The 114,093-nt window shown below is 67.8% G+C and carries 102 protein-coding genes and 2 pseudogenes; 38 read left to right on the top strand and 66 right to left on the bottom strand.

The window, feature by feature from the left end; genetic code table 11:
• Positions 1-307: 307 nt before the first annotated feature.
• The gene (locus ACFVJ5_RS26845; protein ID WP_379224155.1) at positions 308-1,123 is read right to left on the bottom strand and encodes an NAD(P)H-binding protein; all 816 of its coding nucleotides are present in this window, start codon (positions 1,121-1,123) and stop codon (positions 308-310) included.
• Between the two features lie 407 nt (positions 1,124-1,530).
• Here ACFVJ5_RS26845 and ACFVJ5_RS26840 point away from each other — a divergent pair, with 407 nt between their 5' ends.
• The 4 genes and pseudogenes from ACFVJ5_RS26840 to ACFVJ5_RS26825 all read left to right on the top strand — a co-directional run bounded on the left by ACFVJ5_RS26840 (position 1,531) and on the right by ACFVJ5_RS26825 (position 5,084).
• On the top strand, positions 1,531-2,064 hold the full coding sequence (locus ACFVJ5_RS26840) for a hypothetical protein (protein WP_379224153.1): 534 nt from the start codon (positions 1,531-1,533) through the stop codon (positions 2,062-2,064).
• Between the two features lie 126 nt (positions 2,065-2,190).
• Positions 2,191-2,832 (top strand): class I SAM-dependent methyltransferase, encoded by a 642-nt coding sequence (locus tag ACFVJ5_RS26835; protein WP_379224151.1) that lies wholly within the window; start codon positions 2,191-2,193, stop codon positions 2,830-2,832.
• A pseudogene (locus ACFVJ5_RS26830) lies at positions 2,792-3,328 on the top strand (DNA alkylation repair protein); the annotation flags it as partial. The gene ACFVJ5_RS26835 and the pseudogene ACFVJ5_RS26830, both read left to right, overlap by 41 nt.
• 85 nt (positions 3,329-3,413) lie before the next feature.
• A complete protein-coding gene (locus ACFVJ5_RS26825) occupies positions 3,414-5,084 on the top strand; it encodes a DUF885 domain-containing protein (protein ID WP_379224149.1) in 1,671 nt (556 codons plus the stop codon).
• 8 nt (positions 5,085-5,092) lie between these two features.
• Here the strand turns inward: ACFVJ5_RS26825 and ACFVJ5_RS26820 are convergent, their stop codons facing one another.
• On the bottom strand, positions 5,093-6,004 hold the full coding sequence (locus tag ACFVJ5_RS26820) for a hypothetical protein (protein ID WP_379224148.1): 912 nt from the start codon (positions 6,002-6,004) through the stop codon (positions 5,093-5,095).
• Between the two features lie 152 nt (positions 6,005-6,156).
• On the opposite strand from ACFVJ5_RS26820, the gene ACFVJ5_RS26815 reads away from it, so the two are divergent.
• The 3 genes from ACFVJ5_RS26815 to ACFVJ5_RS26805 all read left to right on the top strand — a co-directional run bounded on the left by ACFVJ5_RS26815 (position 6,157) and on the right by ACFVJ5_RS26805 (position 9,194).
• A complete protein-coding gene (locus ACFVJ5_RS26815; protein WP_379224146.1) occupies positions 6,157-6,435 on the top strand; it encodes a hypothetical protein in 279 nt (92 codons plus the stop codon).
• Between the two features lie 92 nt (positions 6,436-6,527).
• Complete coding sequence (locus tag ACFVJ5_RS26810) at positions 6,528-7,778, top strand: YhgE/Pip domain-containing protein (protein WP_379224144.1); 1,251 nt, start codon at positions 6,528-6,530, stop codon at positions 7,776-7,778.
• Between the two features lie 165 nt (positions 7,779-7,943).
• Complete coding sequence (locus ACFVJ5_RS26805; RefSeq protein WP_379224142.1) at positions 7,944-9,194, top strand: PucR family transcriptional regulator; 1,251 nt, start codon at positions 7,944-7,946, stop codon at positions 9,192-9,194.
• 25 nt (positions 9,195-9,219) lie between these two features.
• On the opposite strand, the gene ACFVJ5_RS26800 is transcribed toward ACFVJ5_RS26805, so the two are convergent.
• From ACFVJ5_RS26800 to ACFVJ5_RS26785, 4 genes are read right to left on the bottom strand one after another with little or no spacing between them, the layout of a single operon-like run.
• Positions 9,220-10,518: an FAD-dependent oxidoreductase gene (locus ACFVJ5_RS26800; protein WP_379224140.1), complete on the bottom strand. Its 1,299-nt coding sequence runs from the start codon at positions 10,516-10,518 to the stop codon at positions 9,220-9,222.
• The gene (locus ACFVJ5_RS26795; RefSeq protein ID WP_379224138.1) at positions 10,515-11,504 is read right to left on the bottom strand and encodes an AfsA-related hotdog domain-containing protein; all 990 of its coding nucleotides are present in this window, start codon (positions 11,502-11,504) and stop codon (positions 10,515-10,517) included. Before ACFVJ5_RS26795 ends, ACFVJ5_RS26800 begins: the two co-directional genes overlap by 4 nt.
• Complete coding sequence (locus tag ACFVJ5_RS26790) at positions 11,501-14,698, bottom strand: type I polyketide synthase (protein ID WP_379224136.1); 3,198 nt, start codon at positions 14,696-14,698, stop codon at positions 11,501-11,503. Before ACFVJ5_RS26790 ends, ACFVJ5_RS26795 begins: the two co-directional genes overlap by 4 nt.
• 24 nt (positions 14,699-14,722) lie before the next feature.
• The gene (locus ACFVJ5_RS26785; RefSeq protein ID WP_379224134.1) at positions 14,723-21,199 is read right to left on the bottom strand and encodes a type I polyketide synthase; all 6,477 of its coding nucleotides are present in this window, start codon (positions 21,197-21,199) and stop codon (positions 14,723-14,725) included.
• Positions 21,200-21,435: 236 nt separating this feature from the next.
• Here ACFVJ5_RS26785 and ACFVJ5_RS26780 point away from each other — a divergent pair, with 236 nt between their 5' ends.
• The 3 genes from ACFVJ5_RS26780 to ACFVJ5_RS26770 are packed head-to-tail and all read left to right on the top strand — an operon-like array spanning position 21,436 to position 24,744.
• Positions 21,436-22,326: an oxidoreductase gene (locus ACFVJ5_RS26780; RefSeq protein ID WP_379224133.1), complete on the top strand. Its 891-nt coding sequence runs from the start codon at positions 21,436-21,438 to the stop codon at positions 22,324-22,326.
• Positions 22,323-23,531: a lipase family protein gene (locus ACFVJ5_RS26775; protein ID WP_379224131.1), complete on the top strand. Its 1,209-nt coding sequence runs from the start codon at positions 22,323-22,325 to the stop codon at positions 23,529-23,531. Before ACFVJ5_RS26780 ends, ACFVJ5_RS26775 begins: the two co-directional genes overlap by 4 nt.
• Positions 23,532-23,556: 25 nt before the next feature.
• Positions 23,557-24,744: a lipase family protein gene (locus tag ACFVJ5_RS26770; protein ID WP_379224129.1), complete on the top strand. Its 1,188-nt coding sequence runs from the start codon at positions 23,557-23,559 to the stop codon at positions 24,742-24,744.
• Here the strand turns inward: ACFVJ5_RS26770 and ACFVJ5_RS26765 are convergent, their stop codons facing one another.
• The 4 genes from ACFVJ5_RS26765 to ACFVJ5_RS26750 all read right to left on the bottom strand — a co-directional run bounded on the left by ACFVJ5_RS26765 (position 24,745) and on the right by ACFVJ5_RS26750 (position 29,739).
• Positions 24,745-26,820, bottom strand: coding sequence for a xanthine dehydrogenase family protein molybdopterin-binding subunit (locus tag ACFVJ5_RS26765; protein WP_379224127.1), 2,076 nt, complete (start codon positions 26,818-26,820; stop codon positions 24,745-24,747). It abuts the gene before it with no gap.
• Positions 26,817-27,803 (bottom strand): FAD binding domain-containing protein, encoded by a 987-nt coding sequence (locus tag ACFVJ5_RS26760; RefSeq protein ID WP_379224125.1) that lies wholly within the window; start codon positions 27,801-27,803, stop codon positions 26,817-26,819. Before ACFVJ5_RS26760 ends, ACFVJ5_RS26765 begins: the two co-directional genes overlap by 4 nt.
• Positions 27,800-28,303: a 2Fe-2S iron-sulfur cluster-binding protein gene (locus tag ACFVJ5_RS26755; protein WP_379224123.1), complete on the bottom strand. Its 504-nt coding sequence runs from the start codon at positions 28,301-28,303 to the stop codon at positions 27,800-27,802. Before ACFVJ5_RS26755 ends, ACFVJ5_RS26760 begins: the two co-directional genes overlap by 4 nt.
• Before the next feature lie 197 nt (positions 28,304-28,500).
• A complete protein-coding gene (locus tag ACFVJ5_RS26750) occupies positions 28,501-29,739 on the bottom strand; it encodes an alpha/beta hydrolase family protein (RefSeq protein ID WP_379224121.1) in 1,239 nt (412 codons plus the stop codon).
• 182 nt (positions 29,740-29,921) lie between these two features.
• On the opposite strand from ACFVJ5_RS26750, the gene ACFVJ5_RS26745 reads away from it, so the two are divergent.
• A complete protein-coding gene (locus ACFVJ5_RS26745; RefSeq protein ID WP_379224119.1) occupies positions 29,922-30,707 on the top strand; it encodes an alpha/beta fold hydrolase in 786 nt (261 codons plus the stop codon).
• 27 nt (positions 30,708-30,734) lie between these two features.
• Here the strand turns inward: ACFVJ5_RS26745 and ACFVJ5_RS26740 are convergent, their stop codons facing one another.
• The 3 genes from ACFVJ5_RS26740 to ACFVJ5_RS26730 all read right to left on the bottom strand — a co-directional run bounded on the left by ACFVJ5_RS26740 (position 30,735) and on the right by ACFVJ5_RS26730 (position 32,680).
• Positions 30,735-31,178 carry an anti-sigma factor antagonist gene (locus ACFVJ5_RS26740; RefSeq protein WP_379224117.1) on the bottom strand — a complete coding sequence of 148 codons (444 nt, stop codon included), beginning with the start codon at positions 31,176-31,178 and terminating at the stop codon, positions 30,735-30,737.
• Positions 31,179-31,322: 144 nt separating this feature from the next.
• Positions 31,323-32,423: a glutamate--cysteine ligase gene (locus ACFVJ5_RS26735; RefSeq protein ID WP_379224115.1), complete on the bottom strand. Its 1,101-nt coding sequence runs from the start codon at positions 32,421-32,423 to the stop codon at positions 31,323-31,325.
• Positions 32,424-32,506: 83 nt separating this feature from the next.
• Positions 32,507-32,680 (bottom strand): CsbD family protein, encoded by a 174-nt coding sequence (locus ACFVJ5_RS26730; RefSeq protein WP_378995042.1) that lies wholly within the window; start codon positions 32,678-32,680, stop codon positions 32,507-32,509.
• A gap of 124 nt (positions 32,681-32,804) precedes the next feature.
• Between ACFVJ5_RS26730 and ACFVJ5_RS26725 the strand changes: the two genes are divergently transcribed.
• On the top strand, positions 32,805-33,491 hold the full coding sequence (locus tag ACFVJ5_RS26725) for a PAS and ANTAR domain-containing protein (protein ID WP_379224113.1): 687 nt from the start codon (positions 32,805-32,807) through the stop codon (positions 33,489-33,491).
• Between the two features lie 69 nt (positions 33,492-33,560).
• Here the strand turns inward: ACFVJ5_RS26725 and ACFVJ5_RS26720 are convergent, their stop codons facing one another.
• Positions 33,561-33,935, bottom strand: coding sequence for a hypothetical protein (locus ACFVJ5_RS26720; protein WP_379224111.1), 375 nt, complete (start codon positions 33,933-33,935; stop codon positions 33,561-33,563).
• A 266-nt stretch (positions 33,936-34,201) separates the two neighbouring features.
• Entirely contained in the window at positions 34,202-36,349 is a 2,148-nt protein-coding gene (locus tag ACFVJ5_RS26715) for a catalase (protein ID WP_379224109.1), read from the bottom strand.
• A gap of 312 nt (positions 36,350-36,661) precedes the next feature.
• Here ACFVJ5_RS26715 and ACFVJ5_RS26710 point away from each other — a divergent pair, with 312 nt between their 5' ends.
• The 4 genes from ACFVJ5_RS26710 (at position 36,662) to ACFVJ5_RS26695 (ending at position 39,099) form a co-directional block, all read left to right on the top strand.
• A complete protein-coding gene (locus ACFVJ5_RS26710) occupies positions 36,662-37,099 on the top strand; it encodes an anti-sigma factor (RefSeq protein WP_379224107.1) in 438 nt (145 codons plus the stop codon).
• A gap of 97 nt (positions 37,100-37,196) precedes the next feature.
• Complete coding sequence (locus ACFVJ5_RS26705; RefSeq protein ID WP_379224106.1) at positions 37,197-38,036, top strand: RNA polymerase sigma factor SigF; 840 nt, start codon at positions 37,197-37,199, stop codon at positions 38,034-38,036.
• A 138-nt stretch (positions 38,037-38,174) separates the two neighbouring features.
• Complete coding sequence (locus ACFVJ5_RS26700) at positions 38,175-38,594, top strand: STAS domain-containing protein (RefSeq protein WP_379224104.1); 420 nt, start codon at positions 38,175-38,177, stop codon at positions 38,592-38,594.
• A 76-nt stretch (positions 38,595-38,670) separates the two neighbouring features.
• Positions 38,671-39,099: an ATP-binding protein gene (locus ACFVJ5_RS26695; RefSeq protein WP_379224102.1), complete on the top strand. Its 429-nt coding sequence runs from the start codon at positions 38,671-38,673 to the stop codon at positions 39,097-39,099.
• On the opposite strand, the gene ACFVJ5_RS26690 is transcribed toward ACFVJ5_RS26695, so the two are convergent.
• The 7 genes from ACFVJ5_RS26690 to ACFVJ5_RS26660 form a co-directional block, all read right to left on the bottom strand.
• Positions 39,074-40,072 carry an iron-containing redox enzyme family protein gene (locus ACFVJ5_RS26690; protein WP_379224100.1) on the bottom strand — a complete coding sequence of 333 codons (999 nt, stop codon included), beginning with the start codon at positions 40,070-40,072 and terminating at the stop codon, positions 39,074-39,076. The two genes, ACFVJ5_RS26695 and ACFVJ5_RS26690, sit on opposite strands and share 26 nt — an antisense overlap.
• Positions 40,069-40,248 carry a CDGSH iron-sulfur domain-containing protein gene (locus tag ACFVJ5_RS26685; RefSeq protein ID WP_379224098.1) on the bottom strand — a complete coding sequence of 60 codons (180 nt, stop codon included), beginning with the start codon at positions 40,246-40,248 and terminating at the stop codon, positions 40,069-40,071. The genes ACFVJ5_RS26690 and ACFVJ5_RS26685 overlap by 4 nt, the downstream gene beginning before the upstream one ends.
• A gap of 13 nt (positions 40,249-40,261) precedes the next feature.
• Positions 40,262-40,933 (bottom strand): HemK2/MTQ2 family protein methyltransferase, encoded by a 672-nt coding sequence (locus tag ACFVJ5_RS26680; protein ID WP_379224096.1) that lies wholly within the window; start codon positions 40,931-40,933, stop codon positions 40,262-40,264.
• Position 40,934: 1 nt separating this feature from the next.
• A complete protein-coding gene (locus ACFVJ5_RS26675; RefSeq protein WP_379224095.1) occupies positions 40,935-41,225 on the bottom strand; it encodes a hypothetical protein in 291 nt (96 codons plus the stop codon).
• Between the two features lie 118 nt (positions 41,226-41,343).
• Positions 41,344-42,303 carry an Acg family FMN-binding oxidoreductase gene (locus ACFVJ5_RS26670; protein ID WP_379224093.1) on the bottom strand — a complete coding sequence of 320 codons (960 nt, stop codon included), beginning with the start codon at positions 42,301-42,303 and terminating at the stop codon, positions 41,344-41,346.
• A gap of 75 nt (positions 42,304-42,378) precedes the next feature.
• Complete coding sequence (locus ACFVJ5_RS26665) at positions 42,379-42,567, bottom strand: hypothetical protein (protein ID WP_379224091.1); 189 nt, start codon at positions 42,565-42,567, stop codon at positions 42,379-42,381.
• 68 nt (positions 42,568-42,635) lie between these two features.
• Positions 42,636-43,013 carry a nuclear transport factor 2 family protein gene (locus tag ACFVJ5_RS26660; protein WP_379224089.1) on the bottom strand — a complete coding sequence of 126 codons (378 nt, stop codon included), beginning with the start codon at positions 43,011-43,013 and terminating at the stop codon, positions 42,636-42,638.
• Positions 43,014-43,087: 74 nt separating this feature from the next.
• On the opposite strand from ACFVJ5_RS26660, the gene ACFVJ5_RS26655 reads away from it, so the two are divergent.
• On the top strand, positions 43,088-43,624 hold the full coding sequence (locus ACFVJ5_RS26655; protein WP_379224088.1) for a TetR family transcriptional regulator: 537 nt from the start codon (positions 43,088-43,090) through the stop codon (positions 43,622-43,624).
• 39 nt (positions 43,625-43,663) lie between these two features.
• Here ACFVJ5_RS26655 and ACFVJ5_RS26650 read toward each other — a convergent pair whose 3' ends face one another.
• Positions 43,664-49,126, bottom strand: a complete 5,463-nt coding sequence (locus ACFVJ5_RS26650; RefSeq protein WP_379224086.1) for a carboxyl transferase domain-containing protein — start codon at positions 49,124-49,126, stop codon at positions 43,664-43,666.
• 478 nt (positions 49,127-49,604) lie between these two features.
• Between ACFVJ5_RS26650 and ACFVJ5_RS26645 the strand changes: the two genes are divergently transcribed.
• Together ACFVJ5_RS26645 and ACFVJ5_RS26640 are read left to right on the top strand one after the other, a co-directional pair.
• Positions 49,605-51,350 carry an FAD-dependent oxidoreductase gene (locus ACFVJ5_RS26645; protein WP_379224084.1) on the top strand — a complete coding sequence of 582 codons (1,746 nt, stop codon included), beginning with the start codon at positions 49,605-49,607 and terminating at the stop codon, positions 51,348-51,350.
• 139 nt (positions 51,351-51,489) lie between these two features.
• Positions 51,490-53,043: an acyl-CoA carboxylase subunit beta gene (locus ACFVJ5_RS26640; protein WP_379224082.1), complete on the top strand. Its 1,554-nt coding sequence runs from the start codon at positions 51,490-51,492 to the stop codon at positions 53,041-53,043.
• On the opposite strand, the gene ACFVJ5_RS26635 is transcribed toward ACFVJ5_RS26640, so the two are convergent.
• From ACFVJ5_RS26635 to ACFVJ5_RS26600, 8 genes and pseudogenes are all read right to left on the bottom strand, one after another.
• Complete coding sequence (locus ACFVJ5_RS26635) at positions 53,044-54,315, bottom strand: PucR family transcriptional regulator (protein ID WP_379224080.1); 1,272 nt, start codon at positions 54,313-54,315, stop codon at positions 53,044-53,046.
• A gap of 243 nt (positions 54,316-54,558) precedes the next feature.
• The gene (locus ACFVJ5_RS26630) at positions 54,559-54,726 is read right to left on the bottom strand and encodes a hypothetical protein (protein ID WP_378657025.1); all 168 of its coding nucleotides are present in this window, start codon (positions 54,724-54,726) and stop codon (positions 54,559-54,561) included.
• 183 nt (positions 54,727-54,909) lie between these two features.
• Entirely contained in the window at positions 54,910-55,575 is a 666-nt protein-coding gene (locus tag ACFVJ5_RS26625; protein ID WP_379224078.1) for a GNAT family N-acetyltransferase, read from the bottom strand.
• Positions 55,576-55,626: 51 nt separating this feature from the next.
• Positions 55,627-56,289 (bottom strand): hypothetical protein, encoded by a 663-nt coding sequence (locus ACFVJ5_RS26620; protein WP_379224076.1) that lies wholly within the window; start codon positions 56,287-56,289, stop codon positions 55,627-55,629.
• Positions 56,290-56,400: 111 nt separating this feature from the next.
• A complete protein-coding gene (locus tag ACFVJ5_RS26615) occupies positions 56,401-57,237 on the bottom strand; it encodes an alpha/beta fold hydrolase (RefSeq protein WP_379224074.1) in 837 nt (278 codons plus the stop codon).
• A gap of 46 nt (positions 57,238-57,283) precedes the next feature.
• Entirely contained in the window at positions 57,284-57,796 is a 513-nt protein-coding gene (locus ACFVJ5_RS26610) for an anthrone oxygenase family protein (protein ID WP_379224072.1), read from the bottom strand.
• A 48-nt stretch (positions 57,797-57,844) separates the two neighbouring features.
• Positions 57,845-58,306, bottom strand: coding sequence for a VOC family protein (locus ACFVJ5_RS26605; RefSeq protein WP_379224070.1), 462 nt, complete (start codon positions 58,304-58,306; stop codon positions 57,845-57,847).
• A gap of 280 nt (positions 58,307-58,586) precedes the next feature.
• Positions 58,587-59,144: pseudogene (locus ACFVJ5_RS26600) on the bottom strand (MMPL family transporter); the annotation flags it as partial.
• A gap of 90 nt (positions 59,145-59,234) precedes the next feature.
• Between ACFVJ5_RS26600 and ACFVJ5_RS26595 the strand changes: the two are divergent.
• A complete protein-coding gene (locus ACFVJ5_RS26595; protein ID WP_379224068.1) occupies positions 59,235-60,044 on the top strand; it encodes a metalloregulator ArsR/SmtB family transcription factor in 810 nt (269 codons plus the stop codon).
• Positions 60,041-60,631 carry a dihydrofolate reductase family protein gene (locus ACFVJ5_RS26590; RefSeq protein WP_379224066.1) on the top strand — a complete coding sequence of 197 codons (591 nt, stop codon included), beginning with the start codon at positions 60,041-60,043 and terminating at the stop codon, positions 60,629-60,631. Before ACFVJ5_RS26595 ends, ACFVJ5_RS26590 begins: the two co-directional genes overlap by 4 nt.
• On the opposite strand, the gene ACFVJ5_RS26585 is transcribed toward ACFVJ5_RS26590, so the two are convergent.
• Positions 60,613-61,554, bottom strand: a complete 942-nt coding sequence (locus tag ACFVJ5_RS26585; protein ID WP_379224557.1) for an alpha/beta fold hydrolase — start codon at positions 61,552-61,554, stop codon at positions 60,613-60,615. The genes ACFVJ5_RS26590 and ACFVJ5_RS26585 overlap by 19 nt on opposite strands.
• A 90-nt stretch (positions 61,555-61,644) precedes the next feature.
• Between ACFVJ5_RS26585 and ACFVJ5_RS26580 the strand changes: the two genes are divergently transcribed.
• From ACFVJ5_RS26580 to ACFVJ5_RS26570, 3 genes are all read left to right on the top strand, one after another.
• Positions 61,645-62,493, top strand: a complete 849-nt coding sequence (locus ACFVJ5_RS26580) for an SDR family NAD(P)-dependent oxidoreductase (RefSeq protein ID WP_379224064.1) — start codon at positions 61,645-61,647, stop codon at positions 62,491-62,493.
• Positions 62,494-62,582: 89 nt separating this feature from the next.
• Entirely contained in the window at positions 62,583-63,557 is a 975-nt protein-coding gene (locus tag ACFVJ5_RS26575; RefSeq protein WP_379224062.1) for a diiron oxygenase, read from the top strand.
• Between the two features lie 88 nt (positions 63,558-63,645).
• Positions 63,646-63,996: an Lsr2 family protein gene (locus ACFVJ5_RS26570; protein ID WP_378630144.1), complete on the top strand. Its 351-nt coding sequence runs from the start codon at positions 63,646-63,648 to the stop codon at positions 63,994-63,996.
• A gap of 59 nt (positions 63,997-64,055) precedes the next feature.
• On the opposite strand, the gene ACFVJ5_RS26565 is transcribed toward ACFVJ5_RS26570, so the two are convergent.
• The gene (locus ACFVJ5_RS26565; protein ID WP_379224060.1) at positions 64,056-65,402 is read right to left on the bottom strand and encodes a lipase family protein; all 1,347 of its coding nucleotides are present in this window, start codon (positions 65,400-65,402) and stop codon (positions 64,056-64,058) included.
• A 325-nt stretch (positions 65,403-65,727) separates the two neighbouring features.
• Here ACFVJ5_RS26565 and ACFVJ5_RS26560 point away from each other — a divergent pair, with 325 nt between their 5' ends.
• Positions 65,728-66,387 carry a hypothetical protein gene (locus ACFVJ5_RS26560; RefSeq protein ID WP_379224058.1) on the top strand — a complete coding sequence of 220 codons (660 nt, stop codon included), beginning with the start codon at positions 65,728-65,730 and terminating at the stop codon, positions 66,385-66,387.
• A 14-nt stretch (positions 66,388-66,401) separates the two neighbouring features.
• Here ACFVJ5_RS26560 and ACFVJ5_RS26555 read toward each other — a convergent pair whose 3' ends face one another.
• Positions 66,402-66,740 carry a cupin domain-containing protein gene (locus ACFVJ5_RS26555; RefSeq protein ID WP_379224057.1) on the bottom strand — a complete coding sequence of 113 codons (339 nt, stop codon included), beginning with the start codon at positions 66,738-66,740 and terminating at the stop codon, positions 66,402-66,404.
• 64 nt (positions 66,741-66,804) lie between these two features.
• On the opposite strand from ACFVJ5_RS26555, the gene ACFVJ5_RS26550 reads away from it, so the two are divergent.
• Genes ACFVJ5_RS26550 through ACFVJ5_RS26540 form a run of 3 tightly spaced genes read left to right on the top strand, consistent with a single transcriptional unit; the run spans position 66,805 to position 69,918 of the window.
• A complete protein-coding gene (locus ACFVJ5_RS26550) occupies positions 66,805-68,229 on the top strand; it encodes a PLP-dependent aminotransferase family protein (protein ID WP_379224055.1) in 1,425 nt (474 codons plus the stop codon).
• A 50-nt stretch (positions 68,230-68,279) separates the two neighbouring features.
• The gene (locus tag ACFVJ5_RS26545) at positions 68,280-69,185 is read left to right on the top strand and encodes an alpha/beta fold hydrolase (RefSeq protein WP_379224053.1); all 906 of its coding nucleotides are present in this window, start codon (positions 68,280-68,282) and stop codon (positions 69,183-69,185) included.
• Complete coding sequence (locus ACFVJ5_RS26540; protein ID WP_379224051.1) at positions 69,157-69,918, top strand: MerR family transcriptional regulator; 762 nt, start codon at positions 69,157-69,159, stop codon at positions 69,916-69,918. Before ACFVJ5_RS26545 ends, ACFVJ5_RS26540 begins: the two co-directional genes overlap by 29 nt.
• A 5-nt stretch (positions 69,919-69,923) precedes the next feature.
• Here the strand turns inward: ACFVJ5_RS26540 and ACFVJ5_RS26535 are convergent, their stop codons facing one another.
• Positions 69,924-70,814 (bottom strand): LysR family transcriptional regulator, encoded by an 891-nt coding sequence (locus ACFVJ5_RS26535; RefSeq protein ID WP_379224049.1) that lies wholly within the window; start codon positions 70,812-70,814, stop codon positions 69,924-69,926.
• 121 nt (positions 70,815-70,935) lie between these two features.
• On the opposite strand from ACFVJ5_RS26535, the gene ACFVJ5_RS26530 reads away from it, so the two are divergent.
• Both ACFVJ5_RS26530 and ACFVJ5_RS26525 read left to right on the top strand, forming a co-directional pair.
• Positions 70,936-72,405, top strand: a complete 1,470-nt coding sequence (locus ACFVJ5_RS26530; protein WP_379224047.1) for an alpha/beta fold hydrolase — start codon at positions 70,936-70,938, stop codon at positions 72,403-72,405.
• A gap of 252 nt (positions 72,406-72,657) precedes the next feature.
• On the top strand, positions 72,658-74,649 hold the full coding sequence (locus ACFVJ5_RS26525) for a BTAD domain-containing putative transcriptional regulator (RefSeq protein WP_379224045.1): 1,992 nt from the start codon (positions 72,658-72,660) through the stop codon (positions 74,647-74,649).
• Here the strand turns inward: ACFVJ5_RS26525 and ACFVJ5_RS26520 are convergent.
• From ACFVJ5_RS26520 to ACFVJ5_RS26505, 4 genes are read right to left on the bottom strand one after another with little or no spacing between them, the layout of a single operon-like run.
• Positions 74,642-76,126 carry a flavin-containing monooxygenase gene (locus ACFVJ5_RS26520; protein ID WP_379224043.1) on the bottom strand — a complete coding sequence of 495 codons (1,485 nt, stop codon included), beginning with the start codon at positions 76,124-76,126 and terminating at the stop codon, positions 74,642-74,644. The two genes, ACFVJ5_RS26525 and ACFVJ5_RS26520, sit on opposite strands and share 8 nt — an antisense overlap.
• Complete coding sequence (locus tag ACFVJ5_RS26515) at positions 76,123-76,671, bottom strand: NAD(P)/FAD-dependent oxidoreductase (RefSeq protein WP_379224041.1); 549 nt, start codon at positions 76,669-76,671, stop codon at positions 76,123-76,125. The genes ACFVJ5_RS26520 and ACFVJ5_RS26515 overlap by 4 nt, the downstream gene beginning before the upstream one ends.
• Positions 76,668-77,594 carry a ferritin-like domain-containing protein gene (locus ACFVJ5_RS26510; protein ID WP_379224039.1) on the bottom strand — a complete coding sequence of 309 codons (927 nt, stop codon included), beginning with the start codon at positions 77,592-77,594 and terminating at the stop codon, positions 76,668-76,670. The genes ACFVJ5_RS26515 and ACFVJ5_RS26510 overlap by 4 nt, the downstream gene beginning before the upstream one ends.
• Before the next feature lie 23 nt (positions 77,595-77,617).
• Positions 77,618-78,454: an SDR family NAD(P)-dependent oxidoreductase gene (locus ACFVJ5_RS26505; protein ID WP_379224037.1), complete on the bottom strand. Its 837-nt coding sequence runs from the start codon at positions 78,452-78,454 to the stop codon at positions 77,618-77,620.
• Positions 78,455-78,556: 102 nt separating this feature from the next.
• On the opposite strand from ACFVJ5_RS26505, the gene ACFVJ5_RS26500 reads away from it, so the two are divergent.
• Positions 78,557-79,204, top strand: a complete 648-nt coding sequence (locus ACFVJ5_RS26500; RefSeq protein WP_379224035.1) for a TetR/AcrR family transcriptional regulator — start codon at positions 78,557-78,559, stop codon at positions 79,202-79,204.
• A 46-nt stretch (positions 79,205-79,250) separates the two neighbouring features.
• On the opposite strand, the gene ACFVJ5_RS26495 is transcribed toward ACFVJ5_RS26500, so the two are convergent.
• Positions 79,251-80,255 carry a phosphotransferase family protein gene (locus ACFVJ5_RS26495; RefSeq protein ID WP_379224033.1) on the bottom strand — a complete coding sequence of 335 codons (1,005 nt, stop codon included), beginning with the start codon at positions 80,253-80,255 and terminating at the stop codon, positions 79,251-79,253.
• An 11-nt stretch (positions 80,256-80,266) separates the two neighbouring features.
• On the bottom strand, positions 80,267-81,475 hold the full coding sequence (locus tag ACFVJ5_RS26490; protein ID WP_379224031.1) for an acyl-CoA dehydrogenase family protein: 1,209 nt from the start codon (positions 81,473-81,475) through the stop codon (positions 80,267-80,269).
• Between the two features lie 129 nt (positions 81,476-81,604).
• Here ACFVJ5_RS26490 and ACFVJ5_RS26485 point away from each other — a divergent pair, with 129 nt between their 5' ends.
• Positions 81,605-82,558, top strand: a complete 954-nt coding sequence (locus ACFVJ5_RS26485) for a TetR family transcriptional regulator (RefSeq protein WP_379224030.1) — start codon at positions 81,605-81,607, stop codon at positions 82,556-82,558.
• A 7-nt stretch (positions 82,559-82,565) separates the two neighbouring features.
• Here ACFVJ5_RS26485 and ACFVJ5_RS26480 read toward each other — a convergent pair whose 3' ends face one another.
• The 3 genes from ACFVJ5_RS26480 to ACFVJ5_RS26470 all read right to left on the bottom strand — a co-directional run bounded on the left by ACFVJ5_RS26480 (position 82,566) and on the right by ACFVJ5_RS26470 (position 85,925).
• Positions 82,566-83,708: a N(5)-(carboxyethyl)ornithine synthase gene (locus ACFVJ5_RS26480; RefSeq protein WP_379224028.1), complete on the bottom strand. Its 1,143-nt coding sequence runs from the start codon at positions 83,706-83,708 to the stop codon at positions 82,566-82,568.
• A gap of 34 nt (positions 83,709-83,742) precedes the next feature.
• The gene (locus ACFVJ5_RS26475; protein WP_379224026.1) at positions 83,743-85,317 is read right to left on the bottom strand and encodes a sugar porter family MFS transporter; all 1,575 of its coding nucleotides are present in this window, start codon (positions 85,315-85,317) and stop codon (positions 83,743-83,745) included.
• Between the two features lie 317 nt (positions 85,318-85,634).
• Positions 85,635-85,925 (bottom strand): hypothetical protein, encoded by a 291-nt coding sequence (locus ACFVJ5_RS26470; protein WP_379224024.1) that lies wholly within the window; start codon positions 85,923-85,925, stop codon positions 85,635-85,637.
• A 727-nt stretch (positions 85,926-86,652) separates the two neighbouring features.
• Here ACFVJ5_RS26470 and ACFVJ5_RS26465 point away from each other — a divergent pair.
• Positions 86,653-87,375, top strand: a complete 723-nt coding sequence (locus ACFVJ5_RS26465) for a GNAT family N-acetyltransferase (protein WP_379224022.1) — start codon at positions 86,653-86,655, stop codon at positions 87,373-87,375.
• A gap of 4 nt (positions 87,376-87,379) precedes the next feature.
• Here ACFVJ5_RS26465 and ACFVJ5_RS26460 read toward each other — a convergent pair whose 3' ends face one another.
• Together ACFVJ5_RS26460 and ACFVJ5_RS26455 are read right to left on the bottom strand one after the other, a co-directional pair.
• Positions 87,380-88,225, bottom strand: coding sequence for an alpha/beta fold hydrolase (locus ACFVJ5_RS26460; protein ID WP_379224020.1), 846 nt, complete (start codon positions 88,223-88,225; stop codon positions 87,380-87,382).
• 69 nt (positions 88,226-88,294) lie between these two features.
• Complete coding sequence (locus tag ACFVJ5_RS26455; protein ID WP_379224018.1) at positions 88,295-89,551, bottom strand: aspartate kinase; 1,257 nt, start codon at positions 89,549-89,551, stop codon at positions 88,295-88,297.
• A gap of 225 nt (positions 89,552-89,776) precedes the next feature.
• Here ACFVJ5_RS26455 and ACFVJ5_RS26450 point away from each other — a divergent pair, with 225 nt between their 5' ends.
• Together ACFVJ5_RS26450 and ACFVJ5_RS26445 are read left to right on the top strand one after the other, a co-directional pair.
• A complete protein-coding gene (locus ACFVJ5_RS26450; protein ID WP_379224016.1) occupies positions 89,777-90,016 on the top strand; it encodes a hypothetical protein in 240 nt (79 codons plus the stop codon).
• Complete coding sequence (locus ACFVJ5_RS26445; protein ID WP_379224014.1) at positions 90,013-90,369, top strand: DoxX family protein; 357 nt, start codon at positions 90,013-90,015, stop codon at positions 90,367-90,369. Before ACFVJ5_RS26450 ends, ACFVJ5_RS26445 begins: the two co-directional genes overlap by 4 nt.
• Positions 90,370-90,566: 197 nt before the next feature.
• Here ACFVJ5_RS26445 and ACFVJ5_RS26440 read toward each other — a convergent pair whose 3' ends face one another.
• The gene (locus tag ACFVJ5_RS26440) at positions 90,567-91,319 is read right to left on the bottom strand and encodes an SDR family oxidoreductase (protein ID WP_379224012.1); all 753 of its coding nucleotides are present in this window, start codon (positions 91,317-91,319) and stop codon (positions 90,567-90,569) included.
• A 102-nt stretch (positions 91,320-91,421) separates the two neighbouring features.
• Here ACFVJ5_RS26440 and ACFVJ5_RS26435 point away from each other — a divergent pair, with 102 nt between their 5' ends.
• Complete coding sequence (locus ACFVJ5_RS26435) at positions 91,422-92,273, top strand: helix-turn-helix transcriptional regulator (RefSeq protein WP_379224010.1); 852 nt, start codon at positions 91,422-91,424, stop codon at positions 92,271-92,273.
• Positions 92,274-92,294: 21 nt separating this feature from the next.
• Here ACFVJ5_RS26435 and ACFVJ5_RS26430 read toward each other — a convergent pair whose 3' ends face one another.
• Positions 92,295-92,570, bottom strand: a complete 276-nt coding sequence (locus tag ACFVJ5_RS26430) for a YggT family protein (protein WP_379224008.1) — start codon at positions 92,568-92,570, stop codon at positions 92,295-92,297.
• 183 nt (positions 92,571-92,753) lie between these two features.
• Complete coding sequence (locus ACFVJ5_RS26425; RefSeq protein WP_379224006.1) at positions 92,754-93,641, bottom strand: alpha/beta fold hydrolase; 888 nt, start codon at positions 93,639-93,641, stop codon at positions 92,754-92,756.
• Between the two features lie 90 nt (positions 93,642-93,731).
• Between ACFVJ5_RS26425 and ACFVJ5_RS26420 the strand changes: the two genes are divergently transcribed.
• Positions 93,732-94,328, top strand: a complete 597-nt coding sequence (locus ACFVJ5_RS26420; protein WP_379224004.1) for a TetR/AcrR family transcriptional regulator — start codon at positions 93,732-93,734, stop codon at positions 94,326-94,328.
• 53 nt (positions 94,329-94,381) lie between these two features.
• Here the strand turns inward: ACFVJ5_RS26420 and der are convergent, their stop codons facing one another.
• From der to steA, 11 genes are all read right to left on the bottom strand, one after another.
• Entirely contained in the window at positions 94,382-95,797 is a 1,416-nt protein-coding gene (gene der, locus ACFVJ5_RS26415) for a ribosome biogenesis GTPase Der (protein WP_379224002.1), read from the bottom strand.
• A complete protein-coding gene (gene cmk, locus ACFVJ5_RS26410; RefSeq protein ID WP_379224555.1) occupies positions 95,794-96,498 on the bottom strand; it encodes a (d)CMP kinase in 705 nt (234 codons plus the stop codon). The genes der and cmk overlap by 4 nt, the downstream gene beginning before the upstream one ends.
• A gap of 38 nt (positions 96,499-96,536) precedes the next feature.
• Positions 96,537-97,961, bottom strand: coding sequence for a pseudouridine synthase (locus tag ACFVJ5_RS26405; RefSeq protein ID WP_379224000.1), 1,425 nt, complete (start codon positions 97,959-97,961; stop codon positions 96,537-96,539).
• 8 nt (positions 97,962-97,969) lie between these two features.
• Positions 97,970-98,626, bottom strand: a complete 657-nt coding sequence (scpB, locus tag ACFVJ5_RS26400) for an SMC-Scp complex subunit ScpB (RefSeq protein ID WP_101463266.1) — start codon at positions 98,624-98,626, stop codon at positions 97,970-97,972.
• Positions 98,623-99,486 (bottom strand): segregation and condensation protein A, encoded by an 864-nt coding sequence (locus tag ACFVJ5_RS26395; protein WP_379223998.1) that lies wholly within the window; start codon positions 99,484-99,486, stop codon positions 98,623-98,625. Before ACFVJ5_RS26395 ends, scpB begins: the two co-directional genes overlap by 4 nt.
• A 17-nt stretch (positions 99,487-99,503) precedes the next feature.
• The gene (locus tag ACFVJ5_RS26390; protein WP_101463778.1) at positions 99,504-100,337 is read right to left on the bottom strand and encodes a ParA family protein; all 834 of its coding nucleotides are present in this window, start codon (positions 100,335-100,337) and stop codon (positions 99,504-99,506) included.
• A gap of 250 nt (positions 100,338-100,587) precedes the next feature.
• Complete coding sequence (gene xerD / locus ACFVJ5_RS26385) at positions 100,588-101,520, bottom strand: site-specific tyrosine recombinase XerD (RefSeq protein WP_379223996.1); 933 nt, start codon at positions 101,518-101,520, stop codon at positions 100,588-100,590.
• A 38-nt stretch (positions 101,521-101,558) separates the two neighbouring features.
• Positions 101,559-102,218: an NUDIX domain-containing protein gene (locus tag ACFVJ5_RS26380; RefSeq protein WP_379223994.1), complete on the bottom strand. Its 660-nt coding sequence runs from the start codon at positions 102,216-102,218 to the stop codon at positions 101,559-101,561.
• A 21-nt stretch (positions 102,219-102,239) separates the two neighbouring features.
• Positions 102,240-103,964, bottom strand: coding sequence for a CTP synthase (locus ACFVJ5_RS26375; protein ID WP_379223992.1), 1,725 nt, complete (start codon positions 103,962-103,964; stop codon positions 102,240-102,242).
• 114 nt (positions 103,965-104,078) lie between these two features.
• Positions 104,079-105,020: a copper transporter gene (locus ACFVJ5_RS26370; RefSeq protein WP_379224554.1), complete on the bottom strand. Its 942-nt coding sequence runs from the start codon at positions 105,018-105,020 to the stop codon at positions 104,079-104,081.
• Positions 105,017-106,216 carry a putative cytokinetic ring protein SteA gene (steA, locus tag ACFVJ5_RS26365; protein WP_379223990.1) on the bottom strand — a complete coding sequence of 400 codons (1,200 nt, stop codon included), beginning with the start codon at positions 106,214-106,216 and terminating at the stop codon, positions 105,017-105,019. Before steA ends, ACFVJ5_RS26370 begins: the two co-directional genes overlap by 4 nt.
• 115 nt (positions 106,217-106,331) lie before the next feature.
• Between steA and ACFVJ5_RS26360 the strand changes: the two genes are divergently transcribed.
• Positions 106,332-106,751, top strand: coding sequence for an SRPBCC family protein (locus ACFVJ5_RS26360; protein ID WP_379223988.1), 420 nt, complete (start codon positions 106,332-106,334; stop codon positions 106,749-106,751).
• 47 nt (positions 106,752-106,798) lie between these two features.
• Here ACFVJ5_RS26360 and recN read toward each other — a convergent pair whose 3' ends face one another.
• The 6 genes from recN to ACFVJ5_RS26330 form a co-directional block, all read right to left on the bottom strand.
• Positions 106,799-108,568: a DNA repair protein RecN gene (recN, locus tag ACFVJ5_RS26355; RefSeq protein ID WP_379223986.1), complete on the bottom strand. Its 1,770-nt coding sequence runs from the start codon at positions 108,566-108,568 to the stop codon at positions 106,799-106,801.
• Entirely contained in the window at positions 108,568-109,497 is a 930-nt protein-coding gene (locus ACFVJ5_RS26350) for an NAD kinase (RefSeq protein ID WP_378630063.1), read from the bottom strand. The genes recN and ACFVJ5_RS26350 overlap by 1 nt, the downstream gene beginning before the upstream one ends.
• Positions 109,494-110,315 (bottom strand): TlyA family RNA methyltransferase, encoded by an 822-nt coding sequence (locus ACFVJ5_RS26345; RefSeq protein WP_379223984.1) that lies wholly within the window; start codon positions 110,313-110,315, stop codon positions 109,494-109,496. Before ACFVJ5_RS26345 ends, ACFVJ5_RS26350 begins: the two co-directional genes overlap by 4 nt.
• Before the next feature lies 1 nt (position 110,316).
• Entirely contained in the window at positions 110,317-110,601 is a 285-nt protein-coding gene (locus tag ACFVJ5_RS26340) for a hypothetical protein (protein WP_379223982.1), read from the bottom strand.
• A 13-nt stretch (positions 110,602-110,614) separates the two neighbouring features.
• Entirely contained in the window at positions 110,615-111,508 is an 894-nt protein-coding gene (locus ACFVJ5_RS26335; protein WP_379223980.1) for an HAD-IIA family hydrolase, read from the bottom strand.
• 338 nt (positions 111,509-111,846) lie between these two features.
• Positions 111,847-112,863, bottom strand: coding sequence for a hypothetical protein (locus ACFVJ5_RS26330; protein ID WP_379224553.1), 1,017 nt, complete (start codon positions 112,861-112,863; stop codon positions 111,847-111,849).
• Positions 112,864-114,093 lie beyond the last annotated feature (1,230 nt).

Here is a 114,093-nt window from a genome sequence, read left to right as displayed (position 1 = left end):
CGCGTCACCCGCACGATCACGATGACGACGATGATCACGAGCACCGGAACCAGCAGGAGCGCGAGCCACGACAGGTAGCGCACGAGTTGCAAATATCTCGCCGACTCCGGCGGCAGCTCGGGCGACGGAGCCTGTGCGAGCACCGGACCCACAGTGTCATGTACGGCGAGAAGGACAGTGCTCACCGGACCCCCTCCCGGAAAACCAAGCGCCGCAAACGGATACCCGACCAGTGTGCACGCCGCCCGGCACCTCAGCATCGTTTCCGTGACCGGTTTCCCCGACAAACGCCGCGGCCTGGGGTGTGTCAGTCGGCGAGAAACCGGGCGGCGTTCGCGTGCGCCCAGCGATCGAACGTGGTGGCGGGGTGACCGGTGATGTCTTCGACACTGGTGATGGGCAGGGATTCCGGCGGCGGGGCGAAGTCGAGCAGGACGTTGTCGACATACCACGCGGTGTTGTCGCCCATGGTGGGTTGCAGCGCGGCGATGGTCTCCTCGCGAGTGGAGGTGCGGAAGGCGATCTCGCGGTCGAGAGCGTCGGCGAGGTGCGCGACCAGGTTCGCGCGAGTGAGGATCTGCGGGCCCACGAGGGAGTGCGCGCGGCCGAGGTGACCGTCCTCCAGCAGGGCGGTCGCGGCTACGGCGGCGATGTCGTTCATGGCGATGGGCGCACTGGCGGTGCCGGGGTGCGGCTCATGGACAGCACCGGTGTCACGGATCTGCTGAGACCACGTCAGGGTGTTCTCCATGAAGTCGGCGGGCCACAGATGAGTCCAGTCCAAGCCGCTGCCCTCGACGGCGTTACACACACTGCCCCACCAGCTTTCGGGCTCACCTGACAGATCCACGACGTGGCGCACCCCGGCCGCGCGGGCCAGCTCGAGGACCTCGGCGACATTGTCCGGCGACGGCGCGAGATACATCCGGTCGACGCCCTCGAATGCCGCGGGCAAGCCGGCCGGTCGTCCCAGATGCCCCCGCGCCACCTCGACACCGTCGGGCAGCGCCGCCTTGGCGGGGTTGATGGTCAGCGCGCGAATGTCGGTCGCACCGCGCGCGATCAGCTGGTCCACGACCATTCGCCCGATATTGGCCGTCGCCCCGGTAACCAGGATTGTCATCGGTTTCCCTCCGTCTCGGTTCGTCGAACCACTCGATCCTGCCAACGAAATCCGAGCGGCGCACATGGCAAATTCCGAGTCGATGCGACGCAGCTGTCGGGCGAATCCGGTTGTCGTCCAGGAGCCCGAGGACGAGTCGGAACGGCCGAGGGTCCCGTAGCACCGGAATATTTCCGGTAACCGTAACGATATCTACGGTGTGGCAATGTAATTCATCATTTATGTCGAAGTGATGATGTTTTTCCGGTATCACCGCTGGTGGGTTCCACGGAATCGCCGTCGATGCGAAAATGTCCTCGGACCGAGATCCGGTCCGGCAGAGGATGTTCCGCCGGATCTGGCGGGCAGACTGGAGGGGCAGGATGCATTTCTCGTCTCGAACAACTTCGGGCGCACAACGATTCGGCGTGATCGCCGTCCTCGCGGCAGGAGCTGTCGGCCTCGCGGCCACCACCACCGCGCAGGCCGCACCATCAGCCGCGGCGCCGATCGTGCAGGGCGTCGACAGCGGCGTGGCGTTCACCGCGAGTCCACTGGCCGACGGCTCCGGACTCACCGTGTCCGCCCCGGACGGCACGTTCCGGGTCGTGGGCGGTGCGGTCACGCTCACGAACCGGGAGGGCAACGTGGTCGCGGCCGTGCCGACCCGCATCATCACCGGAGCAGGCGATTTCGACCTGGTCGCGGGCATCTCGGCCGACGGCAGGTCAGCAACGCTGACTCCCACCGCCGCACCGGCCGTCGTCACCGCCAACATGGCCGAATTCGTCGACGCAGCCGGTGACACCGAGGCCCGTAAGCAGCACAACGCGGGCATCGGCGCGCTCATCGGCGCCGGCATCGGCGCAGTGCTGGGCTTCTTCCTCGGCGGAGTCGGCGCACTGGTGACCATCCCGATCGGTGCGGGCATCGGCGCCCTCATCGGCTACTCGACGCCGTAACGGCACAGGGTGGTGGCCGACCCGCGGGCGGCCCACCACGCGCGGCGTCAGCTCGGGCCTGCGCGCCCTGTTCGAGCCGAGCCTCTAGGGTCGTCAGCGCGGACGAACCGAGGAGAGGCAGCGATCATGAACGCGTCGAACGAGCGCACACCCAGTGGCTGGGAGAACATCACCGCCGCGGATCCGTCGCATTCGAGTCGGTATGTGGAGCGGTTCCGGGAGCTCGCCGCGCAGGGGACCGACATCGTGGGTGAGGCGCGGTTGATCGACGCGATGCTCGGGCGTGGCAGTCGAGTGCTCGACGCGGGGTGCGGGCCGGGGCGGACCGGCGGATATCTGCACGATGTGGGGCACACGGTGGTGGGGGTCGATGTCGACCCGGTGCTGATCGACGCGGCGCGCGCGGACCATCCCGGTCCGACGTGGCTGGTCGGCGACCTCGCCGAGCTGGACCTGCCCTTCGCCGACTTCGACGCCATCGTGTGCGCGGGCAATGTGATGACGTTCCTGGCTCCGTCCACCCGGTCGGCGGTGCTGGCGGGGTTCGCCGGGCATCTCGCGCCGGGCGGGCGGGTGATCATCGGGTTCGGTGCGGGCCGCGGCTACGAGTTCGCCGAGTTCCTGACCGACGCCGGATCCGCCGGTCTCACCGTCGACCTGCTGCTGTCGACGTGGGATCTTCGGCCCTTCACCGACGACTCCGACTTCCTGGTCGCGGTGTTCTCCCACGCACCCGGCTCTGGCACCCGAACTCGGACCGACGCATGATGGTCTCCGAGGAGTAGCAGACCAGGAGGCGCAGGTGTCCGAAACGACGGTGGACGAGGTGATGGCCGAGCTGGCCGCCATGATCCGCCAGGCGCGCACACCCAAGGTCCACGACTGGCTCGTCAACTATGTCGTGAAGAAGAACCCGCACGCCGAGCAACTGCGCGTCGCCTGGTTCGACGACCCGGACCCCGTGGTCGCGAGCGCCGGCTGGGCACTGACCACCGAACGAGTCGCGAAGAAGCCCGCTGGCCTCGACCTCACCGGTCTGCTCGACCTCATCGAAGCGCGGATGAAGACCGCACCCGCTCGCCTGCAGTGGGCGATGAACCACTGCCTCGCCCAGATCGGCATCGACCACCCCGACCACCGCGCCCGCGCCCTCGACATCGGCGAACGCCTCCAGGTCTTGAAGGACTACCCCACTCCCCCGGGCTGCACCTCGCCGTTCGCGCCCACCTGGATCACCGAGATCGTGCGTCGGCAGAGCGCCTAGCGGTTCCGGTGCGGGCACGCTCGCAGTGGCCGTGCTCGCGATCGTAGGTTGCCCGCGAGCGGCCGATGGCCGTTAGCGTGTCCGCATGGGTGTGGATGAGATCTGTGATCGATTCGTCGAGGACTACGCGGCCGCTGATCCGGTCACGGCGACCATGTTCGGCATCGCGGGACACGACGATCGCCTGACCGACTATTCGCCTGCCGGGCATGAGATTCGGGCGCGGATAGCGCGAAACGCGGTGCACGCCATGCTCGCCGCACAACCTACCGATGACGGCGAGCGGGTGGCGAAAGCGGTGTTCACCGAGCGCGTCGGGCTCGACGTGGAGATCCATGACGCCGGGCTCCCCCTCGCCGCGCTCAATGTGATCGAAAGTCCGGTCCAGCACATTCGGATGGTGTTCGACATCATGGCCGCCGAGACTGCCGAGGATTGGGCGGTGATCGCCGAGCGTCTCGCGGGGGTACCCGAGGCGCTGGCGGGCCTGCGGGCTTCGCTGCTGGTCGCGGCGGAGCGCGGACAGGTCAGTGCGCTGCGCCAGATCATCAAGGTCGCCGAGCAAGCGGACACCTGGGCGGGTTCCGGCGCGAACACGGGGTTCTTCACCACTTTCGTCGCCGCCTCGGAATCGGTGGACGGTGCGCCGCTGGCGCGCCTGCGGCAGGGCGCGCACGCCGCCGAACAGGCCTATGCCGCGCTCGCCGAGTTCCTGCGCGCCGACCTCATGCCGAGCGCGCCCGCCAAGGACGCCGTCGGCGAGCAGACCTACCAGCTCTGGTCACGCTATTTCACCGGCGCCGACCTCGACCTGCGCGAAGCCTACGACTGGGGCTGGGCGGAATTCGCCCGGCTCGAGGCCGAGATGATCGCCGTCGCCGCCCGAATCGCACCGGGCGCCTCCCTCACCGAGACGGCGGCAGTGCTCGACGCCGACCCGAAATACCGGGTGCGCGGGCAGGCCGAACTCCGGGCCTGGCTGCAGAAGGTGTCCGATGAAGCCCTGGAATCGTTGCGCGAGCAGCACTTCGAGATCCCCGATCAGCTCATGCGACTGGAATGCGCCATCGCTCCGCCGGGCGGGGTCGTCGGCGCGTATTACGTCGGCCCGACCGCCGATTTCAGCCGCCCCGGACGCATGACCTGGTCGGTGGAGCCGAACAAGGCGGATTTCACGACCTGGCGCGAGGTCAGCACGATCTATCACGAGGGTGTGCCCGGCCATCATCTCCAGATCGCGACCGCGGTGCACGAGGCGGATTCGCTGAACACCTACCAGCGGTTGATGTCGTTCACGTCCGGGCACGGCGAGGGGTGGGCGCTCTACGCCGAACGCCTCATGCAGGAACTCGGCTACCTCGACGACGACGGCCACCTGTTCGGCATGCTCTCCCAGCAGCTGTTCCGCGCCGCCCGAGTGGTCGTGGACATCGGAATGCACCTCGAATGGGAGATTCCGGTCGGCGCCGACTTCCACGAGGGCGAGCGATGGACTCCCGATCTCGGCCTGGAGTTCCTGCTGACGCGGACTCTCGAGGACGAAGCCACCGCTCGCGACGAGATCGACCGCTACCTGGGCTGGCCCGGACAGGCACCCGCCTACAAGATCGGCGAACGCCTGTGGCTGACGGCCCGCGAAGAGGCCAGGGCGCGCGCTGGAGCGTCCTTCGACCTGCGGCGATTCCACACGCGCGCTTTGCGATTGGGCGGCATGGGCCTGGACACGATGCGGGCACAACTCGCCGCCATGGAGTGAGCGGACATTCAGAACAGGCTGGTCTGCGCTGGTTCCGGCGTCGCCGTGATCGTGGAGTCGAGTTCGATGCGGCGACCGACGAGGCGGGTGTCGTTGACCAACACGAGTTCGCTCGCGCCCGCGGTATCCCGGCACGCGATGGTGTGGCCGTGCGCGGTCACCGCGTCGATGACGTATTCGCCCGGCTCCCCGGCGATTTCGGTGGCGACCGGGAATCGGCCGTGGGCCTGGATCGTGGCGTAGAAGTCCCGTCCGCCCGACCAGGCGATATCGGTGCGCGTGATGTCGCCGGGCAGCGTGCCCGCGGCGTGCTCGGCCGCGTCGGCGACCGCGGATTCCAGCACCGCCCAGGGACGCAGCGGTTTCGTGAGGATGCGGGTCTTGGTGATACCGGCGACCGCCTGCCCGATCCCGGCTCGCTCGGTCACCGTCCGTTCCAGATCTCGAACGTGTAGTCCGTCCGGGGAATCGGTGATGAACCGAGCGACCAGCGCACCCTGCTCGAAGAGGCGGCGATTGCGCCGCGACGCCGAGGCCGTACCGACCTTGGTCATGCCGTCCCCGAAATACGCGATGTAGAGGTGGTGTGGCTGCGACATGTAGTCGCGGACCTGTTCGGGCAATGCCGTGAGCGGACCCCGGTGGCTGTGCACCACCGACCACCCCTCGGTGACCCGGCACTGCTCGCACTGGCGCCCGGCGTCGACCCGTGCGCGACGGGGACAGGCGAGTCGTCCGCGACGTCCTCCGCCGAACCCGTTGTAGCCCAAGCAGAATCGCCCCGAATCGGTGATCCGGAACGCCAGCCGCGTGCCGATACCGGGCAGCAGCTCGGTGGTCCCGTCGTCGCCGAGCAGCTCGTAGAACCATCGCCCCTGCTCGTCCCAGCGAGTGCCGCAGTACAGGGCCGTGGAGGTCATCGGTCGAACCTACACCGGCCGGTCGGTGCGGATCACAAGTCGGCAGCCGAAAGATATCTGAACCACCAGTAACTCCCGCACGATTTCCCACACCATGAATCGGTCACCTACGTTGAGCGCACTCAGGGGGGCGAAACCGGTAAGGGGAAACAATGGACGATCTCGAGCTGCTACTCGACACGGCATTCACTGTGACACCGACCGTCCACATGGATTGCCTGACACAACAGCTGATGGTCGCCGTCGAATCCTGCTCGCGCAACGGAATCCCCTTTCCCCGGATTTGGGAGGAGGTCGAAGACGCACTCGACATGGTCCCGGCGGGTATCCCCGCCGAGTGGCGTTCAGAATTAAGGCTCTACCTCAGCGATCACGTGATTTCGGCATTCATGAATGTACCGGCCGACGCGAAACCGCTGCCCGGCGTGTGAGCTGTTTCGGACCGATGCCAATGCTCGATCACCGGCATTGGACAGATTCCAACGCACCGCCGCGCGAGCTCGGCCGCTGTTAGCGTGCGGCGGTGCGTATCTGGCTGTTCCCGACGATCGTCCTGACCTTGCTCAGTGCGCTGATGGCCACGATGTATCTCGGCTACATCGTCGACCCCGAGAAGAATCTGCACGACTTCCCGATCGCGCTGGTCGACCAGGATGTGGGCGATACGCTGGGTTCGCCACCGCAGTGGCGCGATATCGGCAACGAGATCACCGCGGCATTGCGCGAGGGTGTACCCGCGGACAAGATCGACCTGCGCGTGCTGGGAATTGCCCAGGCCGAAAGACAGCTACGCAGTGGCGAACTCTACGGCGCGATCATCATCGCGGGCGACTTCACCAAACGACTCGGCAATCTCGGCATGGGGAGCGTGATTCCCGGCGAGATCGAACGCCCCACGATCACGGTGCGGACCAATCCACGCACCGGCGCGTTCGCCTCGGCGATCGTGCAGCGATTCAGCGACCGGGCATTGGCCGAGGTGAACACACGAATCGGTGAGCAACTGCTCGATACCGTGACCGGGACACTCGGTCCCGACTACGCGCTGCCGGGGGCCACCGCGGTGACACTGCGCAACCCGGTCGAGGTGATCCACACCGAGTTCCATCCACTGCCCGACGGCAGCGGCGCCGGGCTCGGCGCGTTCTTCTACGCTCTGGTGCTCCTGCTCGCGGGCACGCTCGGCGCGATGATCGTCCACACGATGGTCGACGGTGCCCTCGGATTCGTGCCGACCGAGTACGGCCCCTGGTCACCGCACGTGCGACCCGCGCGGATCTCGCGGTGGCGCACCCTGCTGCTCAAATCGGGTGTGCTCGTCGTCGCGGCGCATCTGGTGGCAGCGGTGCTGCTCGTCGTCGCGCGCATCCTGGAAATGCCCATCGCACAGCCCCTTCCGCTGTTCCTCTACAGCACCTTCGCGATGATCGCCGTCGGTGTCACCGGCCTGTCGGTGCTCGCCGCGCTCGGCTCGGCGGGGCTGCTGGTGAACCTGATCGTGTTCGTCATTCTCGGGCTGCCGTCCTCGGCCGGTTCGGTGCCGATCGAGGCCACGCCTCGCTACTTCGGCGTGCTGGCCTCGTTCGAACCGCTGCATCAGGTGTACACGGCGGTCCGCGCGATTCTGTACTTCGACGCCGATCTGGGATCCGGGCTCGCGAGGGGCTTCTGGATGACTGCGCTGGGCCTGACGGTCGGGCTCGTCCTCGGCGCGGTGAGCACATCGGTCTATGACCGCGTCGGACTGCAGCGCAACCGTTCAGCGAACGGGTGACTCCCCGCGCTTGTGAGTCCGCACAACCCCGGCTGTGAGGTCATCGTGATCCCACCAGGCCATTCCATGGGACCGGCGACTACGACCTCCGATGTGGCTATGTTGCGATTCACACAAGTCCCACGACCAGCCCCATTCGCTGTCTGCCATACCGGAGTGCACTCGATGAATTCTCAAGCCATGGACCGGATCCACAATCCGCTCACCATCGCGAACGGGCGGGCCGCATCGAGTTTTCTGGGAAACGCCGACGAGCTGGTTTCCCAGCTGGTCTCCTATTTCGCCGAGAACGTGATGCCGTGCCAGGCACTGCCGAGCGAGGCGATGCGGGGCGATGTCACCGAATTCACCCGCCGCTGTCTGGCGCTGGCGATGGAGATGCTGGACAAGCGCACGACGCCGTCCGAGCAGCAACTGGTGGCGCTGCGCGCGGCCTCCGCCCAGCACGCGCGGGAGGGCGTGCCCGTCGGCACCTTGTTGCGCGCCTACGCCGAGGGGTTCCGGATCGGCTTCGAGCTCGTCATCGGTCAGGTGACCGCAGCCGATCTCGCCGAGGTCGTCGCGGGCACCCGCTTGCTGCTGCGCACGCTCGAGGTCATCAACGCGACGGTGACGAGCGCCTATCTCGACGAGCAGCGCCAGGTCGCCAAGGAACACCAGACCGGTGCGCAGACGATGGTGTCGGCGCTGCTGAGCGGCCACGGTGTCGGCGCGCTCACCCGGCAGACCGGAATCAGAGTCGCCGACTCGTATCAGGTGGTGGCGCTGATGATTCCGGAGCTGGCCGAGGAGCACGACCCGCGCGTGGACGCGCAGGTGGTGGCGCGCCGCAAACTGCGGCGGGTGCAGGCGGCGCTGGCCGATGCTTTCGCCTCACGGTCACTCGCCCTGCTGAGCACCAACGGTGGCACCCTGCTGATCCCGAGCGACGAACCCGAACTACCGCGCATGACCGGCGATGTCCTCGCCACGATCGGCGCGACCTCGGGAGTCGAGCTCACCGCGACCCTGGTGCCCGCCCCGACCGAGCAGATCCCGCAGGCCACCGAGGAGGCACACGAGCTGCTCGAGCTGGTGCGCGGTATCGCCAAACCCGCTGGGCTGTACGAGCTCTCGGATGTCGCGATCGAATATCAGCTCACCCGACCCGGTCCGGCGCGCGAGCACCTGGCCGGTGTCATCGCCCCGCTCGCCACGCATCCCGAGCTGCTGGAAACACTGCGGACCTACATGGCCACGGGCCTCAATCGCAAAGCCACCGGCCGGCGACTGCACGTGCACCCCAACACCATCGATTACCGCCTGCGTCGAGTGAGCGGACTGACCGACCTCGACCTGACGACCGCGGAGGGCATTCTGCGGGCCCGTATCGCGCTGCTCGCCGACGATATGGTGCACACCCGGGGCGCCGCGTGAACTCGCGTGGCGCCCCGGGCCGGGCTCACGCGATCAATGCCCGGGCCGCGGCGACCCCGGATCGATAGCAGGCCTCCAATTGCGCGCCCAGCAGGTAGTCGCCCGCAAGCTGTAGTCCCGCCACGGATTCGGTCTGTTCACGCACCACAGTGCGGAATCCGGCATGATCGGGCAGGTAGGCGCAGTGCGCCGCGGCCCAGCTGCGGGTTTCGGTGCGCACCCGCTCGATCGCCGGGCCGCCGAGGTGACCGCGCACCTTCGCCTCGGCGGCGTCGATCCACTCGGCCAAGAGCTGCGCATCCGGACTCGGCCGGGCATCGCGCCCGCTGAAGGTGTAGCGGACGATATCGAGATCGTTCACGCCGTAGACCCCGGCGGCGCTGCACGGCCCCGAGTCGAACGCGATCGATCGAACGGTGCTGCCGAAGAAGGGCTGCTCGTATTGCACCACCGCGACCGTGGACGGGTAGTAGGCCACCTCGCTCAACGCCTTGCTCAGCGCGGGAACCACGGGTTCCAGCAGGTCGGCGGCGGCGTGTGCCGGGGTCGCCAGGACGACACCGTCATAGGCGGAAAACGTGGTGGCACCGCCATTTTCCGCGATATCGAGCCCGACTACCCGGCCGTCGCGCACCACGATGCGATCCACACGGGTGCCGAGCCGGACCGGCACCTGACCGGCGAACCAGTCCAGGACCGGCTGCAGGCCGTCGACGAGCTGGTCGTATCGATCCTGCACCATGCCCAGGCTCACTCCGAACGCGCCGAGGAACACCTCGTCCGGTTCGGCGGCGTTGAGTCGAACTGTCAACGGCCGCAGCACAGTACGGCCGAACTCAGCGCCGAATCGCGCGCCGAGTGCGACGCTGTCGTTGTCGGTGCCCGCTTTCCCGAAGTAGTCCGACCCCAGGTAGCGATTGCGCTCGTCGAAGCGCACGCGCGCACCGTAGTAGAGCATGCGCGCGGCATCGATCGGCGACCCCATGCGCAGCAGATGACGAAGGAATCCGGCGATCCCGGGGTTGTCGAGTGTCACCAGTTCGCCGTTGATGATCTGCGAACTGTTGATACCGAAGGGCTCGTACGCCCGTTCCCCGGACGCGGCGACGAACCCGCGCAGCTCGTGGTAGTGGCGACCGATGTTCTTGCCGCCCATCATGATCGGCCGACCACCGAGGGTGTCGAAGCCGCAGCGGCCGCCGAGCACCGCGTCCCGCTCGAGCAGTTCGACGGTGTGGCCTGCCCGGTGCAGCGCGAAGGCGGCGCCGATGCCGGACAAGCCGCCGCCGACGACCGCGTACCGTTTCGCCGATGCTGTGGTCATGATCCGATCTCCTGTCGTTGCGTGGACACGGGATAGTGCGCCAGCTCGACGTGGGCGAGGGCGATGCGGTTGCCGTACTGGTGCAGCGCCACCTCGACCGTGATCTCGTCCAGGTCGAGATCGCCGACGGCGGCGGTGGTGCAGGTGATGGGGGCGTCCAGTTCGGCGAAGTCGGTGAACTGGGCTTCGAGGTCGATCACCGCGGCGACCGGTGAGGTGAGCAGTCCCGCCGAGGTCGCCGACAGCACCGCTGCCTGCCGGAACGCCTCGAGCAGCAACGGGCCGGGGACATGGTCGTACTGATGGTCGAAGAAGCTCGGATGGCCGCGGTCCACCACCACGACGAGGTCTTGGGCCGCGGTACGGGCGAGCACGACATTGCGCGGGTCGCGCCTGCCGACGAGTTCGGGTGGCAATCGCCGCACCGAGTCGGGACCGACTGCGGCGAGGGCGGAGCGCTTGCCCTGCTGGAGTTCGCGGAACTCGTCGTAAGCGTCACGGGGGAAGGTGATTCCGCTGCCGCGCAGCGTCATCGCCAGCGCCCCGTGGACGGTCAGCGTGGCGTCGAAGGACACATCGTGGTAGTAGCCGCGCCCGGTCCCCGCCGCGCCGGGGCGCAGGCGCACCACTCCCTCGAGCGGGTCTCGCTCGCTGTCGCGGAACAAGCTCAGGTCTTCCACCGCGAACGCCATCCGCTGCAGGCTGGCCGGCGCGTCGGCGGGTACACCGAGGTGTCGCTGACCGACGACGAGCAGCGCCTGCCGGACGGCCTCGACGGCGGAGAACGGATCATGGTAGGCGACGAGGCGATCGAACCACAGCGAATGCGCCCGCGGCACCTGCACGGCGGCAAGGTATTCCGAGCTGCCGACGATCGCGGTGTCGGCGACGTAGACCTCGGCGAGCCCGCGCCGGTGAGCCAGCGCGGCGGGCACCAACTGCTCGAATCCCAGGGTGCCGCGTACCGGCGACAGTCCCCCGCTCATGCGAGCACCGCCTCGTGGGTCGCCGCGTCGCACCAGATCCGGGTGGCGAGTACGGCGCCCAGCGCCCGTGGCGTCGGGTGGGTGAACAGATCCTCCAGCGAGAGCTGGGTGCCCGCGGCGGCATTGATTCTGCCGCGCAGTTCGAGGGCGGACAACGAGGTGAGCCCGATCGCGAGAACCGTGGCGTCGAGGTCGATCTCGTCCTCGGCGAGGTCGATGAGGATCTCGCGGATCTGATCCACCACCAGCCGCACCGCGACTTCGGCGCGCCGGTCCTCGGGAACGCTCAGCAGGTCCGAACGCGCCGACGGTGCCTCCCCCGCGGGTGCGTCGCGCCGAACGGCAATCCTGTCACCGGCGAGTTCGGCGCCCGCGACGCCGATCATGCTTTCGAGCACGGCGCTGTCGGTGTGGACCCAGTAGCGGCGATGCTGGAACGCATAGGTCGGCAGATCGACGGCCCTGGTGGTGTCGTCGGAACACAGTGCCGACCAACCGACTTCGGCACCGGCCACCCAGGCTCCCGCGACGGCTTTGATCGCCGAACCGGCTTCGTCGGCGCCCGGTCGCAGCACCGGATGGGCCGTGCTGCCGGTATCGGCGAGTACCTCGTAGACCAGCCCGGACAGGGTGTCTCCCGCCCCGAGTTCGAGATAGGTGACGACGCCGGATTCGTGCAGTCGCAGCACACTCTCGTGGAAACGCACCGGCTCGCGGGCCTGACGTACCCAGTAGTCGATCGAAGTCAGCTGTCCCGGTGCGGATTCCGTGCCTGTCATGGTGGAGAGGAAAGGGATGCGCGGTTCGTCGAGGCGAACGGTCGCGACGATCGAGCGGAATTCGTCGACGATCGCGTCCACGTGCGGCGAGTGGAAGCCACGGTCTACGCCGAGCCTGGCTACTCGTCGGCCGCGTTCGCGCCAGTGCCGGGCGAGCTCACCCACCGCGGCGACATCTCCTGCGATCACGGTGGCGTTCGGCCCGTTGGCCGCGGCGACCGACACCTCGGTCTCGCGACCGGCGATGGAGGCCGCGACCTCGGCCATGGATGCCCGCACGGAGACCATCGCGCCCACGTCCATCCGCTGCATCAGCCGACCGCGCGCGGCGACCACGGCCACCGCGTCGTCCAGGGACAGCACACCCGCGACGTGCGCGGCGCTGAGTTCGCCGATCGAGTGACCGACAACGAAATCGGGAACCACTCCCCAGGATTCGAGCAGCCGGAACAGCGCCACCTGTAGGGCGAACACAGCGGGCTGGGTGTAGTCGGTGCGCGCGAGCATCTCACCCGTCCCGAACATCACGGTCCGCAACGGATGCTCGAGATGGCCGTCGAAACGCGCGCAGATCGTGTCGAGCGCCTCGGCGAACACCGGGTACGTGTCAGAGAGACCTCGGCCGGCGCCCGCGAGTTGTCCGCCCTGACCGGGGAACATCATCGCCAGCTTGCCGCCGGTGCCACGGCGCGACAGGACTGCCGAGGGGGCGGTGTGTTCGTCGGCGACGGCCGTGAGTCCGTCGAGGAACTCGCCGCGGGTGTTCGCCACGACGACGGCGCGATGGTCGAATCTCGTTCGCGTGGTTGCCAGGGAGTGAGCGATGTCGGCGAGATCGTCCGAGGAATTCGCGACTGCCGTGCGCAGCCGTGCCGCCTGGTCACACAGTGCGGCGGCGGTGCGTGCCGACAGCAGCCACGGAGTCGGCGGGAGTGTCGGCCTCGGATGCGCCGGGGCGAAGGTCTGCGTGGCGGCCGCCGAAGCCGATACGGCGGGACCGGAGCCGGCCGAAATCACCGCGGGTACTTCGGGTTCCGGTGCTTGCTCGACGATCAAGTGGGCGTTGGTGCCGCTGATGCCGAAGGACGACACCGCGGCCCGGCGTCGGTGTTCGGTCGTCGGCCATGGCTGCGGCCGCAGCGCCAGCCGGATTCGATCCCCGGTCCAGTCGGCGTGCGCGGTCGGCGCGTCGACGTGCAGCGTGGGCGGGACCGTCCCGTGGCGGATCGCCTGCACCGCTTTGATCAGTCCGGCCACGCCCGCGGCCGACTGCGTGTGTCCCATATTCGATTTCACCGATCCCAGCAGCAGCGGCGGCGCACCGTCGCGCTGTCCGTAGGTGGCCAGCAGGGCCTGTGCCTCCACCGGGTCACCGAGCACGGTGCCGGTGCCGTGGCCCTCCACCATGTCGATGTCGGCAGCGCGCAGACCGGCGTTGGCCAGCGCGGACGCGATCACCCGCTGCTGTGCCGGTCCACGCGGTGCGGTGAGCCCGTTGGACGCGCCGTCACTGTTCACCGCCGAACCGCGCAACACCGCGAGCACACGGTGCCCGTGCCGCTGCGCCTCCGAAAGGCGCTCCAGGAGAACGACACCGATGCCCTCACCCCAGGCGGTGCCGTCCGCGCCCGCGGCGTAGGACTTGCATCGCCCGTTGGGCGCCAGCGCACGCTGACGCGAGAACAGCGCGAACGGCATCGGGGTGGACATCACCGTCACGCCGCCGGCGAGCGCCATGCCGCATTCGCGCAGGCGTAACGACTGCATCGCCTGATGAATCGCGACCAGCGATGAGGAGCAGGCGGTGTCGACGGTCACCGCCGGACCTTCCAGACCCAGCAGGTACGCGATCCGGCCCGCCGCCATCGAGGCGTGGTTGCCGGTGAAGTAGTAGGTCTCCGCGCCATCCCAGGCCTGCGTGGCGCCGAATCCGTAACCCTGATCGCTGAATCCCACGAACACCCCGGTGTCGGTGCCGCGCAAGGTCGTCGGGTCCACGCGGGCCCGCTCGACCGATTCCCAGGCGAGTTCGAGCAGCAAGCGCTGCTGCGGGTCCATCGCCTCGGCCTCGCGCGGGCTGATCCCGAAGAACCCGGCGTCGAACTCGCCCGCTTTCTCGAGGAAACCACCTTCGCGCACATAGGATTTGGCGAATTTGTCCGGGTCGGGATCGTAGAACCCGTCCACGTCCCAGCCGCGATCGGCCGGGAACTCCGAGATCAGGTCGCGCCCCTCGACCAGCGCCTCCCACAGGTGCTCGGGCGATTCGATTCCGCCGGGGAACCGGCACGACATTCCCACAATCGCGATCGGTTCCCGCGCGCGTGCCTGCTCGTCCTCGAGCTGCTGTCTGGTCTCCTGTAACTGTCGGGTGGCGCGTTTGAGATAGGTGCGAAGTTCCGCTTCGGTGGCCATCAGCCTCTCGCTTTCTGTCTCGGCTCAGACCGAACGGACCTGGTCGATGAGATCGAACAGGGCGTCGTCATCGGCGCCGTCGATGTTGTCGACCAGATCGCTCGCCGAATCGCCACGCAGGGTGCGCACGAGGTCGTTGATCCGCAGCAGCAGTTCGTCGACCCGCTCCGCCGCCAGCTCCACCCCGACACATCCCGCCGCCAAGGCGTCGAGCTGTCCGACGATGCGGGCTCCCGGGTCGTCCACGGGCGCGATCTCGGTGCGCAGGTAGCTCGCCAGCGCGGCGGCATTGGGGTAGTCGAAGACGATCGTCGTGCGCAGCTTCGCGCCGGTGGCCGCCTCGAGCCGGTTACGGAATTCCACGGCGCCCAAGGAATCGAAACCCAGGTCGGTGAACGCGGTATCGGCGGGCACCGCCTCCGCCGACGCGTGACCGAGGACGGCCGCCGCGTGCGACCGGATGACGCCGAGGATGATCCGCTCCTGTTCGGCGGGCTCCTGACCGGTGAGGCCCGCCAGCAGCTTCGCCGACTCATCGGAGCCACCGCCTGCCGCCCGGCGCGGGCCACGCAGCAGCGACCGCAGCATCGCGGGCATCTCGTCGACGTCGCCGAGCGAGCCAAGCGCCGTGAGATCGAGCCGTGCGGGTACGGCCAGTGCTCGGCCGGTCGACAGGGCGTTGTCGAACAGGGCCATCCCCTCGTCGTCGGTGAGCGGGATCAGCCCTTCGCGGCGCATTCGCCGCAGGTCACGCTCGGTCAGGTGCCCCGTGATGCCGGTCCCGCGCTCCCACAGCCCCCACGCCATCGCGGTGGCGCTCAGGCCACGGTGTCTGCGGTGCTGGGCCAGCGCGTCGAGGAACCCGTTGGCCGCGGCGTAGTTCGCCTGGCCCGGGTTGCCGAGCAGGCCCGCGATCGAGGAGTACATGACGAACATCGCCAGCGGGTGCCCGTCGGTCACCTCGTGCAGGAGCCAGGCGGCATCGGCCTTGGGGCGCAGCACTGCGGTGATGTGCTCAGGGGTGTGCTCGCTGAACAACGCGTCCTCGACGACGCCCGCGGTGTGGACGACACCGGTCAGCGGGTGCGCGGCGGGGATCGCCGCCACCAGTGCGGTGAGGGCGTCGCGGTCGCCGACATCGCAGGCGGCGATGTCGACCTGGGCGCCGAGCGCGGACAGTTCGGCGGCGAGTTCGCTCGCGCCGTCCGCGTCGGGTCCGCGACGGCTGGTGAGCAGCAGGTGCCGAACTCCGTGTGTGGCCACCAGGTGCCGGGCGGCCAGCGCGCCGAGGCCGCCGGTGCCGCCGGTCACCAGAACGGTGCCGTCGCGGTCGAGGGGGGTCGGCACGGTCAGCACGTATTTGCCGACGTGGCGTGCCTGGCTCAGCTGACGGAATGCCTCGGGTGCGCGCCGCACGTCCCATCGGGTCACCGGAAGTGGTTGGAGGTCACCGAATTCGAACAGCTTGCGCAGCTCGGTCAGAATCTCGTGCAGCCGGTCCGGGCCCGCCTCCATCAGGATGAAGTTCTGGTATCGGACGCCTGGGTGGGTTACCGCGATCTCGTCGGCGTCCCGCAGGTCGGTCAAACCCATCTCGATGAACCGACCGCCGCGCGGCAGCAGGTCCAGCGACGCGTCCACCTTGTCGCCCGCGAGGGAGTCGAGCACGACATCGACACCGCGCCCGCCGGTGGCCTCGAGGAACTTCGTCTTGAACTCGGTGGTCCGCGTATTGCCGATCCGCTCGTCATCGAAGCCGTTCGCACGCAGGACATCCCACTTGCCGGGGCTGGCCGTAACGTAGAGATCCAACCCGAGATGGCGGGCCAACTGCACCGCGGCCATGCCGACGCCGCCGGTGGCGGCATGGATCAGCAGCGACTCCCCCGACCGCACCCGCGCCAGGTCGACCAGCGAGTAGTAGGCCGTGGCGAACACGATCGGTGCGGCCGCCGCTTCGTCGAACGACCAGCCTTCCGGAATCTTGATGACCGTGCGCCGGTCGGCCACCACCGTGGCACTGACGCCGGTGAAGATACCCATCACCCGATCGCCCACCGCGAAATCCACCACATCGGGAGCGACCGCGACGATCACCCCCGCACCCTCGCCACCGATGGCGGTGTTCGGGATCGGGTACATCCCGAGCACGATCAGCACATCGCGGAAGTTGACACCCGCCGCCCGTACCGCGATCCGCACCTGGCCGGGTCCGAGCGGCTCGATCCCTGCCGGAGCCAGAATCATGTTGTCGCCGTTGAGGGTTCCGCGCCCGTGGTCGACCAATCGCCAGTCGTCCTCGCCGAGCAGCTCAGCCGACCCGACCGTGTCCGCACCCGAGCGCACCAGGCGCGGCGCGTGCGTCTCCCCGTACCGGATCGCCAGTTGCGGCTCGGTGGTGAGTGCGGCGCAGCTGCGCACCGCCTCGCGATAGTCGCTGCGATCATCGAGATCGAGCAGCGCGATGCGGCCGGGGTTCTCGTTCTGCGCGGACCGCAACAGACCCCACACTGCCGCGCCGACCAGGTCACCGACATCGTCGGCGCCGTGGATCGCCACGGCGCCGCGGGTCACGAAAACCACCAGGGCCTTGGCGAATTCGTCGTCGTCGAGCAAGCGCTGCACCACTGTCTGCACGGCGATCACCTGCTCGCGCACGGCGGCGGGAACGGGCGCGGTGACATCGCTGTGCACGCGCACGACAACGAGATCGCGATCAGCGCGTTCGCAGCGCTCGACAGTCACTCCGCCGTCCTCGAAGTCCAGATCGGACCATTCGCCTTGTCCCGCAACGGTTTCGGGCGAGGGTATGGTCACCCAGTTCATCTCGTACAGTCCGCCATCCGAGGACGCCGGGCGCTGACCCAGCGCTTCGAGGGAGATCTCGCGCAGCGCCAGTGATCGCGCACCGGCCACCGGCCTCCCTGCCGAATCGGTGAGTTCGAGACCGATACGGTCGGTGCCGACCGGTGTGAGGCGAACCCGCAGCGACGACGCGCCCACCGCGTGCAGCGCGACGCCTTCCCAAGCGAACGGGAGCCGGATCTTGCCGGATTCGGTCGGGCCGACCGTGCCGGTCGCGATCATCGCGTGCAGTGCGGCGTCGAGCAGCGCGGGGTGCAGACCGAACTCGGCCGCCTCCCCGGTGGCCGATTCGGGCAGTGCCACCTCGGCCAGTACCTCGTCGCCGTGGCGCCAGATCTGGCCGAGGCCACGGAAAGCGGAGCCGTAGTCGTAACCGACCGCGGCCATCGCCTCGTACGGGTCGCCGACTGCCACCGCCACCGCACCCACAGGAGGCCAGGCACCGCCGGCCGCCACCGCGATCTCCTGCGACGGTTCCAAGGTGCCGGTGGCGTGTCCGGTCCACGGCGACTCCTCCACAGAAGTCGTCTGTAGACGCGAAAACACCCCGATCGTCCGATGCCCGGATTCCTGGGCCGGTCCCACCAGTACCTGTAGGTCCACCGCGCCGGTCTCGGGGATCACGAGCGGTGCTTCGAGCACGAGTTCACCGACGACCGGGCACTGTACGAATTGACCCGCATGCCACGCGAGTTCGATGAACGCGGTGCCGGGCAGCAGGACTGCGCCACCGATCCGGTGTCCGGCCAACCACGGGTGCGAATGCAGCGACAGTCGCCCGGTCAGCAGCAATCCGCCGTCCTGGGCGAGGCCGATCTTCGCACCGAGCAGCGGATGGTCGTCGGCGTCGAGACCGGCACCGCGCACATTGCTGCCTTCGCTGACCTCGAGCCAGTACCGATCACGTTGGAAGGCATAGGTCGGCAGGTCTACCGGGCGGGCGTCGGTGCCTTCGAAGAGCGGGCCCAGATCCAGTGACGCCCCGTGGGAATACAGCGTGGACAGTCCTGCGACGAACGCGAGGTCTCCCGCGATGCCCGGCCGCTGCAACGCGGCGGCGGCCATCGCCGCACCGTCGTCGACGATCTCGTGCACCATCGCCGTGAGCGCGGCCCCGGGGCCCATCTCGGCAAAGCAGTTGACCCCGCCCTGCTCACGGGCCCACCGCACCGCGTCCAGGTAGCGAACCGGTTCGCGCAGGTGGCTCACCCAGTATTCCGGCGAGCACAACTGCGCGGCCTCGGCCACCTTGCCGGTGAGCGCCGAGATCACCGGCACGGTCGGCGGGCGATAGGTCAGACCCCGACAGACTTCTCCGAATTCCGCCAGCACCGCGTCCATCTGGGGCGAGTGGAACGCATGACTGACCCGCAATCGGTGGGTACGCACGCCGTCGGCCGCCAACTGCTCGGCGATGGCGTCCACGGACGCCTGCGCACCCGAAACAACCACGGACGCGGGCCCGTTCACCGCGGCGATGCCGACGTCCTCGTACCGACGCGCGAGTTCGGCGACGGTCTCCGCGTCCGCGGCGACCGCGACCATCGCCCCGCCCTCCGGCGCGGACTGCATGAGCCGACCACGGGCGGCGACCAGGGTGCAGGCATCCGACAGCGACCAGACTCCGGCCACATAGGCCGCCACGATCTCACCGATCGAGTGACCGAGCACGAATGCCGGTCGCAATCCCCATGATTCGGCCAGCCGGTACATCGCCACCTCGGTCGCGAAGAGCGCGATCTGGGCGATCTCGGTCCGGTCGAGCGATGCCGCGTCCGCCCGATCGTCGAAGATCAGCTCGCGCATCGGCGTTTCGCGGTACTGATCGAACTCCGCGCAGATCTCGTCGAAGGCGGCGCGATACACCGGATAGCCCTCGTACAACTCGTGCCCCATCCCGGCGCGTTGCGCGCCCTGACCGGGGAACATCACCGCCGTGATCGCCGCGGTGACGCTGCCACGCACCACATTCGGGGCCGGCTGTCCGTGCGCGAGTGCCCGCAGCCCGGCGGTCAGCTCCTCGGCGTCGTGGCCGACGATCACGGCGCGATGCTCGAACCGGGCACGGGTATCGAGCAGCGCGACACCGATATCGACCGGGTCGGCGCCGTGTTCGGCCTCGACCCGACCGAGCAGCGCGCCGGCCTGCGCGGCCACCGCGGCGGCGGACCGCGCGGTGACGACCCACGGAATCACCGGCGGTGCCACGGTTGCGCCCGATCGCTCGATCTCCGGCGAGGATTCGCCCCGCTCGATGACGACGTGCGCATTGGTGCCGCTGATCCCGAACGACGACACCGCGGCGCGCGGCGTCCGCCCTGTTGCGGGCCACGCCCGCGCCTCGGTGACCAACCGGACCGAGCCCGACGACCAGTCCACATGCGGCGTCGGCTCGTCGACGTTCAGCGTCGGCGGCACCACCCCGTGCCGCATCGCCATCACCATCTTGATCAGCCCACCGACGCCGGCGGCGGCCTGCGTGTGCCCCATATTCGACTTGAGCGACCCGAGCAGCAGCGCCTCCCCGCCCGCGCGCTCGGCGCCGTAGGTCGCGAGCAAGGCCTCCGCTTCGATGGGATCACCCAGACGGGTTCCGGTGCCGTGCGCCTCGACGACATCCACCTCGGTCGTGCTCAACCCGGCATCGGCCAGCGCGGATCGGATCACTCGCTGCTGGGACCGCCCGTTCGGGGCGGTCAGACCGTTGGACGCGCCGTCGGAATTCACCGCGGTGCCACGCACCAGACCCAGGATCTCGTGCCCGAGGCGCCTGGCCTCGGAGACGCGCTCGAGCAACAGCATGCCGACGCCCTCGCCCCACGCGGTGCCGTCGGCGCCCGCGGCGAACGACTTGCATCGGCCGTCGGCCGCCAGCGCACGCTGGGTGGAGAACGCGACGAACGCGGCAGGCGTCGCCATCACGGTGACACCGCCGGCCAGCGCCATCGTGGACTCACCGGAGCGCAACGATCGCACCGCCTGGTGAATCGCGACCAGCGAGGACGAGCACGCCGTGTCCACGGTGACCGACGGACCTTCCAGGCCCAGCACATACGACACCCGGCCCGAGGCGATACTCGACGCCTGACCGGTCATCAGGAACTGTTCGATCGTCGCGCGCACCCGCTCGTCGATATCGCGCGACGACGGGCCCTCGTTATCGGGCATCAAGCCGACGAAGACCCCCGTGGCGCTGCCCCGAACGGTCGTCGGATCGATGCCCGCCCGCTCGAAGGCCTCCCAGGCCGTCTCGAGCACGAGTCGCTGCTGCGAATCCATCGCCTGCGCCTCACGGGGGCTGATCCCGAAGAAGTTCGCGTCGAATCCGGTAGCGCCGTCGAGGAATCCGCCCGTCCGCACATACGACTTGCCCGGCACACCCGGCTCGGGGTCGAACAGACCCTCGACATCCCAGCCGCGATCGGCCGGCCACTGCGAGACCAGACTGCGCCCCTCGACCGCCGCCTGCCACAGCTCCTCCGGCGAAGTCACCCCACCCGGGTAACGGCACGCCATGCCGACGATGGCGATCGGCTCGGTCGCCCGCGCTTCCACATCATCGAGGCGCGCACGGGTGGTCTGCAGTTCCCGGATCGCCTTCTTCATGTAAGTGCGTAGTTCGTCTTCGCGAGCCATAGGGCAAACATCTCCTGCATCAGAGGTATCGACAGGGAATCGAGCAGTGCGGCGGGATCGGGTATCGGCCCGGCAATCCACTCGACAACACTGACCGGCGCCACGCTACGACAGCGGGCAACCGAATTCCGCGCGCGCCGGGCCTCTTTGGGAAACGACCAACGGTCCTCGCGTCGTCCCTGACATTTTCCAAACGCATTGCCACCCGGCGACCGCGATTCGTAAGGTCTTGCGCCATGGCAAGGACTCCCGATCCGATACCGGATCAGCACGGCCGACGATTCGTGATCACCGGAGCCAACGGCGGCCTCGGTGAGGTGGTGACCCGCACGTTGGCAGCCCGTGGCGCCACGGTGATCATGGCGTGCCGTGATACCGAACGGGGCCGCGCCATCGCTGATCAGCTGGTCGGCGATGTCTCCGTGGCGGCCCTGGATCTTGCCGATCTGTCCGACGTCCGGCGCTTCGCGCGGGAATGCGGCGAATTCGATGTGCTGATCAACAATGCCGGATTGATGAATGTGCCGTTCGCCCGTACCGCCGATGGATTCGAAACACAATTCGGCGTCAACCATCTCGGTCACTTCGCTTTGACCGGCCTGCTGCTGGATCGGATCCAGGACCGGGTCATCTCTTTGTCGAGCATTTCCCACGGGTGGACCAAGGCGCTGCCGCTCGACGATCTGCGCTTCGAACACCGCCGATACAGTCGACACGCGGCCTATCCGGAATCGAAGCTGGCCACCCTGATGTTCGGCCGCGAACTACAGCGCAGGCTGCGCGAATCCGGGTCGACGCTACGTTCCTACGCCGTGCACCCCGGTGTCGCACCGACCGGGCTCGTCGCCAAGACGCAGACGCCGCTCGACTACGTTGCCGAACCGTTCATCCGCCTGGTAGGCCAATCACGCACCGCGGCAGCGCAATCGATGCTCTACGCCGCCACCGCGCCGGATGCGGATCCCGATATCTATTGGGGCCCGACCAAGCTGTTCAACACCCGAGGACCGGTCAGCGCCTGCCCGTCGAGCGCGCTGTCTCAGGATCGGGCCCTCTGGCAGCAGTTGTGGACGGCATCCGAACGCGCCACCGGTGTCCGCTTTCCCGCGTCGGCGGTGACCCCATGAGAATTGGCCTGCGCACCCTGGCCTGTGCCGTCATGGTCGGTGTTCTCGCTGCCTCGGGCCCACCGTCGGCCACCGGGGCACCACCGGTGTATCCGGCTCCCGACCCCGACCCCTTCTACGCCGCGCCCGCCGACATCGCGAGCATGGAACCCGGGGCCGTGCTGGCGGTCCGGGTCCAAGAGCCGCTGCCCTACTTCCCCACCGCCACAGTCACTTTGGTGAAGTTTCGGTCCAACGATTCCCAGGGCAGGCCGATCGCCGCGACGACCACGATCCTCACCCCGAAAGACCATCGCCCGGGCGCGCCGCTGCTGTCCTACCAGCACATCATCAACGGTCTCGGCACCCAGTGCGCGGTCTCGCGTGCCCTCTACGCCTACGATCCGAATCTGCTCTATCGCGCTGTGCCGCTGCTGAACACGATGCTGCTGCGCGGCTGGAGCATCGCCCTGCCGGACCATCTCGGCCCCAACGCCGCCTACGGCGCGGCCAGACTGGGCGGCCAGATCACCCTCGACGGCATCCGCGCCGCGACCAGGGTCGCAGAACTCGGCCTCGCCGACAGCCCGGCCGCCATGCTCGGGTACTCCGGCGGCGGCATGGCGACCGGCTGGGCGGCCGCGCTCGCACCGCAGTACGCGCCCGAATTGCGCCTGGTCGGCGCCGCGCAGGGCGGGGTGCCGATGAACATCACCACGATGGCACGCGCACTCGGCTTCGCCCCGCATCCCATGTTCGGTCTCGCGATGGCCGCCGCGCTCGGCCTCGAACGCGAGTACCCCGACCGCCTGCCGATCAGCGGGCAGCTCAACGACACCGGCTTGGCGGTGCGCGATGCCATGGCCAACGGGTGCACGGTCGAACTCATCGCCGCCGGAGCCATGCACAGCGCCTCCGATCTCGCCTCGACCGTCTCACTGATCGACGACCCGCGGGCGTGGGAAGTGGGCGACGCCAACAGCCTGGAACTGTTCGAGCCCGTGCCGACGATCCCGATCTTCGAGTGGCACACCCCCATCGACCCGCTCATCCCCGTCGACGCGGTCGATCGCACGAACCAGCGCTACTGCTTGGCCGGGACACCGGTGCAGTCGGAGCTCTATCCGAGCCCCGATCACCTGGCCACCGCGGTGATGGGTTTCCCATCTGCCGTCGCGTGGCTCGATGCCCGCTTCCACGGCGAACCCGCGCCGAGCAACTGCTGACTTCCCCCAGAGACAAGGATTCGCCATGCGCCGGATTTTGACGGCCGCACTCACGGTGCTGTTCTACGGCCTCACCGTCGGCATCTTCGCTCCCGCGGCGACGCCGGAACCGCACTATCCCACCCCCAATCCCGATCCCTTCTTCACCGCACCGGCCGATATCGGCGACTTCGCGCCCGGTGACGTGGTGCGGCAACGGAAGTTCAACCTGGGCCCCTACCAGGGCACCGACATCTGGCACGTGGCCTTCCGCTCGACCAACTCCGCGGGCGACCCCATCATGGGCGTCACCACGGTGTTGATCCCCGCCGGTGTCGCGAACCCGCCGCTGGTGTCCTACCAGGCGCTGATCAACTCCCTCGGCACCAAATGCAACCCTTCCACCTCGCTGATCAACGACGAAACCCCCGACGCGTTCGGCGCGGTTCTGCCGCTGGGCCGCGGGTGGGCGGTCGCCTTGCCGGACTACCTCGGGCCGAATGTCGCCTACGGCGCCGCCAGGCTCAGCGGCATGGTCACCCTCGACAGTGTGCGAGCGCTCCAGCGCGCGCCCGAACTCGGCCTCGGCCAGTCCCCGATCGCACTCGCCGGGTACTCCGGCGGCGGGCTGGCCACCGCGTGGGCGGCCGCGCTGCAACCGACCTACGCACCGGAATTGACACTCGCGGGCGTCGCCGCCGGCGGCATCCCCGCCGACCTCGAACAGATGGCCCTCGGGATCGGCTTCGGGCACCATCCCGGTTTCGGCCTCGCCTGGGCGGCGGCGATGGGCCTGGAGCGCGAATACCCCCAGCGTCTGCCCATTTCCGAGCAGCTCAACGGCGAGGGCCTGTGGTTCCGTGATTTCACCGCTGACGAATGCCGGCGCTTCCTGCTGTTCCACGGGGTGGCCCGCAGCGCCGAACAGCTGGCGGCGACCAAGTCCCTGATGGACAGCCCCGAGGCGCGAGCGGTGTTGCGGGAGAACAGTTTGCGCTACGACCCCGAGGTGCCCGAGACACCGATGTTGATCTGGCAGGGCGTCTTCGACGAACTGACACCCTTCGATGCCGTCGAGGACGTCGCCACCCGCTACTGCGCGGCAGGCGCGCCGGTCACGTTCTCCCGCTATCAGATAGCCGAGCACTTGACGACCGCGGTGGCAGGTCTGCCCGAGGCCTGGAACTTCATCGAAGCCAGGTTCCGCGGCGAACCCGCGCCGACCCGCTGCTGATCAGAGCGCGCCGAGCAAGTCTTCGAGGTGGATGGGGACGCGGCGGACGCGGACGCCGGTGGCGTGATAGATCGCGTTGCCCACCGCGGCCGCCGAGCCGACGATGCCGATCTCGCCGATTCCCTTGCTGCCCATCGGGTTCAGATGCGGGTCGTGTTCGTCGATCCAGCTGACGTCGATGTCGCCGATATCGGCGTTGACCGGGATGTGGTACCCGGCGAGGTCGTGGTTGACCACGGCGCCCAGACGCGGATCGAACTCGCTCTGTTCCAACAGTGCCATCGACAGACCCATGGTGACGGCGCCGATGAATTGGGAGCGGGCCATCCGTGGATTGATGATCCGGCCCGCGCCGAAAACGCTGACCACGCGCGGAACCCGGATCTCGGCGGTGTCGGTGTCCACGCGGACCTCGACGAAGTGCGCACCGAACGCATGGGTCGAGAAGTTCTCTCGCCCTGGGTATTCGGGCGCCTCGACCGTGATCTCGGCGCCGCCGGCAGGTTCCGGCCCGAACCGGTCGCGGAAGGCCCGCGCGGCCGCCACCACGGCCGAACCCCAGGACGCCATGCCGGTCGAACCGCCCGCGACCGTCCCTTTGGGGAGATCGGAATCGCCGATACGCAGATCGATGCGGTCCACGTCGACCCCGAGGGCGTCGGCGGCGATCTGGCCGAGGGAGGTCCAGGTGCCGGTTCCGATATCGACGGCGTCGATGGCGACGTCGTAGCGGTCACCGGTGTAGCGCACGCGGGCGCTGTTGCCCGAGGAGGTGTCGGCCGGGTAGGTCGCCGCCGCGACCCCGGAGCCGATCAGCCATCGGCCCTCGCGCCGCGATTTCGGCGCCGGGTCGCGCTCCGCCCAGCCGAAGCGCTCCGCCCCGGTACGCAGGCATTCGACCAGCCCACGGGTGGAGAACGGGCGCCCCGATTCCGGATCGACCTCGGGTTCGTTGTGGATGCGCAAGGCGATCGGGTCCATGCCGAGGGCGATCGCGAGTTCGTCCATCGCCGTCTCCGCGGCGAACATGCCCGGACAGTGCCCGGGCGCGCGCATCCACGACGAGACGGGAACATTCAGTGCCGCGAAACGGTGCGAGGTCGATCGGTTGGCCGCCGAGTACATCACGCGGGTGACCACGGCGGTCGGTTCGGCGAATTCCTTCACCGTGGAGGCCTGCGCGATCGCGTCGTGGGCGATCGCGGTCAGGGTGCCGTCGGGGTGCGCGCCGAGCCGGACCCGCTGGCTGGTCGGCGTCCGATAGCCGGCGAGGGAGAACAGCTGTTGCCTGGTCAGCGGCAGCTTCACGGGTCGCCCGCCGCAGAGTTTCGCGGCCATCGCGGCGAGCACGATATTGGCGTGCGGCTCACCCTTGGACCCGAAGCCACCACCGACGAAAGGTGCGATCACCCGCACCCGCTCGGGCGCCAAGCCGAACAGGGGCGCGATCTCGGCGCGCACCACATGGGGGCCCTGCGTGGAGTCGAACAGCGTCAAGGTGTCGCCGGTCCAGTGCGCGACGGTGGCATGCGGTTCCATCGGGTTGTTGTGGACCATCGCGGTCGTATAGGTGTGGTCGATGGTGACCGGGGCGATGGCCATGGCCGCGTCGACGTCACCGATCGTGGTGTCGGCGGGAAAGCCGCCGCTCACTTCCTCGGGGTTGTGGAGGTCGTCCCGGTCGGCACTGAACGTCACGTCGGGGGTCTGCTCGTCGTAGGTCACCCGCACGTGCGCGGCCGCTTCACAGGCCACCTCCAGGCTCGTCGCCATGACGGCGCCGATCGCTTGCCCGCGGAACGCGATCTCGGTGTTCTGCAGGATGAACAGTTCGTTGTCGTCGTCGACGGCCAGCCGGGGAGCGTTGTGGTGGGTGAGCACCGTGACGACGCCGTCCATCCGCTCGGCCACGGAGGTGTCGATCTCGCGGATGCGGCCGCAGCTGATGGTCGACTGAATCACGAACCCGTACAACGGATCCGGTTGCGGATGCTCCATCGCGTAGGGCGCGACACCTCGGAGTTTGGCCGGTCCGTCGATACGGGTGGGTGAGCTGCCGATCGCCGGTGAGTTCATCGCGCCTCGCTCAGCTCGCGCAGGGTCGCGACGAGGACATTGCGCGCCAAGGCGATCTTGAAACCGTTCTGCCGCTGTGGGCGCGCATCGGCGAGTTCGGCATCCGCCGCGGCGGCGAAGTTCTCCTCGGTGGCAGCCCGGCCGCGCAGTCGCGCTTCGGCGGCGAATGCTCGCCACGGTTTGGCCGCGACACCGCCGAACGCAATCCGCGTATCCCGCACGACGCCGTCGGCGATGTCGACGGCGGCCGCCACCGACACCAGGGCGAACGCGAACGACGCACGATCGCGGACCTTGCGGTAGGTGGAGGTGCTCGCCCACTCGAGTGCGGGCAGGTCGACGGCGGTGATCAGGTCACCGTGCTCGAGGACCGTGTCCCGGTCGGGTTCGTCGCCGGGCAGCCGATATAAGTCGACCAGCGGGATCACACGCTCGCCGACGGCGCCGAGCACCCGCACCACCGCACCCAATCCGACCATCGCCACCGCCATGTCGGAGGGATGGGTGGCGATGCACTGGTCGGACGCGCCGAGGATGGCCTGGTCGCGATCGAACCCGCCGATCGCCGAGCATCCGCTGCCCGGTTCACGCTTGTTGCACGCCACCGTCGAATCCTGGAAGTAGGGACATCTTGTGCGCTGCAACAGATTTCCGCCGGTGGTGGCGAGATTGCGCAGTTGTGCCGATGCGCCGGCCAACAGCGCCGCCGACAGCATCGGATACCGCGCCCGGATAGCCGGATGCGCGGCGAGATCGGCATTGCGCACCGCCGACCCGATGCGTACACCACCGTCGGACAGCTGGGTCACCTGATCGAACGGCAGTCCGCTGACATCGACGAGCCTGCCCGGCGCGATGATCCCGAGTTTGAGGTGATCGACGAGATTGGTTCCCGCACCGAGGAATACGGCGTCGGGCTCGGCGAGCACCGCCGCGACCGCCTGCCCCGCGTCGGTGGGGCGTTCGTAGGCGAACTCCCTCATCGAGCGATCTCCTGAATCGCCGCGACGATGTTCGGATACGCCCCGCAGCGACAGAGATTGCCGCTCATTCGTTCCCGGATCTCGTCGGCGCTCAGCACGATCTCGCCCGTGGGATCCGCTGTCACGTGACTCGGGGCGCCCGCCTGCACCTCGTCGAGCATGCCGACCGCCGAACAGATCTGGCCCGGCGTGCAGTAGCCGCACTGGAAGCCGTCGTGTTCGAGGAAGGCCCGCTGGACCGGATGAAGGTCGTCACCGTCGGCCAGTCCGTCGGCGGTGACGACTGTCGCCCCGTCGTGCGCGACGGCCAGCGCCAGGCACGACGTCGCCCTTCTGCAGTCCAGCAGGACGGTGCACGACCCGCATTGCCCGCGATCGCATCCCTTCTTCGGGCTGGTGACGCCCAGTTGTTCACGCAGGGCATCCAGCAGGGTGGTGCGGGTGTCGACGTCCACCACCCGCGTCCGCCCATCGACGGTCACACTGATCCGCGCTCGCATCGAACGGCCTCTCGTCGTGGGACACCGACTCCGCACAGACCCTTCCGGGCCCGCTACCAGCACGTACGCAAACGCTGCGCGCACGTCGGCCACGCTACCAATCCGGCCGTCTACCGCCGTGCACCTCGACCACATCCGCCGTGGTTTCGCCGGACCTCACGACCGGCGTGGTGGTCGCCGGGACGTGTGCGCGTGCTTCAGCGGGCGAAGCGGGCGTTCACCCAGGCCAGGGCGTCGTCGTTGCTCGCGCCGAGGATGGCGCGGTGATCGACGCCGGGATAGGTGCGGTATTCCACGGGTTGGCCGCTCAGCTGCTGCTGCGCGACCATGGCGTCGGTGCCGACGGGCAGCACGACGGTGTCGGCCTTGCCCTGCAAGACCAGCATCGGGGTGGTGAGGGTCAGCCCGCTGGGGTCGTTGTCGTCGAGAACCCTCACCAGCGCACCGGGATCGGCGTCGGCGGAGAACGTGTCACCCGCGCCGAGTCCGCCCCAGGAATCCTGCTCACGCAGCTGCCCGATGCAGCGGTCATCGGCCTGGCCCACCATCGACACAGCTTCGGCGGTGAGAAATGTCGACGGGTCGATGTCGGCGACGGTCTGGGCGCCACGGATGAACAGCGGGATGAACGACACCGAGCCCGCCGGTGCGTCCACCGTCTCGGCGATGCCGGTGCGCTGGGCGAGGGTGAAGGCCTGCACGACCGACCCCAGATGCGAGGCCGGCGCCATCGCCACCGCACCGAGCAATCGCAATTGCGGCGCCCACTGCTGCGAGCGCGCGTTGGCGTAGACGGCGGCCTGACCGCCCTGGGAATGTCCCATCGCCACCCAGCGAGTCCCGATCTCGGGCGCGATCACCCGCGCCGCCAGGGCCATGTCCGCGACCGCGCGCTGCTCGGCCTCCCCGATCAGGTACCCGTGCGGGCCCGGCGTACCCAACCCCTGATAGTCGGTCTGCGCCACCGCGTATCCGGCAGCGATCCACCGGGCCAGGGTCTCGCGCGTCAACGAGGTGTAGTCGTGCGCGGGGAACCCGGCGCCGGTGTCGCGCGAAGGCGCGCACACGTCGGCGGTGCCGGTGGTGCCGTGCGCCCAGGAGATCAGCGGCCAACCGCCGGCCGGCGGCGTTCCCTCGGGGACAGCCACCGTGCCGGAGACGGCGACCGGCTGACCGTGCACATCCACCGACCGGTAGAGCACGCGGACATTGCGCGCCCCCGGCAGTCCCGGCTCCCCGGCGATCGGCTGTGACGAGATCACCGATCCATGCTCGCCTGCCACCGAATCCGGTGCCGGAGAATAGAATTCGAGACCGGTGGACGCGGGCTCGGCGGTGGCGACAGGGACCGCCGACGCGCAGACGGCCAGCACCGCCGCGGCTGCCCGCGCGCATCGACGCAGGACGATCGACGCCGACTTCGTGCCTGAATCCATCACCACTGAATCCTCCTGATCGTCGTGTCGAACACGTCCTGGTCCGGCCGCGGCGCAATATACCGCTGCGCCGGACAGGGCTCGTATGCCGCACCGATGAGTTTGCGGGGGCGACATCGTCGTAGTGGTAGACAGTGGATCGATCGGGATCCGCGCGCGCCGGACACCGAAGGGAACGAGCTATGAGGATCGCTACGTCCAAGGACGGCACCGAACTCGCCTATGACAGGTCCGGTGACGGGCCGGCGCTGGTGTACATCACCGGTGCGACGTGTTTCCGGCGGTTTCGGCCGATTGTCGGCGACGTGCGGGTGTTCGCCACGCGCTTCACCGTCTACAACTACGACCGGCGCGGGCGTGGGGACAGCGGCGACGCGCAGCCGTATGCGATCGAGCGGGAAGTCGACGACATCGAGGCGATGGTCGATGCCGCCGGTGGGCGCGCGATTCTCTACGGACATTCCTCGGGTGCCGCACTGGCCCTCGAAGCGGCGGCACGGATACCGGACAAGCTCGACAGAGTCGTGATCTACGACGCCCCCTATGTGCACGACGAGGCCGAACGGGCGTCCTACGCCGAGCTGGCCGCGACGGTACGCGCACTGCTCGACCAGGCGGAGAACGCGCGAGCGCTGAAGGCGTTTCTACGCGGGATCGGGATGCCGGGCGCGTTCGTCTCGCTGCTACCGCTGTTTCCCGGGTGGAAAACGATGAAGGCACTCGCCCCCACCTTGATGTACGACATCGCGATCACCGAGACACTTCCCCCGATGGAACGGTTCGACAAGATCCGGGTTCCCGTGAAAGTCGTTGTCGGGGAGAAAAACCCGCCCGGGATGCAGCAGGTGGCCCGGGAGCTCGCCGCGGCGATCCCCCAGGCGACCCATCAGGTGCTCGCCGGACAGGACCACATGGTCAGCGCCAAGGCGTTGCTGCCGATTCTCACGGACTCCGCTGCGCACGATTGAACCCGGACCTGGATTCGCGGCCCCGGTCTACGTCGTCGTCCACGACGTCGGCGGAACAGTTCGGGTGGGCCGCGGGAGCGTGCACGCAGCCAGAGCCTCGGTTCGGCTCGCGTAGACGGGTAGCCACTCGGTGAGACCGGCCGCGACGATGATCCGGTTGGTGACCGACGGCACCGGATTGACCACGCTCATGCGCAGTTCGCTCTGCTGGGCGCGGGTCGCCATGTCGAGGATCGCCCGGCAGGACATGAACGTCACGTCTCTGATGTCGATCACCAGGTGGCCCGACTCCCCCTCCGCCGTGATGGCCTCGTCGAGGATGGTGCGCCATCGGGGCAGGTTGCAGGCGTCGATCTCGCCGTGCACGTGCAGGACAGTGGCCGCGTGATGGAGGGTGACCTCCGCACGGAGTATCGAGTCGAATTCATCGATCCGCGACGGTCGATCGCCATGGCCGGAATGGGTGTTCACGAGTGCCCGATCCCTCGACACCGGCAGGTGTACACACTGCCCCGGCCGATCCTGGTGGCTCAAGAACGGCTGGTGATCCCATTTGAGCACGCCGAACCGATCGTGTCACCGTTTGTGATGGATCCGATGCGCACGCAGTCGCGGTCAGCAGCCCTCGAGGGTGGCGTCGGCGAGTTCGCTGATCACATCGGCGATCTCGCGTCGTCGGTGCATCGCCGCCACCTGTCGCCGCGCGCCGTTTCCGCGCTCGCCGAGCGCCTCGACCGCATCGGTGACGAAGGCGTAGTCACCACAACGACGCAACGCCGCCGCGATGTCGTCGACGAGCCCGGCCAGCAGGTCCTGATGGGGAACGACGCGGCCCGCGACGAGGTCGAGGCCGTTGCCGTCGAACCCGAATCGCGCGGCGTTCCAATAGGCGGCGCGCAGCATTTCGCCGGACACCGCGGGAGCGGGGATGTCCTGGGCGATCGCGTCGAGCGCGGTAGTGACGATTCCGCGGATGAGCGCGGCCAGCAGGGCGGATTCCTCGGCGGTCGCCGGCACATCGCTCACCCGGATTTCGACGGTCGGAAAGGTCTCCGATGGCCGGACGTCCCAATAGACCATCTTGTTGTCCAGGATGCTGCCGCTGGATCGCATCATCGCGACGATCGATTCGTAGTCACGCAGCGAGGCGAAGTACGGCGGCGGACCCGCGCTGGGCCACCGGCGCCACAGAATACTGCGCCAACTCGCGTAACCGGTTTCGCTGTCACGGTAGATCGCCGAATTCGCGGTCAAGGCGAGCAGTACCGGCAATCGTGGCCGGACATGATTGCTCACCAGCACCGCGGTTTCACGGTCGGGCACCGCCACGTGCACATGGCACCCGCACAGCCCCTGCTCGTGGGCGATCATGCCGAAAGCGTGTGCGATGCGCTGGTAGCGCGGTGTATCGGTGACCGGATATCCCTCGGGGACGGCCGGCGGAACCGCCACCGCCAGCAAGCGGGTGCCGTGCTCGGCCGCGCATTCGGCCACCCTGCGCCGTGCGGTTCGCAATTCCGCCAGCAAGGCGCCGATCTCGGAGTGCACCGCGCTACTCGTCTCGACCTGACAGCTCGTCAGCTCCAACTGCAGATCGATCCCGGCCTTCTCCGCCGTCTCGGCGACCAGCGTGTTCTTCGGCGCGGGCGCGCCGGACTCGGGATCGGTCAGCAGGAACTCTTCCTCGACGCCGACCGTCGGAACATGCGCGGACACTTTCTCACCTCCGTCCAGCACCTGCGGAGCGGGCGCGGGCCACCGGTCCGGTGAAGGACCGATGGCCCGCGCGGCGTGACCGGTCAGTCGCGGAAAGCGTCCTTGACCTTCTCGCCCGCGTCCTTCAGGTTCGACTTGGCCTGCTCGCCGCGACCCTCGTTCTCGAGATCGCGGTCGTCGGTGGCGCGGCCGGTGGCTTCCTTGGCCTTGCCCGCCAGCTCTTCGGCCTTGTTCTTCGCCTTGTCAGCGATACCCATGGTATTCCTTTCAGGCTGTTTCTCGGCCACTCTGTGGCCGTGGGCCGTCCTGGGGACCCATCGACGGCCTACCCGGGTCTGTCAGGTGCAAACAGGCTCGGCGTCCAGGGTGAATAATCAACACATGACCGAACTGGACAACGCATCCACCGCAGAGCGCGCACTTGTCGAACGCGTGATCGGGGTCGGCGACTCGTTGACCGTCGGTCGCTTCCGGTTTCGATTCGCCACCCGGCAATGGGAATGGTCCGATGAGGTCGCACGGATGCACGGCTACCAGCCCGGCACCGTGCCGACGACCGAGATGCTGGTCTCGCACAAGCACCCCGACGATCGGGATCGGGTCGCGGCCATGATCACCTCGGTCGAGGACAGCGGCGCGTTCTCCAGCCACCACCGCATCATCGATACGCACGGCCGGATCCGCGATGTGCTGGTCGTGTCGGAGCCGCTCGTCGACGTGGACGGAACGGTGATCGGCACCGAGGGCTACTACATCGACCTGTCCGACACCGCGGCCGAATACCGGCGCGAGGCACTCGACAGCACCCTGCCGGGGCTGCTGGAGGCGCGCGTGGTGATCGAACAGGCCAAAGGCGCGCTGATGCTCGCCTACAGCGTCAACGCCGACCAGGCGTTCCGGGTACTCCGGTGGCGCTCGCAGGAGACCAACGTGAAGCTGCGCGCCATCGCCGAACGCGTGGTGGCCGAACTGCCGACCGTGGCCGGCGACGAGGTGCGGTTGCGCACCCGGCTCGACCACGTCCTGCTGACCGCGCACGAAGGCGCCCAGGTCGATCCTGTCGGCTAGCCCTCGACGAGTTGTGCCCAGGACTTCGCCGCGAACGACCTTTCCGGTTTCTGATGCCGCACAGCGAGATCAGCCTGCGGTGACGGCCAGTCGGGGATCCTGGCCGGGATTCGGCGGAGCGGCCACCGCGTCGCCGAGACCTCGAAGCATCGGCGGCGGCGGCACAACGTCGGGACCGGGCTGGTCCGGCGGAACGGGCACCGGATCACCGGGACCGGGCGGAGTCGGCGGGGCAGGCACCGGGTCAGGACCGGGCGGAGTCGGCGGCGGCGGCACCGGATCGGGACCGGGCGGGCTCGGCGGGCGAGGTATCGGATCCGGACCGGGCGGGGCGGGTACCGGATCGCCCGGGTTGGGCAGGAACGGGTCCGGTGGGGGGCCTGGTGGTGTGGGTTCCGGCGGTGTCGGCACCGAGGTCGTCTCGGTGCGCTCGATCGCGAACATCATCGCCTCCTGTCATCGGTGTTGCGGCGGGCGCACGACGTCGGGCACCCACGAAAGGCCGCGACGCAGGCCGAGCGAGCACCGCGATGACGTCGTTGGCATCGTGATGGTGCGCTCGACCCGCGCCGAGGTAACTCCGGTGTCGACACCGTCCTACGAAAGCGTGGCTGAGCCGATTCTTCGGCGCCCGTTCCACATTCGGCCGATCGCCACAGTGGTGGGATGCCCGCGCACTCGCACTCGAAACGGCGCCGCGTCGGCGCAGGTCAGGTGTCGCCTTCGAGGCGCGCCCACGCGCGGTGCTCGCCCAGGTCGGTGAGCAGCCCACTGGCGGCCGCCCCGGGATCGGCGACGGTGATGCCGGGCGCGTCGGGGTCGACGTCGTTGCGCTGCAGCACCGAGGCCGCACCGTCGACCGCGGCGATCGCTTTGCCGTGCCGCCACATCTCCTGGACCAGCAGGTTCACCCTGGGATCCGTCGGCGCGGCCAGCAACAACGCGCCGTCGAATTCGACCGACCGCATCGTGGCGAAAGTCCGTGCCACCGGCACACCGTCGATGACACCGCCGCGCGCCGCGACGACCATCGGCCGCACGCCGGCCCCTTCCAGAGCGGTCGAGACCTCCCCCACCGTGTCGCCCGACGTGGTGTCGTCGACCAGCAGGGCCACCGTCCGCCCGTCCACGGGGAAACTGCCCTGTCGCTGCGACAACGCGGGACTCGGCGCGAGGTCCACGTGGTCGCTGTTCGGGGCCGGCTTGTCGAGCCCGAGCTGCCCGGCGACGTAGTCGGCCAGCCCGTCGTCGACATTGACCAGCATCTGCAGACCGCGCCGCTGGATCGCCTCGGACTCGCACTTGCCCAGTTCGAAGGAGAACGCGTCGGCCAGATGTTGCTGTTCACCGGCGGTCAGGCTGCGATAGAACATGCGCGGCTGCGAGTAATGGTCGGCGAACGAGACCGATCCCGGGCTGTTGGCCGAGGTCCGCAGTTTCGCGGTCGGCGGCGGAATGGGTGTCGGTGACTCGACATAGGCATCCCCGGCGAAACTCGCCGCGTAGGGGCACCCGCCACCGAGCGAATTGGGTTTGTAGGCAGCGACTCCGGGGTGCACCGCACCCTGGTGCATCCCGTCACGGAAGAGGTCGTTGACGTCGGCGTGCGGCGTATTGATCGGCAACTGGGTGAAATTCGGACCGCCGAGCCGACTGATCTGGGTGTCGAGATAGGAGAACAACCTGCCCTGCAGCAGCGGATCGTCGGTGACCTCGATGCCAGGAACCAGGTGCGTGGGGCAGAAAGCGACCTGTTCGGTTTCGGCGAAGAAATTCTCCGGATTGGCGGTGAGCCGCAAGGTACCGATCGACTGCACCGGAGCGAGTTCCTCGGGAACGAGCTTGGTCGGGTCCAGCAGATCGATGCCTTCGAAGAGGTGGTCGGGAGTATCGGGGAAAACCTGCACACCGAAATCCCATTCCGGTGCCATACCCGCCGCGATCGTGTCGGCCAGATCCCGGCGATGGAAATCGGGGTCGAACCCGGCCGTCAACTGGCATTCCTCCCACAGCATCGAGTGCACGCCCAGCCGCGGCTTCCAGTGGAACTTGACCAGACTCGTCGTACCGTCTTCGGCGACCAGCCGATAGGTGTGGATACCGAATCCCTCCATCATCCGCAACGAACGCGGCAGCGCCCGGTCCGACATGTTCCAGAAGGTGTGCGCGGTCGCCTCGGTGTGCAGCGTGACGAAATCCCAGAAGGTATCGTGCGCGGATTGCGCCTGCGGGATCTCCCGATCCGGCTCGGGCTTGCCGGCGTGGATCACATCGGGGAATTTGATCGCTTCCTGGATGAAGAACACGGGAATGTTGTTGCCGACCAGGTCGTAGACCCCTTCGCCGGTATAGAACTTCACCGCGAAACCACGGGTGTCCCGCACCGTATCGGCCGACCCGCGTGAGCCCAGCACCGTCGAGAACCGCACGAAGACCGGGGTGCGCGCGTCGGCGGCCAGGAACTTCGCGCGCGTCAGCGACGCCGCGGCGCCGTTGGCGACGAACACACCGTGGGCGGCGGTGCCGCGAGCATGCACGACCCGCTCGGGGATGCGTTCGTGGTCGAAGTGGGTGATCTTCTCGCGCAGGTGGAAGTCCTGCAGCAGCGTCGGGCCGCGCGGTCCCGCCTTGAGCGCGTGATCGGTGTCGGCCACTCCCGCGCCCTGCGGCGTGGTCAGCCGAGGACCCTGCTGGGCGCGCAGGCTCGCGTCACCGGGAATCGGTGCACCCGTGGGGCCGCGCAGCGCGGGCCCTTCCTGGTCGGCTGCCGGACCCGCCTGCTCACACGGCGTTCCGGCGTCCTCGTCGGGTGGAGTCGGCGGATGGGTGAATTCGGACGGAATATCGCGGTCGGTCATAGTATTTCGTCGTCCCTTCGTCGCACTCGGGGAATTCGGAGAATCAGCCTGCCACCTCGTCGATGGACTACCGCGTTATCGGCGCGGCAAACAGCGGTTCGGTCTCGGATCGTGGGGTAAGCGGCGCGTATGGAGATAATTGCGATCGTGGCTTTGGTTGCCCTCGTCGCGGTGGTTCTGACGATGCGCAAGCGCCGTGGCAAGCGGCCGGGTGAACCGGAGTCGACGGGCAACGACCCGAAATGAGCTCGAGGCGTGACCCGACGGTTACTGGGTAACCTTCGACAAACGGTGATGGATGAGGGAGGTGGCGTGCGGGCTCGAGATCGCGACACCGCTCCCCGCTCGAGAACTGTCGGGTTCCAGGTGCCCGCCGAACTGGACCAGCTGAGCATGGTGCACGCCCTCGCCGAGACCGTGCTGCTCGTCGGTGGCTTCGCGCTCGACGAGGTCACCGATCTCCTGCTGGCCCTCGACGAGGTCGCCACCGCGTTGATGCTGGTCGCGACGCCGGACACCCTGCTCGACTGCTCGTTCACCGGTGGGGACGGAGCGCTGGGCGCCCGGGTGAGCGCCGTGGCCCGAGAGCCCGCCGCCCTCGATGAGCAGTCCTTCGGCTGGCACGTCGTCGCGACGCTGACCGACGCGCTGCGCACCGACTACGCCGGTTTCGACGCGGCCCGCGACGGCTACCCCACCACGGTGGAATTCGGCTGGATCAGGCGATTGCACGGACCTGCCAAGTCGTGACCATCGCGCGCTAGCCTCGTGAGTAGGGCATAGCCCCGGGTCCCGGTGGGTACCCCATGAACACATCTGCAACCGCCTGGAAGTGAGGCAAGTAGCGATGACATGGGAATCAACGACAGCTTCGGCCGACCGCTCGACCGCCCGGCGATCGCATTCGCACGGCGACAGCTACGACAACATCGAACCGTGGTTCGAGAAGCTGCGGGCGCTTCCGCCCGGCGACGCGCACCGCGACCCCTTGCGCGCGCAGGTCATCGAACTGTGCTTGCCGCTCGCCGACCACATCGCGCGCAAGTTCAACGGCCGCGGCGAGCAGTTCGACGACCTCGAGCAGACCGCCAGGGTGGGGCTGGTCCTCGCCGTCGATCGCTATGACGTCACCCGTGGCTCCTCCTTTCTGTCCTTCGCGATCCCGACGATCATGGGTGAGGTACGCAGGCACTTCCGTGATCGCACGTGGGCGGTCCGGGTGCCGCGACGGCTCAAGGAGATCCAGCTCAGGATCGGGCCCGCCACCGAGGAACTCTCGCAGCGGCTCGGACGGTTCCCCACCGCGCACGAACTCGCCGAAGAACTCGACGTCGACCTGGTCGAGGTCACCCGCACGCTGGTCGCGGGCAACGGCTACCAGACCAACTCCATCGACGGCGTCACCCACGACGGCCGCGACAACTCCACCCAGCCCATCACCGACACGCTCGGCAGCGACGAGCCCTGCTACCAACTCACCGAGGACGCGATGGCGGTCCGTCCGCTGATCGCCGCGCTGCCCGCCGAGGAGCGGCAGGTGCTGATCATGCGTTTCTACGAGTCCCAGACGCAGGGCCAGATCGCCGAGCACCTGGGTGTCTCGCAGATGCAGGTCTCGCGGATCCTCGCACGGACCTTGTCCTGTCTGCGTGAGCAAGCGCTCGCCGAGCCGACGTCGACGCAGTGACAGCGGCGGTGACACGTGCCAGAATTATCCCAGGTTGAGACCTCCAGCCGACCCCGGTCCTCGTCTGCCGCTCCCCCAGGGTCGGCCGATGCCCCCTCGGCACCGATGACCGGAAATTCCTGTCGCACAGGAGGTTCTATGTCTGTCGTCACGGATCGTCGGCATTCGAGTCGGCTGCGCTGGTACCGCGGGTGCTCCGCGGATGCCGCGGCCGAGTTGGCTTTGCGCGACCCGGGACGACCTGGCTGCTGGATACTCCACGGCGGCATCGAACTCGACGCGGCGCGAATGCCGCGATTCCGTTCGCTGCTCGATCGCTCCGTGCGTTCTGGCGCACGCGTCGTCGTCATCGATCTGCGCGACACCGAATTCCTGAGTATCCGCGTCGCGGCGATGCTGCGCGACGCGAAAGTCGAGGCGTGGACGCACCGGATCGAGATCCGCCTGCTCACCGGCACGCGTGAGGTGGAGCGAGCTCTGGATCTGGTCGGTGTGCGGCCGCTGTTCCGGTACTACCTCTCGATCGACGATGCCGCCCGATCGGAACCAGGTCACTGACATGTCGTTTCGCGCACCCTGATCCTGGGTATGCGCTCGATGAACCACTCCGGCGCACGCACGGGAGGAGGACATCGTGGATTCGAGCGACAGGATCATCACCGACTCGTCACGTGCGACATCGACCCGCGTCGAGATCGACGCCGACCTGAGCCAGGTCGTCATGCTCCGCGCGGTCGCCGAAACGGTCGCTCTGATCGCCGGTTTCGCCGTCGACGAGGTGGCCGATATCCGCGTCGCGCTCGACGAGGCTGCCACCTGCCTGATCCTCGACGCGGTGCCCGAATCCCAGATCCACTGCGAGGTGGTCGCCGACGGGTTCCGGATCCGGATCGCGGTCACCGCGGTCTGCGGCAGCGACCACGCGATCGACACCACCGGATTCGGCTGGCACGTGATGCATTCGATCACCGACCATCTCGCCGCCGACCACGAGGCCTACGACCGGGAACGGGGCGGCTATCCCGTCGGAATCGCCTTCACCCAGGTGCGGCGGGTGCACTGAGCGCCTCGCGTAGCGAGCTGCGATCCTCGTTCCAGCATGTCAGTACGTGATCGGCGAAGCGGTCCTCGAGCAGGTTCGTCGCCTGGATGCCGAACACGACCGAGGCGGCTTCGCCGGGTTCGGCGGCCAGCAATCCGGCGATGACGTCGCGCCGCATCACCTGTTCGTGCACGGCGTCGGCTTCGACGTGTTCGGTGTAGAAATGCGCGCACGCGGGATGCGGGAGCAGTGTGCGGGCGAGCTCCGCAAGGCGACGCGACGCGGGCGACGAGGTGATCTCGGCGGTCGCGAAATGCCCGATCAGCGCGCCGCGCAGGCCACGATGCAGGCCGAACAGCGTCATCATGTCCACCAGCGCCAGCATCGGCGCGGGCACGGTGTCGAGGTAGTGCAGGTAGCTCGGCTCGAGGTCGGCGCCGGACAGTAGATCGGCGAACAGTCGCGCGTGCACGCGTTCGCCGCGGCCGGCGCCGAACTCGTCGAACTCGACCGCCACCAGCGACGCCTTCACCTGTCCGCGCAGGCGCGGGATCACCCAGGCGTACGGGTCGGCTTCGATGTGGTGGTAGATCGAGCGGTGGACGAAGTATTCGCGCAACCGGTCGGCCGTCCCCCGCTCGGCGAGGAATCCCGCGATGCCGTCGGTGTCGCGGGTCGGTTCGAGGAGACGGTCGAGTTCGGCCTCGACATCGTCGCCGCCGGGGACATCGGCATGCAGAGCCGTGAGCAGCTGGTTCTCCAGGTCGCGGCGCAAGCGCAGCAGGTCGGGGTCCCACTCCCAGTTCTCGTCGACACCGGCGAATCCCTGATAGTGCAGTTCGTAGCAGGTGTGCAGGGTCAGCAGAAGATCCTCGCCGTAGGGGTCGAGTCCGCCGGCCTCAGGAACCACCGAACCCGGTGTCCGCGTCAGCGATTCGGTGACCGCGGCAGACAACTCGCCACGTGGGCGGGGCAGTGATCGCAGAGCCGTCATTCGGCACTCCTCGGATGACGTCGGCGCCGGTGACTCGTATCGCACAGCGGGTAGGTGCTCGACCGGCGACACAGGCACAGCGCCACCACGAAACGGTCGCAGTGCAGGACCGTGCCGTCGGCGGTGACCACGTCGACGGGACCGTCGATGAGTGCGGGCCCGCCGTCGGTGAGCACGACCCGCCGCGACTCAGGCGGGGTCTGCGACGGAAGACGTTGTTCGGTCGACACGGATCACCACCAGTTCCTCCTCGCGCTGACCGGGCCGGATGAAGCCGTTGGCGGCCAACCATCCGGCGCGAGACCGCATGACCGGCCCGAACGGCACCGTTCCGGTCGCCGCGACATGGGCGTTCTCGCCCAGCCCACGCAGTTGGCACAGGCTGCGCCCGGGATCGCTGATCGCCGAATGCACGATCAACCCGACGCCGCGCTCGGTCAGCAGGTCGGGCAGCATCGCGCACAACCGGTCGAGCACACTTCGGCCGTCGGGGCCCGCGTCCCAGGCCAGCGCCGCACCGCGACCGGCCGCCCGGCCCGCGGGAACATAGGGCGGGTTCGCGACCACCACGTCGAAGCGCGGCAGCCGCAACGCGGATTCGAAATCGCCGTGCAGCAACTCCACCGCGATGCCGCGCAACCGGCAGTTCATCCACGTCGACATCAGCGCCGACCAGGACAGGTCGACGGCGGTCAGACTGCCCGCACCCGCCGCGGCGGCGGCCATGGTGAGCGCGCCGGTCCCCGCGAAGACGTCGAGCACCCGCCCGCCGGACAGCGACGGCACTTCACGCATCGCACGAGTGAGCAGCCAGGTATCGGCCTGCGGTCGGTAGACACGCGGCGCCCGCAGGACGACCATCTCAGTGTCCCCGCGGCTCGCCCAAGGCGAGACCCTCCTGCGCCTTCACCCGCCGGTGCTCGGCGACCACGAGCCCGATCCCCACCACCAGACACACCGCGCACGCCACACCCGCGATCACGGCCCAGCCGGCGAAGCCGTACCCGGCCGCGGTGAGGGTGAGGCCGAGCAGCACCAACCCGATAGCGGCGAGAATCAATCCGGGCCAATTCCTGGTGTCCCTGATCGACTCGCCCGCATGGGTTCGAGTGGTCCGAGCGTCATCGGGAAACTGCTTCTCTGACTGATTCATCGCGCATGTTCTCCTTTTCGAGGACGAGACCGCCCTGGTGTGGACATGCCCGTAAACCGTCGAAGCAATCAGCCACCCCTCGCGCCGACCCGGTCGAAACACCGATCGACCAGGTGATTCAGTTCGTTTCGATGACCTCGGTCACCGGGCGGCGCGGGGTGGATTCCAAGGGCGCCGCGGCGTGCGGCATCACGCCGACTCGAATCATGACGTGCGGATAGGCGCATTCCTGCAGGACCGTGGTGCGGATCTGGTCGCGCAGATCCAGCATGCCGAGGGGTTCGGATTGCAGGCTGGTCGCCAGGCCGAGGTGGGTGGCCTGCAGCAGGATCGCGCTCGTCGCCTGGCCCGCGCGCAGTTGGGAGAGGCGGTTGTCGTGCGGGGTGCACACGACCAGCCAGTGGGCGGAGTCGGGCTCGTCGGTGTACTCCGACAGTTCCGCTTCGGCGAAGACCCGCACCGGTAGTTCGTCCGACGACCGGCCGGCAGGCGCGTTGCGGGCAGGGACGCCGTTGGGCTCGCCGTGGCAGCCGCTCCACTGCTCCAGTTCGGCCAGATAGTTCTTGTCCGTCGCATGCCGGGCGGCGGCGCGACGCATGGGGGCGGCCAGCTGCGAGAGCATGCTGTCCGGAACGTGCCGGGCCGCGGCCCCGAATTCGGCCGCGCACCGCGACACCGCACGCAGGTCGCGCGCGGGCACCGGCATGCCGGGATAGCGGCGCCGATCGGATTGGCGCAGGTGGATGGCGGCGGCCAGCCCGATATCGCGATCAGATGGCGGGCGCGGTGTGAACCGCACCTTCGCGAGGTGATCGGGTCGATCCGGATCGGGCAGCCGATCGATCTCGGCCTGCCAGCCCAGCACGGCGAAGGCCACTTCGAGATGATGCAGCGCGGCGCCGCAGCTCACCACGAGAGCGCGTGCGAGGGGGTCGGTCGCGGTGACCTGACGTCCGAAGTCGGCGAACAGATCGACGCGGCCGCGCTGGATCCGCCAGCGCCAGGGCTGGGTGTTGTGCACCGAGGGCGCACGCACCGCCAATTCGAGTGCGTCTCGGCATGTTGTGATGCTCGGCATGTCTCGCCAGTCTTCCTTCCTGTGCAGGTCGGCGTGCTGCGTCCGGCCCCGACCCTAGGTGGCGAATCTGAGAAATTACACAGCCGGATAGACCTCGTTCGGGACGCTGGTGGCCGCTGCCCAGTGCAGCAGGCAGTCGCGGGTATCGAAGTGCCGCACTTCGCCCGCACCGAGGTCGACGGTGATCCATCGGTTGTTGACGTCGTGATCGATGCGCTGCCAGCTATCGCAACCATCGCGGTCGCAGTGTCGAGCCAAGGCCATCGGAACGCTCCTACTCGTGATGCGAAGAGACCAGGATATAGGGGCATTCACTGTGGTCAGGACCACTCCTACGACTTCGGGGTCATAGCGAGTTGATGAATCCGTCGCACGCGCCCGTCGTCGGCGACGCTGCCGATCATGATCCATTCGATCCGCACGTGTCCGAGCTTGCGATGTTCGGCGTCGAGTCGGCACCGCGCGGCGAATCGGTGGCCGTCGACGAGCAGATCGTCGATCGCGATATCGACGGCGGTGACGTTCTTGCGGGCGGGGGACGCGTGCGCGATCAGCCGGTCGCGATCGAGCTCGGTGCCGTCGGTCTGCCAGATCACGTCCTCGGTCAGGGTGCGATCCACGATTGCGGCGGGGTCCTCGTCGGACATGGCCATGTCACGGGTGTAGTCGAGCACGAGTCGACGGGCCGCGCGTTCAGTTATCTCTGACATACCTGACAATTTTAAGTGGCCTGTTATCGTTGTCAATCGTGTCAGAGATAAGGCGGCGCCGTCAGCGTGTAGAGGTGGGACGCAACCGGTCGGCGCTGGTCGCCGCCGCGATCCGGGTGCTGGGCGAGCATCCGGAGGCGAGCATGGCCGATATCGCCGCCGCGGCCGGGGTCACGCGCCAGACCGCGTACGCGCACTTCGGTACCAGGGAGATGCTGCTCGCGTCGGTGCGCGACGAACAGAACCGACGGGCGCTCGACGTACTGGAAACAGCCGACCTCTACACCGGCACCGCCACCGCGGCTCTCGATCGGTTCCTCGCCGCCGTTGCCACGATGCTGGCCGAACAGACGAGATTCGACTTCTCCGACAGGGACTCCGCGGCCGACGCCGCACGCCACATACCGATCGAAGAGCACCTCGACGCGCTGATCCGGCGCGGCCGCGAAACCGGAGAATTCACCACGGATCTGTCCACCGAATGGCTCGTCGCCGCGACGATCGCGCTCGGCCACGCGGCCGGGCAGCACGTGCGTGGCGGCCGGATCGACGCGGCGACAGCGGCCACTCAGTTCCGATCGTCGGTTCTACGCCTGTACGGCGCCGACTGACCGGGCTCGGTCGAATCCCGAGCCCGGTCCGCCGAGGTACTACGCGGGCAGTCGCGCCTCGATCGCGCCGATGATTCGCGGACGCAGATCCGCGACGCTGACGATGGCGTCCACCGAACCGACCTCGACCGCGCGCTGAATGTTGTGCACGCGGTCGAATTCCGCGGCCACATCGCCCAGCTTCTCCGCGCGCACCGAGGACCGTGTCTCGTCGAGTTCGGCACTCAACGTCGCGCGGTCGGTGCCGACGGCATTGGCGACCCGGCTTTCCAGCTCCCGCACGCGCGGATCGGCCGCGGTCCTGGACTTCACCTCACCGGCGAACACCACCGCGGCGGCCGGCGCGCCGCCGAGCACCGAGGCGAACGACCCTTCGAGCGCGAGCACCGTCATGTTCGGGTTCAGCGCCTTCGAGAACACCACGAACGCACCGCCGTGGTAGCGCGAGATCACGCAGAACACGATGGGGCCGTCGAAATTCACGATGGCGCGACCGATTTCGGCGCCGTACTCGAGCTGCAGCTTGCGCATCGATTCGGGCGAGCCGTCGAAGCCGGACAGGTTCGCCAGCACCACCAGCGGCCGGTTGCCGCTGGCGGCGTTGATAGCCCGGGCGGCCTTCTTCGACGAACGCGGGAACAGGGTGCCCGCGGTGTAGGTGTCGGGGCCGTCGGTGGACGGGAAACCGCGCCGCGCCACATTGCGTGACTCGATTCCCAACAGGCACACCGGGATTCCACCGAGGTGCGCGTCGTGCACCACCGCGGTCTCGGCGTCGGCCATCCCGGCCCAGCGCTCCAGGACCGGGTGGTCCTGGTCGGCCAGTGCCCGCATCACGGTGCGAATGTCGAAGGGCTTCTTGCGATCCGGGTTGGCGGTGGCGGAGAAGATCTCGCCGACGCTGGCGAAGGTGCTGTCCGCCAACACATGCGGGAAGCTCGAGATGTCGCGGTCGACGGGATCGCCGGTCGCGGCCCGACGCGGCGCCTGCTCCCCCGGGGCGACGTAGGTGTGGTCGTAATGCGCCATCAGCACATCGCGGGCGGCGGACAGGTTCGGCGCCCAGTACTGCGCCTGCCCGTTCGGGCCCATCACCCGGTCGTAGCCGCCGATGCCGAAGTTGTCCTCGGCCGAGACGCCGCCGGAGAAGTCGAGCGACTGCTTTCCGGTGAGCACCATGGCCGAGTCGGGCGTCATGACCAGCACACCCTTGGTGTGCATGAGCATGGTGGCCTCGGCATTCCAGTACGGCTGCGCGCCGACGTTGATGCCGGCGACCACGATGTTGATCTCGCGACCGTCCTGGGTGAATTCGACGATCCGCTTGAGCGCGGCCGCGACCCAGTCCATGTTCTCGGTACCCGAGGACATCGAGATCCGCGCGCCCGAGGACAGCGCGTACCACTCGAGCGGCACCTGCAGGCTCTCGGCCAGATCCAGCGCGGCGATCACCCGGCGGCATTCCGGTTCCGAGAGCGCGCCGAGGGACTTGGTGGGGTCACCGAGCAGCAGCACGCGGGTGACGCCCTGCGGATGCTGCGCGGTCGCTGTGGTCACCACACCGGCGACGATCGCCGCGGTGTTGTGGCCCTTGGGCCGATCGACCGGCACCAGCGCGTGGTTCGCGTCGAGATCGTATTCGGCGAAATCGCCCAGCAGCGAAGTCAATTCGTACGGGTACACGGTGTTGCGGGCCGCGGCGCGCAGCACCTTCTGCCGGTATTCGTCCAACGGCTCGACGGGTTCGTCGGTCCGTTCGCCGACCGTCACCTCCGACCCGCCGTCGGGACGGAACGAGATGCGCACGCCGACCTTGGTCAGCTCGCCGGTCTCGGGATCACGCTGGCGGGCGATGAGCAGGATCTCCTCGAGCCCGGCGCCGGCGGCCGTCGGCAGCACATGGCCGCCGATGGTCTCGAGCTCCGCGCGGGTGACATCCATGTGCGGCCAGATGTACATCACGATGCGGTTGGTGTTGAGCCGCTTGGCCGAGGGGAACCGCGACTGGGCCCGCCGGATCGAGTCGACGCAGGTGGCGATAGCGCTCTCGGCGGTGGGCAGGGCGACCAACCGGCCGTCGTGATCGCGCAGCGCCGCGAGGTCACGGACCTGGGCGAAGGCGATCAGGCGCTCGTCGGAGGGGTTCTCCTTGGCCACGCCGCGGAACAGGTAGACCTCTTCGTCCGAGGACGGCAACCGGGTGAGGTCGAACTTGCGCAGCCGCTCGAGCTGCATCCGCTGCGCGATGTAGGGGTGCAGTCCGCGGATCAGTCGTTCCTCGGCCATCCCGGTCACCGACGGACGGAAGGTGAAGTGGTGGTGCATCACCGAGCCGCCGCTGCCCGCGACGGTGGCGGTGATCCGGTGCACCTGATTCGGCACCGGGTGCGCGCCGAGCACCTCCTGAAGGGCCGCGGCCATCGCGTCGAAGTCCTCGGGCTGCGATTCCCAGCTGAGGTAGATGTCGGCGTCGATGGAGACGGCGCCGCTCGCCAGTTCGGCGAGCCCGTCCAGTGCGGCGTCGAGCTCGTCGAAACTCACGGCGGTCGAGACCAGCATCGAACCGTAGCGTTCGGCCACCACGAACGTGGTGTCGCCGACCTGTTCGGTACGGACGCCGGTGAGGCCCTTGTTGCCGTAGTAACGCCGGGTCAGCACCTCGAGCATCGAGGTGTGGTCGGGCTTGTCGCGCTCGAGCCGCTGGCCGAGCAACCGCACCAGAGGTTCGGTGCTGCGCACCATTTCGGCGATCCTGGCGCCGCGGTCGTCGGCGGTCGGGTTCGCGTCCAGGTAGCTCAGGTGCTTACGGACGTTGGTGTACACGCGAGCACGGTTGCGACGCAGCAGCGGCTGGCCGTACCAGGCGTAGACCAGACCGCGGGCGAGATCGGCGATCACCGGGAAACGCACCTGCGTCGCCGCGACGAGACGCTCGAGCGCCAGGCCCACGGGTTCGCGCAGCACCTGGTCGGGCATCGGCTCGGTCAGCCATTCGCGCAGCAGCGCGGTGACGACGGTGACGGTGTCGGTGGGACGCTGCTGAGCGAGGAAGATCCGGAAGACCGCCGCTTCGAGGTCGGGCGTGCGGTCCAGCTCGGTGATCCCGTAGTGGCGCAGCGCCGTACCGAGTTTGGCCTGGTACGACTCGGGGAGCCCGGCCCGTTCGACGTCGAGGCTCTGCAGGTAGGTGTGGAAGTACTCGCGGGCGCTGTGGACGTGTCCCTGGCCGTGATCGTCGTCGGCCGAGCGATTGTGGCTCAGTTCGGCGAGGTCGGCGAACATCTGCACCAGTTCGAGCTCTTCGGCGAGCGGGCGCAGGCTGTCGGCGACGGCTTCGCGACGGGCCGTGAGGTAGTCGTCGAGGACGCGACGGTCGTCGTGCGGGTCCACGTCGAAGCCGAGCAGCAGGCTGCTCAGGTCTTGCAGGCCGCGGGCCACACGCTCGTGGGCGCGCAACGGTGTTGCCGCGCTGGGCAGATCGAGCTCGACGGTGCCGGTGGTCTCGGCTTCGGCGGCTTCGTCGTCGTCGGCGAGCGGCTCGAGCCGCAGCAGCGGCGCGCCCGCTTCGACCTGGGTGCCGACCGAGACCGCGCATTCCTTCAACCGGGCCCGGAACGGTGCGCGCAGCACCGTTTCCATCTTCATGCTCTCCAGCACCAGCACGGGCGCTCCGGCCTCGACCTCGGCGCCGACCTCGAGCGGCGTGCCGACGACCAGCGCGGGGGCGGGCGAGCGGACGACACCGCCTTCGTCGCGGCTGATCCGGTGGGTCACGCCGTCGACGTCCACCACGTGGGTGGGGCCGTGCGTGCCGGTGATCAGCCGGTAGCGGGTGCCGTTGACGATGATCTGGCCGGTGTGGTGGTCGAAACGCTCCAGATCGACATCGGCGGTGCGCAATTCGCCACCGGCCTCGATGCCGACGCGGAAACGGTGCGCGCCGATCCGGGCCACGCGCACGCGATATCCCGCGCCACGCAGCTTCAGATCCAGCGGCCGACCGCTCTCGTGCTGCACCTGCGGACGCCCGCCGGACGCGGTCGAGAGCAGTCGGTGCCGCTCGACCCGCTCGTCTTCCTCGTAGGCGTCGATCGCGGCCACCGCCAGCGCGACGGTGGAGTGCCGATGGGTCACCAGGCGGCCTTCGCCGCGCACCCGGTCGATCCAGCCGGTATCGGCGCTGGCGTCGATGACCTCGGGCTGGTCGAGCAGGTCGAGGACGAAACTCTTGTTCGTCGCGCCGCCTTCGATGACGACGCGGGTCTGGGCCATGGCCCGGCGCAGTCGGCCGAGGGCCTCGTCGCGATCGCGGCCGTAGGCGATGATCTTGGCGATCATCGAGTCGAAGTCGGCGGGGATCGTGTCGCCCTGGCTGACGCCGGTGTCGACGCGAATGCCGGGGCCCGCGGGCAGGTCGAGTCGCACGATGCGTCCGGGGGCGGGCGCGAAGTCGCGGTCGGGATCTTCGGCGTTGAGGCGGGCTTCGATGGCGTGGCCGCGCTCGGCCGGCGGCTCACCCTCGAGCTTGATGCCCGAGGCAACCCGCAACTGCGCGTGCACCAGGTCGAAGCCGGTGGTGAGCTCGGTGATCGGGTGCTCGACCTGCAGGCGGGTGTTGACCTCGAGGAACGCGAACAGCTGGTCACCGGGGTGGTAGAGGAACTCGACGGTCGCCGCGCCGCAGTACCCGACCGCGATCGCCAGGCGCTCGGCGGAGCCCTTGAGTTCGGCGGTCTGCTCGGCGCTCAGCACGGGAGAGGAGGATTCCTCGATCACCTTCTGATTGCGTCGCTGCACCGAGCAGTCGCGCACGCCCAGCGCCCACGCGGTGCCCTGACCGTCGGCGATCACCTGGACCTCGACGTGCCGGGCGCCCGTGACCAGACGCTCCAGGAAGACGACGCCGCTACCGAAGGCGCGGGCGGCTTCCTGCTTGGTGCGCTCGTAGGCGTCGACGAGTTCGGCCTCGTTGGTGATCACGCGGATGCCGCGACCACCGCCACCGGCGGTGGCCTTCAGCATCAGCGGGTAGCCGATCTCGGTGGCCGCCTCGATGGCGTCCTCGACGGTGTCGACCGCGCCCCGGCTCCACGGCGCGACGGGCACACCGACTTCCTCGGCGATCAGCTTGGCGCCGATCTTGTCACCGAGCTTGCGCATCGCCTCGGCACTCGGCCCGACGAAGGTGACGCCGATGTGGTCGCACAGCTCCGCGAAGGCGGGATCCTCGGCGACGAAGCCCCAGCCGACCCAGGCCGCGTCGGCCTTGGTGGCCACCAGGGCATTCTCGAGGGCTTTGAGGTCGAGGTACGGACGCGCCGAAGCCGGACCGAGGTCGTAGGCGATATCGGCTTCCCGGACGAAGGTGGCATTCCGGTCGACGTCGGTGTGCAGGGCTACGGTTTCGATCGGTAGCCCGGTTGCCGCCGCCAGATCACGGACGGCATGGATGAGGCGCATAGCGGCCTCGCCCCGATTCACGATGGCGATACGGCTGAACACTCGCCGACTCCTTCCATTTACCCAGGACATCGTCCTGCGGGTGAGATTTGCAACTCCCGGTCCGTGCGCAGTCTGCACCCCCGTGCCCCATATACAAGCACCGTGCGCGGGTTACCGGCACGTAGCCAAGGCACGAGCGGCCGCCGAGCACCATACAACCCGACGAACGCGAGCGGCCGAAGGCGCTGAGATGACCGCTGGCAGGCGTCGCGATGCCCGCTGGTTGAACAAGTATCTCCCCGAAGTGAGTGGACGGCCAAGGTCTGCGGTCCCGGACCATCCACTCACTTCGAAATCCTATCAATCATGTTGACCTACAACATATTCGAGGTGACATCCCGCCGGTCCCGCCAGCTGTGGGGCGCGGGCGGAGCATCGACTGTCATCCGTGCCATAAGTACGCGCCCGAGATCATGAGTTCTGCCAGTCGGCGCGCCGAATCGGTCGCTTCGGCACGCGGGCTTCTACCGTCGGGTCCGTGTCAGCAGAATCCCCCGGTAGCGCCGCCCCTTCCTACGACCACGACGTCTTGATCGTCGGCTCGGGGTTCGGTGGCAGCGTCACCGCCCTGCGCCTGGTCGAAAAGGGATACACGGTCGGCGTCCTCGAGGCGGGTCGGCGGTTCGCGGACGCGGACTTCGCCGCGACCAACTGGGATCTGCGCCGGTATCTGTGGGCCCCGCGGTTGGGTTGCTACGGCATCCAGCGTATTCACCGCCTGCGCGACTGCTTCATCCTGGCAGGCGCCGGGGTGGGCGGTGGTTCGCTCAACTACGCCAACACCCTCTACAAACCGGGATCGGCGTTCTTCGGCGACCGGCAGTGGGCCGATATCACCGACTGGGACGCCGAGCTCAGCCCCCACTACGACCAGGCCCGCCGCATGCTCGGCGTCGTGCGCAATCCGCACATGACACCGGCCGACACGATCATCGAGTCGGTGGCCCACGAGATGGGAGTCGGTGACACCTTCGTGCCGACCCCGGTCGGGGTGTACTTCGGCGAACCCGGCCGGACCGCTGCCGACCCGTACTTCGGCGGCGTGGGTCCAGAGCGCACCGGCTGCATCGAGTGCGGGGAATGCATGACCGGCTGCCGTCACGGCGCCAAGAACACCCTCGTCAAGAACTACCTCGGATTGGCGGAGAAGGCCGGCGCCGTGGTCGCACCGATGACCACCGTGACAGCGATCCGGCCTCAACCCGACGGCAGCTGGCTGGTCGACACCGAACGCACCGGACGCTGGGTCCGCAAACACCGCGCCACCCTGTCGGCGCGACATGTCGTCCTGGCCGCGGGCACCTGGGGCACCCAGCACCTGCTGTTCCGCATGCGCGACACCGCGGTACTTCCCGGGATCTCGCCGCGGCTGGGTGTGCTCACGCGCACCAACTCCGAAGCCATCCTCGGCGCCGGCCGCACCGAGGTCGACCCCGCCGTCGACATCACCAAGGGCGTGGCGATCACGTCCTCGTTCCATCCCACGCCGAACACCCACGTCGAGCCCGTGCGCTACGGCAAGGGATCCAATGCCATGGGATTGCTCAACACCTATCTGGTCGACGGCGACCAGCGGCTTCCGCGATGGTCGCGGGTGCTGCTCATCGCGGGCCGCCACCCGGTACAGACCGTGCGATTGCTGCGCACCAACCGGTGGAGCGAGCGCACACTGGTCCTGCTGGTGATGCAGAGCCTCGACAATTCGATCACCACCTACACCCGGCGCGGGGTGTTCGGTCGCCGGTTCACCAGCAAGCAGGGTTTCGGCGAACCCAACCCGTCCTGGATCCCGCCCGGGCACGAGGCGACCCGGCACGTCGCCGCGAAACTCGGTGCCACACCGGGCAGTACCTGGCCCGATGTGTTCAACGTCCCGATGACCGCGCACTTCATCGGCGGTTGCGTGATCGGTACCGATGCGAGCGACGGCGTCATCGACCCCTATCACCGGGTCCACGGGTACCCAGGTCTCAGCGTCGTCGACGGTTCGGCGATCTCGGCCAACCTCGGTGTCAATCCGTCACTGACGATCGCCGCCCAGGCCGAACGCGCGGCCGCGCTGTGGCCCAACAAGGGCGAACCGGATCCGCGCCCGGCGATGGGCGTTCCGTACCAGCGGATCGCCGCGGTGGCACCGAACAACCCCGTCGTTCCCGCCACCGCGACCGCCGCCCTTCGCCTGCCGATCTGGCCGGTGACCGCGTCCACCCGCGAGGACCGCTGAGCGCGGTGTAGAGAATGCGATGAGATCGCCGACCGAGACTTTGTGACCTCTCCCGCCTCCCCCGCTTATCGCGCTGCCACACCGTGATTCGACTACCGTCGCGCACAGCATTTGAGTTGGTTGGAAGGTGGCAGTAAGCGTGGTAAGTACCAAGGCGAAGCTCGACGGGCTGGCCGAGATTCTGGCGATCGCCGCGGAACCAGCAGGTGAGGCCGCTGTAGCCAAGCGAGCGAAGAAGGGCGTTCCCAGCGTTCGCGAGCGGATGAACATGCTGCTCGACCCTGGGACATTCATCGAAATCGGAGCGTTGGCACGTCAGCCCGGACAGCCCGATGCCCTCTACGGTGACGGACTGGTGACCGGTCGTGGGCTGATCCACGGCCGCACGGTGGTCGTGATCGCTCACGATCCGACTGTGTACGGCGGGTCGGTCGGTATCACGGCGGCGCGCAAGTTCATGCAGGCGCTGAAACTCGCGTTCGACAACGGCTGCCCGGTGGTGACGATCAACGAATCCCCCGGCGCGCGGGTTCAGGACGCGGCCGGTTCGCTCGCCTCGTTCGGCGATATGACCCGGGTCCTGGAGAAGCTGTCGGGCTATGTGCCGCAGGTGTCGATCATGCTCGGCAAATGTGCGGCGGGTTCGGTCTACGGGCCGATCAACACCGACGTGCTGGTCGGCACGAAAGATACCTACATGTTCGTCACCGGGCCCGACGTGATCAAGGCCGTCAACGGTGAGGACATCAGCGCCGAGGCACTCGGCGGCGCGGAGGTGCAGGCCAAACGCGGCACCCTGCATCACGTCGCGGACAACGAGCAGGAAGCCTTCGACTGGGCCCGCAACTACCTCAGCTACATGCCGGCGAGCTGCCTGGAACAGCCGCCGATCGTCAACCCCGGCCTGGAACCCGACATCACCGCCTACGACCTGGAACTCGAGACGATCATCCCGGATTCCGATCGTGCGGGTTACGACATGCACGACGTCCTGTTGCGCCTGTTCGACGATGGTGAATTCCATGAGATCCGAGCGGCTTTCGCCCCGAACCTGATCACCGGGTTCGCCAGGGTCGACGGCTATCCGGTCGGCGTGATCGCCAATCAGCCACTGGTCCTCGGCGGGTCCGTCGACGCCGCCTGCTCCGACAAGGGGACCTACTTCATCCGGCTGTGCAACGCCTTCAACATCCCGCTGATCTTCGTCACCGACACCCCCGGCGTGCTGCCCGGCCTCGATCAGGAAGACGCGGGTGTGATCATCCGGGGCGGCCGGATGCCGCGGGCGATCATCGAGGCGACAGTACCGATCATCAGCCTGGTGGTGCGCAAGTCCTATGGCGGCGCATACGGAATGATGGGGTGCCGTCAGGTCGGTGCCGACGTCAGCTTCGCCTGGCCGACCGCCCGGATCGCCGTGATCGGCGCCGAAAGTGCGGTCGACCTCGCCGCCAAACGCCAATTGGCCGCTGTCCCCGAGGAACACCGCGCCGCGGCGCGCGATTTCATGATCAACCAGTACAACGAGACCATCGCCACCCCGTGGATCGCCGCCGAGCGCGGCTACATCGACGCGGTGATCGAGCCCTCACGCACCCGCCTCGAGATCCGGCACGCACTGCGCCTGCTGCGCGACAAGCCGCCGGTGAAGCCGGAGTTCAACCCGCGCAAGCACCCGCTCTATCCCATGTGATCAGCCTGCGCGCGAACTGGTTTCGCTCGGGCTTCGATAGAGCTCTGTTGATCCGGACCCACGGTGGGCCCGGATCAACAGCGCGGCGCGCAGATGACACAGACCGGACACGTCGTTGAGGTCGAACCCGGTCATCTGGCCGATCCGTTTCAATCGGTAGTCGACGGTGTTGGTGTGAATGAACATCAGGCGCGCGGTCCGCGACCGCTGCATATTCGTGGACATGTACACCTCGAGTGTCCGTAAGAGCTCCGGATGCGCTTCGAGGGAATCCACGATGGAACTCAGATAGTCGCGCGCGGGGCCCGGCCGGGTCAGCTGATATTCGAAGGCCAGTTCGTGCGGGCGATATACCTTGCTCGGGCCACCGAACCGATGCACGATTTCGACGAGTTCATGGACTTGCTCGGCGGCGTGCGGGATTTCGGACGGTGTCGCCGACGTCGCCACCGCGCGCACCGGCACCTGCGCCGCGGCGGACAGGTGCACGATCAGCTCATCCAATTCCACCTGGGTGAATTCGTGCGCGGGCAGCAGTAGCGTGCCGCCGTCCACGCTCAACAACGACAGGACCTTCCCGTCACAGCGGTCCGCCAGTTCTGCCTGGACGCGGCGCAATTTGCGTCGCGCGACGACTTTCGCGTCCAGGGTGGGATCGAATTCCTCTGCGTGCGGCGGGAGTTCGAGCGCCATCACGTGATAGCGATCGGCGACCTCGATGCCGCATTCCCGCGCCATCGTCGACGTGTTCTGGCCGCCGAGCAGCGCCGAGGTGAGGGTGTGGACCGCAGTGTGATGCTCGCTGTCCACCGATCGCAATTCGCGAACGTAGGCCACCGAGACCGCCGAGGTGATCATTTTCTGAGCGTCCATCAGCCGCCGAGCCACCCCGACCACGGTGTCGTAGTCATGATTGGTGACATTGGTGATGACGAGATCGAAGCCGAGTTTGAAGCCCTCGTGCACGGCATCGTGAATGGTGTCGATCGGGATTCCCTCGCGCGCCCAATCGGCGGCGGCGGCCTGTACTCGCTCCACCCGCCCCGGGATATCGCGTCCGTCGAGCATGCTCCTGGTCAGCTCCAGACAGACGCGGGTCACCGTGGTGACGTCTCCGTCGAGCGCTTCGCCGGGCAGTGTGCCGCACGGCACGACATTCTCGATGAAATGCACCACCATCTGGCGGGATATCGTCCGCACATCCTTCAAGGGGTTCGACACCGGCCGCCCCGAAACGGTCAGGAACGGCTCGATGGAAGTTGCGCCAGCCATGATGAATCCTTCCCACCCAGATCACTGGGCAAGGCCCCAAACTACCGTGAACGACAATCCCCCGTCCAACCTTCACTTGTGACAAGGAGTAAGAGAAGGCTGGATCAATGATGCTTTCCGACAAAGAAACCCGCGGGCCTGCGGGTCCACAACGGTGCGGCGGTGGCGGATCCGAACCGGAGCCGCGCACATCTTCACTCCGTGAACGGTGTCGCCACCGCCGCATTTAGCCGTGTCAGCCGGTTACAGGCAGAAGCTGACCTCGAGCACCGGGAGCGGAAGGGGGACACACACTTCCACCGAACCCGAGACGGGCGCAGGCGCCGCGGCCGTGGCAGTGCCCGCGCCGATCGCACCGGCGGACAGCACGATCGCGGCGACGGCGAGCGGACGGGAAATTCTGGAGTTCATATGGTCATCCTTATTTGCACTCTGTGAAGCATCCCAGCTTCGGGACATCTCGATCAGATCACGGCCACCACGCCGACCGCTATCACCGTGCACAGGTTTTGACGTTCCAATTCCCTTTCCGAGGAATTGTCATGGATTTCCACAACAATTTCCATCGCGAACTTCTCGCGTTTCGTAGCGCCTTCAGGTATTGCGTGGCCGTCTGTCCCGAGCGGGATTCGGGATCGGTTGCGGCACTTGACGCAGCAGCCATCTGCGCGGGCCACCGCCCGGAAGGTCGAGCACCGCGGTCGTTTCGAATCCGAGGCGTTCGTAGAAGGACAGGTTGTGGGGATTCGTCGTTTCCAGGTGGACGGGGACGCCGTCGGCGGCAGCCCGATACATTCCCGCCGCGATCAGATCCCGTCCGTGTCCTTGTCCGCGTGCCGCCGCGGCGACACCGACCGCCAACAGGTGCCAATGCTGCTCCTGCACACCTGCCGCGTAGGTCGCGCGCGCACCGGTTTGCGCACGTCCGGCGTATGAACCGTAGGTGTGGATCGCTTTCAGCTGTCGACCCAGCGTCTCTCGCGGCAGGATGTGAAAGGTGGCCAGCCATACCGCGACGCCGACGATCGCGCCGGTGCTGTCGAGCGCGAGGTCGACGCCATCGCTGCAATCGCGTGCGTCGTCGAGTGAGGATCGAAACGAGCGGACGAGCCGGGTTCTGCGGCTGGATTCCTTCGGGTGCAACCACAGGGTCGTGGGATCGTTCGCCAGGGACGCCGCCAAGAGTTCGGCGGCGACACCGAAGTCCTTCCGGTTGCCGGGGCGAATTCGCCGAGCATCTTCCTGTACCGCATCTCCCACGGGCGGAATGATAATGGCGAGTCGCCCGTCCGGCTGCTCGAGCTGGGGCGATCAGACCGGAACGGCTCGGCCACGCAGGTAGGCGATGACGTTCTCGGCGCCCGACTCGTTCGGATCGGCGGCGGATAACCGCAGCCGGGTCACCGCATCGTCGAGTCGCGGTCCTGGCCCGTGTTCGGCGAGCAGAACGACGATCGCCTCCAGCACGGCAGGCTGGGGATTCGGGTCCGCCAGTAGTTCGTTCAGATAGGCGTCCGGTTCGAGCAATCGCAGTGCCCGGCGCGCGTAGGCATGGACGCGCACCGGTAAGTCGGCGCGCACGGCGTCGACATCGGCCTGGAGTGCGGGGCGCTCCCGGTGGGCAGGATCGACGCGCAGCGACCACAACTCGGTCACCTCCGCGCCCAGACCGTGGTTGTCGATCAAACCGGGCCCGGTGGCCTGTTCGAGTGCTGTCGGCGGGAGGTCTCGCACGGCGTCACGCCAAGCGCGGAATTCCCACCAGGCGGTCGGCGTCGCGCTGAGCTCGAGGCCGAATCCGAGCGCCTGCTGACCGTCTGTCCAGGTCCGCTGGACGCGGGTGCGGCGGATCGAGGCGACCCCACCCTCGGTGACCTGGGTCCAGGATGCTTCCGTTCCGTGAAAGCCATATGGCCGCAACAGCTTTCCCGCCTCACGGGTCAAGCGGCGTAGCGCAGAGTCCGGTCCGTCCATGAGAGCAGACTAACTTCGCGCACCGACAAGTTCGGTTCACCGAGCAACAGCACCCGCTCCGCCGCATGTCGCGGCGGAGCGAGATTCACGCCCGGCGGCGGCTCGTTCGTCCTAGGAATCGACGACGCGGGCGCCCGTCGTCGCGGCGAGCACCGCGGCGGTGACCTGATCGGGCGCCTCGACCATCACCAGGTGCCCCGCACCGTCGACGACTATCGCCCGCGCCGGTGCCAACGTGCGGTTCAGCGTGGCGCCGGCGCGAGCGCACAGCACTCGATTGCGACTGCCCCAGACCGTGGTGATGGGCGGAAAGCCGTGGGGCGGCACGAACTCGTCCAGTTCGCCGAGCCGCGGGATCTCCCGGGAGATCGCGGCGGTGACCATCAATCGGCGGGGTTCGGTCCAGCTCTCGCGCAAGTGCGCCACGATTTCCGCCGCGTGCGGCGCTTTCTCCGAACCGAGTTGTTCCGCCACGATCAGTCCGGCCAGCGGGCCGGGAATGCGGACATATGCGAGCAGTGAATCGAGGTGCACGCGCCGACCCAGTTGCGCCGCCCACGCGGTGCGGGTCGGCCGCAGAGTGGCCGGGGTCAGCGGGCTGCTCAGTACCAGTGACCGCACCCGGTCGGGATTGCGCTGTGTGTAGAGCAGCGACAGCGCGCTGCCGAAACAGTGGCCGACCAGCGTCACATCGCGCAGATCCTGGTCTTCGAAGAACGCGGTGACCATGGCGACATAGTTCTCGACGGTATATCCGTCGTCGGGGGCGTCGGAATCGCCGTAGCCGATGAGGTCGATCGCGACGACCCGATGCGTCTGCCGCAGGGCGTCGAATTGCGCACGCCAGATGTGACGGTCGCCGCCGAGGTTGTGCAGGAAGACGATCGGTGGCCCCGCACCCGCCTCGTCATAGGCGATCGAAGTTCCGCGAAAGTCGAAATACCGCATCCCCGGGCTTCCTTCCGGTGGCAGCCACGTGACCACGCCGTCGTGGTCAACCCACGGTAGCGCCGACCCCGTCGTCCGCACGGCGAAACTCTCGCTTCTGCTCCTCGGCACGCCACACCACCAGGGCGATGATCAGCGCGAACGCCGCCAGCGCGGTCCCGGTCCGCAGGAAGTGGAACAGATCCCACCGCGCGAGGATGTCGGCGTAATCGGCGGGCGCGCCGTCGACAGCCCAGGCGTTGATCTTGTGGTTGATCGGCACGTTGCCGAGCCGGGTGATGAGGAACGATCCGACGACGAGCAGCGCGGCCGCCGCGGCGAGCACCCGGTCCCTACCCGTCTGCACGACGGCCAGGACGAGGCAGCTCAGCGCGGCGGCGGCCATGGTGAGCTGCATGCTGATGCTGTTGTTCTGCATGAGCTCGGTGTGGAATTCCAGGCGCATCTGCAGGGGGACCCGATGAAAAGTCGGGACCAGATTCGCGGCACCGTAGCCGAACGCACCGGTGAGGAGTCCGGTGGTGAGCAGGGCGAGTGCGCGTATCGGAGCGTGTTTCATGGGGTCGAAGTTAGCCGCCGACACCTAACTCTGACAATAGTGTCAGAGTTAATCGAGACAGAACTCGTTGCCCTCGGGGTCGGTCATCACGATCCACCCCGCACTCATCGGCGGCTCGGGTTCGAAGCGCTCGACCCGCTTCCCGCCCAGTGCGACCAGCCGCGCGCACTCCGCCTCCAACGCCGCCATGCGCTCGTCCCCCTGCAACCCGGGCGCCGCCCGAACATCGAGATGAACCCGGTTCTTCGCGACCTTGTCCTCCGGCACCTGCTGGAAGAACACGCGTGGGCCGTGACCCTCCGGATCCTCGATCGCCGACTTCGAATTCCGCTCCTCCGCGGGAACCCCGATCCGCGCGAGAAACTGATCCCACACAACAAGCGGGTCCACCCCGGCGGGCACCTCGACTCCCGGCGGCCCCGGATGCACATACCCCAGCGCATCCCGCCAGAAGGTCGACAGCGCGGCCGGATCGTGCGCGTCGAAGGTGATCTGAATATGGCGGCTCATCATTACTCCGTTCATGGCAACCGAACACACGAGGTGACAGATCTTCGGTCACCGTATGTCAGAGGTCCGACAATCTGGCGCTGTAGCTGCCGAGGCAGGCGATTCGCCCAGTCCGACCGTGGCGTGGACGGTCTTCATCCAGGCGGGCGTGCTGTGCGTGGTGTTGGTGCTGCTGATTCTGCCTGCCCGCAATCTCGCCTTCGGCGGCCTCAGCGAACGATATCTGCCGCCGGACAACAGCACTCGCGTCGCGCAGGAGCAGATCGACGCCACCTTCCCCGGCCGCAGATCCGATGGATTTCAGGAACCCCTGCGGGAACAGCAGCATGCCGCCCGCGCTGGCGATGATCATCGTCGCGGAGAACACCACGGTGGGCCCCGCGGTCGTCATCGTGCGCCGCACCGCCGCCGCGGTGTCGTGACCTTCCGCCAGCTCCTCGCGGAAGCGACTCACGACGAACAAACCGTAGTCGATGGCCGATCCGGCGCCGATCATCGAAACAACCGGTGCGACAAAAGAGTTCACCTCGGTGACGTAGGTGAAGGTGCGCACGATCCCGCTCGCACCCGCCATCGTCAACCCACCGACGATCAGCGGCAGCGCGGCCGCGACCACACCACCGAAGACGAAGAACAGCAGCAGTGCGACCAGCGGGAATGCGAGGACTTCCATCCGCCGGATGTCGTCGCACAGGGTGTCGTTGAGTGTTCCCGCCACCGATTGCAGCCCGCCCACCCGCACATCGACGCCGGGAATCGTGAAGGCGTCCTTCACCTTTCTGGTGTTGCGCAACATCTCGGTGTCGTTGTCGCCGACGATGGCCACGGCGGCGACCGCCTCCCACCAAAAATACCGCCTCTTCGCGACTTTCCACCGAGCGATTTATATTCCTTGACAGGAATATTCTGTGAAGTGAATACTCGAAGCATGGACGCGATCGCATCAGCACTCGGAGACGGCGCACGGTGGCGCATCGTCGAACTTCTCGCCGAGCGCCCCCGCTCCGTCGGCGAGCTGGCCGACTCGACCGGGTTGCGCCAGCCCCAAACCACCAAGCACCTCCAGACATTGGCCCGCGCCGGGCTCGTCACGGTCTTTCCGCTGGGGCAACGTCGCGTCTACGCGGTCGAGTCGGCACCGCTACAGGAGCTCGCGAGCAGGCTCACCGACCTGGTCGACGCCATCTCCACCCACGCGGACGAGCGCGATGCGGTCGAGCGGTATCGCGCCGCCATCGCAGCGGAATCGCGTGCCGCGCGACGGGACCGCTGGGCAGATGGACGCAGCTTCACCTTCGTGCGCGTCCTGACCGCTCCCCTCGATCTCGTCTGGCAGCACTGGACAGATCCGGATCTGCTCGAATCCTGGTGGGCCCCACCGTCGATGACGATCACCGACTGCGTCGTCGAGCCGAGGAAAGGCGGTCGCGCCGCATTGGACTACCGCGACGCGGAGGGACGGCGATACCGCTCCGAGGGCCGGGTCACGGCGGCGAAACGACCGGGCCGTCTCGAGTTCGACCTGTCCGTTCTCGACGCGGCAGGCGCCATCTCCTTCACCGGCCACTACGACCTGACCCTCGACGAGCGGCCCGGCGGCACCCGCCTGACCCTCGACCTGACGATCACCGAAACAACCGTCGAGGCGGTCCCCTACATCGCCGGGATCGAAACCGGCTGGGGCCGAGTCCTCGACAATCTCGCGAACACCCTCCCCGACAGCTTGGACAAGCCATGACAGAACGAACTGTGACCGCGAATATCGGCCTCACCCTCGACGGACGCTACAACGGCCCCGGCGGCCCCACCGACGCGCAGGCGATCGTCCGCTACGCCACCACCGATGTCGCGCGCGATCACCTCACACGCCTCTGGTCGGGCGCGACGACGGCGCTGCTCGGTCGCGTCAATGCCGAAGGCTTCCTGGCGTTCTGGCCGACGGTCGCGGCCGACGAGAATGCCGACCCGCGCGACCGTGCCTACGCGAAGTGGTTGCTCGACACCGAGAAGGTGGTCCTGTCGAGCACCCTCACCACGGCGCCGTGGGCGCGCACCCGCCTGGCGAACGCGCCGGCCGCCGACGTCGTCACCGCGCTGAAGGCCACCGGCACGGGCGACATTCTCGTCAACAGCAGCCCGACCGTGATCAAGGATCTGCTCGCGGCAGACCTGATCGACCGCCTGTACCTGCTGCTCTGCCCCGAAATCGCCGGCGACGGACAACGGCTGTTCGACGACGGCTTGCCCAGCTCGCGCTGGACGCTCACGCGTCGCGAGGTCGGCGAACTGGGCGAGATGGCCCTGACCTACGACCGCGCGCGCTGATCGACGCCGACCTCCCGCAGCGCGGCGATCAGGAAGTCGTTGACCGCGTCGGTTCGCTCGAGGTGGACGAGGTGGCCCGCGCCCGGAAGTTCCACCACCGCGCGCAGATCGGTGACATTGGCGCGCAGCGTGGCGAGGGGGTCACGACCGCTGAAGCCCTCCATGTCGGGGTCGTTCTCGCCGTAGAGGAAGTATGTCGGGACCTCGATCCCGGCGTCGGCGAAGGGCTCGGCGAGCTCCCAGTTGCGATCCAGGTTGCGATACCAGTTCAGGCCTCCGGTGAACCCGGTCCGTTCGAATTCGGTGGCGAGGGTGTCGAACTCATCCTCGGTGAGCCAGCTCCACGGCAGCGCGGGCGCCTGGGGCAGTACATCGAGGTAGCCCAGACCCGGCGGGTTCTTCCAGGTGTCGAGATAGTGGTAGTCGCCGGAGAGGGAGAAGTAGACGCGGGACAGGAATTCCCTCGGCCGCACGGCGAGTTCGACATCGGCGACGCCGGGTTCCTGGAAGTAGGACAGGTGCAGGAAGTGACGCTGGGCGGCCTTGGTCCAGAAGGCCGAGGGCGGGCGCGGCGGGCGCGGCGAGTACGGATTGTTCAGCACCACAACGGCTTCGACGCGCTCGGGAGCGCGTAGCGACAGTTCCCACACCAGTTGGGCACCGAAATCGAGGCCGACGAACACGGCCTTCTCGGCGCCGATGTCGTCGAGCAGCGCCAGGAGGTCGCCGATCACGGCCGCATTGGTATAGGCGGCGACGTCGGCGGGCGCCTCGGTTCGGCCGTACCCGCGCAGGTCGGGCGCGATGGCCCGGAATCCCGCCTCGGCCACAGCTCCGATCTGCCGGTGCCAGATGAACCCGGTGTGCGGAAAGCCGTGACAGAACACGACCGGGTAGCCCTGCCCCTGTTCGGTGACATGCATCCGGATTCCGCCCGTGTCGAGGAATCTCTGCTCCACTACCGCCTCCAATTTCTAGAACGTGTTCTGATTTGACGGTAGTGTCCGGAGGTCATGAGCGGAACACCCAAGATTCTGGCCGGGCGCGTCGCGGTCGTCACCGGGGCAAGTCGTGGCATCGGCAAAGGCATCGCCCTCGAATTGGGCGCGGCCGGCGCGACCGTGTACGTGACCGGGCGCACCACCGAGCCGGGGAGACTGCCCGGCACCGTGCAGGAGACCGCCGCGATGGTCACCGAGTTCGGCGGGCACGGCGTCGCGGCGGTCTGCGATCACCGCGACGACGACGCGGTCGAGCAGCTCTTCGCCCGGATCCGCGAGGAGCAGGGCCGCCTCGACGTACTGGTCAACAACGTCTACAACTCCCCGGCCGCCGCCCGCTGGCTGGGCCGCAAGTTCTGGGACGTGCCGCCCAAGGCCTGGGACGAGACCTTCGAAATCGGCGTGCGCTCGCATTACGTCGCCAGCGTTTTCGCCGCGCCGCTGCTGATCGAGTCGGCCGGGCTCATCGTCAATGTCTCCTCCCCCGGCGCGCGGCGGTACATGCACAATGCCGTCTACGGCGTGGGCAAGACCGCACTGGATCGCCTCACCGCCGACCTCGCCCACGACCTGAGCGGAACCGGCGCGACCGCCGTCTCGATCTGGCCGGGAATCGTGGATACCGAACTGCTGCAACTGGTTCCGGCCGACGAGCACGGCCACCGCCGGGTGACCCTGCCCGGCGAGGGCTCCTTCGACCTCGACACCGCCGAGACCCCACGCTTCCCCGGGCGCGCCGTGGTGGCACTGGCCGCCGACCCCGGCCGGTCGACTCGCTCCGGGAAGTCCTGGAAAGTCGCCGACCTCGCCGAGGACTACGGGTTCACCGACGTCGACGGGCGCATCCCGCGGGCCGACTGACTCCCTCTAGAATTACCTGCGACAGTGCGTTACATTTACATTGAGGATCAGCCGCTCGATGGCTGTCCAGGTGACAACGGAGAGAAACAATGACGTTCTCGAAGACCGCGGCTGCCGAGTACGCCGAAACCCTGCACACACTGTCGGAAGGGTCGGTCCATCGCCGGTTCGACCCCTACCTCGATATCGACTGGGACGCACCGGAACTCGCGATCGATCGCGACGATCCTCGCTGGGTGCTCTCCGACGAACTCGACCCACTCGGCGCCACGAGCTGGTATCAGAACCTGCCGCTGGAACGCCGGATCGAGATCGGGCGGTGGCGGCAGGCCAACGCGGCCAAGGTCGGGCTGGCGTTCGAATCCATCCTGATCCGCGGGATGATGCAGTACGCCATGACCTTGCCCAACGGCTCCCCCGAATTCCGGTACTGCCTCCACGAGATGACCGAGGAGTGCAACCACATCCAGATGTTCCAGGAGCTGGTCAATCGCATCGGCGACGATGTGCCGGGCATGCGGCCGATGTTCCGGGTGATGTCACCGTTCATCGGCGTCGCGGGCGGCTACTTCTGGGCCATTCTGTTCATCGGCATCCTCGGCGGCGAGGAACCGATCGATCACTATCAGAAGGCGCTGATCCGCTCCGACAAAGAGACCCAGCCCGCGCTGCTGCGGATCATGCAGATCCATATCGCCGAGGAGGCGCGCCATATCTCGTTCGCCAACGAGTTCCTGCGCACCCACATCGCCCGGATGGGCCCGGTGCGCACCGCGGTCTGCGCGGTGGCGTTCCCGATCGCGATGCGCTGGCTGGCCGACGAACTGGTCAAGCCGTCGAAATCCTTCGCCGCCAAGTTCGACATCCCCGACGACGTATTCGACGACGCGTTCTGGCGCAGCCCCACCTCCCGCCAGATCCTCAGCGGATTCTTCGGCGACATCCGAACGCTGGTCGACGAACTCGGCATGATGAACCCGGTGACCCGGCAGCTGTGGAAGCTACTGAAAGTCGACGGCGGCTACACCCGCTACCGTGGTGAGCCGCAACGCCGCGCGAGCTGATCGGGACTGATGCCGAGCGAATAACCCGCGTCGTCGTCAACTAAGATCAACGACGGTAATTCTCGGCACCCGAACGAACAGGACTCCCATGGCGCGCAAAGTCGTTGTCACACTTGTCGATGATTTCGATGGCACGTCCGCTGCCGATGCGACTGTCACATTCGGAATCGATGGGGCAGCCTACGAAATCGACCTGTCGGATGCCAACGCGGCACAGTTGCGTGAGGTGTTCGAACAGTGGGTTCCGTACGCGCGCCGCACCGGGCGCGCGAAGGCGGGCGCCGCACGTCGTCTCGGCGCGGCACCGGCGGCCGAATCCACCCGTCGCAACGATCTGACCGAGATCCGGGCGTGGGCTTCGCAGAACGGACACACGGTGTCCAGCCGCGGCAGGATCTCGGCGGACGTCATCTCGGCCTATGAGCAGGCCTCGGCGTAAATTTTCGATTCGTCGACAGCACGGCGCGCATTCCCTCCGCGCGCCGTGCTGTTTTCGTTTCAGTTGGGCAGTGGGATATCGGCTTTGAATCGCTCACCCGGCGGGAGACCGCGCAGCACCGCACTGGTCCAGGCGACCGCGGGCGGCCAGCCCGCGACGGCATTGACGATGTGTTCCGGCAGCGGCATCGTGTAGAACCGTAGATCCGCGCCCCGGTTCCAGTAGTCGTTCACCGTCGGCAGTACCGCCGACGTCGGGATCAGTTCGTCCCAGATTCCGTGCCACCAGAAGATCGGGCTGTCCGGAATATGATGTCCCAGACTCTGGTCCGCGAGAACCTCCATCACACCCGGCGCCGTTTCGAGTGACTTCCCCGGCTGGAAATAGGCACTGATCGGCCGGTACGCGCCGGCGGCGGCGATCGTGTAAACGCAGCGACTGCGCATATCCGCCACGATCGCCTGCCCTTCCGGAGTCAGCAATTCCTTCGCGTCGAACTGGTCGGGAAATTCCCGCGACAACGCGGCGAACCCGAGCCACATCGTGAAATTGCTGGCGCCGGTGAGACCCGGCTGCTGGGCGATCGCGTACCGGGCCTGAGCTCGCAGATCGGCGGGGAATCCACCCACCGCGGTGCCGAGCAACCGCACATCGGGGGCGTAGCTCTCGCGGAGTTCGGCCGCCCGGATCGAACCGGAGCCGCCCCCGGAGTATCCGTAGAGCGCGATCCCGGAGTCCGTCAGGCCCAATGCCGAGTTCTTCATGGCGCGCAGACTGTCGAGCACCATTTTGCCTTCGTCATAGGTGTTGAAGGTATTGAACTTGCCGTCGAAGTCGGCGACGTTGATCGCGAACCCCTGCGCAAGCCAGTACACGGCCAGTGCAGCCTCTTTCATCGTGCCCGTCTGCAATGTGTAGGACGGATTGCACGACGAGTCGGTCGCGTCGATGGCCTCCTGGAACGACACCACCGGCCGCGGACTGCCCGACCACGGGATCCCGGGAACGATCACCGAGGTCGCGGTCGCGATCGGGTTGTCGTGCACGTCGTTGCTGCGGAACAGCAGCTGTTCGGTATGCACCGGGAAGGGCAGGCCGAGCAGGCGTGTCTGCACCGTTCGAGAACGGATGATCTGGCCGGGCGCATAGGAGTTCAGATCCTCCGGGTCTTCGTACCAGGGATCTTCGGCGGGCACCGGGATCGGCAGCATGTCGTAGAGCTGAGGTTCGGCGGGCAGCTGCGGGAGCTGGTTCTGATCCGGCGGGAAACTCGGATACGGGTCACCGATGGCGCTGCCGACGCTCGATATCGCCAGGCACACCGCCGCCAAGGGCACCGCCGCCCACCTCGTTCCGAGCCTGCGTCCCCATCCCGGGCGGACGGTAGCTGCCGTGCTGCGCTGCATGGCGTCTCCTCTTTTCTAGGTGACGCCGATTACAGCACGATGGCTTGTTTCTAACAAGAGTACTTGTTCACAATGCATCCGGCCACTCGCCGTCGACAAGCGATCAATCACCAGGGTCGCGCGGATCTGACCGAGGCGCATCGCGGCCTTCCACAACACTCGGCGCCAGCCGAGGATGGAGCGGATCTCGTTCCTCTTCGACCCGGCTACCGAGCCGCTGGCCGAACGATGAGCACCGATCACCGTGTGCGAGTGGACAACCGGCTGACGGTAGAGTGCGCGTGAACGTTCGCAGGGGTGTCGGCGCTTGATTCGGGGGAATACCGTGGACGAAGTCTTGGCCTTGATCGGGGTAGGTGGGCTGATCCCCACGATGATCGCCGCGGTGTCAGCGTGGTTGTCGACGACGTTCAGTCGCCGCATCAGCAAGCGGGCCATCGAAGTCACCATGACCGGCGACGCCGCTGACCCGGTGGTCTCGACAACGACCGAACCGGCGGATCCGACCACCGACAACACCGGGACGCCGCGTCATCGAACAGCGGAATACCTTCGCCAAGTAGGCAGTGCGATGGCGCAGAGCACGGCGTTCTTCTGGGCGTACATGATCAGCGGTTGCTGCGGCGTCGTGGTGGTTCTCGCCGCGGCGTCGATGGTGGCGTTCGGCAATCGCGACGCCGCCGCCGCGACCTCGATCATGGGTGCGGTGCCGGTCGGGATCACCGCGTTGTTCTACAAGCGTTCCACCGACCTCGACAAGATCGTGGGCGAGAACCTCACCCGACTGAGCAAAGCCGACGAGATCGCCGAGGCCAACCGCGCCGCCCACGATGTGGTGTCGCGGATGGGCGTCGGCGCCGATCAGGATCGGCTCCTGGCGATGATCGGTGTGCGGCAACTCTTTCCCTCCGCCACACCCGCGGAAGTGGCCGAACTACTTCGCACGGTGCCCGTCGAATCCGGGACGGTGAGTTCGCGGGTGTGACGGGCGCAGGGCGTTCAGTTGCCGTACTGCGCGGTCTCCGGGCGCTCGATCAAGAGCACGTGCGCGACCTCGTCGGCGACCGGTCGGTGCCGAATGCCCCTGGGCACCACGAATAGTTCGCCGGGACGCAGGACCACGGGGGCGCGGTCTGCCAGTTCGACACGGAACGTGCCGTCCCAGCAGAGAAAGAGTTCGTCTTCGTCGTGATGATGCCAGGGAAACTCACCCGCCAGCCGGGCGACGCGGACGACGGTGTCGTTGACCGTTGCCAGCTCGTGCTGGTGGAACGGGCCGGGCAGGGCGGCGATGGCCGCGGGGATCGAGACGGAACCGGTGGTGCTCGAGGCTGTCATGGTGTTCATCGTCGGGCCGCTCGGGGCGCCGATCCAGCGCCAATCGAGCATAATTGGTTTGCCTATGGAACCAATTGATGTGACAGATCGGCTCGGTCGCTGGTCGGCGGGGCGTGGGCCGCTGTATGCCCTGCTCGCGGCGGGGTTGCGCGGGCTGATCGAGGACGGCGAACTGGCGCCGGGGGCGCTGCTGCCGCCGGATCGGACGCTCGCCGTCGCCTTGTCGGTCGGGCGGAGCACCGTGGTCGCGGCCTACGACCTGCTGCAGGACGAAGGCCGGATCGTGCGACGGCAGGGCAGTGGCACCCGGGTCGCGGGGACGCCACGGATCGATCCGCCGGCGACCACGAGTGAGCCGATGTTCCTCGACCTGCTCGAGCCTCGGTCCGAGGTGATCTCGCTGGCCTGCGCGGCACCGGACCGGCCGCCCGTCGAACTGGCCGAGTCCTACGCGGCGATGCTGCCCGCGTTGGCCGCGACGACCGACGACATCGGCTACTACCCGTCGGGTCACCCGACGCTTCGGGAGGCCGTCGCCGAGTACTACCGGGGGCGCGGCCTGCCGACCGAGGCCGGGCAGATCCTCGTCACCACGGGTGGGCAACAAGCACTGTCGTTGCTCGCCCGGGCCTACCTTCGGCCCGGCGATCGTGTCCTCGTGGAAGCCCCGACCTACCCTGGAGCGTTGGAAGCCTTCCGCGCGGAAGCGGCGGTCGTGTCCGGACTGCCGCCCGGACTGCCCGGTGTCGCGGGTGCGATCCGAGACCGCAGGCCCGCACTCGCGTACGTGATCCCCACCTACCAGAACCCGACAGGGTCGGTGCTGTCCACGCTCGCGCGCCGCGGCCTCGCGGAAACATCGGCAGCGGCGGGGATTGCGCTGATCGACGACGAGGTGCTCGCCGAACTCGGCTTCCCGGGTCATCGGACTCCGCCGCCCCTTGCCGTGTTCGCCGACACCGTGATCACCATCGGTTCGCTGAGCAAGAGCGTCTGGGGCGGACTGCGCATCGGCTGGATACGCGCGGCGACCCCCGTCGTCGCCAAGCTCGCCAGACTGCGCGCCGTGCACGATCTCGGCGGCAATCTGCCCGCCCAGCTGGCCGCGGCCGAGCTACTCCCCCGCCTCGACGCCCTGCTGCGCACCCAGGCCGCCGAACGCGAACGACGCCACGACCACCTGCGCGCCGAGCTCGCGCGCCGGATCCCCGAATGGGACGTGCCGCCGGTCCGGGGCGGACAGACACTCTGGATCCGGCTGCCCCGCGGCGACGGCGCTTCCTTCGCACAAGCCGCACTGCGACATCGTGTTTCCATCCTGGCGGGCGGTGGTCTCGATCCGACCGGTGGCAGCGAACGGTATCTGCGGATCCACTTCCTGCATCCGCTGGATACCCTCACTGCCGCGGCCGAGCGCCTCGCCGAGGCGTGGCGCACCTACCGCCCGCCGGCCACACCCACCACCGCCGCGCCTCCGCTCGCGCTGTAGCCGACGCAGAGGTTGACCTTGACGCAGCGTCAGGGTTGCACCCTTGTCCCATGACGAACAACAACATCTCCGCGACGAAGCCCGCACCGCCGGTCGGCGGGTTCACCGAGATCGACGGCAATCGCCTTTTCGTCCATCGGTCGGGCAGTGGTGGACCGGCGGTGGTCTTCCTACCCGGTGCGAGCGCGGTCGGCCTCGACTATTTCGGTGTGCAGCAGCAGGTTTCGCAGTTCACCAGCGCCGTGGTGTACGACCGCGGCGGCACCGGCTACAGCGATCCGCTGCCACTGCCCCGCACCGCCACCGCCGTCGCGACAGAATTGCACGAGCTGCTGAACAGCATCGAGAACATCTCCGGCCCTTACGTTCTCGCTGCCCACTCGCTCGGATGCCTCTACGCGCACCGGTTCGCGCAGCTGTACCCGCGCGAAGTGGCCGGACTGGTCTGGATGGACGGCTTGCACCGCGACTGGGACGAGTTCATGCCACCGGCGATGGGATTGGCCGCGGCCGCGGCACCCGCGCCCGATGCCGGGCAGCTCCAACATCTACGCACAGCCCTTCGTGCGATGCACGCCGAGTTGCTCGCCAACTACCCGGAATCGGTGCGGCGAGCGCTCACGGAGGCCAAGACGAGCGACGAAGGGATCCGGGCGGGCTTCGCCGAGCGCAACAGGCTGGCGGAACTGGCCGCCGAACTGCACGCCGGGCCGAACATTCCCGATGTTCCGCTGGTGGCGCTCAGCGTGCTGGGCGTGGACCCCAACCAGTCACCCGAGGCGCTGGCCGAGATCCACGATGGCAGGCGGCGAATGGACGCGGCGTTGGTACGCGGGGTGTCCCAGGGGCAACAGCGCGTTCTCACCGACACCGTGCACCACCGGCTCTGCTTCGATCGCCCCGATGCCGTGGTCGAGGCGATCCGCGATGTCATCGACCAGGTTCGTCGCCGCTAGGATCGGCGCGGTGCTCACCATCGGCCAACTCGCGGCGACCGCCGGCGTGACCGTGCGCACCGTGCGCCACTACCACCAGGTCGGCCTGTTGCCCGAGCCCGAGCGCGACGCCTCCGGCTATCGCCGCTACCCCGCGCAGGCGGCGGTCGATCTCATCCGGATCAGAACCCTCGCCGACGCCGGTGTTCCGCTGTCCCGGATCGACGCGCTGCTCCATGCCCAACCGGCCGAATTCGCCACGGCCATCAGCGATATCGACACAGCGCTCCAGCACAAGATCGATCAGCTCGCCGAGTACCGCCACCGGATCGCCGAACTCGCAAGCGGCGAGAGCCTGTTCCTCCCCGCCGAGGTGGTCACCCTGCTGAACCGGATGCGCGGTCTCGGCATCAGCGAACAGCGGGTGCGCCTCGAGCGTGACGCCTGGATCCTGGTGCAAGCGCTGGACGCCGACGCGATCCCGCAGCGGGTCCGGGAGAAGAACGCCGAATTCGACGACCCCGAAACCACCCGCCTGTACCGCGCGGTCGACGACTCGGTCGACTGGCACCCCCACGACCCACGCCTCGACCGCCTCATCGACGACCTCGACGCCTGGGAAATCGCCCACACCCGCGGCCCCACCCGCTCCACCGAACTGGTCGCTTCCCGCATCTCGGAGTCATCCCCCGCCTGGCAACGCATCGTCAACGCACTCACCCACCGCGCCGAACAACGAGCCGCCGAAACCTGACTCCCTCAGAATCGGGTGGTGGTTGCGGAGGCGGCGTGGGCAAAGGCCTGTACTCGGGTGGTGAGGCCGGTGGTGAGCCAGCCGAGGCCGAATTGCAGGGGTGGGGCGTCGGTGACGGGGACGAAGGTGACGTCGGGGCGGAGGTAGAACAAGGGGGCTTGTTCGGTGGTCAGGTAGACGCCTCTGCCCGCGCCGACGAGGGCGAGGATCTCCTGGAAGGTGGCGGCGGTCGGGCCGGGTTCGATGGGGCGACCGGAGGGGGTCTTTCGGGGGTGATGGAATTCGTCGAAGTAGGCGGGCAGTTGCGGCGGGTTCTGGATCATCACGGCATCGGCGAGGTCTTCCAGTGACAGCGCGGGTCTGTGGGCGAGGGCGTGGCCGGACGGGACCGCGAGCATCTTGGCCTCGGAGATCAGCGGCGGGCCGATGGTCATGTCGGGCTCGCGCATCGGGAAGCAGCACAGCATCGCATCGACCTCACCGCTGCGCAGCCGATTCGCACCATCGCTGAGCTGCAATTCGGTGATCCGCACAGTGCATTCGGGATGCCGGGCCTCGAAGCTCTCGGCGACTTCCAGCAGATACCGCCCACCGGCCGATCCGAAATAGCCGACCCGCACGGTGCCCTGGATGCCACGCCCGGCCAGTTCGGCATTGCGCACACTGCGCCGAACCTGCTCGTAGGCGGGGCGTAGTTCCTCGCACAACTGACGACCGACCGGGGTGAGGGCGACCTTGCGACTGGTCCGTTCGAACAGCGCCACCCCGACCTGACGTTCGAGCCCTTTGATCGTCTTGCTGACATGCGCCGTGGAGACCCGCAGCCGCTCGGCGGTTCGGCCGAAATGCAGTTCCTCCGCCAGCGTCAGGAACGCCTCGATCTCGTTTCGCTCCACGGCCGCCTTCGATCATTGCTCACCGGTTAACGACCCTTGGGTGATTTGTCGTTGATCACGCCCAGCGAACGGTTGATCATAGATCCGTCTACGAAATATGTTCAGAGAGGTCGGTTTCGACATGGCGGTAGTGACCGTCCCGCATATCAGGCACAGGGTCGTCGAGGTCGACGGGGTGCGGGTCTTCTACCGCGAGACCGGGCCCACGAACGCACCGACATTGCTTCTCCTGCACGGCTTTCCGTCGGCCTCGCACCAGTTCCGACGACTCATGGACGCCCTCGGTGGGCGATTCCGGCTGATCGCCCCCGACTATCCCGGTTTCGGGCACACCGAGGTCCCCGACGGTTTCGTCTATTCCTTCGACCGGCTCGCCGACATCGTCGAAGGCTTCGTCGACGCGGTGGGCCTCGACCGATTCGTGCTGTACGCCTTCGACTTCGGCGGACCGGTCGGCCTGCGCCTGGCCACCCGCCGTCCCGCGCGGATCGCGGGTCTGATCGTGCAGAACGCGAACACCTACGACGAAGGCCTGTCCGACATGGCGCGCGCGATGACCGCGAACAAGCCGGGACAGCCGGGCGCGCGGGACAACGTTCGGCAGATCCTCGAACTGCCCGTCACCCGCGGCCAATACGAGGGCGGCACCACCGATCTCGAGCTCATCGCACCCGACGGCTGGACCCTGGACCAGCATTTCCTGGACCTCCCCGGACGCAAGGACGCGCAGGTACACCTGGCTCTCGACTACCACACCAATGTGGCGCTCTACCCGGTGTGGCAGCAGTGGTTGCGCGAGCACCGGCCGCCGACGCTGGTGCTGTGGGGTCGCAATGACGCCTTCTTTCCCGAGGCGGGCGCCACCGCCTACCTCCGCGATCTCCCCGACGCCACCGTCCATCTCTTCGAGACCGGCCATTTCGCGCTCGAAGAGCACCTTCCCGAAATCGCCCCGCTCATCAGTGATTTCGTCGACGGTCTGCGCCGGAGCAAGCCGATGCGGATCGCTGTCATCGGCGCCAGGGGCAACCTCGGCAGTGCGGTTGTCCGCGAGGCGACCGCTCGCGGCTTGCAGGTCACCGCGCTCGGCCGGGACACGGTGGATGTCACCGACGCGGCCTCGGTCAAGAATGCCGTCGCAGGACACGACGCCGTCGTCGCGGCCGTCAAGGGCGATGACCGACTGGTACCGCGTGGCGCCCAGACCCTCCTGGCGGCCCTTCCCCTCGCCGGGGTCGACCGCCTGGTGTTCCTCGGCGGGGGCGGCAGCCTCGAATACGCACCGGGACAGCGTTTCGTCGATTCTCCCGACTTCCCCGCCCAGTACCTGGAGACGGCCCGCGACCAGAGCGAAGCGCTGGAAATCCTGCGTGCCGCCGACTCACCGGTCCGGTGGTCCTACGTGAGCCCGCCGCCCGTGCAGCTGGTCCCCGGCGAGGCGACCGGCGTCTATCGCGCCGAGGCGCGCGACACCCCGATCGTGGACGCCGCCGGTGAAAGCCGGATCAGTGTGGGCGATTACGCGAGCGCGATCGTCGACGCACTGGAGGAGAACACCTTCGTCGGCCTGCGTTTCACCGTCTCGTACTGAGCGGTGCCGCGCCGACCTCAGCGCCGGACCAGCTCGCGCAGGGCGGCGGCGACGGTCTCGGGGTCCTCTTCGGCCATGAAGTGACCCGCGTCGACGGTGCGGTGGTCGAGGTCGGGCGCCCAGCTCGACCACAGTGCCGCCGCTCGCGTGGGCTCTCTTCGTGCGAAGGGTGTTGCGCGGGGTCTGCGCGGAACGAGTTCGAGCGTGCGGTGCCGCGATGAGCAGCCGATGAACGCGCACTACATTGGCCTGATGCGGTTTCAGGTGCTCGGACCGGTCATCGCGCACGACGACCGCGGTGAACCGGTCGCGCTGCGCGGTCCGCGCTACCGCGAGGTGCTCGCACGGCTGATCCTCGCGCACCGGCGGGTGGTTCCGGTGGGTCGGCTGGTCGAGGATCTGTGGGACGAACCGCCCACGAACGCGGTGGGTGCGGTCCGCACCTTCGTCGCCGGATTGCGGCGCGCACTCGAACCCGATCGTGCGCCCCGCACACCGCCGCGTCTGCTCGTCACCGAAGGGCTCGGTTACGCGCTGCGGCCCGAACCGGAGGATGTCGACGCGTGGCGATTCGACGATGCGGTGCGATCGGCGGCAACCCTGCCGCCGGCAGAGTCGTTCTCGCTGCTCACCGACGCACTGAGCTGGTGGCAGGGGCCCGCCTATACCGACTTCGCCGACGCCGGCTGGGCGCAGGCCGAACGGTCGCGGCTCACCGAGCAGCGGTTGCTGGCCGTCGAACGTCGTGCCGTGGCGCAATTGGCACTGGGCGCCGCCGCCACTGCGGTTCCCGACCTCGACGCCCACGTCGCCGAACATCCATGGCGCGAGGACGCGTGGGGGCTGCTGGCCACCGCCCTCTACCGCTCGGGCCGTCAAGCCGACGCGCTCGCTGTCCTCGCCAGGGCCCGGCGGATGCTGGCCGATGATCTGGGCATCGACCCAGGACCGGCACTGCGCCGCCTCGAACACGACCTGCTCCGCCAGGCCGAATACCTCGACCCGGTAGCGACCGACCCCACGGTGCGGGTCTGGGAACAGGCGCGTGCCGCCTACGACAGCGCGGTCCCGCCGCGCACCAGGACGCGGCTGGAATCGACCGCAGGCCTGATGCGCGATCTCGCGGTGACAGGTGGCGGCGGTCTGGCGGCCGCACGCGCCCACCGGATTTCGGCGGTGGTCGCCGCCGACGACCTCGGTGACGCCGAGTTGACCGCGCGGGTGATCGGCATCTACGACGTCCCCGCGATCTGGACCCGCTCCGACGACGCGGCGCAGGATCGTCGCCTCGTGGACATCGCCGAGAAGACACTGCTGCGCCTGCCCGCCCACGATGATGCCGACCGAGCCAGGCTGCTCGCGACCATCGCCGTCGAATCGCGCGGCGCGCTGCCGGTGGACAATCCGACCGAGGCGGGACTGCGCCCGCTGCGTGCCGCCCGTCAGGCCGAGGAAATCGCGCGACGCCTGCACGATCCCGCCCTGCTGGCCTTCGCGCTCAACGGTGTGTTCATGCAGAGCTTCCAGCGAGCCGGACTGGCCCACCGACGTGAGGCCGTAGGCGCCGAGATCATCGCGGTGGCGGCGAACAGCAAACTCGCGACCTACGAGGTACTGGGCCACCTCATCCTCATCCAAACCCGCTGCGCCTCAGCTGATTACACGAGCGCCGATCGGCACGCCGAAGCCGCGGACGCGCTCGCGCAGCGTTATGAATTGCCGCTGGTCGAGGTGTTCACCACCTGGTACCGCGCCTTACGTGCCAGTACGACAACAGACCTCGCGGTTGCCGAAGCCGCGTACGTGGCGGCGGCCGCCTCACTCACCGGAGCAGGCATGCCGGGACTCGACCGTGGCCTGTTGCCGCTGGCCCGACTGAGCCTGGCGCTGCGACGGCACGAGACCGGCAGGATCGCCGCGATCGACCACGAGACGGACTGGGGTCCCTACAAGTCCTGGGTCCAGCCCACCTTGCTCGTCGCGCGGGGCGACCTCGCTGGTGCGCGAGAGGCCTTGCGCACCGTCACATCCCCGCCGCGCGACCTGCTGTTCGAAGCACTGTGGGCCATCGTGGCACACGCGGCCACCGCCGTCGGCGATCGCGAGACCATGCGCCGAGCCCGCACCCAACTGGCCCCCGCAGCAGCCGAAACAACTGCGCAGAGTGGGCTTCTCAGCGTAGGCCCGGTTCGCAGCCACCTCGACGAGATCGATGCGGCGCTGCTGCGATCGTCGATCAGGTGAAGACGTAGTCGGTGAGTGGGAAATGACCGCTGCGCCAGGCGGATTCGAGGGTGGAGGTGGGGCGTAGGGGGACGTCGCCGTGTTTGTCGAAGTAGTAGCTGTTCGCGGTGACGCAGCTTTCGTCCCAGAACACCTGGCCGCCACGTCGGGCGAGCATCTCACGGAAGTAGCGGTCGTTGGCCTCCTCGGTGACCTCGATGCGGTCGGCGTCGTTGGCCCTGGCGTGGTGCAGGCAGCGCAGGATGTGGCGGGTCTGGTTCTCGATCAGGGTGAAATAGGAGGCGCCGTTGTAGCCGTAGGGGCCGATGATGGAGAAGAAGTTCGGGAAGCCGGGGACGCTCACGCCCTCGTAGGCTTGCAGCCGGTTCTCGTCCCACCAGGTCTCCAGGTCGCGGCCACCGACGCCGTGCAGGTCGTAGGTCGGCATGTTGCCCGATTCCATCACCTTGAAGCCGGTAGCGAGAATCAGCACGTCGGCGCGATGTTCGGCACCCGCGGCGGTGCGCACACCGGTGCCGGTGATCTCGCTGATCGCCGCGGTTTCCAGGGTCACGTTCGCCCGGTTGAAGGTCGACAGATAGTCGTTGGAGAAGCTCGGCCGTTTGCACCCGAGGGCGTACCGCGGGGTCAGCGCGTCCCGGACGACGGGGTCTTTCACCTGACGCCGCAGGTGAGCCAGGCCCGCGCGTTCGCCGATGGCGGCGGTGGGCAGCGAGCGGTGATAGTGGGCGGCGAGCGGGAAGGTGACCTCGACATAGGTCTGACTCACCAAGCGGGTCACGGTCCGTCCGCCGGGAACCTTCAGCGCCAGCCGGGCAGCGAGGGGCAGCGGCAGGTCGGGGCGCGGCAGGCACCAGATCGGCGTGCGCTGGAACACCGTCAGATGTTCCACCTGCGAGGCGATCTCCGGGATCACCTGGACCGCGGAGGCGCCGGTGCCGATGATCGCCACGCGCTTACCCCGCAGGTCCTGGCGATGATCCCAGCGCGAAGTGTGCATGGTCGCGCCCGAGAAGCCCTCGATGCCGGGGATGTCGGGCAGTTTGGGACGGGTGAGCACACCGGTCGCGCTGATCACGAACCGTGCGGTCAGGTCGTCGCCGTCGGTGGTGTGCAGTACCCAGTGGTCGGCTCGCTCGTCGAAATCCGCGCCGACCACGGTGGTGCCGAAGCGGATTCGCGAACGGAGTTCGTACTTGTCCACGCACGATTCGGCATAGGCCTTGAGTTCGCGACCGGGCGCGTAGACCCGCGACCAGTCGGTGCGCTGTTCGAAGGAGTACTGGTAGCTGAACGACGGGATATCCACGGCGACACCGGGGTAGGTGTTCCAGTGCCACGTGCCGCCCACACCGTCGGCCTCGTCGATGATCACGAAGTCGTCGAACCCGGCCTTGCGTAACTCGATCGCCACACCGATGCCGGAGAACCCGGCGCCCACGATGACGATCTCGTGGTCGATTCCCTTGGTGCTCATGCGATCTCCTTCACGAGTGCGGCCGACGGATGCAGGCGGCGGGGCCGGGCGACGGTACGCACGACACAGCCCGCGTCGTCGGCGTAGACGATGCTGTCCACGTGGTGCTCGATGCCGTCGACGGTGCGCACGCCCAGCGGCACCAAACGTGCGATCGGCCAGGTCACCAGGGTGCAGTGCGGTTGCCGCAGGGTGCGGTAGTAACTGTTGTGCACCGCGACGCCCGCGATGTCGTCCGGTGTCAGGCGGTGTCGCAACCACGAATCATGCACCTGGACACGCAGATTGACACGGGCGACGAGCCGCAGGAGCCGTTGCGGCATCGCCGCGGCGGGCAGCGGGACGCGCGGGAGCACCCACACCGCCTCGGTCTGGAACACCGTCACCCGAGCGGCCTCGGCGGCGATGCCGGGCAGCAGGCGCGCGGCGGCCGCCCCGCTGCCGATGATCGCGACCCGCTGACCGCTGAATTCGTGCCGGGGCGCGAAGGCTGTGCGGTGCATCTGGGAGCCGGTGAAGGTGTCGGCGAAACGGATCGTCGTCATTTCGCCACCGGTTCGTAGGTGAGCTCGTCGGACCAGGACGGTCTGCGGCCGAGCACCCGGATCGGGAACCGATCGATGCAGGCGTTGGATACGTCGGCCAGCAACTGGAACGGCTGACGGCGGTGAATCGTGGCCTTCCCGTGCAGCTTCACCACGTGGTAGAGCGGGAGCTTGCGGATGGCCGGGCTGCGCTCCCCCACGTTCTCGAAGCGGCGCACCGCCTGCCACAGCTTCTCCTCGTCGAGGCCGAGCGCCATGATGTTGGTCGACATCCGTGACAGCAGCGGCGCGTACAGCAACGCGCCGAGCACGAACGACGGACGCACCGCGAAACCGGCTGTCTCGATGACGGTTCGGCGCAGCGGTCCCGCGCCGAGTTGTTCGAGAACCTGGAAACCTACGGCGAGGTGGCGGGATTCGTCACTGTTGATGTGCCGGAACACCTCGTGGCACACCGGGTCATCGACCTCGTCGAGCAGGAACTTCACCAGCGCGCCGTCGAGGGCGGTCTCCAGCGACGGGATGACGGTTCCGAGCACGGGCAGGGTCAGCTGGTCGGCGTAGCGGTCGAGCCAGCTGATGACGAGGCGAATGTTCTTGTTGGGCACCGGCATCGCCTCGCCGTCGGGGAGCATGCCCCAGCGGCGCATCAGTGCCAGTTCGGCATTGGCGTGCTTTTGTTCCTCGGCGTGGAAGTACCGGTAGATCTCCCGCAGTGGGCCGGGTGGCGCCTGGCGGGTCAGGGCTGCGAAGCCGCGGGCGCCGACGTGTTCGATCCACACCAGATCGGCCATGAAGGTGGCCAATCGCGGGCGTTGCTCGTCGGTGATGGTGTCGGCGCCCGGTGCGTCCCAGTCGATATCGGCCAGCGCCCACTGCTTGGCGCGAATCGTGGCGAGCATGTCGGGGTAGGCGAACGTCATTGTTCGATCTCCTTCGGTGTGGATCAGCGCACGACCCGCTCCAGCAGGCCTGCCGAACGGGTGTAGGTCGCGGGTAGCCAGCGTTTGGCCTGCCACAGCACCTTGGCCTCGAGCTGCGGCACCACATACAGCTCGCCGCGGTCCACCGCGTCCAGCGTGGTGCGGGCGATGGCGGCGGGCGCGCGGCCGGTCCAGCGCAGTAGCAGCCCACCGAGGCGCTCGGCGGTGTCGTTCATCGGCGAATCCGCGGTCATGATATTGGTTTTCACGCCGGTCGGGCACAGCACCGTGACGCCGACGCCGGTGCCGGCCAGCTCGGCCGACATCGTCTCCGACAGCGCCAGCACACCCGCCTTGCTGACGTTGTAGGCGGCCATCCGCGGTGCCGCGCCGAACGCGGCCGCCGAGGCGACGTTCACCAGCGACCCGCGCCCGGCCGCGCGCAGGATCGGCGCGAAGACGTGGCAGCCGTGGATGACGCCCCAGAGATTCACCCCGAGCGTGCGGTGCCAGTCGGGCAGGGCGAACTCGCCGACCACCGGCCCGCCCGCGCCGATGCCGGCGTTGTTGACGACGACGGTGGGCGGGCCGCCGAACCAGTCCTGCGCGGTGGCCGCCAGTTGTTCGACCTCGTCGATCACGGTGACGTCGCAGCGGGTACCGATCGCCTTGCCGCCCGCCGCCTCGACCAGTTCGGCGGTATCGGCCGCACGGTCGGGGTCGATATCGGAGCACACGACGCGCCCGCCTCGACGACCCAGTTCGACGGCGAACGCACGTCCGATTCCGCTACCCGCGCCGGTCACCACAGCATCGGCGGCAGTGGTTCGGCGGTGTCCGCCGAAGGGGAACAATCGCATGGCAACTCCCGGGTCGACCCGGCGAGGCTCGAATTGGTGGCATCTGCCACCATTGGCCGCACCTGACACCAATTAGGCGCGCGGAGGAGTACTTTGTCAACCATGGATGTGCGCGCACCGGCACGGACCTGGGGCGGGCGGACCGCCGAAGAGCGCAGGGCGCAGCGGCGGGTCGGCCTGGTCGAGGCCGCCCTCGATATCTGGCTCGACCACGGCTGGGCCGCGGTGACCATGCGCGGTGTGTGCCAGCGGGCCTCGCTCAACGATCGCTACTTCTACGAGCACTTCGCCGACCGCGACGAACTACTGGCCGAGGTCTGGGACGAGGTATGCGCCGGGGTGTTCGCCGAACTGGCGAGCGTTGTCGCCGAGAATGCCGACCGGACCCCCCTCGAGATCACCCGCGCGGCCATCGCCTGTGCCGTCGGATTGCAGACCGATCTACGCGGACGCGCCCGGATTCTGCTGGCCGATCACGCGGGCAGCGCCGTGCTCGAACAGCGCCGCAAGACCATGCTCACCGACGCGACCGATCTGCTCATCGCCGCCGCGTGGCCCTATCTGCGCCCCGACGTCGATGAAACCGCCATGCGAATGAGCACATTGGCCGGCATCGGCGGCTTCATCGAATTGCTGTCCGCGTGGCGTTCCGGCGTGCTCGAGGTGGACGCCGAACGCATCGTCGATCACACCAGCGCGATCGCGGCGCAACTCGGCGTGATGTTCCTGCCCCCGGAGATCATCGGGTAGTTCGCCCCACCTGCCGGGCAGCATTCGGCTCGACTGCGCAGCGGTACTACACGGATCCTTTCAGCGCGCGCAAGCCGGCCGCCATGAACTCCGGGGTGGCGTCGGCAGCTCGGTCGGCGGCGGAACCGGTGTCGGAACCCTGGAGGGCCCGGTGGGTGATGCCCTCGCCGATGATGCCGAGTTTGAAGTTGGCCAGCGCGAGGTAGAAGCCCCAGTTGTTCAGCTCGCGCCCGGACGCGGTGGCGTAGGCCTGTGCGAGGGTGTCGGGGCTCGGCAGCCGCGGGCTGGTCCACGCGGCGCGGGTCCCGAGGATCACGTCGAAGATCGGCGACCGGTAGACGCACATCAAGGCGACATCGGTGAGCGGGTCACCGAGGGTGGACAGCTCCCAATCGACGACGGCGCGGACGGTTTTCGGGTCGGCGCTGTCGAGGATCGTATTGTCGATGCGGAAGTCCCCGTGCACGATCGAGGCCGATGTCTCCGGCGGGATCGCGGCGGTCAGTGCGGCGTGCAGGGCTGCCACATCCGGGAGCTCGCGGGTTTTGACCCGCTCCCATTGCGACGCCCAGAGGTTGACCTGCCGGGTGACGAACCCGGTTGGCCGGCCGAATGATTCGAGACCGACAGCGACCGGGTCCACCGCGTGCAGATCCGCGAGGACGCGGACCAGTTCGCGCGCACTCGAATTCACCTGCTCATCGGTGAGCGCGGCCAGATCGTCCTGGTCGCGAAACACCGTCCCGTCGATGAACTCGACGACGGTCATCGGCGCGCCCAGGGCGGATCCGGTCGCGTCGAAGGCGATCGTCTTCGCCACGGGCACAGCCGATGCCTGCAACGCGCTGGTGACGGTGTACTCGCGGGCCATATCGTGCGCGGACGGGGTGAGCCCGGCCACCGGTGGGCGGCGCACCACCCAGCGCGAGACGTCATCGGCGGCGGCGTAGGTCAGATTCGACCGGCCCCCACTGATCAGTTCGACGCGCAGCTCGCCTTCCACCTCGACGCCGTTGGCGCGCAGGAACTGTTCGAGTGCGGCGATGTCCATGCCCGGCAGTGTCATTCGGAGTCCCGCTTCGCACGCTTGGCGGCGCTCACCGCGCGTTTGGCGATGGCCCAGCGATGCACCTCGGAGGGACCGTCGTAGATCCGGAACGGGCGCACCTCGCGCGAGAGCCGCGCCAGCGGCAGGTCGGCGGAGACACCGAGACCGCCGCACATCTGCATACTCCGGTCGACGATGCGGAAGATCGCTTCGGCGGCATAGGTTTTCGCGATGGAGGTGGCGTTCGCGGCGGGCTCGCCGCGATCGAGTTCCCAGCAGGCACGCGTCAGGAGTGCGCGGGTGGCGGCGATGTCGATCTCGTTGTCGGCGATCATCTTCTGGACCATGCCGAGGTCGCCGAGGCGCGAACCGAAGCCCTCACGGTGCGCCACGTGCGCGACCGCGACGTCATGTCCGCGACGGGCGGCGCCGAGCCAGCGCATCACATGGGTCATGCGGGCGGGGCCGAGCCGTACCTGGGCGTATTCGAAGCCGCGGTCGACCTCGCCGAGTACCGCCGATTCCGGGACGAGGAGGTCGTCGAAGAAGACCTCACAGTGACCACCGATCATCGACTTGTCCAGGGTGTCGAGATGGCGGCCGACGCGAATGCCCGGGCTGTCGGCGGGCGCCAGGAACATCGTGGCGCCGCCACGTTGGCCCGGTTCGCCCGAGGTGCGGGCCATGATGATGAAGAAGCCCGCGCCGTCGGCGCCGGTGATGAACCACTTGTGGCCGGTGATGCGCCAACCGCCGTCGGCGCGGACCGCACGGGTGCTCAGGGCGGAGGGGTCCGAGCCCGCACCGGGCGCGGGTTCGGTCATGGCGAAGGCCGAGCGTACCTCGCCACGAGCGAGCGGGCCGAGGAACTGCTGCTTCTGCTCCGGGTCGGCGATGTGGGCGAGCATGTGCACATTGCCCTCGTCGGGCGCGGCGATATTGAGCGCCGTCGGGCCGAACAGTGAATAGCCCGCCTCCTCGAACACCGGGGCGCGGTTCGACATGTCCAGACCGTGGCCGCCGTATTCGAGCGGCGCGTGCGGGGCGAAGACACCGGCATCACGGGCGGCCTGCTGGAGTTCGACGCGCAGTTTCTCGCCACCGGCCGCGGTGATGTCGCCGTCGTGCGCGTCTTCGACCGGGAGCACCTGCTCGCGGATGAAGGCGCGGGTGCGGTCGGCCAGGCTCTGCACCTCGGACGGATAGGACAGGTCGATCGGCACGGGTCCGCTCCTCGGCTCGGTTGCCGAACGATCGCTCGGCACATTGACTGTTACGACAGTGGCACGCGTGGATTCATGCTGTCAACAGACCTGGTTCATCCGACAGTTCGTTCAGCTATTCTGAACATCGTGGACTCGAGGGCAGACGAACAGATTGTGGTGGGTGCGCGAGTGCGCCAGGCGAGGACCGCGGCCGGCATGTCACTGCGGACGACCGCGCAGCGGATCGGCGTCAGTGCCGCCACCTTGAGCGCCATCGAGACGGGCAAGACCGGCGCCTCGGTCGCGCGCCTACGATCGCTCGCCGCCGAGCTGAGCACCACGGTGGCCTGGCTGATCGGCGACCAGCGCACCAGCGGCGCTGCGTCCACTGACCTCCGCGCGGCTCACTCACGTCCGCCTCGCCCTGCTGCGAGCCCCGCGCACGAGGAAACCGGCTCGCCTACTTCCGGCGCACCGGATTCCTGGCGTGAGTTCCCGCCACTGGATATCGACCCCGTGCTCGCGGCCGCCATCGATTCCTTCGTCGAGACCGGCTATCACGGAGCCACGATGCGCTCGATCGCGGCGCGGGCAGGCATGAGCGTGCCGGGCGTCTACCACCACTACCGTGACAAACAGGATCTGCTGGTCCGCGCGCTCGACCTGACCATGGACGAACTACACCGGCGGGTGCGCGCGGCACGCGTCGACGGCGCGAACGGCCGCGAACGAGTGACCCGCGTCGTCGAGGCGCTCGCCCTGTTCCACACCCACCACCGCGAACTCGCCTTCATCGGCGCCAGCGAGATGCGTAGCCTGAACTCGACCGATCGTGCTCGCATCACATTCTCCCGCAACGAGATCCAGTACATACTCGATGCCGACATCGACGCCGCGCTGGCGGAGGCGAACCGATCGACCGACCACGCGCGCGACGCAGGGCGTGCCATCGCGACGATGTGCACCGCACTGCCCCAATGGTTCCGGCTCGACGGCCCGTCCTCGCCCGAACAGATCGCCACCGCGTACGCGGATTTCGCCCTCGGCCTGCTCGGCTTGACCAGCGCCGACAGCGCGACGGCTGGACCACCCAGCTGTTGATCGAAGGTCAGTGCACCGCGTACGGATACACGTCGGAGCGACCCTGGAACGACAGGATCCGCGGGTTCTTCACCCGACCGTCGCGAATCTCGATCGCACGGCGAATCGTTTCGCTGCCATCCCACGCTTCGGGGCCGCCGAGCACGACGGGCAGGTACTCGAGCAGGGCTTCGGAGTTCTCCCACGTCGCCGAGTCCCAGAGGAACGACGGGCTGTGGTCGACACCGTAGTAGTGCAGATCGTCACCGACGGTGAACATCGGATCGGCGAACGAGGTCGGGCGCGAGAACTCGAAGCCCATCCCCTCGTCGCACGAGACGTCGACGAAAAGCGTTCCGCGGGTGAAGAGCTCGAGGTCGTCGTTCATGACGAACGTCAACGGGTCCTCGGTGTCCTGGAACATGCAGTTCACGATCACGTCGTAGTTGGCCAGCATCTCCGCCAGCGGCCCCGGCTCGGGCGCCTGCAGCGCGAGGGTCCTGCCCGGCAGTGCCGGATCACGCTTGAAATGCTGCATCCGCACCGAGGCGAACGGCGAGGCCACCGCCGACACACTGCGCTGGGTCAGCACCGTCACATCGCTGATCCCCAGCGCCGACAGTGCCCGCACCGCACCACGCGCGGTGGCGCCGAAGCTGATCACCGCCGCGCGCATCCGGCGACCGTAATCTCCACTCACGCCGCGCAATTGGAGGGCGTGCATGACCGAGCAGTAGCCGGCCAGTTCGTTGTTCTTGTGGAACACGTGGACGCTGAAGGCACCCGACTTCGTCCAATGGTTCATCGCCTCCCAGGCGATCAGGGTCAGGTCGCGGTCGACAGCCAACTGGGTCATGCTCGCGTCCTGCACACAGTGCGGCCAGCCCCACACGGTCGTGCCGGGGCGCATCTGCGCGAGGTCTTCGGCCAGCGGCTTGGCCAGCAGCAGCACATCGCACTCGGCGAAGAGCTCGCCGCGGGTGCGATGGCCGGCGACCAGTGGGGCGAGGACGTCGTCGGGGTAACCGAATCGGTTACCGTAACCGTGTTCGAGGTAGATCTGACCGCGCAGTTCGGGATCGATGCGGTCGAAGTGGGCCGGGTGGATGGCCAGCCGGTGTTCGTTTTCCTTGCGAGAGGTCGCGACGACGCCGACCGTCAGGTGTTTCACAGTTGCTTCACCTGGTCAGCCTACCCGTAGACCCTCAGCTCTCCGCTTTGCTGGTGATGTCGTCGAGGGACTCACCCATGGTCTCGGGCACCCGGCGATAGCAGAACACCAGCGACAGCGCGGAGACGACCGCGAAGATGAAGAACATCGTCGACGCGCCCCAGAGTTCACCCAGCGGGGGGAACACCAGGGAGACCGTGAAATTGCCCATCCAGATGAGGAAGGTGCAGATACTCATCGCGGTGGCGCGGATCGGGGCGGGGAAGATCTCCGAGATCAGCAACCAGGTGGGCACACCGACACCGAGCTGGAAGGCGCAGACGTACACGATCATCAATGTCACCAACACGTAGCCGGTGGCAGTGCTCTGCGTGAGTCGTTCCATCAGACCCATACCGACCAACGCGACGACCATGATCGCCAGGCCGAGGAACATCGGCGGGCGCCTGCCGATCTTGTCGACCAGGCTCATGCCGAGCATCACGCCGATCACCGCGCCGACACCGATGCCGATCGACGAGGTGATCGCCGCATTGTCGCCCATCCCCGCTTGGGCGAGCGTGGACGGTGCGTAGTAGATGACGGTGTTGACGCCGACGAATTGCTGAATCAATGCCAATCCGATTCCGGTGTAGAACAGCGCGCGCACCTTCGGTTTCCGCAACTGGTCGCTCAGACTGTCCTTGACCGCCGCATCGGCAGCCTCGGACTGTTTGATTTCGGCGATCGTCGGCTCGACATTCTCCGGGTAATAGGACTGTTCGAGCACCTTCTTCGCATCGACGGTGCGACCTTGTTTCAGATACCACCGCGGCGAATCCGGCATGAAATACATGCCGATCACGAGCGCCGCGGCCGGAATGGCCGCCATCGCGAGCATGAGCCGCCAGTTCCCCGTCGGGGCGAGCAGCGCGTTGACGATGTAGGCGAGCAACTGTCCGCTGGCGATCATCAGCGAGTTCATCGAGACGAGGCGCCCGCGATAGGTCGGCGGGGAGATCTCGGAGACGTACATGGGGACCACCAGCGAGGCGGTACCGACCGCGACGCCGAGGAACAGGCGGGTGATGATCATGACCGTGGCATCGGGCGCCAGTGCCTGGGCGAGCGCGCCGAGGAAGAACAGCGCGCCGGCGAACAGCAGCGTCATCCGCCTGCCCCACCGGTCGGCCATCCAGCCGCCGGTGATCGAGCCGATCGCGGCGCCGATGAGCAGCGAACTCGTGATGACGCCGACCTGGGTCTGGCTCAGTGCGAAATCGGGTGTGAGGTAGACCAGCACGCCGGAGATGACGCCGGTGTCGTAGCCGAACAGCGCGCCGCCGAGCGCGGCGATGACGACGACGGTGAGCACGAACTTCTTGATCCTGGCCCGCATCGCCTCCCGCTCGGGCGAATCGGGTGGCGTCTCGACCGGCGGTTCGGTGACCGGGGACACCATCACCTTCTCCGCGTCGTCCCCGACGGTGTGCGGGACCCGGACCGGGGTATCGGTATTCGGTCCGATGAGCCGTCCGCCGGACGCCTGCGCCACAGGCACGGTGGGGTTCAATACGGCGCCGCGCCGCTCCGGTTCCTTGTCGGTGGATCCACGAGGGGAATCGGGCATGTCCACACCTCCGCCGGATGGAGTAGGTCGATTCCTGCACCTTAATCGAGCTCGGAAGATTCGCGATAGCTCGAAATCCACGCATATTTCGTCGACAAACCAGAGGTAAGTGGCGATCGGGGAATGTCGTCCCACCCCCTGCGTGGGATACATTCCCCGATCAACACGCTCTTGTCGGAATCGTCACCGAGCGAAATGCTCGCAGTTTGCCCGGATGGGTGAAAAGCGTCGCGTAGCTATCCGACACCATCCATCCGTCGAACCGTAATCGCCGAACGCCGCATATGTCCGTTCCTCTCGAACCGTCGGCGACGTGGCTATCGCCTGTGCAGCGACCAGACGGTCACCGCGCCCCAGAGCACCAGGCGAACGGCCGCGGCCATGTAGAGGACGTACGCGAGCACGACCAGGACCGACCCGTAGTTACCCACCCAGTCACCCAGGCGCAGCAGAGCGGTCACACCGAGGCCGAGCAGGATCAGGCCGAGGATCAGGCCCGGTGTCGCCAGCGGCGCGATGGCCGATTCGGGGGCCGAGGTCGCGGTGATGCGGCGACCTCGGTCGGTAACTGGCAGATTGCTGTTCGATTCGAAGTAGATGCTGCTCATAACGATCAGGTCCCTTCCGGACGGCCGTCCCGACGCAGCCGATAAGTGATCCGTAGCGGATCTTTCGATGACCGTCGCGCCGCGGCGGACGTGCGGGGCATTCGCGACCCCGGATCCGCGTCGATCCGGTTGATGATCACGAACGGTTAACGTTCAGCAATTACGAGCTTGCCAGCCGGGTTGGTCGAAAAACAGGCGGTGTGATCTGCATCACATCGAACGCCTGTACGACACGATACGATAACGTGCGTTACATTCCGGCGGAACACGGGCTGGAACTGGCGAACCCCCGCGAAACTGGACATTCGCTCAAGAAGCCGACATCCCTGTCATTTATCGAACCGTTACGGCTCTGACGTGGGAAAACGTACCTGACGCCCACCGCGATCCAGTTGGTACCCGCACGAGCCATCGACACGGCACCGTGACGGACACCGTTCAGCGCACGCCCACACCACCCGAAACCGCCACGCCCCGAACGACTTCGACGCCGGTGCCGTGCCGTGACGCGGGAGTTCCCACCGATAGGACCGATCGTCGCGGCACGAAATTTTCCGGCCGCGACATCTAGGTGGGTTCGAACGAGGGAACGCGTCGCGTCGGCTATCTTGATCTAGTTTTTCGATGCTGCTGGATCGTTCGTGTCGCTTCGCCGAAATCGCGTGCCGCGTGAGATCCACGCCTCGCGCTGTCGGCGACCCTCTCAGACGAAGGGACGCCGGTCACCATGCCCGCACCCGTTATCCTCCACGGCCGCATCGCACGGCTGGAACCTCTCGCACCCCACCACGTTCCCGGACTGATCGCCGCGGCCGCCGCGCTCGACGGCCCGGCCGGGTTCACCGTCGTCCCGCACGGCGAACAGGAGGCGCGCACCTATGTCTTCCAAGCCGAAGCGGCGCAGCTGGCAGGCACAACGCTGGCCTTCGCGATCGTCACCGTCGCCGACGAGTGCGTAGTCGGGGCGACCCGATTCACCCGGCTCGACTACTGGCAGGGGCCACTGACCTGGCCGTTGTCCGCCGAACCGGTCACCTCGCTGCCGGGCGGGGCGATCCCCGACGCCGTGGAGATCGGCAACACCTGGCTCACCCCCGCGGTGCGGGGCGGCCAAGTGAATCTCGACTCCAAGCTGCTGCTGCTCACCCACGCCTTCGACAGCTGGGGCGTGCGGCGGGTGACCCTGCGCGCCGACGCCCGCAACCTGCGCTCCCGGGCGGCGATCGAGCGCCTCGGCGCGGTGAGTGACGGTGTGCGCCGGGCACATTCGCGTGGGCTCGACGGCGCGGTGCGTGACACCGCGTTCTATTCGATCCTGCACGACGAATGGCCGGGGGTGCGCGGACGCATCATCGAACAACTGGCCGCCCGCGCCGCCCTGCGGGGCGCGCCGTTGATCCCGGCGACCGCCGCGGCGTTGCGGCCGTTGGCTTCGTCGCCGATCGGCTGAGGTCTCAGCCCGGCAGCGACTCGATGCGGTCGGCGATCAGGTCGGCGAGTTCGTCCGGGCGTTCCTCGGGCAGCCAGTGCGAGCCGTCGAGCACGGCAAGGCGATACTCGCCGGTGACGAATCCGCGGGTCAGCTCGGCGCCACGGCGGGTGAGCGCCGCGTCGCCGGTGCTCCACACGTGCGTCACCGGCACAGTGACGCGTGCCGTCACCGCGCGCGGTGTGATCAGTGCCAAGGCGCGATACCAGTTCAACGCGGTGGTGAGCGCGCCGGTGTCGATGATCTCGGTGTGCACGCGGGCGATCGCGTCGGCGGACATGCCGGATCTGGCGAGGATCCGATCGAAGACGCCGGGCCGCGCGCGAATCAGGCGCTCCGGGAGCACCGGCAACTGGAACAGCGCCATGTACGACGAGCGAAGGAGCTGATCGCTGCTGATCACCGAGCGGGCGAACGCGCCGGGATGCGGCACCGACACGGTCACCAGCGTGCGGACGAGTTCGGGGCGGGCCGCGGCCACCGACCAGGCGACCATCGCGCCCCAGTCGTGCCCGACCAGATGCACCGGACCGCGGTCGATGTCCTCGATCAGCGCGACCACGTCGTCGACGAGTTCCGGCACGCGATAGGCGAGGCGGCCGGACGGCCGGGCGCCCGGTGAGTAGCCGCGCTGGTTCGGGGTGATGGTGCGATAGCCGCGGGCGTTGAGCAACGCGGTGAGCGGCCGCAGTGAGGTGGCGGTCTGCGGAAAACCGTGCAGCGCGACGATGACGGGGCCGTCGGACGGACCGGAGTCGACGACGTCGAACTCGAGTCCCGCCCTGGTGAAGGTGGTCAACTGGGTGCTCAACGAACCCTCCGATCCAGTAACTTACTTATCGGTAAATTACTCTGAGCCCGTGCGCGGCGTCAACAGCGCTCACCGTCCGGTGCCCCCGTGCACGACGGCGACTTCCGCACCACCGAGGTCGAAGGCGCGATGCAGGATGCGTACGGCTTCGTCGAGGTCGGTGTCGCGGACCAGCACGGAGATGCGGATCTCCGAGGTGGCGATCAGGTCGAGGTTGATGTTCGCCGCGGCCAGCGCCTCACAGAAGCTCGCGGTGACACCCGGATTGTTGCGCATGCCCGCGCCGATCAACGAGACCTTGCCGACGCGGTCGTCGTAGCGAACATCGGCGAAGCCGATCTCGGCACGGCGGTCGCGCAGCAAGGCGACCGCCCGCGCGCCGTCGGCGGCGGGCAGGGTGAAGGTGATGTCGGTGCGGCCGGTACCGGTGTTCTGCACGACCATGTCGATGCCGATCTCGGCGTCGGCGACCGCGCGGAACACCTCGGCCGCGTAGCCCGGCTCGTCGGGCAGGCCGACGACGGTCACCTTGGCCTCGTTGCGGTCGTGCGCGACGCCGGTGAGCACGGCCTGGTCGGCGGGGATGTCAGCCATCGAGCCGAAGACGGTGGTGCCGATCGTGTCGGTGTAGGACGAGCGCACATGCACCGGAACCTGGTAGCGGCGCGCGTATTCGACGCAGCGCAGCATGAGGACCTTCGAACCACAGGCCGCCATTTCCAGCATCTCCTCATAGGAGATCTGGTCGAGTTTCTGGGCGTCGGCCACGATGCGCGGGTCGGCGGTGAAGACTCCGTCGACGTCGGTGTAGATCTCGCAGACATCGGCTTTCAGCGCCGCGGCGAGCGCCACGGCGGTGGTGTCGGAACCGCCACGGCCGAGAGTGGTGACATCGTCGTTGTCCTGGCTCACGCCTTGGAACCCGGCGACGAGCACCACCTCGCCGTCGTCGAGTGCGCGGCGCACCCGGCCGGGGTCGACTTCGATGATCTTGGCGCGACCGTGGGCGCCGGTGGTGATCACGCCGGCCTGCGAGCCCGTCAACGATCGTGCTTCCGCACCGAGTGCATGAATAGCCATGGCCACCAGGGCATTCGAGATCCTCTCACCGGCGGTGAGCAACATGTCCAACTCGCGCGGTTCCGGCGCGGAGGCGATCTGGCCCGCCAATTCGAGGAGCTCGTCGGTGGTATCGCCCATCGCCGAGCAGACCACCACCACATCGTGCCCCTGCTTCTTCGTCTCCACGATCCGCTCGGCGACCCGCCGGATCCGCTCCGCGGTGGCTACCGACGAACCGCCGAATTTCTGCACAACCAGGGCCATCCCGAGTCCTCTCCCCTGCTCCCCCGCACGCGATCCGCGGGTGACCCCTTCGAGTATCCAGGCAATCCGGGCACGGCCGTACCAATTCGGCAACGAAAACGACTGCCGCCGAATGGTTTCGGCGGCAGCCTTCGATCATCCCTGTTCGGTGGGTACGACGTGCCGACGAAACCGGGTTCGGTGCGCAGAGTGCGGGTCAGGCCATCGACCGACCGATTAGCGCGTTTGCGTCCGAGATCATCGTTTCGAGACCTCGCGCTGGCCCTGCTGGGCGAACTCGAAACCGTGCTCGCCCGATCAGCGCTGCCCCGCAGCCAGGTCGGTCACGGCGCTCGGACCATCTATCTCGCCTATCTCGGCTTGCTGATGACCGCGTCCAGCGGTGCCATCGCGATGCCCGCCGCGGCCGAACAACTACGGCAGATCATCGAATTCGTCATCATGCCCCCGAAAGGAAACCAATGATCCACGCTTCCCAACCATGGTGGCTACCAGCACTACTCGCGGTCTCGCTGTTCTCCGACGCGCTCATGTCGGTGCGTCCGCCGATGTTCATTCAGCGATGCCTCGACGGCGTCGGGTTTCCACGCGACTGGTGGTGGACGCTGATCGCCATCAAGCTGGCGGCCACAGCCGGTCTCCTTGTCGGACTGAAGTATCCCGGCGTCGGATTCGCCACCGCGGTCGGCGTGATCGCCTCTTTCGGGTGCGCCGCGTACGCCCACTACCGGGCCCGGTTCCTCGGATACGAGTTCTGGATCAACTGCCTCGGCATGCTGGCCCTGGCGGTGGCGGCGACGATCACGTACGTGGTGTGAGCCGCAGCGCTGTCGTGACGGCCCAGATGACCACCACATCGAGCACGATGATCAGGATCGACCACGCCGGGCAATAGGGCAGCCACAGGAAATTCGCGATGATCGACAGTGACGCGATCGAGGTGACGGTTCGCTGCTGTGCTCAGCAGGGTTCGAACCGACTGCTGCCGCCGAATGGTTTCGGCGGCAGCCCTCGATCATCCCTGTTCGGTGGGTACGACGATGAGTTCGGCGACATTCACTCGACGTGGTGCCGAGACGGCGAAGGCGATCGCGTCGGCGATGTCCTCGGGGAGCAGGATTTCCAGTCCCTCCCGCCATCCGGCGAGCTCGGCGCGACGGGTGTCATCGCGCATTCCGGCACCGAGCTCGGTGCCGGTGAATCCGGGTTCGACGTTCTTGACCCGAACACCGCGTGGACCGAGTTCGGTGCGCAGAGTGCGGGTCAGGTGCGCTACCGCGGCCTTGGTGGCGCAGTAGACGCCATAGTTCGCGAATGCGGCGTGGCCGGCGATGGAACCGACGAACACCAGGTCAGCGCGGCGACCCGCGCCTGCCGCGGCGAGTAGGTCATCGATGAAAGCTCTTCCGGTGTAGAGCAATCCGTTGATATTCGTCCCCACCATCTGATCCCATTCGTCGATCTCGGCCTGCTCGAACGGCGCGCCGAGCATGATGCCCGCGTTCGCGACGACCAGATCGACAGAGCCGAACGCGGCACGCACCTGCGCTGCGGCGTCCAGGACCGACTGCCGCATGCTCACGTCGACAGTCACCGCGAGGGTGTTCGCGCCGAGAGTGTGCGCGAGTTCTTCCAGCCGATCTTTACGCCGCCCGAGCAGCGCGACCTTCATGCCGTCGGCCGCCAGCCGTCGCGCGGTGGCGGCACCGATACCGCTGGATGCTCCGGTGACGACGGCGACTCGGCCTTCGATGTTGTGTGTTGTCATGGCCACGACGTTCGTCTCGGTCCTCGACGCGTGCCAGGTCGGAAACTTCCTGGTAGTGCGAGGGCCACCCAGCCGTCGCGAGGTCGGCATACCCTCGAAAGCATGGATTCCGACAACCGTCTCGGTGCGTTCCTGCGGGCCCGGCGCCAGCAGGTTGGCCCTGAAGAGTTCGGGATGGCTGGTGGCGGTCAGCGCCGCGTGGCCGGACTCCGCCGCGAGGAAGTGGCCATGTTGGCCGGGATGAGCGCCGACTACTACATCCGGCTCGAACAGGGCCGAGACAAGCACCCGTCCGATCAGATCGTGGCGGCATTGGCCCGGGTGTTCTCGCTCGACGACGACGGCATCGCGCACCTGCGGGAATTGGCTCGCCCGGCACCGCGACGCACTCGCGCACCGCGACGACCGGAACGAGTCACGCCGAGCCTGCTGCGCCTGATGCGCACCTGGTCGGACACCCCGGCGCTGGTACTCGGCCGGTATATGGATGTTCTGGCGGCGACACCGGCGGCCATCGCGCTGAATTCGTGTTCGGCGCCGGGAGTCAATCAGGTCAGGATGGTGTTCCTCGACCCCGAGGCCCGCAACGTTTTTCCGGATTGGCCGAGAATCGCCGCGGAGACCGTGGCCGGTCTGCGGGTCGGCGCGGGCACCGATCTCGACGACCCGCGTCTGACCGAGCTGGTGGGCGAACTGTCATTGAAGAGCGAAGATTTCCGCCGCCTCTGGGCCAAGCACGACGTCCGCGCGAAAACCGCCGGCGAGAAGCGTTTCGTCCACCCGCTGGTCGGCGAGATCGGCTTGTCCTACGAGACCTTCACGGTCAACGGCGCGCCGGGGCAGACACTCGTCGTCTACCACGCCGAGCCGGGTTCTGCTTCCGCACAGTCACTGGCCCTGCTCGCGGGCTTGCCCGTCGACGCCGCGCCCATGAGCTCACCGAGCGCACGCTGACCCCTCGGCAGTGCCCCTCGGCTACAGGCTGAACGCGATCGCTCGCAGGATCAGGACAGCGATGAAGACGGCGGTGAAGGCCAGGTCCAGGGAGAAGTCGCCGATCCGGATCGGCTTGAGTACCTTGCGTACCGGGGCGATCACCGGTTCGGTCGCGGCGTGGGTCACCTCCCTGGTTTTGCGGGCCCACTGGGGGCCGTTGCCCAGCGCATCGATCCAGTCCACCACCATCCTGGCGATCAGCAGCAGCAAGAAAATGGTCAACGCGTAGCCGACCAGGGTTCCGACAAGACTCATGACGCACTCCTCGCGGAGGCCGTAGAAGACCTCTTACCGCTCTCAACGTGCCCGACATTGCGAAGGTGTCCACCACCTGAGTGTTCTCAGTCGATTATCAGGCCTGCGGTCGTGATCTTGGACCCGATCGCGGGCACGGCGTGGTGGCACCTGGACGGCAATGGCGAGTCGCAGCGGCGCGGGCTACTCGCCGTGGCGGGCGTCCGTCGACTCGTAGCGGCGGGTGAAGTCGAGAATGCGGGCAGTCACCAGTTTCGGGAACTGGTGGAAGAGTCCGTGTCCCGCTCTGGGGACGATCTCGATTTCGCAGGTGGGCAGGTTGTCGCGCAGGCGTTGTTCGGCGAGTTGCGGATCGACCACCAACGACTCCGACCCGATCAGCACCAGAGTCGGCGTGGTGATCGTGGCCAGCCGCTCGTCGGTGAACAACTTCGGGTAGCCGATCGTGGGGATATACCCGAGTGCCGCCTTCACCCCGGCGAATTCCGCATCGGTCAGGGTGACGCCGGGATTGAGCCGCGCGTTCATCGTGCGGAGGTTCTTGTCCGTGGGCCGGGCCCCGACGCGGAGCATCATCCACAGCAGGCTCCATTTGATCTTCGTCAGGGTGCCGCTCGGCTCCACCACGTTCACGCTCGCCAGTCGTTTCTGCTGATCGGCTGCGATGACCATCACCTGCCACGCGCCCTGCGAGTAGCCGACCAAGTGAACCCGGTCGACGCCGAGACCGTCGAGTACCTCGCCGAACCAGGTACCGAAGCCCGATTCGTCGATCGGCGCAGTCTGCACACTGAGACCGGGAGCGCCGATCATTTCGGGCATGTAGACGACGTGGTCACGGGCGAAGTCCTCGATCACGTGGTCCCAGGACAGGCTGTTGCCGCCGAGTGAGTGCATCAGCACGATCGGCACCCCTTCTCCCGCACCGGCTTTGCGGACGCGAGTGGATCCGAAGGAGGTGCTGATGTCGACCGTGGTCGACGGGATCCGCCACTGCTTCTCCAGCTCTCGGTAGGTCCGCAGGTACTCCTCGCGTGCCTTGTCGTTCTTGAATCTCCCGATCTTGGCCATGACCACCCCTGCATCTCGTTGGTGATATCACCATACCACAACGGTGGTATGGGCGTACCATGAAAACCTGCCGGGACAGAAGGAGGCGCGATGCCACGTTTGGCCGATCACGAAGAACGGCGCAGATCGATCACCAGTGCTGCGCGGCGGGTCATCGTGCGGGGCGGGCTCGAAGCCGCGACCTTCCAGTCCGTCGCCGCCGAAGCGGGGGTCTCGGTGCGGTCGGTGCAGTACTACTTCGGCACCAAACGGGAGTTCCTGCTCGCCACACACCGCGCGGTCGTCGAGGATTCCGGCGCCCGGATGGCACAGGGGTTCGCGACCCTCGGGCCCGACGCCGGTCCGCGCGATATCGTCCGCACGATCCTGCTCTCGGTCCTGCCCCTCGACAAACCCAGTCGATGCGACGCCGTGATTCTCGGTATCTTCCACGCCGCGACGCTCACCGGTCCCGATGTCGCATCAGCCGATACGGTGGGGGCGCCGAACTACATCGTCGACGCGATCGCGGGACAACTACGCCAGCTGCGCGGTCCCGACGCCGACGAGAAGACGCTCATCGCCGATGCCGAGGTGGCCCTGCTCACGGTCGGCGGGCTGGCACAGGGAATGCTCACCAATGACGACTATGCCTCGCGCGCAACACAATTGGTCGATCATCTGCTGGACCGAGTCGTCAGCAGCTGAAAAACGAAGAGCCCCGGCGAATTTCGCCGGGGCTCACTCGTCTGACAACCGAATTACTTCTTGCGTTCCTTCTTCTCGCGCACACGCACCGAGATGCGCACCGGCGAACCGTCGAAGCCGAACTCCTCACGCAGGCGGCGCTCCAGGAAGCGGCGGTAGCCTGCCTCGAGGAACCCGGTGGTGAACAGCACGAACGTCGGCGGGCGGGTGCTCGCCTGGGTGGCGAACATGACGCGCGGCTGACGGCCGCCACGCATCGGCGGCGGGGTGGCCGCGATGACTTCCTTGAGCCAGGTGTTGAGGCGGCCGGTGGAGATGCGCTTGTCCCAGGACTCGAGCGCGGTTTCCATCTGCGGCACCAGCTTCGCCACGGCGCGGCCGGTGTGGGCGGAGATGTTGACCCGCTGAGCCCACGGCACCCGCACCAGATCGCGATCGATCTCGCGCTCGAGCATGTAGCGGCGATCCTCGTCGACCAGGTCCCACTTGTTGAACGCCAGCACCAGCGCGCGACCGGACTCGGCGACCAGGCTGATCACGCGCAGGTCCTGTTCGGTGATCGGCACCGAGGCGTCGATCAGCATGATCGCGACCTCGGAGGCTTCCAGCGCCGACTTCGTCCGCAGCGAGGCGTAGAACTCGGTGCCGGTGGCATTGGAGACCTTGCGGCGCAGACCGGCGGTGTCGACGAACTTCCACGTCTTGCCACCGAGTTCGACCAGCGAGTCGACCGGGTCGACGGTGGTACCCGCGACATCGTGGACCACCGAACGCTCGTCGCCGGCCAGCTTGTTGAGCAGGCTGGACTTGCCGACGTTCGGCTTGCCGACCAGTGCCACGCGACGCGGTCCCGCGACGGCGGTGCCTTCGCGCGGGGTCTCGGGCAACGCGCCGAGCACGTCGTCGAGCAGGTCACCGGTGCCACGACCGTGCGCGGCCGAGACCATGCGCGGTTCGCCCAGACCCAGCGACCACAGCGTGGCCGCCTCGAGTTCGACCTTCTGGTCGTCGACCTTGTTGGCCACCAGGATCACCGGGATCTTGGAGCGGCGCAGCTTGCGCACCGCGGCCTCGTCGGTCGTGGTAGCTCCGACGGTGGCGTCGACGACGAGCAGGATCGCGTCGGCGGTTTCCATCGCCACCTCGGCCTGGCGCGCGACGTGCTGCTGCAGACCCTTGGCGTCGGGCTCCCAACCGCCGGTGTCCTGCACCATGAAGCGGCGCCCGGCCCAGTTGGCCTCGTACGAAATGCGGTCACGGGTGACACCGGGAACGTCTTCGACCACCGCTTCGCGGCGGCCGAGAATACGGTTGACCAGGGTCGACTTGCCCACGTTCGGGCGGCCGACCACGGCCAGCGTCGGCATGGCGACGTGCTGTTCGCCCTCGCCGTCCCCGTCGATGTCGAGGACTTCCCATTCGGACTCGTCGGTCCAGGTTCCGTCGCCTACGAGAATCTCTTCGATCATCGCGGACCTCCTGTCGTGGCCGAAAGCTGCTGAGCCACCACGCGATACAGCTCCTCGATGGTCTGTGCCATCGTCAGGTCGCTGGTGTCGACGAGCACCGCGTCGGCGGCGGGGCGCAACGGCGACACTGTGCGGGTGGAGTCGAGGGTGTCGCGGCGCTGCACGTCGGCCAGCACGGCCGCGTAATCGTCGCCGCGGCCCTCGCGGATGTTCTGTTCGTTGCGCCGCTGCGCGCGTGCCTCCGCGGAGGCGGTGAGATAGATCTTGGCGTCGGCGCCGGTGAGCACGACGGTGCCGATGTCACGGCCTTCGACCACGATGCGCCCGGCCATCGCGGTGATCTCGCGCTGCAGGGCGACGAGCTGCTCGCGCACCTGCGCCACCGCGGAAACAGCGGAGACCGCCTTGGTGACGGCGTCGCCGCGGATCTCCTCCGAGACGTCCTCACCGTCGAGTTCGATCACCTCGTGGCTGGGGTCGGTGCCGATCGAAAGTGGCAGTGCCGCAACGGTTTCCGCGATCGCAACCGAATCGGTCAGCTCGACACCCGCACGCAGCACGCGCAGGGTCGCGACCCGGTACATGGCACCGGTGTCGAGGTAGCGGGCGCCGAGGCGCGCGGCGAGCCGACGCGACACGCTGGACTTACCGGTGCCGGAAGGACCGTCCATCGCGACGACGAGCGTCGCGTCACCGGTCATCCGGTCGCCGGCGAATTCCAGGGGAAAGTCCACACCGTTCACAGCTGCACCGCCTCGTAGAGTTTGCCGATCTCGTCGCGGCCGAGCACCCGCAGCGTGCCGGGACGCTGGTCACCCAGTGCCACCGGGCCGAGGTGGGTGCGCACCAGCCGGATCACCGGGTGGCCGACCTCGTCGAGCAGCCTACGCACGATGTGCTTGCGGCCCTCGTGCAACACGAGCTTCACCAGCGACCGGCCCTGGTAGGCCTCGAGCACCATGAACTTGTCGACCTTGGCAGGTCCGTCCTCGAGCTCGACGCCTTCGCGCAGGCGCTTGCCGACCAAGCGGTAGTTCACTTCACCGTCGACGGTGGCCAAGTAGGTCTTGGGAACTTCGAACGAGGGGTGCATCAGTCGATGCGCCATCTCGCCGTCATTGGTGACCAGCAGCAGGCCCTCGGTGTCGGCATCGAGACGACCGACGTGGAACAGTCGCTGACCAGCGGCGATCCGCTCGGCGATGATATCGCCGACGCAGGGGCGCCCCAGGTCGTCGGACATGGTGGACTGCCAGCCCCTCGGCTTGTTCAGCACCAGGTGCACCAGTTCGTCGCGGACAACGACACGGGTGCCGTCGACGCGCACGACCGCGTTCTCGGCGTCGATGCGCAGACCCTGCTCACGCACGATCTTGCCGTCGACCTCGACACGACCCGCGGCGATCATCTCCTCGGCGGCGCGGCGCGACGCCACACCGGCCTTGGCGAGGACCTTCTGCAGGCGTTCGCCTTCGCCCCACGGGAGCTTCTTGGGGCCCTCGGTGACATCGGCGTGCTGGTGACGCGCGGGCTTGGCGTTGTTCAGGATCGTCGGAGCGACGACCTTCTTCTGCGGCTTGGTGGCCTTCTTGCGGGCAGCGAAGGCCTGTGTTCCGGCCGAAGCGCCGCTGCGCTGACCAGCCGTGCCACCACGCTGTCCGCGGTCGGCGTCACCACGCGGGTAGCCGCCACCGCTGGAGGCGCCGGCGCTGCGACGGTCATCGCGCTGACCTGCGCCTGCGGGGCCGCCACGACGGTCGTCACGCTGGTAACCACCGGCGGACGGGCCACGACGGTCGCCACCAGCCGGGGCGCTGCGTCGATCATCACGCTGGTAACCACCGGGCGAACCGCCGCGACGGTCACCACCGGCTGACGCGCCACGGCGGTCATCGCGCTGATAACCGCCGGTGGAGCCACCACGGCGGCCGCCGGATTCGGCGTCACGCTGGAAGCTGCCGGCGGACCGGGCCGCTGTCTGATTGCCGCGCTGAAAGCCACCTGCGCCGGTGCCGCGGCGGCCGGGAGCCGCTGCGCGGGAGCCACCCTGCCCGGTGCGCGCACCCTCACCACGGTTGCCCGCGGTTCGATTCGCGCCACTTCGGGGCTGGTCGCTGCGACTTCTTCGATCCGGTGTGCCATCTCGGCGAGCGGAATTATTCATCTGTCCTGTCAATCGTCGGTGCCGAGGTCCATGTCGGACTCGGCGGGTTTTTTCAGCCTGGTGAACCGGGGATCGGTTTCCAGGCTCTCGCTGATCTCGTCGATCAGATCGACGCCGGGAAGCAGCGGCGCCAGCAGTGGCAGGTCGCCGAGAGAGGCGAGCCCGATCCGTTCGAGGAACAACTCGGTGGTGCGGTACAGCGTGCCGTTGGTTTCGGGGTCCTGACCCGCTTCCGCGATCAAGCCTCTGGCCAGCAGCGTGCGCATCACTCCGTCGACGTTCACCCCTCGGACCGCACTGACCCGCATGCGGGTCACCGGCTGGCGATAGGCCACTACCGCCAAGGTTTCCAAGGCGGCCCGGGTCAGTTTCGTCCGGGCCCCGTCGAGCAGTACCCGCTCGACATAGGGCGCGTACTCCTGTCGAGTATAGAAGCGCCATCCGTCCCCGACGAAACGCAGGTCGATGCCGCTGCCGCGCGCGCTCAGTTCCGCCGACATCGCACGCAGGACGGTTTCGACCCGCTCGCTGGTGTCGTCCAAGGCCGCTGCCAGCTGTTCTGTGGGTGCCGGGGCGTCGACGACGAGCAGCATCGCCTCCAGCGCCGACCGCAATTCGAGGTCGTCGAGTGGCTCGGAGGTGAATTCCGCCACTGCCTCTGTCATCCGTAATCCTCCTCGAAGGTCAACGCCGCTGCTTCCGCGTCAGGGTCGAGCTCACCGAGCCAGCTCACAGCCAACGGCCCGAGCGGATCGGGTTGGTCGAAGGCGATGGTCTTACCGCGGTACAGCTCCAACAACGCCAGGAACCGCGCCACGATTTCCACCGGGACTGTGCAGTCGACCACCAATTCGGCGAAGGTCGTCCAGCCGCCCGGCCCGCGTGCCTTCAACATGGTCAGCACCAACTCGGCCTGCTCGGCGACCGAGATAGTGTGCATGTGCAGATGCCCGAGCCCGACCTCGGCGATCGGACGTGGCCGGAAAGCCGCCGCCGCGATCTCGGCGAACGCGGCGATATCCACCCCGAGGGTGACCTCGGGCAGCAGCCCTTCGAACTGTTCCTCGAGCGCCACCGAGCGCGGATACCGGCGCAGGGCCGCGGCTTCCAGCTCGGCGAGCAGTTCGGCCACCTGCTTGAACGCGCGATATTGCAGCAATCGCGCGAACAGCAGGTCACGCGCGTCGAGGAGTTCGAGATCGTCGGCGTCGGTCATCTCACCCGAGGGCAGCAGCCGAGCGGCCTTGAGATCGAGCAACGTGGCGGCGACGACGAGGAATTCGGTGGTCTGATCGAGAATCTTGTCCGCGCGCAGCTTGGTGTTCTCGGCCAGCTCGGCGGTCAAGGCCTTGGTGTAGGCGATGAATTCGTCGGTGACCTGATGCAGCGCGACTTCGGTGACATCGAGTTTGCGCGAGCTGATCAACGTCAGCAGCAGATCGAACGGCCCCTCGAAATTGGTGAGCCGCAGATGAAAACCGGATTTCTCCGCGGCCGGCACCGCGTCTTCGGGTACTGCTTGCACCGCAGGTGTAGCTCCGATCACCGGCCAGACCGGTGGATGACTTCACGGGCCATCGCTCGATACGACTCGGCGCCGCCCGATTTCGGCGACCAGGTGGTGATCGGCTCACCGGCGACACTGGCGTCGGGGAAGCGCACGGTGCGCGAGATAGCGGTGTCGTAGACCAGGTCACCGAACACCTCGACCACCCGCGACATCACCTGACGCGAATGCAGCAGGCGCGCATCGAACATGGTGACCACGATGCCGTACAAGCTCAGCCGCGGGTTGAGACGGTCGCGCACCTTCTCGACGGTGTCGTTGAGCAAGGCGAGCCCGCGCAACGAGAAGTACTCGCATTCCATCGGAATGATCACACCGTCGGAGCAGGCCAGCGCGTTGACCGTGAGCAGGCCGAGCGAGGGCTGGCAGTCGATGAGGATGTAGTCGTAGCGATCGCGCACGCTGTGCAGGGCGCGGCCGAGCGACTGTTCGCGGCCGACCTCGTTCACCAGCTGGATCTCGGCGGCGGAGAGGTCGATGTTGCTGGGTAACAGGTCCATGCCGTCGACCTTGGTGGTCTGCAGCACGTCGTCGACCTTGGCCTTGCCGCCGATCAGCAGGTCGTGCACGGTGAGTTCGAGATCGTGGTGCGCCACCCCGAGCCCGGCCGAAAGCGCACCCTGCGGATCGAGATCGACGAGCAGCACCCGGCGACCGTACTCGGCCAGTGCCGCACCGAGATTGATGGTCGAGGTGGTCTTTCCGACCCCGCCCTTCTGGTTGCACATGGCGACGACGAGTGCGTCGCCGTGTCGCTGGACCTGGGGTGGATCGGGTACCAGTCGCAGCGGGCGCCCTGTCGGGCCCATCTCGACGGCCTCGGCGACCTGTTCCGGTCCACCGTCCCACGGTGTTTCCGCTGTCGTCACGATCCGCTGCTCCTTATACGTTTTCCTTGCCGGTAACCCCTGTCGAGGGTAGCGAGGCCGATCCGGGACCGGCTCGCTTTCGTACGGTCCAACTCTGGGTAGACGCTACCGCTCGGACCGGTGAGGTGCGGCATGGCAACGCCGGGCGTGTTCGCACGATACCTGCTCAGCGGGTATCGGAGGTGCCGGTTCACGTCGCACGGGGATGGGCCGTGGCCCACACTTCACGCAGGGTGCTCACCGTCACGAGCGTGTAGATCTGGGTCGTGGTCACCGACGCGTGGCCCAGCAGTTCCTGCACCACCCGCACATCGGCGCCGCCGTCGAGCAGGTGGGTGGCGAAGGAGTGACGCAGGGTGTGCGGCGAGACCGTCGCCCCGATGCCGGCGCGTTCGGCGGCGGTCTGCAAGACCTGCCACGCGCTCTGCCGCGACAGTCTGCCGCCGCGGGCGTTGAGGAAAAGGGCTCCGCCGGAACCTTTTCCGCTCGCGGCGAGAGCGGGTCGACCACGCACCAGGTACGCGTCGACGGCCGCGAGAGCCGGACGGCCGATCGGAACGAGGCGCTGCTTTCCGCCCTTGCCGTGCAGGACCACACAGCGTTGCTCGGCGTCGATGTCGTCGACGTCGAGTCCCACCATCTCCGAGATACGCGCGCCCGTGGAGTAGAGCAGCTCCAGCAGTGACCGGTCGCGCAATCCGCGTGGGCCACCGTCGGAACCGTCCGGTTCGCCACCCGCCGATTCGAGAAGTCGCAGAACCTGGTCGTAGGGCAGCGCTTTGGGCAGCCGGCGACCCGGCGCGGGTGGTTTCACCGCGTGCGCCACATCGGTATCGGTGATGCCCTCGGCGGCGGCGAACCGGTGCAGTCCGCGGACCGCGATCAACGCCCTCGCCACCGAACCCGCTGCCAGCGCGGGATGATCGGCGCCGCCGGCGCGCAACGCCATGGTGAACTCGGCGACATCGCCCTGGGCGACCGCACCCAGCGATTCGACACCGCGCCCGGCCAGGAAGGTCCGGTAGCGGGCGAGGTCGCGACGGTAGGCGCCGAGGGTGTTGCGCGCGGCTCCGCGCTCGACCGCGAGATGGTCGAGGTAGGCGTCTATCTCCCGCTCGAGCACGCCCTCGCCCGTCTAGTCCCCGCCGACCGCTGCGGTACTCACGCGTGGTTGCCGTGCGTCGACTGCGCCTCGGCGGCTTTACGCCGCAGGAACGTGGTCGGCTGACCGGGCCACGGTGCGTCGGGTGCGCGCAGCGGCGCCCCGCTCGCCGCGGCCGCGGCATAGGCGAGCACCCCGGCGACCGCGGTCGCGTTCACGATCTCCCCCGCCAGCGCGGCTCGCACCGCCTCGGCCAGTGGCATCCGCACCAGCTCGAGGTCAGCTTCCTCGTGTTCGGGATCGGGCCGGTCGGTGGTGATGAGCCCGGTCGCGAAGAACACGCGCAGCGCCTCGTCGGTGAAGCCCGGCGACAACGCCACATCCACCAGCACCGACCACTGCGCGGCGGCGAGGCCCGTCTCCTCGGCCAGCTCACGCTTGGCCGCGGTGAGCGGGTCCTCACCGTCGATATCGAGCAGCCCGGCGGGCAGCTCCAGCAGCCTGGTGCCGATCGGATGCCGGTACTGGCGGATCAGCACCACGTTGCCGTCGTCGTCGAGCGCGAGCACCGCGACAGCGCCGTGATGCTCGATCACCTCACGCTCGGCGACCCGCCCGTCCGGCATCTTGACCTGATCCTGGCGCAGGGCCAGGATCGCGCCGCTGTAGAGCACCCGGCTCGACACCGTCTCGAAGTCGTGACTACCGGGCTCGCTCATGCGTTCCTATCGCCGATCTTCCTAGGCTTCCGCGGTGGCCTGCTCCGCGAGCTCTTCCTCCGGGAAGTCTACGGGAAGGCGTTCGGCCAGTTTGTATTTCAACGCGGCGCTGATCAGCGCCGCGAACAGCGGATGCGGCCGGGTGGGACGGCTCTTGAGCTCCGGATGCGCCTGGGTGGCGACGAAGAACGGATGCACCGAAGCCGGGTACTCGACGAACTCCACCAGGTGCCCGTCGGGCGAGGTGCCGGAGAAGACCAGCCCGCTCTTGGCGATGGCGTCGCGGTAGGAGTTGTTCACCTCGAACCGGTGCCGGTGCCGCTCGGACACGTTCTCGGTGCCGTACGCGTGCGCGACGACCGAGCCCTTCTTCAACGTGGCGGGGTAGGCGCCCAGTCGCATGGTGCCGCCCAGGTCGGCTTCGCCGGCGACAACGTCTTCCTGGTCGGCCATGGTCGAGATGACCGGGTTCTTGGTGTCGGGCTCGAATTCGGCCGAGTTCGCGTCGGCGATACCGACCGAACGCGCCGCCTCGATGACCACGCACTGCAGGCCGAGGCACAGGCCGAGCAGCGGGATACCGCGACGGCGGGCGTAGCCGATCGCGCCGAGTTTGCCCTCGATACCGCGGATGCCGAACCCACCGGGGATCAGCACGGCGTCGACATCACGCAGCGCCGCCTGCGCACCGACCTCGGTCTCGCACTCGTCCGACGGCACCCAGCGGATGTTCACCTTGGCGCGATGGGCGAAACCGCCCGCACGCAGCGCCTCGGTCACCGACAGGTAGGCATCGGGCAGATCCACGTACTTGCCGACCAGCGCCACCTCGACGGTCTCACGCGGAGAATGCACGCGGTCGAGCAGATCGCCCCACACCGCCCAGTCCACATCGCGGAAGGGCAGCCCCAGCTTGCGCACCACATAGGCATCGAGGCCCTCGCTGTGCAGCACCTTCGGGATGTCGTAGATCGACGGCGCGTCCGGCGTGGAGATGCACGCCTCCACATCGACGTCGCACATCAGCGCGATCTTGTTCTTGAGACCCTGCGGGACCTCGCGGTCACAACGCAGGATCAGCGCGTCGGGCTGGATACCGATATTGCGTAGCGCGGCCACCGAGTGCTGCGTCGGCTTGGTTTTGAGCTCACCCGAGGGCGCCAGGTACGGCACCAGCGACACATGAAGGAAGAACACATTGTCGCGACCCACATCGTGACGGATCTGGCGGGCCGCCTCGAGGAACGGCTGCGACTCGATGTCACCGACGGTGCCACCGATCTCGGTGATCACCACATCCGGCACATGCCCCTCGAGATCGGGACCCTGCATCGCCAGGATGCGGCTCTTGATCTCGTCGGTGATATGCGGAATGACCTGCACCGTATCGCCCAGATACTCACCGCGGCGTTCCTTGGCGATCACCGTCGAATAGATCTGGCCGGTGGTCACGTTCGCGTCCATCGTCAGATCGCGATCGAGGAAACGCTCGTAATGACCCACGTCCAGGTCGGTCTCGGCACCGTCTTCGGTGACGAACACCTCGCCGTGCTGGAACGGGTTCATGGTGCCCGGATCGACATTGAGATACGGGTCGAGCTTCTGCATCGTCACCCGCATACCGCGCGCGGTCAGGAGCTGACCGAGGCTGGAGGCGGTGAGACCCTTACCCAATGAGGAGGCGACGCCACCGCTCACGAAGATGTGCTTGGTGGCACTTTTAGCCTGATTCCGTTGATGACCCACGGACCACCACTGTACCGCTAGTCCGTCGCTCCGCGTATTTTGCCGGTCGTTTGCGGGCGGCGTGTTGGGTTCGCGGGCCTGGAGCGCACGTGGGGACAGTGGCGAGGTTCTCAATCAGCGGGGCATCGCTACGAGAGTCAGTGACGTCGCCGTCGGGCCTGTTCCGTAGCGGCCCGCGCCGCCGGTCAGCTGTTCTGTCAGAGCGAGTGTTGTTGTCACTCGGCCGATTTCGCGGTCGATGTTGTCGACTGTGGTGACCGTTGTCGCCAGGGGTGCCTGGGCTCGGACGGTGGCTATCGGGGCGTTGCCCTCGGCGGCGCCCGGGCGGCCCGCGAGGACCGTGCCCGCGGCTCGGGCGCGCAGGGCGCCGGTGAAGCGGGCGATAGTCGCGCCCTGGCCGGTGTCGGATTCGACACCGTTGCCGGTGATGACCACGGCCAGTTGCGCAGGTCTCGTCGGAGGGTCGGCGTAGGTGAGGAAGTCGCCGCCTCGGAGGGTTTCGAGGATCAGGGACAGTTCCTCGGGGGTGCTGCGTGGGTGGTTGGTCGCGGCGTCTTGGAGCAGAGCCAGGCCGAGGAGATCGCCCGCGAGGCTGCCCTGGTCTACGGCGCCGGTGTTCAGTTGGGCACCCGCGGGGACGATGTTGGTCAGTGTGGAGCGCATGCGGTCGCCCTCCCCCGCGTCGACGAAGGACTCCGTCAGGGCGATGCGGCCGGTCACTGTGGCGCCCGCTGTGCGCAGGGAGTTGCTCACGCCGTCGATGTCGGCGGGGTCGGCGTCGGGGGTCGTGAGGACGACGACGGTGCGATCGGCCAGGGTGCCGTTCAGGATGCGGGCCGCCGAGCCCGCGATGAACCGGTCGGCGGACTCGAGGCGGGCGGTGAGTTGGGCGTTCCGCGCGGTCAGTTCGTCTACCTGGGTGTTCAGATCGGATTTGTCCGACCGAAGGCCCGAGATCATGGTGCCCGCGAGGGTGTGTGACCCGAGCACCACACCGACCGCGAGCGCGAGGAAGATCGCCGCGATCGAGATGGCGTGTTGACGCAGCGAGATCACAGCAGACCACGCACCCACAGGACGAAGCTGTTCCAGTACTCGATCGCCCAGTCCAGCACCTCGGAACCGTTGTGCGAGGCCAAGATCACCACCACGATCGCCACCAGGGCGGCCAGCACCACCAGTGCCACCGCGGCGCCCGCGGAACGATGCCGGTACAGGGTCGACACCGCGTTCGCGTCGACCAGCTTCGCGCCCACCTTCAAGCGGGTCAGGAAGGTGGCCGGGTTGCTGTCACGCCGGCCGCGGTCGAAGAAGTCCTCGAGCGACGCGGGCGCGCCGGCCAGCACGATCAGCGACGCGCCGTGATGGTCGGCCAGCATCAACGCGAGATCGGTCGGCGAACCCGACGACGGGAACGTCGTGGCGCCGATACCCAGGTCCTGGATGCGCTCGAGGCCCTTGGCGTGACCGTCGGTATCGGCGGGCAGGATCATCTCGGCGCCGGATTTCAATGTCTCCGTGCTGATCTCGTCGGGATCACCGACGATCAGGTCGGGCGTGTACTTGAGCTTGCGCAGGGTATCGGCGCCACTGCCGACACCGATCAGAATCGGCGCGTACTCCTTGATGAACGGCTTGAGCCGCTGTAATTCCGCGAGATGGCCCGACCCATCGGCGATCACGACCACGTGCCGGTTGCGCATGTCCAGCTCGATATCGGGCACGCCGACACCATCGATCAGCAGCGCGCTCTCGGTGCGCACGAATTCGGTGGTGTTGCCCGCGAACGCATCGAGGTGATCGGCGAGACCGTTGCGCGCCTCGATCATCCGGTCGGCGATGGCCGACTCGTCGAACTCGATGCCCTCGACCAGGACCTCGGGTTCCTTCTTCGTCAGCCGGTCGGCGTAGACGATGCCGCCGTCGATGCGGACCTTGGTCCCGTCCTTGATCCTGCCGAACGCGTCGGAGGACATCGTGTCCATCAGCACGATCCCATTGGCCACCAACACCTCCGGCCCCAGATTGGGATACCGGCCGGAAATCGACGGCGAGGTGTTGATCACCGCGAGCACCCCCGCCTCCACCAATCGATCGGCGGTGTGGCGGTCCAGGTCGGTCTCGTCGAGGACGACCACGTCCCCGGGACCGACCCGCCGCAGCAATCGTCCGGTATCGCGATCCACCCGGGCGATCCCGGCGACACCGGGCAGCGTTTCCGTGTTCCGTGACAACAGCGCCGGCATCTTCATGAGGCCGATGATGAAGCCAAACCCTCAACCTTTGGTGGAGGCGCGCCGGTCGGAGCACGGGTGACGACTACCCGTATGCTCCGGGTCACAGACATTTCGGACAGGAGACACATCCATGCCACGTAGCACCGTCGAAACGGTCTTCGACGCACCTCGCGACATCGTCTACCGCCTCTTCACCGAGCGTGAGGCCGTCAGCCCGTACCTGCCGATCCAGGTCAAGCTCATCAAAGCGGGCGATCCAGCCACCGGCGTCGGCGCCCAGCACCTGCTCGGATTCGGCAAACTCGGCGTCACCGAGGAGATCACCGCGCTGGTTCCCGGCGAGCGGATGGAATACAAGATCGTCAAGGGCGCGCCGGTCAAGCGTCACATCGGCACGGTCGACTTCGCCGATACCGCCGAGGGCGGCACCCGGGTGGTGTACACGATGGAGTCCGAGCCGTCGCTGCCCCTGCCCGCGCCGGTGCTCGAGTTCGGCCTGCGTCAGCTGACCAACCAGCTCATCGGCGGCGTGCGCAAAGCCCTGCGCTGATCGAAGCCGACGTCGCCTGCCGCCATGGCAGGCGACGTCGTTGCTTTTCAGGCAGGCAATCGCTCGGCTCGGGCGGTTTCGAGCAGTTCTTCCGCGTGCGCGCGGCCGGTCTCGGTGTCATCCAGACCGGCGAGCATGCGGGCCAGTTCCACCACTCGTTCGTCGTCGGTCAGCGCGCGAACCCCGCTGTCCACCTTGCCTTTTCCGTCGTCGGACTTGTTCACCACCAGGTGGGTGTCGGCGAAGGCCGCCACCTGGGGCAGGTGGGTGACGACGATGACCTGATGGGTGCGGGCCAGGCGGGCGAGTCGCTTGCCGATCTCCACCGCAGCGCGGCCGCCGACACCGGCGTCGACCTCGTCGAACACCATGGTCGCACCGTGATCGGATCCGGCGAGCACCACTTCCAGCGCCAGCATCACCCGCGAGAGTTCGCCGCCGGACGCACTCTTGCTGAGCGGCAGCGACTGGGCGCCCGAATGCGCCGAGAGCCGGAACTCCACTTCGTCACAGCCGTTCGAACCGGCGTGCAACAGCGCACCGTCGATCTCCAACGGCGCGGAATCCTGGGCACTGGCCTGCAGCGGGCGGACCTGCACTTCCAAGCGCGCCTTCCCCATCGCCAGCCCACTGAGCTCGGTGCTCACCGCGCTCGCCAGCTTGCCCGCCGACTTGGCGCGCGCGGCACTGAGTTTGCGTGCCGCCTCGCGCACCTTGCCCGCGGCCGTCTCGACCTCACCGGCCAGCTTGGCCAGCGCGTCCTCGGACACATCGAGCGAGTCCAGGCGCGAGCGCGACTCGTCGGCCCACGCGATCACCCCGTCGATATCGGGTGCGTATTTGCGGGTCAGCGATTTGAGCTCGGCCTGACGGTTGAGCATCGTGTCCAGCGCGCTGGGATCGGAGGGCAATTCCGACAGATAGCTGCTGAGCTCGGTGGTCACGTCGACCACCACCGCGATCGCCTCACCGAGCCGCGGAGCCAGCGCGGCCAGCGCCGGGTCGTCGGCGGAATCCAGGCGGGCGCGGGCGCCACCGAGCAGATCGAGCACGCCGCCACCATCGGCCGGTGCGTCGGTCGGGCCCGAGAGTGACTCGTGCGCGGCGACGCCCGCCTCGCGCAGCGAATCGAGGTCGCTGAGCCTGCGGATCTCGGCGACCAGGCGGGTGTCCTCACCGGGTTCGGGCGCGATGCCGTCGATCTCGGTGAGCGAATGCTTGAGCCGGTCGGCTTCCAGCGCCAATTCCCTACTGCGCGCGGTACGTTCGAGCAGTTCGGTCCGCGCGTCCAGCCAGGACCGACGATGCACCTGATATTTGCGCAGGAGTCCGGCGACGCCGTCGCCGGCGAACTGGTCCAGTGCCGACAGTTGCTGTTCGGGCCGCTGCAACCGCAATTGGTCGTTCTGGCCGTGCACGGTCAGCAGCCGGGAGGTGAACTCACCGAGCACCGCGGCGGGCACCCCACGCCCACCGAGATGCGCGCGCGAGCGTCCGTCGCTGTTGACCGTGCGGACCGCGATCACGCTGCCGTCCTCGTCGGCCTCGGCGCCCGCCGATTCCAGCACCTCCCCGACCGCCGCGCGTGCCGCGTCGTTCACGTCGTCGACGACGAAACGGCCCTCCACCACGGCTTTCGCCGCACCGAGGCGTACCCGTCCCGCGTCGGCGCGCGCACCGCTGAGCAGGTGCAGGCTGGTGACCACCATGGTCTTGCCCGCACCGGTCTCGCCGGTGAGCACGGTCAGACCGGCATGGAACTGCGCGGTGGCCGTCGAGATGACACCGAGTCCGTCAATCCTGATCTCTGTCAGCATCAGTGCTCTTCCGTTCGCTGTCGGCCCCGCCAGCCGGTGACCGGCAGTTGGAACTTACGCACCATCCGGTCGGCGAAGGGCGCCGAATCGAGCCGCACCCACCGCACCGGACGTTCGCCGCGCACCACTTCGGCGCGGCCGCCACGCGGCAACGCGAGTGTGCGCCTGCCGTCGAGGAAAACGATCGCATCGTGTCCGGTCGCCACGGTCTCCACCGCGATCAGCGACTCCGGGCTGGTCACCAGCGGCCGTGCGAACAACGCGTGCGCGTTGCTCGGGATCACCAGCATCGCTTCCAGTTCGGGCCACACCACCGGCCCACCCGCCGAGAACGCGTAGGCGGTCGACCCGGTGGGAGTGGAGATGAGGATGCCGTCGCAGCCGAACGCCGAAACCGGCCGCCCGTCCACTTCGAGCACCACCTCCAGTACACCCATCCGCTGGGCGTTCTCTAGGCTGGCCTCGTTGAGTGCCCAGCCACGTTCGACGATCGTGTCGTCCACGCGCACGGTGACGTCGATGGTCATCCGGTTTTCCACCTGGTAGTCGCGATCGACCACCTGCGAGAGCGCCTCGTCGAGGTTCTCGGCCTCGGCTTCGGTGAGAAAACCGATGCGCCCCAAGTTGATTCCGAGCACCGGTACACCCGCGGGCCTGCCGAGTTCGGCCGCGCGCAGGAACGTGCCGTCGCCGCCGAGGGCGAGCACCATCTCACAGCCCTGGGCCGCGGACGGGCTGTGCGGCACCACCCGCACCGGATACCCGGCTTCGTCTTCGAACCGGGTGCTGTCGGCCTCGTCGGCCAGCACCCGCAGGCAGATGCCCGCCTCGGCGAAGATCTTCGCCACCCGGTGCGCGGTCTCGATGATCTCCGCGCGACCGGGATGAGCGACGAGCAGGATCTCCCTGCCGCCGGCATGCGTACTCACTGCGGACCCTCCTCGACAGCCTGCGCGACCAGCGCCCGCACCTGTTCGGCGTCGTAGTCGAACGGGCCGACCTTGCGCAACCACAGGAAGTACTCGACATTGCCCGACGGACCGGGCAGCGGGCTGGCGACCACACCCAGGGTGCGCAGCCCGAGCGCGGCGGCGGCGGTCGCCACATCACACACCACTTCGGTTCGCAGCGCCGGATCACGCACCACACCGCCCGAACCGACCCGGTCTTTGCCGACCTCGAACTGCGGCTTCACCATCGGCAGCAGATCGGCGCCGTCGCCAGCGCAGGCCGCCAGTGCCGGGAGGACGAGCCCGAGCGAGATGAAGGACAAGTCACCGACAACGACTTCGACTGTGCCACTGATGGATTCGGGGGTGATGTTGCGCACGTTGGTGCGGTCGAACACGCGGACCCGGTCGTCGTTTTGCAGCCGCCAGATCAGCTGGCCGTAGCCCACGTCGACCGCGACCACCTCGCGCGCGCCCTTGTTCAGCAGCACATCGGTGAACCCGCCGGTCGACGCACCCGCGTCCAGGCACCGCTTACCCGCGAGGCCGAGCCCCTCGGGTTCGAACGCCTCGAGCGCGCCGAGCAGTTTGTGCGCGCCCCGCGAGGCCCACGAGACCTCGTCGGGCTCTTCCCGCACGATCAGCGGGGTTCCCGTCTCCACGGCCGTCGCCGGTTTCACGGCGACGGTTCCGGCAATCAGGACGCGGCCCGCGCTGATCAGTTCGACCGCGTGTTCTCGCGATCGCGCCAATCCGCGGCGAACCAGTTCGGCGTCCACCCGCGCTCGTCTGGCCACCTCAGATCTTGTCCACTGTCGCCAGCGCGTCCACCAGTACGTCGTGCGCCTGCTCGAGGATGCGCGCACGGCGGGTGATGTCGGCACCGGCCTCGGTGTTCTCCGCCGGGCCTGCGACGGGACGCGGACCGAGTTCGGCGAGTAGGGCGTCGACCTCGGTCTTGATCCGGTGCGGATCGGCCGGTTCCTGCTGCGCCGGCGCGCCGGGCAGGTGAGCGCCCGGCACGGGAATCCCGGGCCGGGGTGGCTGTGACGCGCCGTTCGGCGGTGAACTCGCAGTACTCATCGTGGCGTCAACGCTATCGGATTTCCGAATCGGCCGCGCGCACCCGTACCGCCCGGCCGGGATACTGTCGCAACAGTTCCGCGATGTCCGCCGGTGCGGCCGCTTCTGCCAGTGCGGCGTCGTTGAGGGCATCGAGGGTGGCGGCGATATAAGTAGGGATCCGGGCGGCGGGTGCGCTGATCACCTCGTCGAGGGTGCTGACTCCGGTCAACACCAGCAGCGAGTCGAGGCCGAGGCCGTTGGCCCCCTCGATATCGGTGTCGAGGCGGTCGCCGACGACCAGGGCACGGCGGGTGCCCGCTCGCTCGATCGCGTCTTCCATCAGCGGCGCGTAAGGCTTACCCGCGACCAGGGGCTCACGATCGGAGGCGGTGGCCAGGGCGGCGACCATCGAGCCGTTGCCGGGGGCCAGGCCACGCTCGTTGGGCAAGGTGCGGTCGGCGTTGGCGGCGATCCACAACGCGTCGGCGCGCAGGGCGTAGGCGGCTTCGGCGAGGTCGGGCCACGCGGTCGTCGGCGAGTGACCTTGGACGACCGCCGCCGGCGGGGTGTCGCCGAATCGGCGGATGGGCTCGAGGCCGACGGCTTTCACCTCGGCGGCCAGATCGTCGGTGCCGACGACGAGCACCTTGTCGCCGGGGCTCAGCCGTTCGGACAGCATGCGGGCGGCGGCTTGCGCACTGGTCACCACATCGTTCGCGGTGGCCGGGTAGCCGAGTTCGTCCAGGTGGTGCGCCACGGCACCGGGGCCACGCGCGGCATTATTGGTGACGTACACGAGCCGTTGCGCCGAATCACCGTCCGGGGCAAGCGCTTTGGGCGCACCTTCGATGACGTCGGGTCCGCGGTACAGCGTTCCGTCCAGGTCGAGCAGCAATGCCTCGTATCGATCGCGTAGCCGGTCCATCCACCCTCACTTCGTCGTCTCTGCCGGGTCGGACACATCTGCGACCCTAGGCGAAGGCACCGACAGCTTCGGTTCCCCTCGGCTGTCGAATAGCGCTCGCACCCTTCATGATCGAGCATGTGCCCAGTGTTTGTGCGCGATGTCCCCAGTTGCGGACGTCTCGCCCAGCGCGTCGCGGGCGCTCACCGCGGACCGAGTACATCTGCGCCACACCCGAGCCGGCGTTGCCTGTCTGACACCATCCAGCAGACGCCGCCCGGCATCCGACCTCTGATGACATGCGAAAAGGCCGCAGGCCGGGAAACCTGTGTGTGCTCCCGGCCTGCGGCCTTGTGGTTCTACTGGGCGTCGCCGGTGAGTTCGGTTGCCCGCTCCTCGGCGTCGGTTTCGTCGTCGAGGTCGGCGGCAGCGGCGTTGAGGAACCACTGCAGGCCGTCATCGGTGCGGCCCGCCGCCACCAGCGCGTCGGCGTAGGCGTAGAACAGGCGCGCAGCGGCGGAGCCTGTGCGCGACGGGTCCAGATCGGAGGCTTGCAGCGTCACGACGGCCTGGTCGAACTGACCCAGATCCATTCGGGCGCCCGCGACGACCATCCGCAACTCGGCGGCTTCGTCACCGGTGAGCGTCTGTGCTTCCTCGCTGCGACCGAGCTCGATGGCCCGTTCCGGCCTGCCGAGACCGCGCTCGCAGTCCGCCATCACCGCGAGCAGCCCGGCGCCGCCCGACATCCGTCGTGCGGTCCGCAGCTCCGACAGCGCCTCGGCCCACTCCTCGGCGTGGTAGGCCACCACACCGGCGGTCTCACGGACCACCGCGATGCGGCCCGCACGCTGTCGCGCGGCCCGAGCGTGTGCCAGTGCCAGGCGCGGGTCGTCCTCGAGCAGCTCGACAGCCATCACCATGTGCCGGGCCACCGAATCGGCGTTGTTCTTGTCCAGGCTCAACAGGTCGCGGCGCACGGCCGGATCCAGATCGGATGCCTGCACGTCCTCGGGCAGATCGGGCTCTTCGGGACGAGCCGCACGGCGATCGTCCGGCCGCCCACCCGTCGTACGAGCACCTTCACCGCCGCGACGACGGTCATCGCCGAAGTCACCCGACCGCGACGGACCACCGGATGCCGAGCCACTGCGCGGACGGTCGTCACGGTCCGAGCGGGCACCGCGATCCGCGAATCCACGCCGCTCGCCACGATCGGCGTCACCGCCTGCCCGATCCGAACCGCTGGAACGGTCGTCACGGTCGGCTCCACGCGAACGGTCGTCGCGATCCGACGCGCCTCGGGCAACGCTGTCACGATCGGCGCCGCGTGGGCTCTCGTCGAGGTCGGAATCGTCACGGGCGCCGTCATTCAGGTCGCCACGGTCCGAGCCGCGATCGGTGGCACCGGACCGGCTGTCGAGATCCGAGTCGACCCGCGAGCTGTCGCTGTCGGACTCGTCGCCGGAGAGGTCGGCGTCACGAGGACGGTCACCTTCACCGGTGTCGGTCGCGGAGGCCTTGTCGTCGGTGTCGGCTACCCGCGCCGGGGCCGAGCTCGCGTTGTCTTCGGACTGCTCAGTGGACGCTGCCGACTCGTCGGTTGCGGGCTTGTCGCTCGTCGTCGCGGAGGTGCTGTCCGACGCACCGGCCGAGGCCGTGGTGCTGTCGTCGTCGGTGATCGACTCGTCGATATCGGAGGCAGCCGCTGCCGAGACAACGCCGAGCACATCACTGTCGCGCTCACGACGCTTCTCGCGGTAGGTGCCGTCGAGCGGCTTGCCGTCTTCGCCGACGAACTTGCCCTGGCTGCCACCGGAGCGCGCGTCACGCTTGAAGCCGCCGCGACCGCGGTCGTCGTCGCGCCTCTGCCCACGATCGTTGTCGTCGCGACGTTGGAAGCCGCCCTTGGCGCTGTCGTCACGACGCGGGTAACCACCCTTGTCGTCGCGCTTCTGGTAGCCGCCACGATCGGAGCCACCGCGCGAACGGTCATCGCTGTCGTTGCGACGGAAGCCGCCACCCGGACGGTCGCTGCCGCCCTCGTTGCGACGGAATCCACCACGATCGGAGCTGCCGCCACGGTCACTGCCGCGATCGGAGCTGCCACGTGAACGGTCGTCGCCTTCGTTGCGACGGAAGCCGCCACCCGAACCGCCGCGGGGACGATCGTCGTTGTTGCCGCGGTAGCCGCCACGGTCGCCGCCGCGATCGAAACCACCTGCGGGACGGTCACTTCCGCCCTCATTACGCTTGAAACCACCACGATCGCCGGAGCCACCGCGACCGGCGTCGTCACGGCGCTGGTAGCCACCGCGGTCGCCACTGTCGCTGCGCTTGAATCCACCGCGATCGTTGTCGTCACGCTTCTGGTAACCACCACGATCGTTGTCGTCGCGCCGCTGGTAACCACCGCGGCCGGCGTCATCGCGCTTGGGGTAACCGCTCTTGTTGTCGTCGCGGCGCTGGTAGCCACCACGATCCGACGAGCCGCCGCGATCCGAACCACCACGGTAGCCGCCACGGTCGCCGCCGCGATCGAAACCACCTGCGGGACGGTCACTTCCGCCCTCATTACGCTTGAAACCACCACGATCGCCGGAGCC

The organism is Nocardia sp. NPDC127606 (assembly GCF_042671725.1).
In the GTDB taxonomy this organism is placed as follows: Bacteria; Actinomycetota; Actinomycetes; order Mycobacteriales; family Mycobacteriaceae; genus Nocardia.
Note: the sequence above shows the minus strand (reverse complement) of the source record. Positions and strands in the feature narration are given on the sequence as shown.

Excerpts from the sequence above, each read along its gene's own strand:
- ACFVJ5_RS26765 (WP_379224127.1), bottom strand. The coding sequence starts at position 26,820 with ATGAACTCACCGGCGATCGGCAGCTCACCCACCCGTATCGACGGACCG.
- ACFVJ5_RS26825 (WP_379224149.1), top strand. The coding sequence starts at position 3,414 with ATGGGTGTGGATGAGATCTGTGATCGATTCGTCGAGGACTACGCGGCC.
- ACFVJ5_RS26780 (WP_379224133.1), top strand. The coding sequence starts at position 21,436 with ATGGCAAGGACTCCCGATCCGATACCGGATCAGCACGGCCGACGATTC.
- ACFVJ5_RS26440 (WP_379224012.1), bottom strand. The coding sequence starts at position 91,319 with ATGACAACACACAACATCGAAGGCCGAGTCGCCGTCGTCACCGGAGCA.
- ACFVJ5_RS26525 (WP_379224045.1), top strand. The coding sequence starts at position 72,658 with ATGCGGTTTCAGGTGCTCGGACCGGTCATCGCGCACGACGACCGCGGT.
- der (WP_379224002.1), bottom strand. The coding sequence starts at position 95,797 with ATGATCGAAGAGATTCTCGTAGGCGACGGAACCTGGACCGACGAGTCC.
- ACFVJ5_RS26775 (WP_379224131.1), top strand. The coding sequence starts at position 22,323 with ATGAGAATTGGCCTGCGCACCCTGGCCTGTGCCGTCATGGTCGGTGTT.
- ACFVJ5_RS26545 (WP_379224053.1), top strand. The coding sequence starts at position 68,280 with ATGACGAACAACAACATCTCCGCGACGAAGCCCGCACCGCCGGTCGGC.
- ACFVJ5_RS26555 (WP_379224057.1), bottom strand. The coding sequence starts at position 66,740 with ATGACAGCCTCGAGCACCACCGGTTCCGTCTCGATCCCCGCGGCCATC.
- ACFVJ5_RS26750 (WP_379224121.1), bottom strand. The coding sequence starts at position 29,739 with ATGGATTCAGGCACGAAGTCGGCGTCGATCGTCCTGCGTCGATGCGCG.
- ACFVJ5_RS26380 (WP_379223994.1), bottom strand. The coding sequence starts at position 102,218 with ATGAGCGAGCCCGGTAGTCACGACTTCGAGACGGTGTCGAGCCGGGTG.
- ACFVJ5_RS26700 (WP_379224104.1), top strand. The coding sequence starts at position 38,175 with ATGTCTGTCGTCACGGATCGTCGGCATTCGAGTCGGCTGCGCTGGTAC.
- ACFVJ5_RS26820 (WP_379224148.1), bottom strand. The coding sequence starts at position 6,004 with ATGACCTCCACGGCCCTGTACTGCGGCACTCGCTGGGACGAGCAGGGG.
- ACFVJ5_RS26745 (WP_379224119.1), top strand. The coding sequence starts at position 29,922 with ATGAGGATCGCTACGTCCAAGGACGGCACCGAACTCGCCTATGACAGG.
- steA (WP_379223990.1), bottom strand. The coding sequence starts at position 106,216 with ATGAAGATGCCGGCGCTGTTGTCACGGAACACGGAAACGCTGCCCGGT.
- ACFVJ5_RS26465 (WP_379224022.1), top strand. The coding sequence starts at position 86,653 with ATGCCCGCACCCGTTATCCTCCACGGCCGCATCGCACGGCTGGAACCT.
- ACFVJ5_RS26580 (WP_379224064.1), top strand. The coding sequence starts at position 61,645 with ATGAGCGGAACACCCAAGATTCTGGCCGGGCGCGTCGCGGTCGTCACC.
- ACFVJ5_RS26690 (WP_379224100.1), bottom strand. The coding sequence starts at position 40,072 with ATGACGGCTCTGCGATCACTGCCCCGCCCACGTGGCGAGTTGTCTGCC.
- ACFVJ5_RS26725 (WP_379224113.1), top strand. The coding sequence starts at position 32,805 with ATGACCGAACTGGACAACGCATCCACCGCAGAGCGCGCACTTGTCGAA.
- ACFVJ5_RS26835 (WP_379224151.1), top strand. The coding sequence starts at position 2,191 with ATGAACGCGTCGAACGAGCGCACACCCAGTGGCTGGGAGAACATCACC.
- ACFVJ5_RS26720 (WP_379224111.1), bottom strand. The coding sequence starts at position 33,935 with ATGTTCGCGATCGAGCGCACCGAGACGACCTCGGTGCCGACACCGCCG.
- ACFVJ5_RS26570 (WP_378630144.1), top strand. The coding sequence starts at position 63,646 with ATGGCGCGCAAAGTCGTTGTCACACTTGTCGATGATTTCGATGGCACG.
- ACFVJ5_RS26420 (WP_379224004.1), top strand. The coding sequence starts at position 93,732 with ATGCCACGTTTGGCCGATCACGAAGAACGGCGCAGATCGATCACCAGT.
- ACFVJ5_RS26565 (WP_379224060.1), bottom strand. The coding sequence starts at position 65,402 with ATGCAGCGCAGCACGGCAGCTACCGTCCGCCCGGGATGGGGACGCAGG.
- ACFVJ5_RS26470 (WP_379224024.1), bottom strand. The coding sequence starts at position 85,925 with ATGAGCAGCATCTACTTCGAATCGAACAGCAATCTGCCAGTTACCGAC.
- ACFVJ5_RS26680 (WP_379224096.1), bottom strand. The coding sequence starts at position 40,933 with ATGGTCGTCCTGCGGGCGCCGCGTGTCTACCGACCGCAGGCCGATACC.
- ACFVJ5_RS26630 (WP_378657025.1), bottom strand. The coding sequence starts at position 54,726 with ATGAACTCCAGAATTTCCCGTCCGCTCGCCGTCGCCGCGATCGTGCTG.
- ACFVJ5_RS26475 (WP_379224026.1), bottom strand. The coding sequence starts at position 85,317 with ATGCCCGATTCCCCTCGTGGATCCACCGACAAGGAACCGGAGCGGCGC.
- ACFVJ5_RS26435 (WP_379224010.1), top strand. The coding sequence starts at position 91,422 with ATGGATTCCGACAACCGTCTCGGTGCGTTCCTGCGGGCCCGGCGCCAG.
- ACFVJ5_RS26505 (WP_379224037.1), bottom strand. The coding sequence starts at position 78,454 with ATGCGATTGTTCCCCTTCGGCGGACACCGCCGAACCACTGCCGCCGAT.
- scpB (WP_101463266.1), bottom strand. The coding sequence starts at position 98,626 with ATGACAGAGGCAGTGGCGGAATTCACCTCCGAGCCACTCGACGACCTC.
- cmk (WP_379224555.1), bottom strand. The coding sequence starts at position 96,498 with ATGACCGGTGACGCGACGCTCGTCGTCGCGATGGACGGTCCTTCCGGC.
- ACFVJ5_RS26715 (WP_379224109.1), bottom strand. The coding sequence starts at position 36,349 with ATGACCGACCGCGATATTCCGTCCGAATTCACCCATCCGCCGACTCCA.
- recN (WP_379223986.1), bottom strand. The coding sequence starts at position 108,568 with ATGCTGACAGAGATCAGGATTGACGGACTCGGTGTCATCTCGACGGCC.
- ACFVJ5_RS26705 (WP_379224106.1), top strand. The coding sequence starts at position 37,197 with ATGACATGGGAATCAACGACAGCTTCGGCCGACCGCTCGACCGCCCGG.
- ACFVJ5_RS26610 (WP_379224072.1), bottom strand. The coding sequence starts at position 57,796 with ATGAAACACGCTCCGATACGCGCACTCGCCCTGCTCACCACCGGACTC.
- ACFVJ5_RS26425 (WP_379224006.1), bottom strand. The coding sequence starts at position 93,641 with ATGGCCAAGATCGGGAGATTCAAGAACGACAAGGCACGCGAGGAGTAC.
- ACFVJ5_RS26755 (WP_379224123.1), bottom strand. The coding sequence starts at position 28,303 with ATGCGAGCGCGGATCAGTGTGACCGTCGATGGGCGGACGCGGGTGGTG.
- ACFVJ5_RS26595 (WP_379224068.1), top strand. The coding sequence starts at position 59,235 with ATGGACGCGATCGCATCAGCACTCGGAGACGGCGCACGGTGGCGCATC.
- ACFVJ5_RS26520 (WP_379224043.1), bottom strand. The coding sequence starts at position 76,126 with ATGAGCACCAAGGGAATCGACCACGAGATCGTCATCGTGGGCGCCGGG.
- ACFVJ5_RS26790 (WP_379224136.1), bottom strand. The coding sequence starts at position 14,698 with ATGGCCACCGAAGCGGAACTTCGCACCTATCTCAAACGCGCCACCCGA.
- ACFVJ5_RS26585 (WP_379224557.1), bottom strand. The coding sequence starts at position 61,554 with ATGCATGTCACCGAACAGGGGCAGGGCTACCCGGTCGTGTTCTGTCAC.
- ACFVJ5_RS26805 (WP_379224142.1), top strand. The coding sequence starts at position 7,944 with ATGAATTCTCAAGCCATGGACCGGATCCACAATCCGCTCACCATCGCG.
- ACFVJ5_RS26340 (WP_379223982.1), bottom strand. The coding sequence starts at position 110,601 with ATGAGTACTGCGAGTTCACCGCCGAACGGCGCGTCACAGCCACCCCGG.
- ACFVJ5_RS26515 (WP_379224041.1), bottom strand. The coding sequence starts at position 76,671 with ATGACGACGATCCGTTTCGCCGACACCTTCACCGGCTCCCAGATGCAC.
- ACFVJ5_RS26795 (WP_379224138.1), bottom strand. The coding sequence starts at position 11,504 with ATGAGCGGGGGACTGTCGCCGGTACGCGGCACCCTGGGATTCGAGCAG.
- ACFVJ5_RS26845 (WP_379224155.1), bottom strand. The coding sequence starts at position 1,123 with ATGACAATCCTGGTTACCGGGGCGACGGCCAATATCGGGCGAATGGTC.
- ACFVJ5_RS26785 (WP_379224134.1), bottom strand. The coding sequence starts at position 21,199 with ATGGCTCGCGAAGACGAACTACGCACTTACATGAAGAAGGCGATCCGG.
- ACFVJ5_RS26530 (WP_379224047.1), top strand. The coding sequence starts at position 70,936 with ATGGCGGTAGTGACCGTCCCGCATATCAGGCACAGGGTCGTCGAGGTC.
- ACFVJ5_RS26615 (WP_379224074.1), bottom strand. The coding sequence starts at position 57,237 with ATGCGGTATTTCGACTTTCGCGGAACTTCGATCGCCTATGACGAGGCG.
- ACFVJ5_RS26620 (WP_379224076.1), bottom strand. The coding sequence starts at position 56,289 with ATGGACGGACCGGACTCTGCGCTACGCCGCTTGACCCGTGAGGCGGGA.
- ACFVJ5_RS26575 (WP_379224062.1), top strand. The coding sequence starts at position 62,583 with ATGACGTTCTCGAAGACCGCGGCTGCCGAGTACGCCGAAACCCTGCAC.
- ACFVJ5_RS26510 (WP_379224039.1), bottom strand. The coding sequence starts at position 77,594 with ATGACGTTCGCCTACCCCGACATGCTCGCCACGATTCGCGCCAAGCAG.
- ACFVJ5_RS26660 (WP_379224089.1), bottom strand. The coding sequence starts at position 43,013 with ATGTCAGAGATAACTGAACGCGCGGCCCGTCGACTCGTGCTCGACTAC.
- ACFVJ5_RS26670 (WP_379224093.1), bottom strand. The coding sequence starts at position 42,303 with ATGCCGAGCATCACAACATGCCGAGACGCACTCGAATTGGCGGTGCGT.
- ACFVJ5_RS26665 (WP_379224091.1), bottom strand. The coding sequence starts at position 42,567 with ATGGCCTTGGCTCGACACTGCGACCGCGATGGTTGCGATAGCTGGCAG.
- ACFVJ5_RS26540 (WP_379224051.1), top strand. The coding sequence starts at position 69,157 with ATGTCATCGACCAGGTTCGTCGCCGCTAGGATCGGCGCGGTGCTCACC.
- ACFVJ5_RS26495 (WP_379224033.1), bottom strand. The coding sequence starts at position 80,255 with ATGGACATCGCCGCACTCGAACAGTTCCTGCGCGCCAACGGCGTCGAG.
- ACFVJ5_RS26335 (WP_379223980.1), bottom strand. The coding sequence starts at position 111,508 with ATGGACCGGCTACGCGATCGATACGAGGCATTGCTGCTCGACCTGGAC.
- ACFVJ5_RS26800 (WP_379224140.1), bottom strand. The coding sequence starts at position 10,518 with ATGACCACAGCATCGGCGAAACGGTACGCGGTCGTCGGCGGCGGCTTG.
- ACFVJ5_RS26675 (WP_379224095.1), bottom strand. The coding sequence starts at position 41,225 with ATGAATCAGTCAGAGAAGCAGTTTCCCGATGACGCTCGGACCACTCGA.
- ACFVJ5_RS26430 (WP_379224008.1), bottom strand. The coding sequence starts at position 92,570 with ATGAGTCTTGTCGGAACCCTGGTCGGCTACGCGTTGACCATTTTCTTG.
- ACFVJ5_RS26730 (WP_378995042.1), bottom strand. The coding sequence starts at position 32,680 with ATGGGTATCGCTGACAAGGCGAAGAACAAGGCCGAAGAGCTGGCGGGC.
- ACFVJ5_RS26455 (WP_379224018.1), bottom strand. The coding sequence starts at position 89,551 with ATGGCCCTGGTTGTGCAGAAATTCGGCGGTTCGTCGGTAGCCACCGCG.
- ACFVJ5_RS26760 (WP_379224125.1), bottom strand. The coding sequence starts at position 27,803 with ATGAGGGAGTTCGCCTACGAACGCCCCACCGACGCGGGGCAGGCGGTC.
- ACFVJ5_RS26635 (WP_379224080.1), bottom strand. The coding sequence starts at position 54,315 with ATGGCTGGCGCAACTTCCATCGAGCCGTTCCTGACCGTTTCGGGGCGG.
- ACFVJ5_RS26550 (WP_379224055.1), top strand. The coding sequence starts at position 66,805 with ATGGAACCAATTGATGTGACAGATCGGCTCGGTCGCTGGTCGGCGGGG.
- ACFVJ5_RS26390 (WP_101463778.1), bottom strand. The coding sequence starts at position 100,337 with ATGGGCCCGACAGGGCGCCCGCTGCGACTGGTACCCGATCCACCCCAG.
- ACFVJ5_RS26590 (WP_379224066.1), top strand. The coding sequence starts at position 60,041 with ATGACAGAACGAACTGTGACCGCGAATATCGGCCTCACCCTCGACGGA.
- ACFVJ5_RS26605 (WP_379224070.1), bottom strand. The coding sequence starts at position 58,306 with ATGAGCCGCCATATTCAGATCACCTTCGACGCGCACGATCCGGCCGCG.
- ACFVJ5_RS26815 (WP_379224146.1), top strand. The coding sequence starts at position 6,157 with ATGGACGATCTCGAGCTGCTACTCGACACGGCATTCACTGTGACACCG.
- ACFVJ5_RS26445 (WP_379224014.1), top strand. The coding sequence starts at position 90,013 with ATGATCCACGCTTCCCAACCATGGTGGCTACCAGCACTACTCGCGGTC.
- ACFVJ5_RS26500 (WP_379224035.1), top strand. The coding sequence starts at position 78,557 with ATGGATGTGCGCGCACCGGCACGGACCTGGGGCGGGCGGACCGCCGAA.
- ACFVJ5_RS26360 (WP_379223988.1), top strand. The coding sequence starts at position 106,332 with ATGCCACGTAGCACCGTCGAAACGGTCTTCGACGCACCTCGCGACATC.
- ACFVJ5_RS26770 (WP_379224129.1), top strand. The coding sequence starts at position 23,557 with ATGCGCCGGATTTTGACGGCCGCACTCACGGTGCTGTTCTACGGCCTC.
- ACFVJ5_RS26405 (WP_379224000.1), bottom strand. The coding sequence starts at position 97,961 with ATGAATAATTCCGCTCGCCGAGATGGCACACCGGATCGAAGAAGTCGC.